The following is a 114,861-nucleotide window of genomic DNA, read 5'->3' as shown; positions in this document are numbered from 1 at the left end:
ATCCCGGCTGGCGTCCGTCGATGATGGCGAACATGATGGTGCCGTCGGCTTTTTGCGCCATCGAGGTGCGGGGGGCGATCCCCCAGCCGTCGGCCTGATTTTTGATCATGCCCACGCCGTTGACGATAAACTTCGGAGCGAAAGTGACCGCTTCCTGAACGCCCATCTTGACCAGCTCGTTCGGCGTATATTTGCCCGCGATTAGCTTACCTTCTTTATCGATGGCAACGATGTGATTACGCGTGTTCATACCGCCATCGTTATAGAATATCTTCCCTCCCGACATGACAAGGCCGGTCGGCTGAAAGCCGTTGCCTTTCCATTCCGGATCGACGAACCCACCCGCATTGACGCCGACAATGGCCCCTAGTCGTTTAACCATCGAGGAAACCTTTTCTCCCTTGCCGCGTGTGCCCGGAACGGCGATACGCAGCGTTTTCGGATCGTTCACGATCAGCAGCTTGCCTTTAAAATTTTTCCCCGCAATGTCTTCTATCTCAACCGGAGGCTTTTTTTCGACAACTTTTGTCGCCGGTTTATGATCTACGCGCACAAGGTCCTTATCCTTGATTTCGGAATACGTGTCGAACTGCGCCCAGTACCGATCAACCCGTTTTTTGAGTTCTTCCTCGCCGATAAGGTATTTCGCCCAATGGCGGTGCTGTGTCGAAATAATCGTATCGGCCATCATCATGCGCAAATTCGTGCCGGTTTCCGTTAGAAAAAACCACAAGCTGAACACGCTTCCAAACAAACATAGGAAAAAGAGCGTATAGAGTGCAATTGAAGCCAAGGCGGAAGAACGCCGCTTCTTTTTTTTGACCGGCTTCTTTTTTTTCTTTGCAGCAGCGGCAGTGGTCTTCTGAGTACGAGGACTGCCGGGCATCGGTGCGGACATAATTCAAATCCTTTCCATGGCATGGTTAGACTCCATCCTCTTTTATAAACGAAATATAGCGAAAAAGGTTGCATGAGGAAAATTACGGTAATCGTCCGTTTCTTTGACGATGCGCTCAAATAATCTTTTCGGAAAATTTAGGGGTGTTATCAGCGGGGAGGGTGCGTGGCTCGAGGGGGAGAAATAAACCGGCCTATACGGAAGTCGACGGGCATGGATAAGGCTGGCAGACCTGCGGACTACCAGCCCAGAAAGCTAAGGCGTTATTTATTAAGAAGTTCTTCCGGTGTTTCTGGGCGGTTGAGAGTTAATGAATTTGTTTCAACAAAAAAAGCGGCCAGAGCCATTAGTATTGAGTTTGCGATAATAGCTAATTTTTTTTTCAATGGGGTAGTCTCCTCTCAAAATAATTAATAATTTTGTATGAATATCTTGTTGTTAAAACTGCTTGTATTATGAAAGCGGCAGTAAAGACTGTAGATTTGATAAAAAAGTTGCTGGATATGATTAGTAATGTGATTATTTTTAATAAAGGGTAAAACTTTTGAGGAATTCGGCTGACATCTTTAATATTGTTAGGGGCTGTAAACAGCAAGATCATAAAGGAAATAGTATTAAGATACATGGATATTTCTGTATACTCAGATGGTACATTGGCGATAGTTGTAAAAATAAAAATTGAAGTAATACAGCAAGCCAGCGAATTAGATAAATGAACTCCTCCGCTAACATAACGAATCAACAAAAATACACATATACCAATAAGCGTTTCTTCGAAACGATTTGTAAAAAGGGATACTAACAAGGAAAAGGTTATAGCAAGACTCGTATTGATTGTTAAACTCAACGCGTATTTTAAAGCTATTTCTGATCCGGCATGTTTATTATGCTCACGTATAACTTTTGCCAAGTATGTTGCCATTGAATCAATAGGATTCATCTCTTGGACAGCCTTTCTCTTCTTGCTTTCCATAGTTTTTGATTATGTTTATACGAAAGCACGATACCAATAAGAAAAATAATTGCCAATACGATTGGAATTGCAATATGGTATTTAGATTCTCCGAACATTAAAGTTTGCACCTGAAGTGCGAATACGCTTAAGCTAAGTATAGCTGACAACCAAAAATTGTATTTTTTCATCGAATCATTTATTGTGAAGTGAAAACCTATTTTATAGCGTTGCAAAAAAAGGATTAGCAACACTTGAAGGGCTGTAACAACTAATAGCCAAGTAACAGAGTGAACTAGATTGGTCTGTATTAATTGCACTGACGTTAAATTCATCTGTATACCTATAGCAACGACAAGACCTTCGAAAAAGGCTGTTACAAGATTGGCAATGATGCACATGAAAAATGAAAAAAGAATAGGAAGTCTAAAAAATAAGGTTAGCAGCACGATTTCGATTACAAATATAGACAAAAAAGCATAGTTAAATTGTTCCAGAAAATCACGTACATAAAACGAAACTAATGATAGAATTAAAGCGATAAAAAATACTTTATGTAGTGCATATCGAAAGTATATACGGAAAGCGGATAAAACCAACAACACCATTGCGAAAAATTCAATAGTCGTAAACACCGTTTTTACAAGAAAAGTAACCATGAGGGACCCCTTTAAAAAACTAGTTGTTAGATAGTTCTTACAATTTATCACATATGGTAAAAAAGTCCTATAACATAACAAAATCGTTTGGAAAACTTTAGAATCGTTTTGCTTCTAGATAAGTTTAATATACACATAATAAGTACACAAGAAAATTTTTGTCGAAAATTGGCGAATTTTAACTGTTATGCTTTTGCAATTTACCTATTTAATGTGCGTACTATAATGGAAATATAGTTTAATGAGGCATGAGCTAGCATTGCCGGCAATAGATTGCCTGCCTTTTTGTAAACGAACCAAAGAATCATTCCAACTAAAAAGTAAGCGAGGAAACGATCCAGCATAAAATAGAAAACAGACCAATGTGCTCCATGATACACTTCCTCTAAGAACTTTTCTGAGCTAATAAAATGAAAGTTTCAATATGAAAGCGACTAACAACCGCTTACGCCATATCAATTCAATTTTTTCCTGCTTTTCAACAAGAGCCATAATGGCAAAGAAGCCTTGACTTTGGTAGTGTAAGAGACAGAGGACTGCGCGCAACCAAAGCAGGCTTTTTTTGCTCTAAAGCTACAGTGTACAAGAGTCCGTGCTGAACTTCAAGCGAATTTGTGCCATGTTTTGGCATAGGAACGGCTCGGTCCGAAGCGCGATGGAGCGATGTTCTGGGATAAAGAGAGGATACGCCTAATGACGGTTGACGTATATAGCGGAGCATGGTGGGGCGAATTCAGCGCCTTCTTTTCGAATGAGGACTTGTGGGACAACGGCAGTCGAAGCTTGCTGCTGAAGTATTTTGCGAAATTTGCGGTCCGGGATGGAAGGCGGCGCGTGCTTGATGTCGGCTGCGGGCCGGGGATCAGTACGAAGCGCTTGAATGAGATGGGCTTTCTCGCGAAAGGCATCGACATTTCTCAGGCCATGGTCGAGAGCGCCAAGGCAAGGCAGGTCGAGGCGTATGTATCAGATTGCGACCCGATTCCCGAGGAAGACGAGACTTTCGACTATGTCTTCTGCTGCACGGTGGTGGAGTGGGTGAGGAATCCGTACGGGATGATCCGTGAAATGGCCCGGGTAATCAAGCCGGGAGGCGGAATAGTCATCGCTTGTCTGGGTCCCGGCAATTTGCCTCATGAAGAAGCGTTGAAGCGTTTGCGGGGCGAGCCGACCAATTACAATATGCTGATGCCGGTCGAACTGCATCGGCTGCTCTTGGACTGCGGACTGAAGATCCGATCCATGACCGGCGCGCGAAGCCATCATATCTCCCAAGAGACGTATGCCAAGCTGGACTGGATCACCAAATCGTACTGCAGCAATCTGTGGATGATTGGAGCGGATAAGGAGGGCGGCTTGCTATGAATCTGGATCATTTCGGGCAGCTCATTCGCTCCAAGCCGCGAGCGGCTAAAAAACTATGAACACTCTCAGCAAACGCATTCTAAACAGGAGCCGGAAGCATAGAATAATACTAACAGCTATTCACTCACGCTCCTGCTGGCACAATCGGATACAAAAATAGCCCGCGGCAGTCGTTCGCGCTCGCGGGCGGTGATAGACACAATAGTGCGGGACGCAACTAGACGTTCTTCTCCACGGAGGAGAAAGCTGCCGGTTTACTGCTTTTACTGAAGGAAAATTCCAGACTTTTTTTGGTGTTGATCGCCACTTTGCGCAGAAGATGTTCGTGGTATTTCCGTTGGCGGATTGCTGAGATGGTGACGTGCGGGTCCTCGCCGTTTTCATCAAAATAAAGCCGGCCGCGCCGTTCGTCATATTTGCGGATGTGATTGAAATTGACGTAAAGATCGGTGTCCATCTTCTTGAAATCGTTCTCTTCCAATCGGTCCAAAAAGCTGCTGAAATCAAGCAGCGACTCAATGCTCCTCGTCATTGTCGCTCCTTTCTGATAATAAGTAATTTCATTCATGCCGATCTCAATGAAGTAGACGCTCGACAGGTCTATATCCTCGTTTCGCTTGGGGGCGAAAGACGAAGAAATATGACTGCTCATCAGATGTCCTGCCTTAATCATCAAATCGGTATAGGGGTAGCCGTATGCAGCCGACAGCTTCTGAAGCGTATCTGGCGACGGGGTTATTTTGTCATTGGTGGAACGGTTTCGCTCAAGCTCAAGATCTCGGATGTAGGCATGGGAAAGACCGCTTTTGCGAGCCGCTTCACGCAAAGACATCGAGCCTCGAAGCCCCTCAAGAAATTTTCCGAAATCGGGAATAGGTTGTCCCAAACCTGGTCACTCCTCTCTGAAACTATTGTAATGGACAAACGTATGAAAGGAAATAGCAATTTCTAAAAAAGCGTTTATATGATATGTCTGCCTCTTGACTCTATGTAATACGAATACTACATTAGAAGTAGTACACTTTTTTAGCGTTACAAAAGGGGGTGGGATTGTAATGAGAGACAAAGTTATGAACCGTTGGAGCACCTACGAACCTTACTTTATTGAATTTAATGGTTATAAAGTAGCAGATATTGTCATTACCAGCCATGCGCTCAGCCGATGGTCGGAGCGGGTGGAGAACGAGCAGGGCGGAATTGGGCATATTTGCTCCTTTTTGTGGGAAAGACTGAAAAACTGTAAAGTCCAACCTTATTATGCAAATGAAAAAGACGTTTACCTGATTGACGAGGACCTTGTGATGGTCGCCGAGTTTATCGAATTGAAGGATGAAACCGATATCGCAGGCAATCCTCTTCATAAAATGATTGTCGTTACGTTCTTGGGCCGCGTGTCTCAGGATATTCAACTTCGTGATCTGAAAGCTTATTACTCCTGGCTGCGCCACACCCGTCGCATGACCTTAGTGAAACACGGAAGAAAACGCAAATAAGCGGCACCTGCCCATAACCATTTTCATACCAAAGGCTGGCCTTTACAGGTCGGCCTTTTCATGTATTTACCTTAGTATACCATAATATACCAAGGATGCGAAGGGTTTTTATGTCGAATGCATAAATTCCTTCCACTCATGGGGAAAATTAGGATGAGTAGGAAGGGGATGAAGACGTTATGGCCCGTGATTTGCCTATAGGCAACGGCAATGTGCTTATTAATTTTGACGTCCATTACAATGTTCGTGATGTTTATTTCCCTTATGTGGGTCAGGAGAATCAAGCGCTCGATCATTTATCGCATTTTGGCGTGTGGACGGCGGAAGATTTTTTCTGGATCGACCATCCGGAGCTGAAGAAGCAGTCCGGCTATTTGAACGACACCATGATTACGAACGTCGCCTGCACGCACGAGCGGCTCGGCCTCAAGCTGCAGCTCCGCGACGGCGTGGACGTGCAGGAGAATGTATTCATCCGCAAGGTGGTCGTGGAAAACGACTGGGACCTGGAACGCGAGGTGAAGCTGTATTTCCATCTGGATCTGCATATGTACGGCAACGGCGTGGGCGATACGGTATACTACGACCCGGAACTGAGATCGCTTGTCTTTTACAAGGGGCATCGGTACTTATCGTTGTCGTGCCAGAGGCAGGATCAGAAGGAGGCAGGGGTTACTTCGTACGCAACCGGGCAAAAGGAAATGAACCGGCTCGAAGGAACATGGCGGGATGCGGAAGACGGGCGGCTCGGCGGCAATCCGATTGCGCAAGGATCGGTTGACGGAACGGTCGAGCTGGCCTTGCGCGTACCGGCCAAGGGGGCGAAGGAGGCTTGGTTCTGGATTTGCTTCGCCCGGGGCGATCAGGAAATCCGCAAGCTGGAGCGCACGGTCCGGTCGGCTACGCCGCATGCGCTGCTGCAACGCACATACAATTACTGGGGACAGTGGCTCGGACACGACCGGCACGATTTGAAGCTGCTTGAGCCGGACATGGCTTCCTTCTACAAGCGGAGTCTGCTCGTGGTCCGCACGAACACGGACAACCGGGGGGCCATTTTGGCCGCCAACGATTCGGACATTTTGAAGTTTGCGCGCGACACGTACTCGTATATGTGGCCGCGGGACGGCGCGCTGATTGCGCATGCGCTTGACCGAAGCGGTTATCATGCGCTGACGAAACGATTTTTCCAGTTTTGCAAGCGGGGATTGTCGGAGGACGGCTACTTGCTCCACAAGTACAACCCGGACGGCTCCGTCGGTTCGAGCTGGCACCCGTGGGTCAATGCCCGCGGTGAGAAGCAGCTTGCCATCCAGGAGGACGAGACGGCGCTTGTGCTGTTCGCGCTGTGGCATCATCACCGGCTGGCCCGGACGCTGGACGAAGCGCGCGACGACTACGACAATCTCGTCCTGCCTGCGGCCGATTTTATGGCGCGTTATACCGATGCTTCCGGATTGCCGCTGCCCTCGTACGACCTGTGGGAAGAACGCTACGGCGTGCATTTGTTCACGGTCGCGAGCGTCTATGCGGGGTTGCTTGCCGCTGCGGGCTTCGCCGAGCATTTCGGGGATAAACTGAGGGCGCTGCACTACCGGGATAAGGCGGGCAACGTAAAGCAGGCGGTGGAGCACTCGCTTTATTCCGAGCAGGAGCAGCGGTTTATTCGTTCGCTCTATTGGAATGACGAGAAGCAGGCGTACGAGCCGGATTTGACGCTGGATGCGAGCATGTACGCAATATTCGACTTCGGGATGTTTGCGCCGGACGATCCGCGGGTCGTTTCTACCATGAAAGCGATCCGTCAGCAGCTTTGGGTGCAGACGGACGTGGGAGGGCTCGCCCGGTATTCCAACGATTATTATCATCAGGTGACGAAGGATGTCACCAAGGTGCCGGGCAATCCGTGGTTTATTTGCACGCTCTGGTATGCGGAATACGTGATTGCCACGGCGAAGGGCGAAGAGGAGCTGAAGGAGGCGGCGGATTTGCTGCGATGGACGATGAGCCATGCGCTGCCTTCGGGGATTTTGGCCGAGCAGGTGCATCCGTTCAGCGGCGAGCCGATGTCCGTTTCGCCGCTGACCTGGTCCCATGCGACGTTCGTCAAGGTGGTGCAGGAATACTTGTCGAAGCTGAAGCTGTTCCGGCACCGGGAACGCGGCCGCGAGGATCAGAGCGACGCGAAGCTGCTCCATGCGACAGGAGAGAAGCGATGAAGGCGGTGCGCTTAACCGGCCTGACGCCTGCGGGCGGAGCGGAAGCCGGAGTGGGGCAGCCGAAGCTGGAGCTGGTCGAGATTGAGCGTCCCGTGCGGCAGACGAAGACGGACGTGCTCGTCCGCGTGCTCTGCATCGGCCTTGACGGGACGGACCGCGAGATCATGAGCGAAAAGTACGGCGTGCCGCCGGCGGGCGAAACGTCGCTGACGATCGGGCACGAATCGCTCGGCGTCGTGGAAGAAGCGGACCCGGCCACGGGATTCGTGCCGGGAGACGCGGTCTGCGCCTTGGTGCGCAGGCCGTGCGCGGACCCGGGATGCGTCAACTGCCGCAACGGGCAGCAGGACTTCTGCGAAACGGGGCAGTATACGGAACGCGGCATCCGCGGCGCACACGGGTATTTGTCGGACTATTATGTCGAGGACACGAGATATTTGGTCAAGGTGCCCGCGGGAAGTCTTGCCTTCGGGATCTTGGCCGAGCCGCAGAGCATTGTCGAGAAAGTGTGGAACGAGGTGCAGCGCATTCAGCAGCGGCTTGTCTGGCAGCCGAGGACGGCTGTAGTGCTCGGCTCGGGACCGCTTGGGCTGCTTGCTGCGCTAACGTGCCGGTGTCTGGGTCTGGATACCGTGGTATGGTCCAAGTCGCCGGACGATTCGATCGGGGCCGAGCTCGTGCGGGCCTGCGGAGCGATGTACGCGCAGGCGGAAGACGAAGCAGCCGCCCCGGCGGGGTCCGGGAGCGCTCCTGCCATATCCGCGTTGGGAGCGTTCCTGCAGCGAAACGGCCGGCGCGCAGACCTCATCTTCGAATGCACAGGCTACAGCCCGCTCGCGTTTGACGCGATGGCCGCCATGGGGCCAAACGGCGTGCTGGCGCTCCTCGGCGTGACCCCGGGCAACCGGAGCATTCGGATTTCCTCCGATCAGATTAACCAGGAGCTGGTGCTGGAGAACAAATGCGTGCTTGGCTCGGTGAACGCGTCGCGCAAGGACTTTGAAACCGGGCTGTACCGGTTGAAGCAGATGGAAGCCCGCTTTCCCGGCCTGCTGGGCAGGCTGATGACCGACCGGCTGACGCTTGAGCAGGTGCCGCAGCTGGATTTCGGCCGGATCGCCGTCAAAGCCGTCGTCGATCTTGTCCCGCGGGAGCAATGGACCGGACTGGTCCGGCACGAAGCGGAAGAGGTGGCGTACAGCTTCTCGGTGTAAGGGCGTGTTGTTTTAATATACATGGAAAATAAAATATAAGCGGGCAGCGCCTTCGACTGTGAAAGCGGCTGTCCGCTTATTTTCGTTTGGGATCGCTAGGCAGGCGGCGAAAATTCCCCCCCGGCCCGAAACTACCGTATGCACCAAATGATACTCCAAGCCTGCGGTCCGACCTTGTGCTGCGCTGCGGACCGGGCGTGGTCTGCGAATAGCACTTTGCCGGGGTGAGGGTTAAACGCCGCCTCGTGATAGATGTGAGCCATGTAATGGTACACCTCCGTCAGTTTTGATATGATGTAGACAAAATGAAGGGAGAGATGGACGATTGAATTGGAAACAGACCATTCGGGAGAACGGGCACCATCTGTCATGGGTTGTGGCGCTCACGGCTACGCTGGGGAGCCTGTATTTTTCGGAGATTATGCAGTTTACCCCATGCAAGCTGTGCTGGTACCAGCGCATCCTGATGTATCCGCTCGTGATTATATTGGGCATCGCAGCCGTCCGCAAAGAACGACATATGTACCTGTATGTTCTGCCGCTGTCCATTTGGGGCGGGGGCATTTCGTTATACCATTTCCTCATGCAGAAGACCGACTGGTTCAAGACCGGAGCAGCCGCGTGCGGCTTGGTTCCGTGCGACTTGGACTATATCGATTGGTTCGGGTTTGTGACGATTCCGTTTCTGGCGCTGGTCGCATTCGTGCTGATCACGGTTCTGCAAATTTTGATGTGGGTAGCTGAAAAGAAATAAGACGATTTACATCTCTCCACACGAAAATGGCGCTATGCGGACGATCTGATCGAGGCTCATGGCGATTGGCTGCCGAAATATCGGTGAATAAGCTGTCGAAAGTATGGTAATAAAGACACATTGAACCTATTCAAGCGCTCGAAGGGACCGTTTCCGATCTCTTGGGCGCTTTTTTGTAGTGCTTGCATACCATTTTTTTATTTTATTGTATATATTTACACAATTGTTCTTGTATATATTATTTTACAATATTATACTATCATCATTATCGCTTACTCTACTAAAATTTCATAGGGATATGCTCCGTCTAACGAATTCCTTGCCCCGTCCCTGCTTGGAGGTGATTGTTCGCCAACTCTCATTCCGGTAAGGCATGACTTGCAAGCAACCAGATCGCAGATGTTCTCTCTGGAGGATGCTACGAATTGCTGAAACCAAGTCAAAGGAGCGGATGAATTTTGTTGAAGCACAAAAAGTTAGGCAAACATGTTTCCCTGGGGATGGCCATTCTCCTTTCGCTAACCTTCAGTTACCCGGCCAGTGCCGACAACACAAGCGTCTCTCAAAAGAGCGATCTCAAATCCAGCTCTCCCCGCGTCGCCGACGAAAAAGTTTCTCCCAAGCTCAGCAAGCAGTTTGCCGATGACGAATACGTCACTTACCTCGTGAAAATGAAAGAACAGGCGGACACGGCCGCCGCTTCCGAAAATGCCCTGCAAAAATTCACTATGGAGAAGGCCACGCCGGCCGCAATCAAGCTTGCCAGGCGGAGCTCCGTTGTCAGCTCGCTCCGTGAAACGGCTTCGAGCTCGCAGCAATCGTTGGAAAGCTACCTGAAGAATGAGCTTGAGCAGGGAGGAGTCAAGGACTATAAAAGCTTCTTTATTGTCAACGCCATGGCGGTAACGAGCAGCAAATCCGTCATGGAGAATATCGCCCAGCTCCCGGAAGTCGACAAAATTTTGCCGAACGAAGAGCGATTCCTGGATAAAGCGGAAATCGACAAAGAGGCCGAGGCCAAAACGGATGCAATCAAACCGGACAACGTGGAGTGGAACATTTCCCAGGTCAACGCTCCCGAGGTTTGGGCCAAAGGCATCGACGGCACAGGCATCGTTGTGGCCAACCTGGATTCGGGCGTGGAGTACACGCATCCCGCGCTGCAGAGCAAGTGGCGGGGACTGGATGCTTCCGGGAACGTCGTGAATCCGGAGCTAAGCTGGTACGACCCTCACAGCAAAGCGCCGCTGCCGGCTGACGGAGACGGCCACGGCACCCATACGATGGGAACGATGGTCGGTTCGGAGGCGAACGGTACGAACAAAATCGGCGTAGCTCCCGGCGCCAAATGGATCGCGGTGCGCATTTTCAACCCGAAATCGAGCGACGCCATTATTCTTGACGGGGCGCAGTGGCTGCTTGCTCCCAAGGATGCACAGGGAAATCTTCATCCCGAGCTGGCGCCGGATGTCGTGAACAACTCATGGAGCAGCGGCAGAGGACTTAACGAATGGTTCCGGCCTATGGTTCAAGCCTGGCGGGACGCGCAGATTTTCCCCGAATTTTCGGCGGGGAACAAGCGCGAGACGAATCCCGGCGGACCCGGCTCCGTAGCCAACCCGGGCAACTATCCCGAAGCATTCGCCACCGGGGCGACCGACATCAACAAGAACCTGGCCGATTTATCTCTCCTCGGTCCTTCTCCTTACGGGGAGATTAAACCGGAGGTATCGGCTCCCGGAGTCAACATCCGTTCTTCCGTTCCGGGCGGAAAATATGAGGGAGGCTGGAACGGCACCTCCATGGCCGGCCCGCATACGAGCGCGATTGCCGCGCTTTTGCTGCAAACCAATCACTCCCTGACGGTGGATCAACTCGAGCAAATCCTGATGAAAACGGCCACCAAGCGAACGGACAGCCAGTTTCCTGTCACGCCGAACAACGGATACGGTCACGGCATCGTCAACGCGCTTGATGCGGTCGGGTCCGTTCTGGAGGGAGTCGGTACGGTATCCGGCAAGGTCGTAACGGCCGGGGACGATGACGAAGCCCCGGTATTGGAGCATACGCCGTTAACCGTTGTTTTCAAGGGGCTGGATGCCCGGGTGTCCGCCCGCGCGAAAGATAATGTAGCCGTGAACGCTGTTGAATTGTTTGCCAAAGTTGCAGGAACGGATCATTACACGTACATTCCGATGGAGCGCAAGTCGGGCGACAGCAAGGACGGTATCTATGAGGCGACGATCCCCGCGTTTCTGCTCGATACGAAAGGACTGGAATATTATTTCCGCGTGAACGATTACGGCAACAACGGCTTTAATGGCAACGTTTACAAGATTCCGGTATCCAGCGGCGTCAAGCCGGGCTATTTTCAGGATTTCGAGACTGACAATATGGGCTTTACCACGGGAGGCGAAGGGGGCGCTTGGGCTTGGGGCGTTCCGAGCAGCGGTCCGGGACGCGCCCATTCCGGGCAAAAGGTAATCGCCACCAATCTGACCGGCACGTATCCGGCCAGCGCCAACTCCTATCTGCTTGCCCCGCCGATCGATCTTACGTCAAGTCCGGAAGGGGCGGTGCTTTCCTTTAAGCAGTGGTACGATTTGGAAAACAATATCGACTTCGGCAAAGTGTACATCGCTTCCAAGAACAGCGACGATGCCTTCGAGCCGGTATTAACCTTCACGGGCAGCAGCGGGGGCTGGAAAACGCAGTTTGTGGACTTGAAGCCGTACGCAGGCCAAGAGATTTCCCTGATGTTTAACTTGACCAGCGACGCCTCGACGCAGAAGGGGGGATGGTATATTGACGATCTTTCCATCCAGCCGCCGGATCGTACTGCCCCGGGAGCCCCCGGCAGCCTGAGCGCTTCGGCGGACGCTGTGGGCCATGTCACGCTGACTTGGACTCCGCCCGCCGACGAAGATCTGAGGCAGTATAAGGTGTACCGTTCCACGCGCTCCGGCGCGGGCTATGAAGCCATCGGCACGGTAACCTCGGCAACGTATACCGATACGAATACGGTGGAGAATACGACCTACTATTATACCGTCACCGCCCAAGATTACAGCGGCAATGAAAGCGTCAAGTCGAACGAAGCCTCGCTAACCGTTCGCCGTCCTACCGTCCTGTTCCATGACTCTTTCGATTCGAATACCGATAACGGATGGACTCATGGCGGAGCCAAGGATGAATGGGGACGGGGAGCGCCCACTGCTCCCGGACCGGCTGAAGCCGTATCCAGGCCGAACGTATGGGGAACCGATCTGGACGGGACCTACGAGAACAATGCGGATGCTTCGCTGGTTTCCCCGACCATCAATCTGACGAATGTGACGAATGCCACGCTGACGTTCCAGCACTGGTTTGAGATCGAAAGCGGCTATGATTACGGATATGTGGAAATTTCCACAAACGGGGGAGACACTTGGTCCGAGCTGGGCAAATTTTCGCATAGCACGAACGGAAAGCAGTGGAGCCCCGTTACCTACAATCTGGACAAATACACCGGGAAAGAGGCGCAAATCCGCTTCAGGCTGAAGAGCGATAATAGCGTATCGAAAGCCGGATGGTACATTGACAATTTCCAAATACTGAATGTTACTACCACCGTGCAGACGCCGAATACGGCTCCCGAGCTGAATCTGCAAAAGCCGAAGCCCGAGTATGGCAATCCGCTCTACAAAATCACCAGAACCGAGAAGAGCGAGTTCAAGCCGGCCGTGAACAACGGCAGCATCGGAACGGAAAGCTTGCCTGCGAGCGCAACCGTCACCGTGCTGGAGACCGGCCGTTCCGTTAAAACGGATGCCTCTACCGGACGCTACAGCTTGAACCATGTGGCCGGAAAATTTACATTGAAGGCGGAAGCCTACGGGTATTATCCGCGGACGCAATCTGTCACCATTACCGACGGGACCGATGTCAAAGCCAACTTCAATCTGGAAGCCATTCCTCACGGGCAAATTAACGGCGCCGTGACGGATGAGCGTACCGGTCAGCCGATTGCGGGCGCGGTCGTGCTTCTTCTGGAAGACCCCAGAATTGCTCCTGTGACGACGAACGTCTATGGCGCGTTTAATTTGGATGCGATGGAAGGCACTTATACGATCTCCGTTGCGGCAAAGGATTACTATAGCAAAACCGCCAAGGTAACCGTCACACCGAAAGGCGCCGTGGAGCTTCCGGTCGCTCTGAAGCCTTTCATCGGCTTCCCCGGTGAAATCGCCTACGACGACGGCACGCCCGAGAATGCCAGAGCTTTCAATGCGCCCGACAATGCCTGGGCTGTCCGGATGACGCCGGAGTCCGGTGCCGCGCAAGTGACAGGCGTATCGCTCCGCTTCTGGAACACGGAATGGCCGAAGCCGGGCGGGACGGCGTTCCAATACGCGATTTACGACGCTTCTGGCAAGGGAGGAGCTCCCGGACGTCTGCTTGCCGGGCCGTTCGATGGCACCGCGCTTCGCAACAATCAATGGACGACGATGGACTTGGCCGAACCCGTGACCGTACAGGGCGACTTCTATGTCGTCTATATCCAGCCTGCCGCCAATCCGAATTCTCCGGGACTTGGAACCGACGAGAACGGGAAAAATGCACTGCGCAGCTGGCAGCGCGTCAGGGGCGTGTGGAGTGCTACCCCCAAAAAAGATGGGAACTACATGATCCGTGCCATCGTTCGCTATCCGGTGAACGCTCCCGTCATTACGTCGCCGGCCGATGATTTCTATACGAAGCAGCCGACGATTGCCGTCAACGGAACTTCCCCGGCGAACGGGGCGACCGTCCGGTTATACAACGGAACGGAATTGGCCGGAACCGCTGCCGTGCAGAACGGACAGTTCAGCTTGACCGCGCAGTTGAAGCCGGGACCGAACCTGTTGAGCGCCGAAGCGCTCGTAAGCGGCAAGGCGACAGACCGTTCGGAGCCCGTCACCGTCACACTGGACCAAACGCCGCCGGAACTGGTCGTTATCTCTCCGCTGGAGGGAGCAAGAACCAATAGTGAGGCGCTCCATGTGACCGGGACGGTCCGCGACGAATTCCTCGGTACGCTGACGGTGAACGGGCAGCGGGCCGAGATTGGCAGCGACAGGACCTTCGCTCACCGCATTTTGATCAATCCGGGCAAGAACCTTGTTACGGTGACGGCAAAAGACCTTGCCGACAATGAAACGACGGTTACTCGTGCCGTGTACGTCGATCTGTCCTTGCCGAAAATCAATAATCTCTCGCCTGCGGCCGATGTTCGTCTTAAGGCAGGAGAGCCGCTTCACGTCTCCTTCGACAGCGCGCCCGGCCTGAATGCCTCTTTCCGCGTCGAAGTGCCGCTTCTGCTGAGCAGCATGGCGCGAAACGAGATTCCGTTGACGGAAACGAGACCGGGACACTACGAGGGAACTTATCAGACACCGTCGACCTTAGGGCTTAACGGCGGAGTCGTCGTTGTTCGCGTCTGGGATCGGGCGGGCAACCAAGCGGAGTTCGAAGCGCCCGGCCAAGTGTACGTAACCGGTACCCAGCCTCCGGCCAATGTATCGCCTGTTGCGGCAATCTCTGCGCCGGATACGGCAAAGAAGCAGCAGCAGATTACGTTTAACGGCTCTTCCTCCCGTGATACGGATGGGAAAATCGTCCGTTACGAATGGCGGTTCGGCGACGGCGGAACGGCCACCGGCGTCAAAGCGAGGCACCGTTTTACTACTGCTGGAACTTATACGGTGCAGCTGACCGTTACCGATAATAAAGGGGCTCAACATACGGCGGTGCATAAAATTACGATCAAGTAAGCCGAGGCTGCTTCATTTTGGCCTATGCGATGCGTACCAGTTGAAAGTTCGAATGACCTCTGCGGTTCCTCCGCGGAGGTCTTTTCTTTGTATGTTTTGCATGAATGGCCTAGCGATATTACCGTCGGTTTGCCACATGATACGCCGTTTGGTAAAATATATACGAACAATTATTCGTGTTCGAGCAATGGATTTTCGACCGTACCAAATGACTCCACGATCAACGAAATGGGGAACAGCGATGAACAACAAAACAAAGGCGACCTGGATGCTTGCTGCGGCATTGTCTCTCATGCTTGCAGCTTGCAGCAATGAGCGCGCCGCCGAGCCGTCCACGCCAACGGAGTCGCCGAAATCGGCCGAAACACCGAAGCCGGTTGAATCCAAGAAGTCATCCGCCTCGACGGGCGATTCTTCGGTTGTCCCGGCCCCGCCGGCAACCTCCGCCAACTCGGAGTCAGCCAAGGACGCGAAAGCGGAGAAGGAAACGAAAGCGACGAAGGACAAACTGAGCCCGTCCGAGTCTGCCGACAAGCAAGGCCAGCCGTCTGGCGCGACAGGAGCTGTCAACGATAACGGCAAAGCGGGCGCATCCGGATCGAAAAATCCGGCCGCAAAGACCGGAGACCGCAAGACGCTCTCGTGGTATTACATGAAGAAGTCCAAGGGCCAGGTCCCGAATTTCCCGGCGGAGACGAAAAGCTACACGAAAGACATGAAGGCGCTTTGGGTCGGGACCGGAAAAAAAGTATATTTGACCATCGATACCGGCGGTCCGCTCGGAGATATCGATACGTTGGTCAAGTCGCTGAAGGACAACAAGGTGAAGGCGAACTTTTTTATCGCGGGGTACAACGTCAAGAAAAATCCCGATTTCATCAGGACGCTCGTGGCCGACGGGCATCTGATCGCCAACCATACGATGACGCATACGGATATGAATACGCAAACCGACGAGCAGGTGCGCAAAGAAATCGAAGATTACGAGAAGCTTTATAAAGATGTGATCGGGAAGGACATCCAGCCGTATTTTCGTTTTCCGTACGGCCGCTATAATATGCACTTATTGAAAATGGTATCCGATATGGGGTACACGTCCGTCTTCTGGTCTACGGCCATGCGCGACTGGGAGCCACGCAAGAACGGCGCGGAAGACCCCTACAACGACATTATGAACAATTTGCATGACGGCAACATTATTTTAATGCATCAAGGTTCGCCGGAAAACATTCAGGCGCTGGATAAAATCGTCAAAGCCGTCAAAAAAGCAGGCTACGAGTTTGCGCTGTTAAGCGATATCGAGCCTCCGAAGTAATTTTCGTCCGGCACACTCCGTTTTGGGCCGCGACCCGCCTCAGGGCGGGTTTTATTTTTGGCCGGGGTCTGTTAAGATAAAATGATCCGAACGGCAGAATAAGCCGAAACGGACACCTTTCCTTTTCGCTCTACATACCATAAACCTAGAAGTGAACAGACCAACATAAAGGAAGCGAATAACCGTGCAGCAAGCGATAGCCATATTGGATTCAGGAGTCGGTGGATTGACGGTCGTCAAAGAGGTCATGCGCCAACTCCCGCAGGAGAAAATCGTTTATTTCGGAGATACCGCCCGGACGCCTTACGGACCGAGGCCGGCCGAGGAGATTGCTCGCTTCACGCAACAGATCGTCGATTACTTGCTTCAGTTTCACCCCAAAATGGTAGTCATCGCCTGCAATACGGCAACGGCCGTTGCCTTGGAGGAGATTCGCGCGAGATTGGCTGTTCCCGTGGTGGGCGTCATTCATCCCGGAGCCCGGGCAGCGATTAAAATGACCCGCAACCAAAAGATCGGCGTCATCGGAACGATCGGAACGATCCAAAGCAATGCTTACGAAACGGCGCTGCGTCAAATTTCCCCTCACATTGAAGTCGTGAGCCAGGCCTGTCCTTTGTTCGTACCTTTGGTCGAGAAGGGCGTATTCCACGGTGAACAAACCCGGCAGGTCATCGAGGAATCGCTTAGCGAGCTGAAGGAATCCCCGATGGATTGCCTGATTCTCGGGTGTACGCATTACCCGTTCCTTACGGATACGATTGCTTCGGTCATGGGACCGGATGTTGCTTTGATTAATTCGGCGGAGGAGACCGCGCGGGAAATCAGCACCATCCTGTATCACAAAGGAATGCTGGCGACCTCCAATAAGCTGCCGGTTCATCAATTTTTTTGCAGCGGAGATCCCTGGATGTTCAAGATGATTGCGCAAGGATGGCTGAACGAGCAAATCAAGGTGACGCCCGTCGTCTGGCAGGTTCCGAATATTATATAGCTCTCCGGCATATGCATTAGCGAACCCCGGGCCTTCGCGTCCGGGCAGTGAGCTGAGGAGGGCTGTCGGATGACATTTCCTTACGTCGTCAGACGCGGAGATACGCTCCATCGGGTCGCACGACGGTACGGTATGAACGTGACGGCGCTTTATGGGGCGAATCCGCATTTAAAAGAGCATAGCTATTTGTATCCCGGCCAAGTCGTCCACATTCCCGTAAGAACGACGAGCCGCTACGTCATTCAAGCGGGGGACACGCTGTGGGATCTGGCTCAGCGGTTCAATATTTCGTTGGCGGAGCTCCAGTCGGCCAACCCCGATGCGGACCCGCGCCGTCTGCGGATCGGACAAACCATCGTGCTTCCCGTAAGCAAAGGCTTGACGATTGTCGAAACGGACGTGGAGTACGGTTATGCGGAGCTCATGGACCATTTGGACCGGCTGCTGGAAGCGTATCCATTTCTGGAAATGACGGTCATCGGTCAATCCGTGCTCGGAAAAGATATTCCGGCGGTACGGATCGGCACTGGCCCGCGGGAAGTACATTATAACGGGGCGTTTCATGCGAACGAATGGGTGACGTCGCTGCTGCTGATGAAATTTATCGAGGAATATGCAGCGGCCTATGCCGGAAGGAAGCCGCTGCGCAACCGGGATATGACCGCGCTGTACGAGCAAACCTCGCTGTGGGTCGTGCCCATGGTCAATCCGGACGGCGTGGAGCTTGTGCAGCAAGGGGTAACGCCGGGGCATCCTTATTATAAAGAGCTGCTCCGCTGGAATTACGATTCGCAGCAGTTCTCCCGCTGGAAAGCGAATATCCGCGGCGTCGATCTGAACGACCAGTTTCCGGCCCATTGGGAGGCGGAGCGCGACAGGCGGGAAGTGCCCGGTCCGGGTCCGCGGGACTACGCAGGGCCTGCGCCGCTGTCCGAGCCGGAAGCGCAGGCGATGGAGGCGTTCACTCGCGGGCATTCGTTTCGCCTGGTGATGGCGTTTCATACGCAGGGCAGGGAAATTTATTGGAACTACCGGGGGCAGGAGCCGCCGGAGGCTGAAGAGGCGGCACGCCGGCTGGCGAAGGCGAGCAGCGGGTACCGGGCCGTCAAGCTGGCCGGCAGCGATGCCGGGTATAAAGATTGGTTCATTCAGGAGTTCGGCCGCCTGGGGTTCACTATCGAAGCGGGAATCGGCATCAACCCTCTTCCGATCGAACAGTTCCCGCAAATGTACGACGAGGCGATCGGCATCATGCTGGAAGGATTGAAGCTGTAGCTGCGGCCCCGGCGTCGTAAAAAAAGAAGTGCTTCCGTCGAAGGATAGGCCCGAGGCGGAAGCACTTCTTTTCCGTTTATTTCAAAAGCTTCAAAAATTCGCGCATAAAGCCCGGTAGATCGGGCCAGGCGTGTCCGGTGACGAGCTTGCCGTCCACATGAAGCGTGTCCGGGCCATAGGTGGCGCCGAGGCGCTCGATATCGGGGCGGCAAGCCGTATACGCGGTCATGGTGCGGCCTTGGAAATAGCTGTAGTCGGGCAGCGAGACGAACACTTGGGCCGCATGGCATATGGCCCCGACAGGCTTGTCCGCTTCCAGAAAATGACCGATGAGGCGAGGGACGTTGACGTCGGAACGGATGTATTCCGGCGCTCTGCCGCCCGGAATGATCAATGCGTCATATTCGGACGGGTCCACCTCCGCAAAGGCAATATGAGACGGAAGCCGGTGACCGAGTTTCTCTGTATAGGTCTCCCAACCTTCGACGAAATCGTGTACGACGGTGTGAAGCATCTTTTTCGTCGGCGAGGCAATAACCGCTTCGTACCCTTCCTCCAACAGCCGATAGTACGGGTAATACACCTCCAATACTTCAACCGCGTCACCTGTCAGCACAAGTACTTTCTTAGACATGGAATCACTCCTTTGTAAAGGTTGGAACGTCATTTATCATTATGCGGGATGGAGGAAAAGCTGTAAATGGGTTGAAATTGTCGAAATTTGTCGGATCGTTTCGAGATTGCCGAAAGATGGTGTATACTAAAGAGAGGCCATTCGTACAAGAAAGGGGACGATTCGTCATGTGGAGTCGATTGTGGTCGCTGCGGCATTGGGGTCATGTTTTCCGCCGAATTATCCCGCTGCTGCGCTCGCCCAAAGTGCCGATAAGGGAAAAGCTGCTGTTTTTCGTCCCTGCGCTCGTGTATTGGGTTATGCCCGATGCGCTGCCATTCATTCCGCTGGACGATATCGCCGTTACGATGCTGCTCATGAACTGGTTCACCGACCGGGCGGAGCGCAAATACGGCGCCACCTGATAAATACGCAAAGAGCTGCCCGCAGGCAGCTCTTTTCTTCTCCCAATAGAGTCTGTCAAGGAACGCTATTTGCTCTTCGGAAGCTGCGGCTCATACTCCTCCGCCGGCATGCGGATCCATTTTTTCAAATAGCCTTGCTCGTACAGCGCTTTGATCAGGATGATGAGAATCGGCGACAAAATCAGTCCGGACACGCCGAACAGAGACAGCGACACCATCATGAAGGAAAGCATCGTAAAAGCGGAAACCCCGAGCGAATCGCCCGTAATTTTCGGCTCCAGGATTTGCCTGACGGAGATTACGACCGCGAGCAAGACGGAGAGCCAGATGGCCAGCGTCGTTTGGCCGACCACGAACAGGTAAATAATCCACGGAATGAACAGCGTCGAGACGCCAAGCAGCGGCAGCACGTCGAAGAAGGCAGCCAGCAGCGCGACGGAAAACGCATTTTTGATATTCATGACGAGCAGCGCAATGAAGATGACGACAAACGTCACGCCGATCAGCTTGGCCTGCGCCTTGATATAGGTGACGATGCCGATCAACACGTTTTCGCGGAGGAAGTGGAACGCCTTCTTGAACGTGTTGGGCGTCTTCTTCTCCGCGATCCGCTTCCAGGATTCGATTTCGATGCTTAGAAAATAGGCCAAAATGATCGCAATGACGAAGTTCACCAAGAAAGCCGAAAAGGACGTAAGAACTGTAAATGTGCTGGTCAGGAACGAACGGACGATTTCGGTCGCTTTTTTCGCGATTTCCGCCGAATATTCCTTCGCTTTATTCACGATGTCTTCCGTCGGGAGCGTGCCGAAGCGGTCTTGCAGAGTATCCGTCTGCTTGGCGATTTCCCGTGTCAGCACCGAGGTGTATTCGGGCAGTTTGTCTTTCAGGCTGACGATCTGGCTCGTGAAGATGACCCCGGCGCCGGTAATCGCGCCCAGGATGACGAGCACGAATATCATGGTCGAAATCGCGGACGCAATCGCCTTTTTGATGCCTCTGCGGTGCAGGAAGCGCGCGAACGGCTCAATGATCATGTAAATGACAAAAGCCAGGAAGATCGGGGTCGCAATGCGGTACAGGTAACTGAAGACAAACATGAACAGGTACACGGTCAGTACCAGCAAAGCGATGTCGAAGATCGTTTTGTAATATTTGCGGTAAAAAGAAATCATAGGTCACCTCGGAATTTTAGTGGGTCAGCGCCGTTTTCCTCCAAGTGGCGCAAGGTGTCTGTCAGCGAGTTGGGGCTGATGGCCGCCAATCACATCAAGCGTTTCTCAATCAAGCATTCGATGTGAACCGGCTGTTTTGTTTGCCTTTCCGTCAATGACATCTCGCTGTCTCCTCGCTTTCCCTTTGTGCGTGAGTTCATATATGTGTAATCATATCAGAAATGAACGGCTTCTTACCAGCATTTGTGAACCGGCTGCGGAAAGTTGCTTTCATTCCCGGGTTTATATACAATAAGGGGAAAATGCTTCATAGTGGGAGATGTGCCTGGACATGAAATGCAAGATTTCGCGCAATGCGGCGAAGATGCTTTTGGCCGAGATGGAACAAGAGGAAAACAAAGATTTGAAGCTTCGCGTATATGTAACACACAAGCACGGCGATCATGCGCACTACGGACTCGGAATGGACACGCCTACGGAAAATGACGTGGTCGTAGCCACCGACAGCGGGATCGATGTTATTTTGCAGAAGGACGAGCCGCTGTTGGACGGCGTGCGCGTCGACTACTTCTATTTGCCGGAGGAAGGCTTTGCGGTCACCAATCCGAGCAAAGGCAACCACGGCGACCATTAATCCGCCTTCCGGCTGCCTCAGAAAGGATAACTCCGCATGGCCAACGATATTCGCATCTGTGACAAATGTAAGCATATGAAAATGAAAACCGCGCTGTCGAAGCTGCAGAAGCTGGCGCCTGACACCGACATCAAGGTCGGCTGCAAGTCCTATTGCGGCCCGTGCTCGCGGTTTGCCTTCATTTATATTAACGGCCGGTACGTAACCGGCGCGACGGAAGACGAAGCGATCGAGAAAGCGAGCAAGTATATTAAGAAGAAATGACGGACGAGCCTCCTGGCGCAGCTTGCGAACGGGAGGCTTTTTTTTGCCGAATGACTGGGCAGGCTCGACCGATTGCTGTATAATGAAATCCAGTTTCGCTCTATGGTTTATTTTACCTAAGGTTAATAACGCCAGGAGTTATATGGAGAGAAGGTCGGCACGATGTTCGCAACTGTAAAGTCTCGATTGCTTCATTTCTTACGCGAGTATCATCCGATCGTGCATGTGCTGCTCGTGGGAACCGCCCTGGCGCGGATCGCTTCGTCCATGAGCATGCCGTTTCTGGCCATTTATTTGTCTCGGGAGTCGGGGCTGCATCCGATCATGATCGGCGCAATCATCGGCATCGGCTCGCTTGCCGGCATGGCGGGCGGCTTCGTCGGCGGAACTTTGTCGGATCGCCTGGGGCGCAAGTTCATCATGATGATTGCCTTGACCGGCTGGGTGATCGTCTTCGCCGGCTTTGCGCTTGCCAAAGCGCCGCTGCTCTTCATGCTGTTCAATATGCTGAACGGGCTCTGCCGTTCGCTTTACGAACCGGTATCGCAAGCGCTGATGGCTGACGTGACGGTGAAAGAAAAGCGGCTTAACGTCTTCACGATGCGTTATCTTGCGATCAATGTCGGCGTAGCCGTCGGACCGCTGCTCGGCGCTTACTTCGGCATGTTCGAAGCCTGGCTGCCGTTTCTGATCACGGCCTTCGTTTATTTGATCTATGCCGCTTTGCTCTATGCGCTGCTTCACGCTTTCGGCATTCGTCAGATCGAGGGCGAGCGCCGCAGCGGAGTGACGGTTCGCTCGGCATGGCGGATCATCGCGAGCGATCGCGTATTCCGTTATTACATTGCCGGCGGAATCATCGCCGCGATCGGTTATTCGCAGATGATGTCCACTCTGTCGCAGTATGTGCAGCAAAGCGTAGCCGACGGGGCGACGCTGTTCGCGCTGCTGATGACGGTCAATGCGGTGACGGTCGTCCTGTTGCAGGTGCCGCTGTCGAAAATGTTCGAAAGCCGCGGTCCGATGGCTGCGATTGTGGTAGGCGGTCTCATGTTTGCGCTCGGGGATATCGGCTTTGCGGTCTCTACCGGCTGGATCGGGTTTATGATCTCCATGGTGCTGTTCACGATCGGGGAAGCGCTGAATTTTCCGGCAACGAACATGCTGATCGACCGGTTGGCGCCGGAAGGAATGCGAGGCACGTATTTCGGCGCGCAGTCGTTTACGAATCTCGGGCATTTTATCGGTCCCTTGGCGGGCGGCGTGCTTTTGTCGTCATGGGGAGGCGGTCCGCTGTTCTCCGTCATGGCTGCCGTTACGGTGGCAGGAATTTATTTTTATTGGAAAGGCCAGCAAGTATCTAGAATGTGTCATAATTCACATGAAAATCCATGAAAATAGTTCATAAGAACTATGTATATTGCAGGGTTGATCTTTTATCCTAAGAGATGAGATTCAATCATACACAAAAAGACAATTTTCGAGCGTGCTCGATAGAGGCAAACCGGGCGAAAGCCCGCGAGCGCAAAGCTTTAGCTTTAGAGGCTAAGGCGCCGGGTTGCGTGATGCCAGCCAGTGTACCGATGGCACGGAGACGCGCGATGATAGATGCGGACTCCCGTACCGTTAGCGGAGAGTCTTTTTGTTTGCATATAAAGGAGCGAGAACGGATGGCAGATCAGAGCCAAGGACGGAGCATCATGACGAAGCAAGGCTTCTATACCAAAGTGGGCAACGATTTCGTCGGCGTCTTTTTGTCGAGCGAAGGCCCGAAAATGTTCATCAATCGCGAGGTGTACGAGCTCGCTTCCTCTTGCTGGGACGTGGAAATGGTCAAAGGGCGCAGCCGGCAGGTCATTACATTTTATTGGCGCGGCGAAGTGAAGCTTTCCGTGCGGTGTGAAGCGGACAATGAAGTCTTCATGTCTCTCTTCGATTATTGGAGCTGCCGGGCGCAGGATCTTCGTCACGCCTAGCAACCGCTAGCCGATCCCGATTTTTTGTTCCCCAATAGGCACTTGCCCCGGTCGCGGTGCATACGATACTTGTAGCACATGACGGCTTCATCGGCCGATGGGGAGGCAGGGACAGGGATGGTAACGGATTTCGAGACATCCGCGGCGTTCGAACACCGGTTCTGGCTGCAGGTGATGGGGGATCATGCCCGGTTTATTAAAGATTCGCTGTCTGCGGACGAATCCGAAGAGGTAACGCGGGCCCGGACGATGATCGCAGCCTTCGACGGGCTGCTTCATCAGGCCCATAATACGCAAGAGCGCGAGCGGCTAAGCGAGATTACGCGGGAAGCTTACCGCTTGACGCAGCAATTGCGCAGCTTCAAGCTGCATCTGCTGCAGAGGCAGTTGATCGGGAAGATAAGGATAGGGCTATCGGCTTCGTTTTTTAGCCATATGGTGAACGAGGCGGAGGAATATTTGCGAGTGCTGGGGAGTCTGCTTTCCGGTCAACCGGCCCCGGTGTTCCATGAGCTGCATCATCATCTGGTTTGGCTGCAGGACGCGTACGGGCATGCGAGCTCGATTGCAGGTGATCTCGATATGGCGGAATCGCGTTTGACCGAGCTGGCCCGGACGTTCGATCAGCATTTTCGCGAGTTTTATTTGAAAGCGGTCGAGCTGGCCGGCTATTTGCGCGCAAACCTGAGAAAGTTTCCGGCTTTGACGCGTTTCGGCAAAGACGTAGAGCTTGAGATGGCGCTGTTCATGCAGTTTCTGCGGGAGCTGGAGGAGCTTCGGCTTAGCAAGCAGGCGCTCGGGACCTTGTCGCCTTTGATGGCCGATCATATGTCCCGCGAGGAATGCTACTACTTGACAAAGCTTGCTCAAACATCAGAGTACACAGAGCCCCTCTGCGACCCGGCCCGTCCCCGCGTCGAGGATTAGAGCGAACGAATCGAAATAAATCCTTACAAGGCCCAAGCTGAATCAGCGCTCCGGTCTCGTAAGGATTTTTTGCTGTTTGCCCTGAGCTTACCGCTCAGGGCTTGGGTTCGCCGCCTGATCCTTGCGCCATGCGTATAGGCCGCCTGGTGCGAAGTATTGGTACAATTGGCATTCGATCCGTCCGTTAAACAGCTTCCGCTTCTTGTCTGCCGGCCGGTTCATGTAGTGCTCGAACTGCTTGGCCGGGGTCAGGACAAAAGCGGACCAGGTGGGGAGCTGCGAATACAAGTGTCCGAAATCGCGGACGGCGCGTTCTGCTTCGCTCCGGTCGCCAAGCCGTTCGCCGTAAGGCGGGTTTGTAATGATGCAGCCGTAATCCCCTTGGGGCCGTGCTTTGGCCACCGGCAGCGTCTGCAAGCTGAGCTCCTTGGCCAGTCCGGCCGCTTTGGCCGACGCTTGGGCAACCTCGATCGCGCTGCGGTCGATGTCCGAGCCGGCGATTTGCAGCGGCACGTCGTCGCGCACGAGATCGTAGGCCTCTTCGCGCGCTTCCTGCCACAAGGACTCAGGGACGAGTGGCCACGCCTCCGCATTGAAGCTGCGTCTCAGGCCCGGCGCCAGATTCCAGCCGATCATGGCCGCTTCGACCGGGATCGTTCCGGAGCCGCAGAACGGATCGTATAGCGGACGCTCCGGCTGCCAGCGGCTGAGCAGGATCATGGCTGCCGCCATCGTTTCCTTCAGCGGCGCTTCGGTGACCAGCTTGCGGTAACCGCGCTTGTGCAGCCCGGGCCCCGTCGTATCCAGCGTAATCGTCGCGATATCGTTCAACAGCGCGACTTCAATGACGAAGCGGCCGCCCGTCTCGCGGAACCATTCGGTCCCATAGCGCTGCTTCATGCTTTCGACGACGGCTTTCTTCACGATGCCTTGGCAGGCGGGAACGCTGGACAGCTGAGATTTATGCGAGCGTCCTTCGACCGGAAACTCGCCATCCTCGGGAATCCATTCCGGCCAAGGCAGCGCTTTGACCCCTTCGAACAGCTCGTCGAAGGTGCGTGCCGGGAATTGTCCCATTTTGACCAGCACGCGGTCGGCGGTCCGCAGCCACAGGTTCGCCCGGGCGATCGCCAGCGCGTCTCCGACAAACGTAACGCGGCCGTTCTCAACCGTCACCTGATCGTATCCCAGGTCGCGGACTTCCCGGGCGACAACGGCTTCGAGGCCCATGGGGGCGGTAGCAATCAATTCAATGGTGTTCGATGTCAACGCTTGCTCACTCCTTGGAAAAGCCATACAATAAACTAGTATAGGCGATTGGCCCCGATTATACAACGGCGGCGGGAACGAATGTAAGCATTGGTACAGCCGTACGCCTGCGAGGACCAAACGGAGGAGGAAGCACGGATATGACGGAGATGCCATTATCGGCGGAAGCGTATTTGGAAGGTTTGTTCAAGCCCGATGCGGAGCTTGAGCGGGTGAAGGAGGGCATCCGGGAGAACGGGATGCCGGAAATTTCGATCGCGCCGGGGTATGGCCGGCTGCTAACGATGCTCACGCGGCTCGTTCGCGCGGAACAGGTGCTGGAGATCGGGGCACTAGGCGGCTACAGCGGCATTTGTTTGGCGCGCGGCTTGTCCGCCGGCGGCAAGCTGGTATCGCTGGAGCTGAAGCAGGAGTATGCGGACTTGGCGCACAAGCATTTGCGCGAAGCGGGGCTTGGCGACAAGGTCGAATACCGGATCGGCGAGGCGCTGGACAGTCTGGAGGCGCTGTCGGCGGAAGGCCGGCGGTTCGACCTGTTCTTTATCGATGCGGACAAGGGCAACTATCCGAATTATTTGGAATGGGCGATCAAGCTGGCCCGGCCGGGCGCGCTCATCCTTGGCGACAACCTGTTGATGCGCGGCAAGACGACCGATCCCGAGCAGTCCGGCAATGCCGTGACGAAGATGCGCCAATTTAACGAAAGCGTGGCGCGCGACCCGCGTCTGGAAGGCGTGCTGCTGCCGGCATATGACGGCCTCGCCATGGCGAGAGTGAAGGGATAGAGGCGAACATCGAACAGGTGATCACAAGCAATAAAAGAAGGCCGGGAAGCGCGTCAAGCGTTCCTGGCCTTCTTTATATACACCGCTGCTCAAACGCTAAGGGGCCTGTCGATCAGCTCGTTGGACGAAATGCCCAGAAATATGTAGGCTTCTTTTTTCATGACGCTCGGATCGTCGTTCCAGAAGCTCTGCAGCACGTCGATAAATCCGGAAGCCCGCGCGATGCGGTCCATTTGCATTTTCATAATCGCTCCACTGCATAGCACGGCACACTGGGATACTTGAGACAAAATGCTGCTCTGAAGCTGCTCCCAGATCGCGTTCACTTCGGGAGAGAAGACAACCGGCCGGCCGTTCTTGATTATGAAACGGTTATCGACGAGGAGCTTGGCGCCGTTCAGCGAAGAAAGGCTGCTTTTAACCAGCTCGCTTGCTTGGGTGGCGTCCTCCACCGTCAACGAATCGAGTACCTGCCACGACATAACATGATTCCTGCGGTCAATGTGATACTTAAAAGCGTCTTCGAATGCCATATCTATCATCTTCCTCCTATTTAAACCAGGACGCGAGCATGATATCGAGCGAACGGCACGTATATCGAACCAAATGCTCGGCTTCCTTTAGTTCTTTATCGTTCATAGCTTGAATGAGATGATAGACGCTGCTGTGCTCCTCGTCCGCCTCGCAGTGAATTTCCCAATACTCCAGATTCGAAAAACCGGCTTTTTTCAAAATCGCATAGGCATGCAGGTACATGGCGTGGGCGTAGCCTTCCGCCGTGCTGTTCACAAGAAGCAGCGACAAATTTTCGCTCATGGAGCTGACAGCGCGGTACTGGAGCGAAATGAAGTCCTCGGTCTCATAATTCGGATGCGATTGTTCGGGGTCGTCCAGCCCCAAATCCGTCATCCATTTGCGGAGCATTTCGGCGTGGTCCTTCTCTTCCTCGTAATGGGTGAAAAAGACATCGTGCCCGACATCCGGGAACCGTTCCCAGCGCAGCTTAAGAAGCTCTCCAAAATGCTTGGACAAGTGGTATAAGTGCATGCACCATTTGAAATTTTCCGGTTGCGCGCTCTCGGGAAATCGGGTGAAAAAAGGATTCGACATTTTTGCTTTCTCAAGTTCCTCTGCGATGATCGTCGAAACCGTTTCAACAACTTGTGATTGCGTCATAAGTATCTTCCTCTTTTTCTGTAGAATGGGATACTTCCCGAAACACTATCAATATGTTAAGCATTAGGAAAAAAATATTTAATTTTCATTACTATTTCTTAGATTCTTATTATCTAATGCATTTTCCTTCATCTTAGGAAAAATGGCATAATTTATTTTCCTAGTTTTTTATTAGAATTCACTAATTTGTCAAAATTTCGTGCATTGTGGGCGAGGAATCGGAGATTTTTGACAAAAAAATCCTGCAAGCCCAAGATGACAAAGCACCAAAGGCTTACAGGCTGATCGCAACAAAGAGTGGTTATGAAGGGGAGTGGGTCGATTTTTGTCGGAGCAGAATCGATTTTCGGGCCCACAAACCGTTAATCAAGAGCAGGACGGCTGAAACGAGAAAAAGCTGCTGGATCGTCACCATGCCGGAGATCGCTCCGCCTACGACGGGGCCCAGCATGTTCCCGAGCGCAAGCGCGCTCGTATTGAAGCTGTAGGAGCGGCTTTCCATCCCGTTCGGCGTGTATTTCCGGATAAGCGCGTTCACCGTAGGAAGCAGGCCACCGAGAAAAATGCCGAGAAAAAAGCGGGCCGCGCACAACTGCCACACGTTGTGCACGAACGCTTGGGGAACCGCAGCCACAGCAGCCCCGAACAGGCACATCACGAGAATTTTCTCCGGTCCGATCCGGTCGGACAATTTGCCGAATATCGGCGAAGCAATCATATTGGAGAAGCCGGTCACCGATCCGACCAGACCGGCGTAGAACGCCAGCATCTCGTCTTGTCCGTGAAGCTGCTGGACGAACAGCGGGAGAAGCGGCATGACGCTGAGCAGCGAGAACTGGATCAAGAAGGTGACGGAGTACAGCGAAGGAAGCTGCGAAATGCGCCGCAGTTCGTTGAACGCCTCCAACATGGACTGCTTCGGCTTCTGAAGCGCCTTTTTCGTGTCGAACGTTTCCTTCACCAGCAGCGCTGCAAGCAGCGAGGCGGCGAAGAGCGTAGCGCCCGTCACGAAGAAAATGTTGCGGAAGCCGATCCATTCCGCGAGCAGCCCGCCGAGAAACGGCCCGAGAATCGATCCGGCGACAGAGCCGGATTGCAGCGTGCCCATCGCGAAGCCGACCTTCTCCCGCGGCGTGGTGGCGGACATCAGCGCGACTCCTGCGGGCATGAAGCCGGACACCGTACCGTTCAAGAGACGGAGCAGCAGCAGATGCCAGGCGCTGGTCGAGAAACCCATCAGCGTCATGACGATCGCCATGCCGAAGCCGGAGCGCAGCAGCATCACCTTGCGTCCGTACCGGTCGGCGAGTCCGCCCCAGATCGGTTGAAATATAAAGGAGGTGACGAAATTCCCCGCAAAGATGACCCCGGCCCAAGTCGCAACGCTATGAGGGTCATGGAGGCCCAGCTCCTGCAAATACAAAGGCAAAAAAGGAACAATCATCGTCATGCCGGCCATGACCAAAAATTGTCCCACCCATAATACGATTAAGTTAACCTGCCATTTCGCCACGCGAGCTCGCCTCTTTTCAAGCTGACCATCGCATGCAAACCGCATAACATGTTTGCCGTCTTCTGTGTGCTGGTCTAATGTAATGTAACGTTCGACATGCTTCGAGTATACTCTCATTATTTCTGCGATGCAAACGTGTTTGGAGGCAAGGAGACATGTAGTGTGTCGGTGTGATGACGAATGCCAAAAGTACGGCAAGCAGGGGTCCGGCCCGCTAGTTCTGCTCGATCCCGCTGCGAATTTCGCTGACGAACCGCTCCAGATTGGGCAGGCCGACGCGTTCGGCGAAGGCGACGGCTTGCTCGACGTCATAAGGCACGCGGACGAGCTGTACGGAGAACGGGGCAGGCTCCAGGCAGGCCGGATGCGACGTCTGTCCTTCCAGAATGGCATAGCTCGCATAAGGGAGCCCGTCGTAAGGCGCGCCTACGCTGCCGGTGTTGAACAGCAGCAGACCTTGTCCCGCCTTCGACTTCAGCGTCTGGACGTAAGGCACATGGATATCTCCGTAGCCGATGACGTCCGGCGTCAGCTCCGTGCCCGCAAAGCTGCCCGTTTGATCCGTATTCTCGAACATCGCGAGCTTTTCTTTTTTGCTTGCCTTACGGAGCACGCGATGATAAATGCTTTTGGCGGAAGCGTGAAAAAGACGGACGCGGCGTCCGCTTAGCCGGAGCTCCACGGAAAACGGCAGCTCGCGCAAGTAGCGGAGCCGTTCGGTCCCGAGCAGGCGCTGCTGCCATAGGCCGGTCTCCTTGTCCTGCGGATTGTTGATGCCGTGATCCCAGTTGCCCTGCACCGTCGTTTCGCACAGCTCGCGAATGCGGTCCACCGCCTCGCACGGCTGAGGCCCTTTGCCGACCAGATCGCCGAGACAGACGATACGCCGGATATGACGGCGGCGAATATCCCGAACCACCGCCTCCAGTGCAGGCAAGTTGCCGTGAATGTCGGAAATGACGGCAATGTTGTCCATGATTTATAGGTTCCTCCTGTTTCTGCTGCTTCAGAGTGGCTGATTGTTCCATTATAGCACAAGGGTGCCGTTAGATAAGCCTTCTTTGTAGAAGCGTTAGCACCTAATACACCTTATGAATGATCTCTTCAAAATCCGGCTCCTCCATATGCACGTCCCGGGCCGTTCCGAACCGCTCCAGCCGGCGGAGTACCTCCAAGGCGGGCAGCTCGTGCCTGTTGAAATGAACGGTCAGCTCGCAGCCGTTCGCTTCCGCGACGGTGAAGCCCAACTCCGGTTCCGCGACATCATCCACAGAAACCTCGGTTTGAAACGAAACGCGCAGAATCGTTGGAAGTCCGATGCGCTCCCGCAGCTCGCCGATCGTTCCGTCGTATGCCAGCGACCCGCGGTTGATCACCATGACGCGGTCGCAGAGCTGCTCGATGTCGTCCATATCGTGAGTCGTCAGCAGCACCGTTTTGCCGAGCTCCCGGTTCACTTTGGACAGCAGCCCGCGAATGTTGCGTTTGGCGATAACGTCCAGCCCGATAGTCGGCTCGTCGAGGAACAGAATGTCCGGTTCGTGCAGCAGAGCGGCGGCAAGGTCGGCCCGCATCCGCTGGCCTAGCGACAGCTTGCGGACCGGCGTATCGGCGAATTCGCCGAGGCCGAGCAGTCCGTCCAGCTCCGCCAGCGTCCGCTGCTGCCGCTGCCGGTCGATGTGGTACATAGCGCACAAAATATCGAACGAATCGCGCACCGGCAAGTCCCACCACAGCTGGCTGCGCTGGCCGAAGACGACGCCGAGCCGGGAGACGACCCGGCGGCGGTCTTTATGCGGGCTCATGCCGTCGATCCGCACCTCGTCCGAGGTCGGGTGCAGAATGCCGGTCAGCATTTTGATCGTCGTTGATTTCCCGGCGCCGTTCGGGCCGATATAGCCGACGAACTCGCCGGGGCCGACCGTGAAGCTGATATCCCGGACCGCCGTTTTTTCCGCTCCGCCTCCGGTCACGGCCGCTTTGATCCGTTCCCACCGGCTTAAATGGGGGGCGGGGATGCGAAAGCTTTTATGTAACTGCTTAACCTCAATCATCGGTCATTCGCTCCTTTCAGGTTTGAAGGTAATAAAATCAGCTTCCGCTGCTTTGGTAGCGGCTCAGGCCGAACCGCCAAAACCGCAGCATGAGCCACAGGAAGACGACGGCAAACGCCATAACGGCCGGCAGCAGCCACCAGCCGAATTCACCCTTCACGATATAAAGCGCCGGCATGTAATTTGCCATCCCGACGGGGATCAAGGTGAGCAGCAAGGTTCGCAACCATCCGGGATACAGCTCCATCGGGTACTGCACGGCTTTGTTTGCGGCATCTTCGGTCAAATTTTGCAGATCGCCGACCCGTGTTGTCCAGAAGCCGATCGTTGCGGTGCCGAGTCCGATGGCGAACAATAACGCCGCGCCCGTCACCAAAACGACGAAGGTGAGCGGTATGGCGGCTGCGGTCACCTGTCCCGAGCTTATCAGTTGTCCTAAGCAGAGCGTCAGGATGATGCCGCCCTGTACCCATTCGCCGAACATCGGGCGGAAATTTTGCGACATCAGCGCCAGCAAGACGGGAATCGGTCGGACGAGCAGTTGGTCCAAATCGCCGGAGACCAGGTACTTCTCCAGATGATGCACGTCGTTGGCGAAGCTGCGGTAGAGCGCTTTGGACAGTAGGATCGTGGCGTACAAATAGCCGATTTCGTACAAGCTCCAGCCTTGAATCGAGTTGAATTTCCATAAAATGACAGATAGCAGCAAAAAGTCCATCGCATTGATAAGGGCCGCAAGCACAGAGGATAGCCAGAAGTTGAATTTGTACTGCATCCGGCTGCGGACGCTGGCTTTGACCAGCAGCAAAAACATGCGCACCGTGCTCATCCGCCCTGCACCTCCACCTTATTCCGGATAATAGCGGTTGCGGCGAGGCAAAGCGCAGTGAACAGCACGCACCACAAAAGCCCGCCGTACATTTCGGACGGGGAAGCCAGGCCCAAATAAATTTTGCTTGGAATGTACTGCATGTACGGATAAGGCGTCAAGTAAGCGATGCGCTGAAGCCAGTGCGGAAGCCATTCGATCGGAATGAGAAAGCCGGAAAGCACGCTTGAGATGGAATTGTGAACCCAAAATAGCCAAGTCGATTCGGTAGTCCAGAGGGCCGTTACGCCGATGAGGTAATTCACGCAAATATTCATATAGGCGGCGATCGCAAGCGCCGTGGCGAAAGCAAGCCAGGTGCCAGTATTGCGCGGAACGGGCAGCGAAAGCATCCATACGTAAATCAGGTAGATGGGGATCGTCTTGTAGAGCAATTGGTAGCCGATTTGTCCCCATTCACGGCACATGAGCTGGTAAAACAGATGAACCGGACGCATCAAGTCGGTTGCGATCTGTCCGGTACGTACGGAGCGTTCGATCCCGAGCCCGTTGGTCATGAACAACGTAACCCACAGGATCGCCTGGTTCAGTGCGACATAATGGATGACGGTTTGCAGGCTGTAGCCGTGCATGCCGTTCTGCTGTCCGATGCCCTGCCAGATCGAGACGTAGATCAGCCCGAAGACGACGCTGGCGACTGTATTGACCGCATGGGACAAGCGATACTGCAGATTCCGCGCAAACGCTTTCTTCATTAAGACAGGGAAAAGCATAGAAACCTCCGTGAGCTTGGATTGGAGCTTTGCTGGTAACGGCAGCGAAGCCCGGTTCGCCGGGTTCGGCGAGGGATGAGGCGGATTGAGGTAAGTTGCCTAAAAAGTCGAGAGAAGATCTACTTTACCAGAATAAGGGGGTGCTTGGCAATCGTTTTTTTTAGGTAAATGTGCCCCATGACCACAGGCGGGCGATTTGCTATAATGGGAAAAGAGAACATATGCGCTGATTCGCAGCGGGATAGGATAGGGGTAGGTTAAGATTCAGACGGAACCGGTTGATACGGAGCAATCGCGTAAGGAAAAACATGAACAGGAGAAGGAGCAGAAGCAGAAAAGAACGCTCTGGATAAAAATTGGCTTGTTAAGCCTCATCACGGTTGGCGCCTTCGCATATTTGATTCAAAAGCTGGACCCTCCTCGGGAAGGGGACAAAGAGGGAGGGCTGGATCTGCCTCCCAAGCTTGAAGCGATGTCCAAGCCGCCTGCGACGACGATTCCGGGCGGTGTTACTCCGGAGAAGCCGCCGGCAGCGGAGAGCGGTGCGGCAACGGCGCCTCCGGAGCAATCCCCTGGAGTCAAGCTCACGTTTGTGGGCGATGTCATGTTTGGCAGTAAGGTGGACGATCTGCTCCAAAAGAACGGCTACGATTATCCGTATAAGCATGTCAAGCCGTACTTGGAGAAGGCGGATATTACGGTGGCGAATCTGGAAACGCCGATCACGACAAGAGGCGCGGCTCAGGAGAAAGAATACGTGTACCGGTCGTCGCCGCAGTCGCTGCCCGAATTGAAGCGTGTGGGCGTCGATCTGGTCAATCTGGCCAACAACCACAGCATGGACTATGGCGTCGAAGGGCTGCTCGATACGCTGGATTATCTTGATGCCCATGACATCAAGCGCGTAGGCGCGGGCCGGAATTCGGACGAAGCGTATAGCTACGTGATTATGGAGCAAAAAGGCATGAAGATCGCCTTCCTCGGCTTCAGCCGGGTCATTCCCGATCCGAGCTGGTACGCCGGCAAATCGAAGCCGGGGATGGCGGAAACCTACAGCACGAAGCTGGCGTTCGAAGCCATCGGCAAAGCGAGAGCCGTGGCGGATCTGGTTGTCGTCATCGCCCATTGGGGAGAAGAGCGCAAGGCGTATCCGGTCAAGTCCCAGACCGATCTGGCAAGGCAGTACATCGACCAGGGCGCAGATCTCATCGTCGCCAGCCACCCGCATGTCGTGCAAGGCTTCGAGCAGTACAAGGGCAAATGGATCGCCTACAGCATGGGCAATTTTATTTTTACGACCAATGACAATCCGAACACTTGGGAAAGCATGATTTTGGAAGCCTCCTGCACCAAGGAACGAAGCTGCGACCTGAGCATGGTGCCGATCCTGACCAAGTGGGCTCAGCCGATCCCGATGGTCGACGAAGCCCGCGACAAGCTGCTTGAGAAGCTGACGAACTTGTCCGTCAATGCGCAGATTGACAAGGAAGGGCGGATTACGCTTGGGCCGACCCGCACGATTCTGTCCGAGGTGGAAGGGAAGCCGCCTGTGAAGAAGGAGACGGGCATCGTCGACGGAACGTCCAAAACAGCCGTCAAACCGCCTGCGAACGGGACGAAAAAACCAGCGGATTCCGATAAAGCAGCCGATCCGAAGAAGACGGAGCAGGGCAAGAAGTCCGAGGCCGGGAAGACAACGGATACGGGCAAGAAGCCGGATGCGGATAAATCGCAGTCCGGGAAGACAGGAGAATCGGGCAAGTCGCAGGGAACCGGCAAGAATACTGAAGGCAAGAATACCGAGGGCAAGAAAACGACCGAGGGCGGCGCCAAATCGTCCGAGGGCGGTAAAAAATCACCCGAAAGCACCAAGAAATCTGCCGAAGATCCGAAGAAATCGACCGATTCCAAGAAAAAGAACGAATCTTCGAAGTCCTCCGGCGAAGCCCGTAAGACGGGGGAAGAGCGGAAAACATCCGGCTGAACGTAAAACGGCTGCTCCATAAGCATTGGGGCGGCCGTTTTTTACAATGCGCAGGCGTTGAGATTCCCCCAAACCGGGCTTATAATGAAGGCGGGACTTATTTTAACGGAAAAGGAACGATACCGAATATGAACGAATCGATTCGCAACATTTATTGCGTAGGACGCAATTACGGACGGCATGCGGCGGAGCTCGGCAACGATATTCCGGAGGAGCCGATGATTTTTACGAAGCCGACGCACGCGCTGGCGGCGATAGACGGCGGCGAAATTGAGCTGCCCGGAGGACAGGGCGAGGTTCATTACGAAGCCGAGCTGGTGCTCTGCATCGGACAACCGTATAAGCACGGCATCACCGTGGACGAACTGGTGGACAAGCTGGCGCTGGGCATCGATTTTACTCTGCGGGACGTGCAATCGGTGCTGAAAAAGAAAGGCCACCCCTGGCTCCCGGCCAAAGGGTTTAAAGGCTCGGCCGCACTGACCGGGTTCCGTCCGTTCCCCGGCTTCGGGCTGGTCAAGCAGGTAGAATATTCATTGAACCGGAACGGTCAGGAAGTACAGCGGGGGAACCTGAACGACATGATTTTTGATTTGCAGGTGATCGTGGATTATATCGCCGCACATTACGGCTTGGGCGAAGGGGATGTCATTTACACCGGCACGCCTGCGGGTGTTGGGGCGGTGAACGACGGAGACCGTTTCGAGTTGTTCTGGGGAGAGCAGGCTTTCGGCGCTTTTACAGCAAGGATCGGGAAGTGATCTGCTCCACCCGGCTCCAGACGTTTACACCTCGGAGGCCGGGGTGGGCAGGGCAGGGCTGTTTCGGAAAAAAGGAAATTTTTGGGCCATCATTCATGGGGGTTGGAAGGGGGTTCGGATGAATTGCAGCATTGGATCATCGGATTGGCGGGAAGCGTTCTGATTGCCGGAGCGGCGTACGGGAAACGTTCGCTGTCCGGCTCGGGGTTCGCCGCTGCGGTCCTGCTCGGTACGCTGATGTATGCGGCAGGAAGCTTGGCTTGGTTTGGGACGCTGATTGCTTTTTTTATCTCGTCCTCGCTGTTGTCGAAGTGGAAGAGCAAGAAGAAGGCAGCCGTGGAGAGTGGCTACGCCAAATCCGGACGACGGGATGCCGGACAGGTGCTTGCCAACGGCGGCTTGGGGCTCGCTCTTTGTCTGGGAGCCGCCCTCGTGCCGCATCCGGCCTGGTGGGCCGCCTTCATCGGCGTGATGGCAACGGTGACTGCGGACACATGGGCGACGGAGATCGGCGGCCTCAGCCGTACGGCCCCACGCTCCATCGTCAGCGGCCGTCCGGTGCCGCCCGGCACTTCCGGCGGCGTATCGCCGCTCGGACTTGCCGCATCTGCGGCCGGCGGCTTGTTTATCGGAGCCGTCGCTTGGGCGTTGGCGGCGCTGCAGCCGGAGCAGGCAGTGGACGCCCCTGCGTGGGAAGCCTCCGTCCGGTCGGCGGCCAGCCTGTGCGTCCTTGGGCTGGTTGGGGGCCTTGCCGGGTCGCTGGCCGACTCGTGGCTCGGAGCGGTGTATCAGGTCATGTACCGCTGCCGCGTCTGCGGCAAAGAAATCGAAAAAAACCGCCACTGCGAGGCAGCGGCGGTTCGAAGCCGGGGGTTGGCGTTCATGACCAACGACACGGTTAACGCTGTAAGCTCGGCGTTTGGCGGCGCCGTAACTCTCGTACTCTCACTGTGGCTGTAACAGCGGTTTAATCCTCTTCTTTGCGGGAATAAGCGAGCTTCGTTACATACATGGTAATGCCCGAGATAAGCAACGCGACGAAAATGCTGATGACAATAACTGTAGTTACCATGGCTTAAGCAGTCCTCCAAGCGGATAAATGTCACTTCGGACATTGTACCCCATGGAGGACAAAAAGCCAACCGTTACGGATTGCGCGGCTTCCAAGCAGGAAGCTGCAGCGAGCCGACTTCGCGCAGTGTCTTCAAATCGTTCGCTTTCAGCATGTCGGGCGAGGACGAATACAGCGTATCGCCGATATACAGCAGGCGCTCGATATTGCGTTCGCTGCCGTACCAGTGCTGGCCTGCTTTGTTCATATCGTCTCCCGTCAAGTGCGTAATCTTGCCGCGAAGCTGGAAGCCTTTTTGCAGATCCAGCCCGTAAACGTAAGCGCCTTGGAAGGTGAAATCCCCGTATTTCGATGCGTTTTCCTGCGTGTTGGCGCCGGTCTTATCTTTCATTTCCGCAACAGTGACCGGGAAGGCCAGCAGCGACTTCTCCTTGGAAAACAGCAGCGCTTTATGATTGTGCAGCAGCGGCGATTCGGTCCCCCGGTCGCCGATCGTTTCCTTGAACAGCTCCTTCGGATTCGCCACATCGGATACATCGAACAGGGCGAGCTTCATGCCTTGATAGAAAGCGACCGTATCCGAGCCGTCGCCTTTCTTGTTAGCCACCTCCACGGCTTCTTTACCAAAGCCGATCAGATGGTTCTCGTCGTACGGATGCAAGTAGTCGCTGTAGCCCGGAATTTTCAGCTTGCCGAGCATGGCCGGCGCTTGAGGCTTGCTCAGATCCAGAACGAACAGCGGATCGGTATTTTTGAACGTAACCATATACGCGCGGTTCCCGGCATAGCGTACGGAATAGATGCGCTCGCCCGGGGCCAAGCCTTCCAGCTTGCCGACGATGCTTAGCGATTCGTTCAGCACATACACGTTATTTTTCGACGTATGCTCGTCGTTCCGCCACATGTCGCCGCTTGTCGTGGCGATGCGGAAATAGCCGTTGTGCTCATCCATCGAAAACTGGTTCAACGCATGTCCCGGCACCTTGCCGCGTCCGACATACCGGACCGTTCCGTTATCCATGCCGAATTTATAAATGGCGCTTGTCATATCAAGCGGTGCGGGTCTGATGATGGTTTTGCCATCCGCCTGCACCGTCTGCCCGTTCTCTTTCACCGGCTCGTATTCGCTGACAGTGACATACAGGTTGTCGGGAGAAGCGTAGACGTTTTGACCGGAGCCGAGATAGCTCGTCACTTGCATTTTTTGATCGGGCTTGCTGAGCTTGAGGCCGCCGATCAGCAAATAGTTCGGCTCGACGGCTTTCGGGAAATACCGGATATCCTCATAACCGATCGTAATGAATTGATTTCCGGCAGCGGAGTCCCGATAGGCCGGCAGCGATTCGTTCGCTTGCTTCACGGTGGAGTCCGCCTCTTGGCGCAGGAACCAAAAATAATTCATCGATTTGTTTGTTATTACGTACAACGAGTCGCCGATTTTGCGCGAGGAGATGTAATGCCCTTCCAGCTCCGCCTCGCGGACTTGCTTCAGCTGGGTCCGGTCGCCAAGCTCGTAAACGATCGTCTTCGTGGTCGAGCGGGTCGGCCGTCCCGGCCATATGACCATCTTCTTGGCCTCTCCGATGCCCGGCTCTGCGGAAACCGCAGGGCTCGCGTCATAAGGAATCGGCCCCGGCTTCTCGTACGTCGGATAGGATGTGTTGCCGACAACGACGAGATAGTTGTTATCGACGTATAGCTCCTGCGGATAAAAATTCGGGTCTGCCCAGTAGACGGTGCTGACGACGCTCATGCTCTCAGACGGGTAGGCTTTTGTTACGAGGACGCGGTCGCGGTTCACCTGATAGATGTAGGTGCCGTCGGTCTTGATGACATCCGCTTCATCGACGCCCTGCACCTGCACGTTCGTGCCGGAGTAGGAGGGCGCTGCGTCGGAAGTCTGCTTGGCGGCGCTGCCGGCAGCTTGCGGTGCGGCAGTGGACGATTTCTCGGTGACCGCGGTCGCATTACCGCTAAGAAAGATCATGCCGCTTCCGCTGCCGTGAACTGAGGCCGATTCTTTAAGCAGCGCTTCCATCCGCTCCCGCGAACCGACGGTCGGCAAGCTTTTGTCTGCATCCACAATCGTTACCCGCTTGTTCGCACCGTCCCAATAAACGTTAAAATCGAACGATTCGCTGAAAAAGCGCAGCGGGACCAAAATATTTCCGTTATCGAGCGCAGGCGCTTCATCCAACGTGACGGCTTCGCTTCCGCGGAAAGCTTCCTTGCTGTCCAGCCGAAGCTTGATCGAGCGCTCCGCTTTGGTTGCCGTGGCCGAGCGTTCTGCTTCGTCCCACTGCACCTTCGCTCCGAGCGCTTCCGACAGCTCGCGGAGCGGCACCATCAGCGTGTTGCCGATCAAACGGGGCTGCACGGACAAGCTGACGGGCTGTCCGTTTAGCGTCAGCGCGATGGCCGGCCCCGTATCCGCCCCCAGGGATACCGGCGCCGGGAAGACGGAAGTAAGGAGCGTCAATGCCAACAAGCCTGCAAAGAGTGTTCTTTTCTGCACTTGATTTTCCTCCTTGTGATGTACCCTCTTTGTATCCTTTTTGGAGTTTCCTCTTGTTCATCCCTACTGACGCGCCCCCCGAAGAAATTGTTTCATCAAAAACCGCCCTTTTCCAAAAAGAAAAGAGCGGTGTGCCGATTTATTCGTCGTTATAAGCTACAGCCCGGTTCCGCCCTTCCTGCTTGGCCCGATAGAGCGCCTTGTCCGCGCGGATAATCAGCTCCCGCGGCGAGACGTCGCGGACGGGAATCATCGTGGCGACTCCCAAACTCGCAGTGACGAAGGAAGAAACGGCAGAGCCGCGATGAGGGACGCGCAGCCGTTCCACCTCCGAGCGCATTCGCTCGGCCACGTGAAGCGCGCCCCGGCTGTCCGTCACCGGCAGCACGATCACGAATTCCTCGCCGCCGTATCTTGCAATCATGTCACCCGGGCGCTTGGCCGCGTGCCGCATGGCTTCGGCCGCATACTTGAGACAGGCGTCGCCGTCATGATGCCCGTAGGTGTCGTTATACCGCTTGAAATAGTCGATATCCAGCAGTATTACAGAAAGCGGCGTGGAGAAGCGCATGGCATGCCGCCATTCCTTGGCGAACCGCTCATCAAAAAACCGCCGGTTGGCGAGTCCGGTCAGCGCGTCGATCGAAGAAATTTTTTGCAGCAGCTCGTTGGTTTTCTTCAACTGCTGTTCCGTTTGCTTGCGCGAAGAGATGTCCCGGGAGGTGCAGATCACCGTTTGTCCGTTTTCCAAGTCGTGTTCGTCCCCGGTAATCCGTCCGCTTGTTTCGAACCAGACGTAGCCTCCGTTTTTCGTGCGAATCCGGTACGAGATCAAAGGCAACTCCGGCGCCGTCTCGATTGTAGATATAGCTCCGGGGATTTTTATCAAATCCTCGGGATGAAGCAAATCGAAGGCGCTGGTTCCGATCAAATCTTCGGGCTCGTACCCAAGCAGCTCACGGCAAGAAGGGGAGATGTGCAAAATACGGCCGGACAAATCGTGCATCGACACAACGTCCGTGCATTGCTCCACGAGAGTCCGGTAAAGAGAATCGCCGCCTGTTCCGACCGGCTCACGCGTCGTTTCCCGTTCGGGAGCCGGAGTTGCGAACTGGCTCCGTGCATCGCTCTCCAGAATTTGCACGAAGAGAGGAGCCGGCAATCCGCTTGGCCGGGGGGCAACGGGCGCCGTGACGGTACACCGGACCGGCGTGTCGTCGCGGCGGATCAGCCTTGCTTCGAACGGCTGAAATACGGGCGTCCCGTTGGCCAAATCCTCCATTATGCTACGAATCTGTTTTCTATCGTCGGGATGAATAAAAGGTTCCCAAGGCATACCGTTCAACGCCTCTTCGGGATAGCCGATTTGCTTGCCGAATGCAGGGTTGACGCGAAGAAATAGACCTTCTTCCGAGAAGAAAGCCATGCCGTTCGCGGATAGCCTGAACGCGCTGAAATATAATTGAGTTTGCTCTGTATCCGTCCATTGATCAACCATGCTGCCGGCATCCTTCCTGCATGGATTACGTCCTATGTAACTAGGAAAATCGTTCCATAAACTCGCACTTACTATATTAATGAAAGTGGGGTTTTTGATCAATGAGGATGGGGAGGTTATGGCAGATTTAATATAAATTTTACTATTTCTTGACTATTTGAAAAAACGGTCGGCAAAAACCGCCGTTATTTACTCGAATGGTTTTTTTCTTCCGGATGCCCCAAGTCCGTATCTGCGGAAAGGAACGATGGGCTCCCCGCCTCCTCGGAAACGGCCAGAGCTTGCTCGGGTGACGTTTCGCTCAGCTGTTTCTCAAGCTGCTTGATCTTACGCTGCAGCTTGATCTCGCGGAACAAGCCGATCAGGAAGGCGATCAAACCGCCGAGCAGGGTAGAACCCAGAATGACCAGAATAAGCGGGATATCGGCTTGGGTGAACAAAAAATTCACGCGGACGGGCTTCACGTTAATCACGGCGAATACCGCGGTAATAAGGGCGAAAAGCAGCGTGCTGATCAACATCCATTGGGCTTTCATCGAAATCGTCTCCTTTTGACTGCTGCATGAAGGGCAAAAAGGCCGAGTCGGGCAACACCGGACTCGGCCTGCGTCGGCGGCTTACTTCGCCAGCGCTTCCATTTGCTCCAGAAGCTCTTTGAATACGCTCATCGCCTGTTTGATCGGTTCAGGCGTCGACATATCCACGCCTGCCTTCTTCAAGATGTTGATGGAGTAGTCGCTGCCCCCGCTTTTCAAGAAGCCGAGATAGCGGTCGACGGCCGGCTGGCCCTCGTCCAAAATCTGCTTCGCAAAGCTGGTTGCTGCCGAGAAGCCGGTGGCGTATTTGTACACGTAGAAGCTGTTGTAGAAATGAGGAATGCGCGCCCATTCCATCTCGATGTCCTGATCTACCGCCATATCCTTGCCGTAATACTGCACGTTCAGATCGTAGTAGATTTGGCTCAACAGCTGCGGGGTAAGCGTTTCGCCTTGCTCCGCTTTTTCGTGAATGATTTTCTCGAACTCGGCAAACATGGTTTGCCGGAATACTGTCGTCCGGAACTGATCCATGTAGTAGGTGAGCAGGTACATTTTTTCTTTTTTGTCCGTCGACTTCTTCAGCAGGTAATCCATCAGCAGCGCTTCGTTCAGCGTGGATGCGACTTCCGCGAGGAAGATCGTATACTGCGCGTAGCGGTAAGGCTGACTCGCGTCCGACAAGTAGGAGTGGAGCGCGTGGCCCATCTCATGCGTCAGCGTGAACATGCTGTTCAGGTTGTCCTTGTGGTTCAGGAGCACGTACGGATGGGTACCGAATGCGCCCCAGCTGTAGGCCCCGTTGCGCTTGCCCTCGTTCTCGTAAATGTCGATCCAGCCGCCTTCGAAGCCTCCTTGCAGGGTCTTCAAATACTCTTCGCCAAGCGGCTTCAAGCTTTCCTTGACCGTTTTCTTCGCTTCCTCGTACGTAACCTCCAGGTCGTATTCTTCGACCAACGGAGCGAACAGGTCGTACATGTGCAGCTTATCGACTTTCATCAGCTTGCGGCGCAGCTCCATGTAGCGGTGCATGAGCGGCAGCGACTCGTGAATCGTGTCGATGAGGTTTGTGTATACTTCCTTCTTGATGTTGTCGCCGAACAGCGACATTTCCAGCGTGGAAGGGTACTTACGGACCTTGGAGTAAAAAATGTTTTTCGTCACGTTAGCGGCAAGCGTTGAGCCGATCGTGTTCTTTTGCTTGGCATAGGTGCCGTACATTGCTTCGAAAGCTTGCTTGCGAACGTCGCGGTTGCGGCTTTCGAGGAATTGGATGTAGCGGCCGTGCGTGAGCTCGACTTCCTCGCCTTTTTCGTTTTTCACCTTCGGGAACTTGATATCGGCGTTGTTGATCATGCCGTAAATCGTGCTCGGCGCTTGCGACAGGTTGCCGACTTGGGCCAGCAGCGCCTCCTCCGCTTTGCTGAGCACATGCTGCTTCTCGCGGATCAGCTCTTCGAGCGTCCTTTTATAGAAGGCAAGCTGGGGATCGTTTACCAGCTTGTGCAGTTGGTCGTCCGACAAGCTCAAAATTTCCGGGGAAATGAACGAGGTCGCTTCACCGGCTTCGACGCTTAATTTTTTCGATTTATCGGATAAGGCCTGATATGTAGGGTCCGCCATGTCCTCGTGATGCTTCATGTTGGCGTAAACGTACAGACGTTCGGTATGTTGGGAGATTTTATCCTCCAGCTCAAAGCACTGCTTGATGGCCGCCGGGTCGTTCAGCTTGCCGTGAAAGCGGCCGATGTCCTTCAGCGCGTCTTTCACTTCTTGATGCTCTTGATCCCAGGCCTGCTGGTTCGGAAAAAGGTCCTCCAGGTTCCAACGGTGTTCCGCAGGAACGTCGCTCCGCTTCGGTACTTGATTCATGGGAGCCCTCCTTGTCAAATGATGTGGTTTGGCCGCTTGATTCGCAGCCGCCGCCGATCCGATCACAACACCGGAGAGCAGCGCGCCGGACAGCAGCAACGGCAACAATCGCATTACCCGTTCACGCTCCAAGCTTTTTATGGGTCCATTGGAAAGCTCTAGTTAGTATGGCCGGAGCGCGGGTCAAATATAAGTATAGGGAATTCAAGGAAAGAAGTCTATTCGCTACTTCGCGCCGGAAAAAAAACTAAAGATCATCAGCACGAACGAAAACGAAACCATCACCAGCGCCAAAATGGCCAGCGGCCGTTTCACGTTTGCCGGAAGGGAATTTTTCTTCATGATTAAGATCAGCGCAAGGGAGAACGAAATAATCATGAACGTCAAGATCGATGCGCCATTGCTCAAAATTTATCACCTCTTACTGTCTATGTTCGCCAACTCGGGCGGTTTTCCTTTTACTCTTCATGAAAAAAATGCAACGCGAAGCGCTCCATAGGGAACGCTATACCGGAAAACTGAAAGGAGTGATTCCCATGAGTCCTTCCACACTTGCGGATGCTGCCGCATCCCCGGTGCTTGCCCACATGAACCAGCCTACAACGGGCTTATCCGTATCGCAGTTCGTCCTGGAGCAGCTGAAAGCTTGGAAGGTTGAGCGGATCTTCGGCGTGATCGGCGACGCCAATTTAAGTTTATTGGATGAGCTCGGAAAACAGAACGCGATCCGGTATGTGGCCTGCCGGCATGAGGGCGCCGCCGCGCTGATGGCTTCCGCCGAAGCCAAGCTGACGGGTAGGACGGCGGTATGCCTGGCAACAAGCGGTCCGGGCGTAACGAATATGTTGAACGGCCTTGCCGATGCCGCTATGGACCGGGCGCCTGTACTGGCGCTGTCGGGACAGGTCGAAACGGCGAAGATCGGCACCCGGGCCAAGCAGTATGTAGATCAACAAAAGCTCAATGCCGCCATTGCCGGTAAATCCGAGCTGGTCACGCATGCGGACGCGCTGCCCGAATTGATGGAGCAGGCGCTCGTCCATGGTTTGCTCCAAGGGCAGTTGACCCATCTATCCATTCCGAAGGACTTGTACCCGGTGAAGGTAAAAGGCGGGATCAAGCCGTACGCGGCCCATCTGCATCAGCCGCTGGCCGCCCCCGAGAGCGAAATCGCGGAATTGGCTTCCTTGCTCGCTTCAGCCGAGCGGCCGGTCCTGTTCATTGGCCGCGGCGTTAAGCAGACAACGGAAGATGTCCTTCGGCTCGCAGAGAAGCTGTCTGCTGCCGTCATCACAACGCTGCCTGCCCGGCCGTTGTTTCCGAACGATCACGGATGTTATGCGGGGGGCCTCGGTCAGGCTGGCAGCGAGGCGTCCAGCGTCCTGTTGGTCGAGAGCGATCTGATCGTCATGCTCGGCGCGACATGGTGGCCTGACGATTACGTGCCGACGCAGGCACGGATCGTTCAGGTCGATTGGAACCGGGAAGCAATCGGCCTCGGTCACCCGCTGCATAAGGGCGTCGTCGGCGATCTCGGGCAGATTGTACCCAAACTCGCCGCTGCCGAGAACCTCTCGGCCAAAGACCGCAGCGCTTGGCTCGCCCGGGTTCGCGACGTGTGTACGGGTTGGAAACGGCAGATCGAGGCCGAGGCCCGGGCCGACGGCACGCCGATACCGCCGCAGCGGGTCATAAAGACGATTGCGGATCACATATCGGACCAAGCGATCATCGCCGTCGATACCGGCGATCATACGCTATGGTTCAACCGGATTTTTCAAGCCAAGGCGGGGCAGGATATCTTGATTTCCGGCCGGTGGCGTACGCTTGGCTTTGCTTTGCCGGCAGCAATCGCCGCCAAGCTTTGCTATCCGGACCGTCAAGTGATCGCCGTAGCAGGGGATGGGGGAGTTATCCAGACGCTGATGGAATTCCAGACGGCGGTCGAGCAGCGGCTCCCGCTCGTGCTGGTTGTTCTCAACAACGGCGCTTACGCGATGGAGCAGGACCGAATGAACGTCGCCGGCATGAACCTGACCGGCAGCGCGATTCAGCCGCCCGATTTTGCGGCTATCGCCGAGGCCTGCGGCGGCTCCGGTTATCGGGCGTCCAACTCCGACGAATTCGAGCAATCTCTCACTCAGGCGCTGACCGGCAGCAAGCCTGCGCTGATCGACGTCCGCACCGCAGCAATCCCCGTTCCGCATACGAAAATTTGAGCTTAAGCACAGCAAAGCCGGCACTAGTGGAATGTGCCGGCTTTTCGTAGTTACCTCACCCTAAAAGCCGCGAGGCTGATTTTGTTTTTGAACTTTCATTTGAAATAATGCGCACAGAAGGTAGAGTAACTGCCGGAGAGCTTGCGTGCCGCCTTTGACAACGGGTTATTACCATAATATCCAATTCATATAACCCGTTGTCAACAGCGGCCGGAGGCAGTTACTTTACCGCTTAGCGAGCACGTTATTTCAATGTTCAAGAACAACCATTCAGCCTCGCGACTTCACCAAGATCATACGTCCTTTTTCATCGCGCTTCGCTTCGAAGCTATCGTTCGGTTGGATGTCCGCTCCATGCTCCAGCTCGGGCGGGATCGTCAGGTGGCCGCTCTCGTTAATCGATACCAAGGAACCGTAGACCTTTTTCCAGTAGCCCGCCAGGAGGACGCCCAGAACGACGATGGCAACCAAGCCCCACTTCACGATCGGGTTGGCGATAAACCATTCCTTCACAAGCAGGTCGCCTGTCAGCATCGAACCCGCGGTATAAGCGAGTACGCCGGAACCGATGTAGATGATCCAAGGAAACCTCTCCAGCAGCCGGATAAACAAAGTGCTGCCCCATACCATGATCGGCACGCTGATAATGAGGCCGAGTACCACCAGAAGGAAGCTGCCGTGAGAAGCGCCGGCAACCGCCATGACGTTGTCGAAGCCCATGGCCGCGTCAGCGATGATAATCGTACGAATAGCAGGCCAGAGCTGCGGCTTGGCTTCGATGGCATGGTCTTTCTTGTCCACCAGCAGCTTGTAGGCGATCCAGACTAGCACGACTCCGCCGATGAGCAGCAGGGCCGGCATCTTCAGCAGCCAGACGACGGCGATTGTGGCGATGACGCGAATGATAACGGCGCCGACCGTTCCCCAGAGGACTGCGCCTTTTTGCTGTGCTTTCGGCAAATTGCGCGCTGCGAGTGCGATGACGATGGCATTGTCCCCGGCAAGTACGAGGTCGATTAAGACAATGTTCATCAGGGCAATTAAAAAATCTACGGACAACCATTCCATGTCGTACCACTCCTTCTTACGTTGTTGGTGTTAGTATTTTACACAAAAATGACCTCTACCATATCGGTACAGGTCATTTTTCCACCAAAAAGACCTTTACTTCAATGGCAAAGGTCTTGCTAACAACGTTTCGTTGCCAATAAAGCCGGGGCTCTTCCCAGAACCCGAACTGACGACTTTACTGTGACAGCTACTCCCCTTTGGAGGACATCCTTATGTAATTGCCCTCATTATACCGAATGGACAAGCCGGGCGTCAAGCAAAAAGATGTCCAAATTCGCATTAAACTTGACGGAAAGCTTCCATAATACTCTCAAGCTCTTCGTCGGTGCCTTGGAACCGTTCCTTCGAGAAGCGTTCGTTCACCCAATGCATCATCTCCGGGCGGCTGAGAAACGTATGGCAATCCTCGCCCCACTGGTCGGAAATTTCTCTTAAAATCAACTGCTTTCCGTTGACCTCGACTGTCAGCATGTTCCATTTGTCTTTTTTGTAGATCGTATGTTTTTTAATCCCCTGATTTTTCAAGGCTGTTACCTCTTTCTATTCCATTGGTTGCGGGCGATGGAGAGACCCATCGCTACCTCTTTACCTTAGCATGAATTGATCTTGGCTTCAACCAAGCGGGCACCATATAGCGATTGTCAATCGCCATAGTCCATGATAAAATTCCAATAAGCTCCAGCATCGGCCGAAGGGCGGGTGGGGCCAAACTATTCCATACATGAGCAGAGGAGAGCGGAGAAAGATGAGCAGAGGGTATGAGCAGATTGGAGTGGCAATGACCTGCCGGTCGTTTGCCGAGTACGAACGCATGTTTAGGCTGAAGCCGGAGCTGCTGGAGGCGGGTCCGATTTTGGACGTGGCCGCAGGAGCTTCGTCGTTTGTTGCGGAAGCCGCTGCCCGCGGATTGGCGGCCAAAGCGGCCGATCCGATGTACGAGCTGTCGGCAGAAGGAATTTACCGCCACGGGATGACGGAAATCGAAGTATCGACCGGAAAATTGACCAAGCTGCGGGAGAACTTTGATTGGACGTTCTATGGCGACCCGGACCAGCATCGTGCGATGCGAGAGGCGTCTATCAAGCGGTTTGCCGACGATTATGGGCACTCTTCCGAAGGAGACAAATATACGGCGGCCAAGCTGCCTCACCTTCCATATGAGGACGGTTCGTTCGGCCTTGTGCTGTGCAGCCACTTTTTATTTCTGTACCATGAGCAATTCGACTATGACTTTCACACCCGCGCGCTGCATGAGCTGCTAAGGGTGTGCCGAACAGGCGGAGAGGTGCGGGTATACCCCGTTTTCACGTTGCAATGGGACCGGTATCCGATGCTGGACCGGCTTCTGGAAGAGCTGCAGACAGCCGGATTCGAGGCCTCTTTGGAACTCTCGGAATTGCCCTTTATTCCAGGTTCCGACCAACTGCTGCGCATACAAAAATAAGGCCGCGTATAATTTAGGTCTTATTGATTTATCCTGATAAGGGTGATATACTTTAACCATTCGCCCTTGATGGCGATACATCTAGGAGGTTGTTTTCATTGAAAGGTACAGTAAAATGGTTTAACGCAGAAAAAGGCTACGGTTTCATTCAAGTAGAAGGCGGCGACGACGTATTCGTACACTTCTCCGCAATCCAAGGCGACGGCTTCAAAACTTTGGAAGAAGGCCAATCGGTTGAGTTCGAAATCGTTCAAGGCAACCGTGGTCCGCAAGCGGCTAACGTTCACAAACTTTAAGACGAAACTAACTACGATGCCCGGGCAACAATCGGTTGACGGGTTTTGATATAAGCTTTCTTTTAGAAATCAAAACGATGAAACTTCTTGAATTCGCTTCTTGATTTCGCAAGAAAACTTACCGCTGCGGCGGTTTTCATCTCATCGTTAGATAGTTTGCTTTAGTTTCAGTTTCGATGCCAAATGAAAAGTACAAAGCGGTTCTTGGAATAATCGTTCCAGGAACCGCTTTTTTTGCAGGGCTAACAGCCAGATGCGTATAGTCAAAACAAAGAACGCCGCGGATACCGATTGGTCCGAAGCGTTTTTTTTGTCGTTTCCGTCATTAATCGACGATACGCAAAATGTCGTCGATTTCCTTGCGCGGCAAGCGGGCGGGCCGCTCGGAAGGATAGCCGAGGGCAATGACCATGTTGATCTGGCATTCCGGCCGGATGTCCAAATATTCGCGAAGCTGGTCCTGGGCGAGCAGCACCGGACCGGTCATCGGGCATGTGCCAAGCCCGCGGGCATGCGCGGCCAGCATCAGGTTTTGCGCGGCGAGGCAGCTGCTCTTGATGCCTTCTTCCGCCCACACCGCATCGTCGACCAGCTCGACGGGATCGAAGATACGCTCCCGGAACTTGGAATTATACGGCGTAGCGAGACATACGATCAGCACAGGCGCATTCGAGAAAGCCGTGGCGTAAGGTCCGAACGACTTGGTCAGCAAGCGGCCTTCCTTGGACAAGCCGCGCTGCTCTGCTTCGGCAGCTCTGCGGTGCAGCTGCTCCCAAGTAATCTGTTCGATTTCTTTAATCTTGTCGCGATTCATCACGGCAATGAATTCCCATGTTTGCGAGTTCGTATCGCTCGGGGCGTAGCGGGCGCAATCGATGATTTCGCGAATATCTTCGACGGCAACGGGCTGATCCGTATATTTGCGGATGCTGCGGCGGTCAAGCGCAATCGTTTTGAATTCATGGTAGGATAGTGTAGATGTATCGGTCATTGCGGGTCATCCTCTCTTTTTAGCTTGCGGTATTTCTTAGGACTTGGTACTAAAAACTCTTTTCCATTATAACGGCGACGGATGAAAATGACAACCGTATGGCGTGGAGCCGGGCGAGCTTAGTTCCCAACCGTTCCGAAAAACATTTGTCCGGATATCTGATATTGCTTGCTTCCGTCCGGGAGAAGCGTTGCGGCTGAGATCATAGCGGGGCGGCCCGGCAGCTATTGCAATGAATCTTGCCCGGCCCCTGCCGCAGCGTTCTTCGCTTTGGCGTACAGGGCAAGAAATCCGAGCATGGCGACGAACGAGAGCACGGAGCCGACCGCATACACGGCGTGCGGGCTCCAGCTGTTGAATAACCAGCCGCCGATCGTGCCGCTGAGCAGCCCGGCCAGTCCGGACCACGTAATCGCGAACACCGCCTGGCCGCTCGCCCGGAAATGATCGGGAACGACGCTCTGAATGTACCGGATGGTCGTAAATAAAAATACACCGAACGTGACCGAATGCATCAATTGAATGGCAATCACCCACATCGGATTATCCACCAGACTCATGAGCAGGAAGCGTACGGCATAAGCAAGACAGCAGAGCGCCAGCAGCGGCAGCTCTTTCAGCTTGTGGCCGTATTTGCTGAGCAGGAAGAAAACCGGAATTTCGCTGAGCGCCGACATCATCCACGACCAGCCGACGACGGATTGGTCTCCGCCGAGCCGCTGCAAGAATAGCGCGAGAAAGCCGTCATTCATCCGGTGGGCGATGGACACCGTTAGTACCGTGAGCAGGAACGCCAGAAACGAACGGGAGCCGATGATCGGGAGGAGCCCGGAAAAGTCCGGCTTCTTCACGTTGACGTCCCGCGTATCCTTCAGCAGGAACGATTGCAGCAGGGAGCAGGCAATCGTGCCGAGGCAGAGCGCTACGGTCAGGCCGGCGCCGTAGCTTTTGAGCAGCTGGCCGAAGACGAGGGCCGCGAAGGCGAAGCCGATCGAGCCCCAGACCCGGAACGACGCGTAGCTTTTGCCGTTTTGGCTTACGGTAAGCAGAATCAAGCTGTCGGTCAGCGAGGTGGTCGGCGACTGGAAAAAGAAGAAGGCGGCCATCAACACCATCAGAAGACCGAATGTATCGGTCTGAAACGTCCAAGTCGCCATCAGCAGCTGCCCGATAAAAATGACGTTCAAAATCTTTTTCACGCTGCGGACTTTATCGCTGGCCACGCCCCAAAATAAGTTCGAGAAGATCCCGATCATCGGTCCGACCGAATACAAAAGTCCGATTTGCAGCGTGGAATATCCTTTCGATTGGAAATATAAAGGAAAAAACGAGGTGATCACGGCCATCGTCATGTAATACGTAAATGTAAAGCTGCGCAGCACAACCTCGTTGTACGGGGGTTTGGACATACTCATAAGCTTTCACTCGATTCGTTAGGTTTTCGGTCCGCGACTGGCAGCGGCCTCGGAATGGCTTCGTCCGCCCGTAGAGCGGAGCGCAGCACGACCCAGACGACCGCCGCTTCCGCCGCGACGCCGAGCGATTGAGCCAGTCATCGGCTTGACCATCGCAGCGTCGACCCCGAACAAACGCAAAAACACCCACGGTCCGGCGGGGGTGTAGCTGATGAATGCGCCGATGAGGAAGATGGCCCCGAGTACATACAGGCTGACCGCCGTCAATGCGCGAAACGAGAGGCGGTCGCGCACCAACGCGGAGCACGTCTGCCGCAGCAGGACCGCCGGTTTTTCGGTAATGCCCAGAATGCTCATCGGCAGGGCGTAGCTTGCGATGACAATTTCGGGAGAGGCCGCGCGCGCCAGCGTGCTGTTAATGATGACATGGGAGATCGTTACAAGGCTCGCCGACATTCCGAGGGGAACAAAGAAGGCAAGCAGCTGCCGAAACGAAATACGGGTTTGCTGCAGATCGTTCATGTTGACTTCCCTCTTTTCACATGCCACACATTATAACATGGATAGGGGAGTCAAGGGAGAAAAATTTACGTACCTACTGGAAGCGACTCATCGTTCGTGTTACATTTATATAGATAAACGGATCGATCAAACGGTGCGTGCCTTTTGCATAATCGAGAAAAGGTGAGAAAGGTGGAAACGGAGATGACTTACACGTTTGAACTGGACAAACGTCTCGGCATTCCGCTGCCCCGTCTTGAACAGGACTTTGAGGACTATAGTCAGCAGGAACAAGCGGAGATGCTTCTGCGCTGGGAAGAAATCCGCGGCAGCATTCCCGATCGGGTCAAGCAATTGGAGCGAGTCATTATCGCGAAGCAGGAGCTGCTCAATGTGGAAGAGCATTTTCCGACGTCCTGCCGCTTAAACAGTGAAATCGCCGATCTGGCCAGCTCGATCAACGAGCTGCACTCATGGTTCCGGGTTCATCAGGACATGCCCGACCGTGCGGTTCATCACTGATTGCGCGGCCCATTACCGAATATAATGGGGGGAACCCCGATGCATGCAAAGCTATAGAAAGGCAACACGGTACGCAGAAGGAGGTTGTTAGCTTGAGTTGGACCGATAGTCTCAGCAGGCTCGCAGCGCAGTTGACGTCGCATAAACCTTCGCTTTATCCCGACGAAGAGCTTGACGACTTGGTCGATATCAGGATCGGAAAGCTGTCGCTGGATAGCTTCGAAGGGGAGCGGAAAGCGTATGCGCTCACAGTGAAAGCGGGGCTGCATTTGTTTAACGAGAGCTTGGAGAAATCACATATGCTGTCCCAGGAAATTCATAATCCCGCAGGCAGCTATTGGCACGGAATCATGCACCGGATGGAAGGCGATCATCCTAACGCCGCCTATTGGTTTCGCATGGCGCGCAGCCTGCCGATTTATGCGGAGCTCGCGGAGCAGGCCCATCGTTACGTGCGGACGGCAGACCTGCAGGGCATTAAAAATATGGCGTTCAGGGAACGGCTGGAGGAGTGGGCATCCGGTTCCGGCTGGGACCCCTGCGCGTTTAACGAGTTGATCGAGCGGCACGTCACCCGGACACGGGATGAGCAGGCCGAGGAGCTTCTGAAGCATATCCAATGGCTTGAGATGCGCATGCTTCTCGAATACGGCTATGTCCAAAGCGGAGGCGGGGGATCGTTGCTTGAGTCGCCGTAATTCGTCAGTCGACATGCCCCAACGCCCGATGGGACTTATGCTGCGCGTGTATCGCTTTTTGCTGCCGGGGGTGCGGGAGCAGCTTCGCCACTGGCGTGTCAAAGCCGAAGCCATACCTGATCCCGAGCTCCAAAAGCAAGCGATCGCAAGCATGACCAGCAAGCAGTTTCACTGTGAGGGCGGCGCCGTCTATGCCATTGCGAATCTGCCCATGCGTCATGTGCTCATTCCGCTGATCGTGGCTTTTCAGACGATCAGCGATTATTTGGATAACTTGTGCGACCGGAGCACTTCGCTTGATCCGGAAGATTTTCGGCGTCTGCACCAGTCGATGCTCGATGCGGTCGACCCGGCGGAGCCGCTGCACGATTATTACGAATTCCGGGAAGAGAAGGATGACGCCGGATATTTAAACGAACTGGTCAAGACGTGTCAAGCCAGCCTCCGGCTGCTGCCCTCTTACCCGTTTGCAGCCGATTCGGTGCGCGAGCTTGTCGGTCTGTATTGCGATCTGCAAGTGTATAAGCACATTCACCGGGAACTGCGCGAGGATGCGCTGCTGTCCTGGTGGGAGCAGCACCGGGCACGGTTTCCTACGGTCGCGTGGAACGAATTTGCCGCCGCTACGGGATCGACGCTTGGCGTTTTCATGTTGTTTTTGGCTGCTTCCGATCCGGAACTGAAGCCGGAAACGGTCCGGCAAATCCACGAGGCGTATTTCCCGTACATTTGCGGACTTCACATTTTGCTTGATTATTTGATAGACCAAGAGGAAGATCTGGCCGGCGGCGATCTTAATTTCTGCAGCTACTACGATAATATGGATCGGACCGTCGAACGCATCGCCTTCATTGTGGAGGAGGCGAAGAGCAAGTCGGCACAGCTCGAGCATCCGGGGTTTCACCGGATGATTATCGAAGGATTGCTGGCGCTGTACTTGTCTGACCCTAAAGTCAGCAAGCAGCGGCAAGTGAAGACGATATCCCGGAAGTTGATGAAGGACAGTCCGCTGATGCGCTTGTTTTTCTTCATTAACAGTATTTGGATCCGCAAAACCTCTTGATTCTATATACAATTAAAGAGACAGTCAAAGATGACGAGGAGGAACCACCATGTCTGTAAAAAAAATTGCGGTACTCACGAGCGGCGGTGATTCCCAGGGGATGAACGCGGCCGTTCGCGCCGTTGTGCGCAGCGGCTTGTATCACGGTCTTGAAGTATTCGCCGTACAGCGCGGCTACGCCGGGCTGATTAACGACGATGTCCGCGAGATGGACCTGCGGAGCGTCGGCGACATCATTCAGCGCGGCGGAACGATTCTGCAAACGGCACGCTGTAAGGAGTTCGTCACGCCGGAAGGACAACAGCTCGCCGCGGACAACCTGCGCAAGCGCGGAATCGACGGGCTCGTCGTCATCGGCGGGGACGGCTCGTATCAAGGCGCGAACAAGCTGAGCAAGCTCGGGATTAACACGATGGGGCTGCCGGGAACGATCGACAACGATATCCCGTTTACCGATTTCACCATCGGGTTTGACACGGCGGTCAGCATCGTTGTCGATGCAATCAATAAGATTCGGGATACGATGAGCTCCCATGAACGCTCGTCCATTGTCGAGGTCATGGGCCGCCATTGTGGAGATATCGCCCTCTATGCCGGCCTGGCCAGCGGAGCGGAGACAATTCTGGTGCCCGAGGTGTCGTACGATCTGGACGAAATCGCCAACCGGATGTCGGAAAACTTCTCCCAAGGAAAGCGTCACAGTATTATTATCGTGGCCGAGGGCGTAGGCAAAGGGGAAAATATTTCGGCGGAAATTATGAAGCGCAACGGTATCGAGCCGCGGGTGACCGTGCTTGGACATATTCAGCGGGGCGGCACGCCTACGCACAACGACCGGATTCTGGCGAGCAACCTCGGCGATTTCGCCGTACGCCGGCTGATCGCAGGAGATTCCGGCAAAGCATGCGGCATCATCAAAGGCGAGCTTGTTGTGACCGACATCGACAAGGTAGTGAACACCAAAAAACAATTCAATATGGAATTATACGAGCTTTCGAAACGGTTATCTCAATAAAAGCACAAAAAAAACATGCAGTCTTCCGTAGCCGGAAGAACTGCATGTTTTTTTTCATACGTCAGGACGATTCCGAGTCCTGGGCTAACGCGGCGACAATTTCAGCGGTAGGCCGGTTTCCTCTTGCCGCATACCGGATCGTGCCGTCCCGGCCGATCACATAGACGATGCGCTGCTGCCCAAGCAGACCGAATAACGTCTGGCCCACATCGTACAGTTGGCGGATCGTCTCCCCGGAATCAGTGACAAGCGGAAAATCGTAACCGAACTTTTGCGAGAACTGCCGGTGTTCTTCGAGCGAATCGGGATTGACGCCCAGCACCAGCGCATCATAATCGGCATACTGGGCCTTGGAATCGCGGACGGCGCAAAGCTGCTTCGTGCAGATGGGCGTATTGTCCTTCGGATAAAAAATAAGCACGACCGGCCGTTTGCCCAAATGATCGGCTAACCGGACCGCACCCTGCGTGCTGTCTGCGGCAAATGCCGGAGCCTTGGTCCCGATGGCAAGCAAAGGCTTTCCCCCTCCTATGGATGACGAAGTACATTAGTAGTATTGTAGCGAATGCTCGCATCCGGTTGCAACAAGAAAGCGGGACCTTGTTTTCCAATGGCGATAATCAACTTAAGCTTGCTTCTTCCGACCGATTTCGGTAGGATGGGGGAGCAGCCCATCCGATTCAAAACGACAAGCAAGCGTTCGCTCTGCTGGACGAGCTGTTGGCGTGTCATTTTGTGCGCAGCCCGGAAGTGCAGGAAGCGACGATCATCTAGAAGAAACGTGCGGGCAACTTAAAAGAAGCAAAGGAGCAGCCAAACGATGAAAATTACGATTATTGCGGGAAGTAACCGTAAAGAGGCTACAAGCACGCAGTTATGCCGGTATATTGCGCGGGTGCTTGAAGAAAAGCATTGTCAGGTTACCCTGTTCGATTTGTATGAAAAGCCGCTGCCGTTTTACAACGGGGACCTCGATCAGACGGATGCCAATATCGTCGAACTGAGGCAGCGTCTGCTGGAAGCCGACGGCATCGTGCTGGCGACGCCGGAATACCACGGGAGCGTATCGGGCGTCCTGAAGAACGCACTCGATTTTACCGGCTTCGACTATTTCGACGGCAAGGTGACGCTGTCAGTCAGCTCGGCTGGAGGAGCCGTCGGCGTCAGCTCGCTGCAGCAGCTACAGACGATCGTCCGCAACGTTCACGGCATTAACTGCCCGGAATGGATCTCCATCGGCGGAGCGCAGCGCAGCTTTACGCCAGAGGGCGAGCCGGAAGATGACAAGACTCGGGAGCGCGTGCAGCGCACGGTCGGCTATTTCGCTCAGATGGTTTCGACGTTTCGGAAATAATCGAGAATGAAAGGGGAGTGAGATCGCCGTGGCGGCGATATTGCACAACGACTGGGCCCCTTTGCTGGAAGACCAGTTTCAGGCGCCTTATTATCACCGGCTTAGACCGTTTTTGAAGCAGGAGTATGCCACGCGTACGGTATACCCGGATATGCACGATATTTTCAATGCCCTTCATTATACTTCTTATGCGGATACCAAAGTGGTCATACTCGGACAAGACCCGTATCATGGCCCGGGACAAGCTCACGGCCTCAGTTTCTCGGTCAAGCCTGGTATCCCGGCACCGCCTTCATTGCAAAACATGTTCAAGGAGCTGCAAAGCGACCTTGGCTGCTCGATCCCGGACAACGGCTGCCTGGTGCCTTGGGCCGAGCAGGGTGTGCTGCTGCTGAACACGGTGCTTACCGTGCGCCAGGGCGAAGCGCATTCGCACAAAGGGCAAGGCTGGGAGACGTTCACCGACCGTATCATTTCGCTGTTGAACGAGCGGGAGAAGCCGATCGTGTTCGTGCTCTGGGGAAGCCCGGCCCAGCAAAAAATGCAGCTGATTACCGAGCGGCGCCACTGCATCGTGCGGTCCGTTCATCCGAGCCCGCTATCGGCGCATCGCGGCTTTTTCGGCAGCCGGCCATTCTCGCAGGTCAACGATTTTCTGCGAAGCATCGGCAACGCGGAGATCGACTGGCAGCTCCCGAATCTGGGCGTGCGAAGCCGCAGCAGCGGTACGGCCTGACCTTTTTTACAAATGTAAAAGCCCGCTCCTTTCGATGAAAGGAAGCGGGCTTTCCACTTATCTCGCAGGTAAGGTTTTTTATTTGTAATCGACGTTCGACGTGTATGTATTCACGGCGTTCCATAGCAGAAACTCTTCGATGCCGTTATCTTTCAGCGCACGCACCTGGTCTTCGATCTCTTTTTTGCCGTAACGAATGTGACCGGGTACCCATGTGGCAGTGAAGTCTTGAATCCAAGGCCGGACGACCGGCTTCAGGGCCTGAAGCGGATCGAGCTTCTTGGTGGTATCCTTCATGGCTCCATTGATCGTTACGTATGGCGCGGCATCCGGCACCTTGGCGCCGTACCAACCATTCGAATAATGGCTCGGATAAATCATCGGGCAGATGACGTCGACGTTCTGGGAAATCTTCTGGAAATCTTGGCCGATGCCTTCGGCGGTCGGTACGGATGCGGCATAGCCGAAGATGTCAACCGATACCCGAACACCCAAGGGGCTGAGCTGCTCACGCGCGTACTTCACGAATTCGGCAACGGCTTCGATACGGGAACGCTCGTCTTTATCGTACTTCAGCGTATCGGCCCGCTTCTCGAAGCCTTCCGGGAACCGGACGTAATCGAACTGGATTTCCTTAAAGCCTGCCTTGGCCGCTTCTTTCGCAATCGCGATATTGTAGTCCCATACTTCTTTCTTGTATGGATTCACGAAGCTTTCCGGCGGATTTTTACTATTACCCCAGACGGAGCCGTCCGGATTCGCAAAAGACAGATCCGGTCGTTTTTTTGCCAGTATGGTGTCTTTGAAGACGACGATGCGGGCAATCGGGTATACCTGGTGCTCCTGCAGTGTACTCATCAGCTTCGGCATGTCAGTAATAATTTTTTGCGTCGTCTCCATCGCGTTCAGTTCCGGATTGCCGGTATCGTACGTTATGTACCCCCAATCGTCCTTCAGGTCGATGACCATCGAATTCAACTCGGTGTCGTCCATCAGCTTCAGCAGCGTGTTCATCCGCGAGCCGCCTGCGCTGTGCGCCGTGACGTATACGCCTTTGACCTTCGGCGCATCTTTCTGCGGGTCCTTCTTGTCCACCGGAGTCAGCCGGTCGAACAGATTCCCTCCGGGGGAAGGCAACTGGGCGACGGCGGTTTTGGAATTGATCGAAGCTTGGGCCACTTGCTCGAACGTCGCATCGGGATGATCGGCGCTGACGCCCCCCCAGGCCATGAGGAACGCGGCCAATAAAAGTTCCATGGATAAGTCTCTCCTTGCTAGTTTGATATCTATCATTATAATAAAAGAGTCGACAATTCGATAGAGAGCTCTGATAGATTTTAAACGACATATCAAAAAAGGACCGGTACCGGATGAACAAACAAATCTGGACGCTGCGGGGTCTGAACTTTTCATACTATGCAACCACCGCCGTCCTCCTGCCGTTTCTGCCCATTTACTTCGAAGGAAAAGGTTACTCTTCCTCGCAGATCGGACTGCTTATGATGATCGGGCCGTTTGTGACGATCTTCGCCCAGCCGATCTGGGGCTATTTGAGCGACCGCTACCGGACGCTGAAGACGATCATCTTTGGCCTGTGGGTTATGACGGTATTGTCGAGCATCGGCATTTTCGAGACGAGCGGGTACACCCTTGCGCTGCTCTTTATGCTGCTGCTGTACTTCTTTATGCAATCGTCGGTGCCGCTGCTCGATACGGTGACGATTAAATCCGCGCTGCAAGCCGGGAAAAGCTATGGATCGATCCGGATGTGGGGCTCGATGGGATTTACGCTGTTGGCGCTATCGTCCGGTTATGTATTGGCCGCTTTGGGCGGAATGAACAGCATTCCTTATGTATATTGGAGCATCTGGGCGCTGCCTTTCGTATTGCTCGTGTTTCTTAAAGACGAGAAAGGAACCGGGGAGCGCATTTCTCTTAAGGCGCTGGGCAGCTTGTTCGGAAACAAGCGCTTCTTATGGTTTCTGCTGCTGATCTTCGTGCTCATGGTGCCGCACCGGATGAACGACGGGCTGTTCGTCCTGTACTTGAAAGATTTGGGGGCCACGGATTCGATGGCCGGATGGGCTTGGGCGCTTGCGGCAGGGGCGGAAATTCCGACCTTCGCGCTGCTCGGCCGCTATATGCACCGGTTTCACGAGCTGGCACTGCTGGGGATCGTGGCGGTGCTGTACACGATTCGCTGGCTGTTGTACGGCTGGATATCGGACCCGTTCGTCTTGATGTTACTTCAAGCGACGCACTGCATGACGTTCGCCGCCTTTTGGATCGTTTCGGTCCAATACGTTGTCCGGCTTGTGCCGCAGGAGCTGCAATCGACGGGGCAATCGATGCTTTCCATGGTGTTTCTGGGGCTTGCGGGCATTGCCGGGGGTTTGGTCGGAGGCTGGATCAAGGATGAATGGGGCGGCTCGACCATGTATTACATGGGAGCGGGGATGGCTTGTATCGCAGCGGTGCTGCTGCTCGGCACGCATGCGTATTACCGCAAAAAAAACCATCCGGCCTGATGGGGCGGATGGTTTCATCGGTATGGAATTATTTATTCGTTGTCGGCTGAACAGGTTCGCTTACGGATGAAGCTGCAGGAGCCGCCAATTCTTTCTTCGGCGCTTCGGGTTGTGGAGGATTATCGTCAGAACGTCCACCGTTGCCTGAAGTTGCATCTTTAAATTCGCGGAACATTTTGCCGAAACCGCGTCCGAGTTCCGGAAGCTTGTTCGGTCCGAATAAAAGCAGAGCGACGAGAGCGATCAAAATGATGTGCCAAGGGGAAAAGGCTCCCATAGTTAAGTACACCTCCGAAATGGTATGATCTAAGCATACCATTTATTTAAATGTACTATAACACATTTTTGTTACAAAAAGACAACGATTTTAGGACAATCCTAAAAAAATTTAGTTTCACTCCTTCAATGAAGGAAGGCGTCCTTTTGATGTTCCGAAATGCTGTATTGAATAATTTCCATGGCATCCTCTGTTTCGAGAGCTTCCAGCCCGTTGCGCAGCACGATCTCCGATTCGAGCTCGCGCTTCTTAAGGAAAGGATATAATTCCGGCGTCAGCCTCATGACAATGGTTTCCAATTTTACGGTTTCCACAAGCATCACCCTTCCCGTCATCTGTTGTTTAGAGATCAGGACTTACGAGTAATTCAGGTTAAGCCTTGGAAAAACGGTATGAAATTACCCTTCCAGTATAGCATATTTCTGAAGTTCTATGTACCGGAAATTTTGCTTAATTACTGGGTTCGCTCCGGTCGGAACGGCGGAACAAACCCATGACGCCTACGGTCTCGGTAATGTTGACGAAAGCCTGCGGGTCCCATTGGCGAACCAGGGTTTGCAGCTCGTTCAATTCGTAGCGTGTCGTCACCGTCATCAGCATATGCTGCGACTCCTTCGTATATGCTCCTTCGGTATCGATGACCGTGACGCCGCGCTTGAGCTTCTGCATTTTCTTCAGGAGCAAATCCTTTTTCTTGGTGATGATGAAGACGGTTACTTTTAAGTGCCGGATATGAATCGTATCGATGATTTTGCCTGTTATGAACATGGACAACATAGAGTATAAGGCCAGATCCCAATTGTTTTTAAAAAAGCCGAGCGCTACGATGACTATGCCGTTCAGACCGAACAGAAACGTGCCGAGCGAAAAATCCCGCTTGCGCGTGAGGATAGAACCGATAATGTCAAAACCGCCGGTTGACCCGCCCGCCCGCATCGAAATGCCGGTTCCGATCCCGACCAGCACGCCCCCGGCAACGGAAGACATAATTAAATCTTTGCTGGCGGTCGTCAAAGGGATCAGCTGCATGAACCAAGTGGTCAATACAACCGAGACGACGCTCAAAATAATGAATTTGCGCCCGAGCGTCAGCAACCCCCAGATCAGCAGCGGCGCATTAAAGATAAGAAACAAGAGCGAAATGTTCCAATTCGTAAAATAACCGACCAGCATGGATACGCCGGAAATGCCGCCGCTGAGCAATTGATGGGGAATCAAGAACAGGTTGAAGCTCGACGCGATCAGAGCCGAGCCGAGAATGCAGGCGACGAAAGAACCGATCCAGGAACGTTGAAACTGAAACATGAATGCACCTCCCGCATACTTTTAGTATGAAGCGTTTTTACGGTTTTGAACCCCGAAAGCTGAAAAAGAGCCAAGCTTCCCTTGGCTAAGGGAAAGCTTGGCGATCTTATTTGCGCTTGAACGATCCTGAGCGCGAGCCGGTGCTTGGTTTCGAGGAACCGGAAGGCGTCTTATATGTCGGTTTGGAGCCGTCGTTCTTTCTGGCCGAATCTCCTACGGTCGGTTTATTATTCGGCGGTGTCGTGGTCTGCGGATTCGACGGCGTCGTGGTAAAGCTTCCCTTGCGGCCGGACGTCGAAGGCTGCGGCTTGGTCGTCGAGTCTGTCGACCCCGGATAAGGGGTGGACTGGTACTTGCCGTAATCGTTATAACGTTTGCTCGACGTGTACCCCTTGTAATCGGAGTCCGAACCGCGGCTGTTGTTGTTGAACCATCCGCCTCCGAACAGGGATTGCAGCAGTGTTGCCGCAACGTAACCCTGCAGGAACGAGGAATTGTAGTTTTCTTTGGCGTATTGGATGGAGTCGACCTCGACCAAGATGTTCCCTTCGGTATTCGTGTCCTTCTGTACGTTGATGATTTTATTATCGTAAACGAGGAACATCCGTTCTTCCGAATCTTTGCTCATTTCGGTCGGCTTTTCCTTGTTTGCAATTTCTTTGGCGACGGTTGGCACGTTTTTTCCGGCGACGGAATAAATTTTGGCCGTGCTCTTGCCTTGCCCTTGAACGTCAATTAACGAATAGTTGTCTTTAATATAGTTGCCGGCGTCGCCGCAGGCGGCCAGCAACGTGAATACCAGCAGGATGGCAATCCATTTGGACAATTTGTTGATCATGCGGCGGTCACCTCCGTTCCAAGCTGTTTAAGAACTCGATTATGAAAATGAAGACTGGCGGTCATCGGGAACCCTTCATAAATTTAATTTGTCCCGACGGCGTCGGGGTGCCCTCCATAGCGACATATTTCCCGTCCTGCCATTGCAGGAAGAAATAACGGCTCTCCGAGCCGAAATAGCGCCAGAACATGACCTCGTCTCCCGCGCGGAAATCGGTATTGCCCTCGACCCGCACCGTATCCGTCCGGTTATGCTCCATGTGGTACGTGACTTCGCCGCCGACGTCGAGCACGGACGGCACGTCGTTCGGATCGTCAAGCGAGCCTTCCACGAATTCGCATAAAAAACATTCGTACGTGCGTCCTTTTTCCACAAGCAGACATGATATATGCTTGCCGTTTTGCAGATAATATGCAAAGCGGTGCGGCGCAAAGCCGCGGTCAAAATAAACGGCCTTGCCGGATACGACATATTCTTCGAGGTCTACGTTAAGAATATCGCCGACCATCGTTTCCTCCAGCGGGTTCGATGGCTTCACTTCCGGTTCCGGATTGTTGCTCTTCAGAATTGAACCGACTCTTTTCCAAATGGACATGGGTATTTCGCTCCTTTTCAGAATCGACGAGTATATTTATTATATACGATATTCGGCGATTTTGGGTTTCAAGTTTGAACAATTCTGGAATATGGCTTCAGGGTATGCTATACTACTAAAGATATTCTTAAGTACGGCCTTGACTGTTCATTTTGACACGGCTTGGAAGGTGTTTCATGAAGAGATTAAAAATAGAAGATAGGAGCGCACTTAAGGGTATAGACAAAAGAACCCTAGAACAAAGGAGATTGAAATATTTGAAAACTTTTAGTGAATTCGGCTTAGAGCCAAAGGTACTTCGCGCAATTACGGAAATGGGCTTCGAGGAGTCGACGCCGATCCAGGAAAAAGCCATTCCGGTAGCGATGGAGGGACGTGACCTTATCGGCCAAGCGCAAACGGGAACGGGGAAAACCGCGGCATTCGGCATTCCGCTCATCAACAAAATCGACATTAAGGAAGAGCGTATCGTCGCTTTGATCATGTGCCCCACACGTGAATTGGCAATCCAGGTAGCGGAAGAGATTGAGAAGCTGGGACGCTTCAAGGGCATTCGCTCCCTGCCGATTTACGGCGGTCAAGATATCGTAAAACAAATTCGCGCGCTGCGTAAAAAGCCGCAAATCATCATCGGCACGCCGGGCCGTCTGCTTGATCACATCAACCGCAAAACGATTAAGCTGGACGACGTGCGAACCGTCATTTTGGACGAGGCTGACGAAATGCTCGACATGGGCTTCATGGATGACATCCAATCGATCCTGAAGCTCGTACCGGATGAGCGCCAAACGATGCTGTTCTCGGCGACGATGCCGATTAACATCCAAAAGTTGGCTCAGCAGTTTTTGACCAACCCGGAGCATGTCTCTGTTATTCCGAAGCAAGTCAGCGCACCGCTGATCGATCAATCCTACATCGAGCTTCACGAACGCCAGAAATTCGAAGCGCTCTGCCGCTTGATCGACATGGAAGCGCCGGATCTTGCGATCATCTTCGGCCGGACGAAACGCCGGGTCGACGAGCTCTCCGAAGCATTGCAGAAGCGCGGCTATACTGCAGAAGGTCTGCACGGGGACTTGTCCCAAAATCAGCGTGACAACGTGATGCGCAAGTTCCGCGACGGAAGCATCGACGTACTCGTTGCAACCGACGTAGCCGCCCGCGGCTTGGACGTATCGGGCGTTACGCACGTCATCAACTTCGACCTGCCGCAGGACCCGGAAAGCTATGTGCACCGTATTGGCCGTACCGGTCGTGCGGGCAAGGAAGGCGCAGCCTTTACGTTCGTTACGCCGCGCGAGATCGACCATCTGCATTTTATCGAAAAAATCACGCGTCACAAAATTTCCCGCAAGCCGATGCCAAGCTTGGCGGAAGCCATCGAAGGCAAGCAAAAACTGACGGCAGAGCGCGTGCTGGAAGCGATGCAAAGCGAAGACCACAATCAATTTAAAGGTCTTGCGATTTCCCTGCTGGAGCAGCATGATTCCGTGCATCTTCTGGCTGCGGCGTTCAAGCTGCTTACCGGGGAGAAGAAAGACATCGAAATCGAGTTGACACCGGAAGATCCGATCCGTGCGAAGAAAAGAAGACCGGACATCCGCAGCAACGGACGCAGACCGTCGGGCTCTTACGGCACGGCTGGCGGCGCACGCCGCAACGATCGTCCTTACGGCGGCGACCGTGGCGGAGACCGCAACCGTCGCGACGGCGGCGGATACCGCGACGGCGGACGTGACCGCGACTACCGCGGCCGTTCGGACCGTGACAATCGCGGAGGGTACTCCCGTTCCTCCAACCGCTCGAACGAAGAAACACTCGTGTAATAAGCAAGAAGCAAGCGCGCCAACTTTGGCAGGCTTGCTTCTTTTTTCATGGAAAGAAAAAGGCAGGCCATGTATGAATTCACACATGCCTATCATTTCTTATTTAACGCGCGATTAGATAAATAAGCTGCGGCTAACGATGACCAGCAGAATAAACAGAACCAAAATAACAGCAATGGAAGTCCCAAATCCTCCTGCGAAACCACCCATAGTGACCAGCCTCCTTCCAGTATTTTACCACCAGAAACAGCGTTATTCTGACGAATAACGGTTCTCATGTGCAAGTAGAGCTCCTCGGCATCCGGGGGCTAATTGCGGTTGGTACTCTAGCATATGCTCTTTACAGCAATATGTATGGACGGCTACCTAGATGAAATGAAATAGGCTATAATAAAGCATATAGATGAAGGAGGGCATAGGATTTGGAATTTCGAGGAATCATGGGTGGGTTTTACCGTATTTCCGAATGGATCATGAGGCTATCGGTTATCAACGTGCTGTGGGTCATATGTGCCATTCCTTTCTTTTTCTTGGGGCTCGTTTTTTTGAAGTCCCAAACGGCCGATCAAGCACTGCAAACTCTTTTTTTGATGGCCATTGTCGCGCCATTCACGATCTTTCCGTCGACGACGGCGATGTTCTGCGTCGCTCGCAAGTGGTTGACCGGGGAAGAGGATGCGCCGCTATTCAAGACGTTTTTCCGCGGCTACAAGGATAACTTTGTCCAAAGCTTGCTTGGTGGTCTGATTTATGTTTTTCTTGGCGCCATTTTGTATACGAATTTCCAGTTTTATGGAAATCAAACGGGAGCCTTTGGTATTTTGCGGTTTCTGGTGCTATCGCTTACCGTGCTATTGGTTATTTCGTTGTTTCATTTCTTCTCGATCCTTTCGCACTTGCACATGAAGATTTTGCAAATCGTCAAAAATGCGATGTTAATTACGATCGGGAATCCGGTGCGGTCGCTTACGATGATCATATTGAACGGAATCGTCCTGTACATCAGCTTTATCGTGTTTACGTTCCTGATTCCTTTTTTTATGGGCAGCTTGATCGCAGTCGTATCGTTTTGGCACTTTCACCTGATATTCGGAAAGCTGCAGGAGAAGCAGCAGCAGTTGGCTGAGAAAGAAGCGGAACAACAGCGCCTGCAGACGGAAAATGCCGATGATCCGGAGGCGGCCGAAGCGAACCGCAAGCCGGACAAACCGTAATTTCCTCCGGTTCCAACAAGAAGAGCGGCGAAAAGGTTTACTTTCGCCATGGAGTGGACTATAATAGGAATACAACAAAATCCTGCGATGTGCGTTTCGGTTTTACAGTTGTTTTGAACCAATGACTGTTTCTTGGGAGACCTACATTGAATCGCGGCTGTCATGCCCTCAAAAAGGGACTTCAAAACCGATTCTGCGGACACCCACCTGCGAGAGCGGGTTTGAAACACGAAATCGGACGGCATATGCGGGTTTTTTTGTTGCGTTAAAATGTCAGCGCTCACAATAAAAGAGAGGGATGTTGGAGATGAAGCTCTTTATCGACACAGCCAATGTGGAAGAAATCCGCAAAGCACATGAACTCGGCGTTATCGCCGGTGTTACGACGAACCCGTCGCTCATTGCCAAGGAAGGAAAAGATTTCTTCGAAACGGTGAAGGAAATCATCTCGATCGTCGGAAACCTGCCGATCAGCGCCGAGGTGATCAGCCTTGAAGCTGACGAGATGGTGGAACAGGGTAAAAAACTGGCCGCTCTTGGCGACGGTATTGTCGTAAAAGTTCCTATGACGGAAGAAGGACTGAAAGCGACGAAACGTTTCAGCGAGATGGGTATTAAAACGAACGTCACGCTTATTTTCAGTTCGACGCAAGCATTGCTGGCCGCACACGCCGGAGCTACGTACGTCTCCCCGTTTGTCGGACGTCTCGACGATATTAACCAAATCGGAATGAATTTGATTAAAGAAATCAGCGAAATGTTCAAGGTACATAACATCAGCTCCGAAATTATTACGGCAAGCGTACGCACGACGACTCACGTGATCGACGCGGCCCTCCTCGGAGCCGATATTGCGACCGTTCCATATAAAGTAATTCAACAAATGATCAAGCACCCGTTAACGGATGCGGGCATCGAACGCTTCCTGAAAGACTGGGAAGGCGCCAACCAAAGCGTATTCTAAAAACAAAGCGGAATGGGACAACTTATTTTCGTCTAACGTAAACCAACAGGGCCTGAGCTGCGCATATGCGGCAGCAGGTCCTGTTTTTCTATCTGCACCTGTGGTCGCAAATTTGTCCGCGATTTGAATCATAAACTGGCTTCCATGGTCATATACTGGTAGTAAGGGAATCGCAGAAATCAATTTTGTACAAAATAAGAACGGTTTTATTCGTTAGCTCTTTCTCTTCCCTGCAAACAATGATATGATAAAAGATAGTGTTAACCGGAATAGATTGTCACTTCATTGAGGAGGGAAGGCTTTGCTAAAGCGCACCTTAATCGGTCTCATTCGCAGCCACGAAACAACAGGAGAGAAGGCTAAGGACCCGGCTTTGAAGACCCGATACTATAAAATCTCCAAAGATCAGGCATGGGACGAAGTCGTAAACATGTTCAAGAAGCTAAGCGGCTACAAACTTCTCCACGAAGTCAAGAATGTTGGCGAAATCGTAGTGGAACGGCGCACCATTACCGGCCGCACGCAGGATATTACCCTTACCATGTTCGGCATTAACCCGCTCAAGACGGCGATCGATATTTATTCGGCTTCCCGCGGCTCGCTCGGAGACCTCGGTTCGAACTACAGGACGATCCTTGATATCTATAAGCATATCGACAAGCGGCTGGCCGCTTATAAAATAAACGATTAAAAAAACAGCGAGGAGCTCCGTGGCTGCCCGCTGTTTTTTTGTTTGTCATGACTGACGGTCGGAAACGACATTAAACGAGCTTTTTCACTGCTTCGATCGCAGCTTCGTAGTTCGGGTGCTCTGTCATTTCGCCGAGGTATTCTACGTATTGTACGGTATCGTTCGCATCGATGACGAAGGTGGATCTCATCAGCAATTGCAGTTCGTCAATCAGCACGCCGTACGCTTTGCCGAACGAGCGGCTTTTGTAATCGGACAGCGTTACGACTTTATCGATGCCCGCAGCGCCGCACCAGCGGGATTGCGCGAACGGAAGATCCACACTGATCGTCAGGACAACGACATTGTCGCCAAGTTTGGCAGCTTCTTCATTGAAACGGCGGGTTTGCGCATCGCATACGCCAGTGTCCAAAGAAGGCACCACGCTGATCAGCTTCACTTTGCCGGCATAATCCGCAAGAGATGCGGTTTCGAGCAAGTTTTTGTTGACTGTGAAATCGGGAGCTTTATCACCTGGCTTAACTTCCGTTCCGATGAGGGTAATCGGGTTGCCTTTGAATGCCGCTTTTGCCATGAGTACATGGGCCTCCTTATATGCTTGAGAATGATTGGTATTTCACCAAAATATATTATAAACTTTTATAAGAGAACTTGTCCAATAGCAATGCAGAATTTTAAAGATAAACAGGGGGAAGGAAGAGAATTGGAACTGAGACAGCTGCAGTATTTTGTGAAAGTGGCGCGCAAACAGCATGTAACCCAGGCAGCGGAAGAAATGCATGTGGCGCAATCGGCGGTCAGCCGTCAAATCCATCAACTGGAAGAAGAGCTTGGCGTACAATTGTTTGTGCAGAAGGGCCGCAATCTGCAGCTGACTTCGGTCGGAAAGCTGTTTTTGAGGCGTGTGGAGGGCATCCTGACCGATCTGGATCGCGCGGTGGATGAACTCCACGAATTTCTTGATCCGGAGCGGGGCGAAATTCGGATCGGTTTTCCCCACAGTCTCGGTATTAACTTGCTGCCGACAGTTGTAGCCAGCTTCCGCAAAAATTACCCGAACGTCAAGTTCCGACTGCGTCAAGGGACATACAACAGCTTGATCCGCGACCTCATGAAAGGCGAAATCGATCTGGCTTTCATTTCACCTTTTCCGGAGAAGCATAATCACGTCGTTGGTGAAGTGCTGCTGGAGGAAGCGCTGTACGCCATCGTGCCGGAAGGCCATGCGTTATCGGGGAACGAATCGATTAAGCTGGAGCAGCTCCGGAGCGAATCGTTCGTCATGTTCAGCGAAGAGTATTCGCTTCGCGCGATCGTATTGGAAGCTTGTGCGAAGGCGGGCTTTACACCCAAGATTGGATTTGAAGGGGAAGAGACGGATACGATCCGCGGGCTGGTGGCGGCAGGCATGGGTGTCAGCCTGCTGCCGGAGATGGCGCTGAAGGAAATTAACGAGCTTCAGCCGGCCAAAGTGCGCATTACGGAACCGGTCGTTACGCGCAGCATTGGGCTGATTCGCCGGAACGGCGAAAAGCTTCCGCCCGTGGCGGAAGTGTTCCGCAAATTTTTGATCGACTTTTTCGAGAAAAAGACTGCCCGGGCTTAAATGGTATCTTCATCGACAACCTTGTAGCAGGAGCGTTAATACCGCATGAAAAAAGCCGCCGGATCACTCCATGGAGAAGTGGGTCCGGCGGCTTTCGTGTACAGTGCTGTAACATTAATCGCGGTTGGTGAAAATCATAATGTACTTGATCAGCGAGAGCAGCGAGATCAGTGCAGCAGCTACATAAGTAAGCGCAGCAGCGTTAAGTACCTTGGCTACGCCTCGTTCTTCATCGTTGGTGATAAAGCCTTCGGCAACCATCAAGTCGCGGGCCCGATTGCTGGCGTTAAACTCTACCGGCAAGGTCACAAGCTGGAAGGCGACGGCGGCGGAGAAGAAAATAATCCCCAGCCCAAGCAATCCGGTCCATTGGAACAAAAAGCCTGCGATCAAGAGCAGCGGCGCAATGCCGGAAGCGAAGTTCACGACCGGGAACATCCGGTGGCGGGCAACGAGCATCGGGTAATTCACTTTATGCTGAATGGCGTGACCGACCTCGTGGCAAGCGACCGATACGGCCGAGATGGTGCTCTCGTAGTATACCGGTTCCGACAGTCGCACGGCGCGGGCGATCGGATCGTAGTGGTCCGTCAGCGCACCGGGAATCGGCTCGACCGGAACGTCATACAATCCGTTGGAGTCCAGCATACGGCGGGCCGCTTCGTACCCTGTCATACCGGATTGCACGGTCACTTCGGACCATTTGTTGAACGTTCCTTTGACCCGGAACTGCGCCCAAATGGAAAGTATGAACGCAACGATAATAAGAACATCTAAAGGGTGAAAAAGCATCGATCCATTCCTCCGTTTGTAAATATCGTTTCGATTAGGAAAGAGGGCCTTTACCTAATAGTAACAATAAAGCCTCAATGCATGCAGCCGTGGGCTGCGTGAGAATTTTGTTCAGGTTCTTCAATTGCGAAGGCTTCAGCTTCTCAAGCATCGGTCCGACTTCCTTCGCTTCCTTCTCAAGCTGCTTAAGTAAAAACTGCAGCGATGTCAGCTTATCTGTCACTATTTCATCTTGGCTAACTTTGTTCCATTGCAACAGGCTAGCCTTGATTTCCTCTAAGGTATGCTTCTCCCTCTTCATACTTTCAATACGTTTCAGACGCGCTAAGGTTTCATCACTGTAGTAACGATAATTGGTATCGGATCTTTTCTCCGGTTGAATCAGCCCGAGCTTCGTATAATAATCGATCGTTCTGGGACTGACCTCCGATAAACGGGCCAACTCGCCGATTTTGTATAGCTTCATCTCCCCATCTCATGTCACCTCTTTTTTATATAGATATTGGGTATAGGTGCTCTAGTATTCATGATACTGAATCCAAACCATACAGTCAAACGTTGTGCTTTTACACAGGAAATATGTTAGATTATATTCCGTTAGTTATGGTTCATGAACGAAAATTCTATTGTCAAAACGGGTTCTCGTGTATATAATGACAATATTAATCTCTCGCAACGTTATAAAAACTAACATTAAAGAAGGAAGTGACCGGTTTGGTTAAAAAATTATTGTTATCCGTGGTAATGATGTCAGCTTTGTTGCCTGCAAGCCTCGCATTCGCTGCGGGCGAAGCCACGCCCGCCCAGCTTCAAGGTGCAATCGATGCGGTATGGGTTATGCTGGCAGCGATTCTGGTCATCTTCATGCAAGCTGGCTTTGCGCTGCTGGAAGCGGGTTCCACCCGGATGAAAAACGCCGGCCACGTCGCAGGTAAGACTGTGTTGACTTTCGGTCTTTGCGCGATCGCCTTCTGGGCCGTCGGCTTCGGCTTCGCTTTCGGAGACGGCAACAGCTTCTTCGGGACGACCGGCTTCTTCGTAGACGGGTCGGAGGAGCAAGCCAAAGCGGCTTTCGGTTCGTTATCGGCATCGGACGTACCGATCACTATCAAGTTTCTGTTCCAGTTGGCTTTCGCCGGGGTATCGCTCGCGATTGCCTGGGGCGGTTTTGCCGAACGCGGCAAGCTGGCGGTCTATTTCGTCTTCGGTACGCTGTTCACGGTCGTCATTTATCCGATCGTAGCTCACTGGGTATGGGGCGGAGGCTGGCTCGCTCAAATTGGAATGCAGGATTTTGCGGGCTCCACGGTTGTTCACTTGCAAGGCGCAACGGCTGCGCTTGTCGCCACACTGCTGCTTAAGCCGCGGATCGGTAAATATAATAAGGATAAAACGCCGAATTTGATCCCCGGGCACAACCAGGTTCTCTCGGTTCTCGGTGTGATCATTCTGTGGATCGGCTGGTTCGGCTTCAACCCTGGCTCGACGCTGAGCGCGATGAACGACGGCTTCTTCGGCTACATCGCCTTAACGACGAATCTTGCGGCAGCGGCAGGCGCGGTAGCGGCTATGGTCGTGTCCTGGATGTACTTCGGCAAGGCCGATATTCCAAGTATGCTGAACGGCGTGTTGGCCGCCCTTGTGGCCATTACCGCGGCTTGCGCTTTCGTTACTCCGCGCGACGCCGTCATTATCGGGGCGGTCTCCGGCATCCTGACCTTCTTCACGGCGCTATGGTTTGAAAAAGCGGGCGTCGACGACCCGGTCTACGCCTTCTCCGTTCACGGGATCGCAGGCATTTGGGGGACGTTGTCTACCGGATTTTTCGCAACGCCGGAGTTGGCCGCGAAAGTAGGCGTCGGGAAAGCCGGTTTGTTCTACGGCGGCGGCTTGGAGCAGCTTGGCGTGCAAGCGCTTGGTATTTTCGGCGCTTTCCTGTTCGTCTTGATTTTGTCCTTCGTTATTTTGTACTTGATCAAAGTGACGATCGGCCTTCGGGTAACGGAAGAAGAAGAAATCGTCGGTCTGGATGTATCCGAGCACGGGACTTACGGGTATCCGGAGCAAATGAAGAAAGCGGCGCATGGCAGCACAGTTACTACGGTTTAGAGCGAACAAGCAGAAGGGGATGTCGTCATGGACCGTCTCGCACTTGAAAGATTTCGATGGGAAACGTCCCGGGTCCGGAGCTTACAGAAGCTGAGGGGGCTTCGGGATCAAGTTAACGAGGAGTTCGGGCGGCATCTCCTTTTTGGTGAAGCGCTGGAATGGAACCGGGAGGTCAACGCTTGCCACGATGCGTTAATCCGTCGCGTTATCGCGCTGTCCGAGGAGCGGTTGAAGGAAGAACAGGGAAAAGGCGCACCGCTGCCCTATGCGTTCTTGCTGTTCGGCAGCGGAGGGCGGGGAGAGCAGACGTTGTGGAGCGATCAAGACAACGGCTTGATCTACGCGGACCCTTCATCGGCGGATGAGCGTCTGGAGGCGGAGCGTTACTTCGCCGAATTGGCGGCCCGTATTACGGAAGGCTTGGAAACGGTCGGCTACCCGCCTTGCCACGGGCAAGTCCTATGCACTAACGAGCAATGGCGTAAGCCGCTTCAGGATTACCGTCGGATGGTCAACGATTGGATGCAGGAGCCGGACTGGGAGCGTGTGAGATATTTGTTAATTACGGTCGATGCGCGTACAGTGTACGGGGATGAAGCGTTAGGTCGCGCACTTGTCGAGGAAATCTATCGATATACCGCGGCGTGTCCGGCCATTCTGGAGCACATGCTGCGTAATACGCTGCATCATAAAGTATCGCTTGGTGTGTTCGGACAATTGATCAGGGAACGGTATGGCGAAGATGCCGGCGGAGTCGATGTGAAGTACGGCGCCTACATCCCGATAGTCAATGGAATCCGTTTGCTGGCGTTGGAATCAGGGGTCCGCCGTTCGTCCACGGAGGAGCGAATAAAGGCATTGATCGAAGGCGGACACGTTTCGGAAGAGAACGGCCACGACTGGCTGGAGGCCCTGACGCTGGCATTGAAGCTGCGCTTGATGACTCCTTATCAGATTGAGGAAGGCCGGTATGTGACCCGCGGCAAGTTGACCGCAGACCAGTTGACGAAAGAACGGGTGACGGAGCTGAGGCAGTGTTTTCGCATCGGGGCGGATTTGCAGAAGTATTCAAGAAAAGCATTCACAAGGAGATAGACAAAAGGTTAGGTGATCGCTGATGAAGGATATGCGGCCGACCGGCCGGATGTGGCATCTGTATAAAATGGGCGGGCTCACTCCGGCGATCACGTCGATGTTCGATGCGCAAAGCGCGCAGCAAATAGCCTTTATCCGCTCCATCATGAAGGAACAGCGCAAAAATTCCTTATATGAAATTTCTCTAAGCACGGTGGAACTGGTCGTTTTCGACTTGGAAACGACTGGTTTCTCTCCGTATAATGGGGATGAAATTATTTCATTCGGGGCTGTATCCGTCACGGGGACGGAAATCAAGGAAGAGAGCACCTACTACAGCCTTGTCCATCCGAAGAAAATCATTCCCGAGGAAATCGAAAAGCTAACGGGGATTACGAATGAGATGGTAGCGGATGCGCCGGATTTGCTGCACGCGCTGCGCGGCTTTTTGGAATTCGTCCGGCAGAAGGTGCTGGTCGCTCACGGTTCCGGTCACGACAAGCATTTTTTAAATGCGGCGCTCTGGCGGACGTCCAAAATCAACTTGAGCCACCGTTTGCTCGATACGATGATGATTGCTAAATGGCTTCACCCGAAGCTGAACAGATACGATTTGGACACGCTGCTCGACTTGTACGGCATCGAAGTGACGAAGCGCCATCACGCGCTGGAGGACGCACGGATGACGGCTCATCTGTGGACCAGGCTCATGCGCGAAATCAAGTCGAAGGACGTGCAGACGCTGGGTGATTTGTATGCGCATTTGAGCCATCATTAAAATCATGTTAATCCATAACGATTTCATACGAAATCGCCTCAAGGCTAAAATTTTCCCGCCGCCTTTTCCGAAAGGCGAAGGCATTGACCTCGGGCAAAGACGGATCGCGCAGTGAGACGATCCAGTGGCTGGGGATCGTATGCCATAAGGTAGCCAGGTCTTGATCCGATGGATAAGGAGCGGCGTGAGGATGGGAATGAACGATCCCTACCAGTTCTTGCTTTCCGTTGGCGGCATACAGGGCCCGGACAAGCTCTTGCGGGTGCAGCTCGAAGCTGTGCAGCGGATTTGCCGCGGCGTTGCCGATCGGCACATAGTTTAAGGCCGCTGGAATGCCTGACGTAGACAGACAGCCAAAAAGAAGGCCGCACGCTTCGCGCGGCATTGCTTCCAGGCAGTGGCCGATCATCTCGGACCATGCATGTCGGTGAATTCGAATCTGCAAACGATGCATTGGAAATGGCGCCTTTCGTTGTCTTTTGCGCCATTATACACTATTTGTTCGTATTCCCGCTCCTTTTACCCTCCGATCTTCCCTTGCGGTTTAATGAAGAAGAAGCCAAGAATTAACGTCAGAAGCGACAAAGACGTAACGGTAATGAACACGATTTGATGGGACTTGTCCATCATCCACCCGAACAGCGGAGGGCCGAAGGCGACGCCCAGAAAACGCAGACTGCTGTATAACGACGTGATCATGCCCCGCTGCTCCCGCTCGACGGAGCCGGTAATCATCGTGTTCAAGCAGGGCAGAAGCATGCCGGTCCCAATACTGCTCAGAGTCAGCAGGCCGATAAATACATATATGCTTTTATTGTAGAACAAAATGCATAAACCGAGCGACACGGTCATGAGAACAAGGCCGATATTGATGAGCCACCGCATCAGAGTGCCGTTCTTTTTGATGAGCGAGCCGGTTGTATAGGAAGAGACCACCATGCCGAGCAGCGGAATGGCGAGGACGAGCCCTTTCATCACTCCATCGATATGATAAGGGGCGACCTCCAGAATGTCCGATAAATAAAACAGGACGCCGAATAAGACGAACAAAGCCATGGAGCCGGCAAAAAACGACGTGATGAGCCAGCGCCCCTTTTGCTTCAAAATGGCGCCGATATTCCGCATGTACTCGCCGAGCTTCGGCGGGGCTTGCTCCTTCTTGGGCTCCTTCAGCAGAAACATGACGGCAAGCAAAGATAACAAGCAGAAGAGCGGAAAAGCGAAAAAAGCGGCATACCATACGATTAATGCAAGCAGCGAGCCGAGAATCGGGCTGACCACTTTGCCTGCTCCGTTCGAAGCTTCCGTCAATCCCAGAGCCTTGCTCTCCATTCCTTCCTTATACAAATCTCCGGCCAGCGCCATGGCAATTGGAGCGGTTCCCGCCGCGCCCAGCCCTTGAATCGCCCGTGCAATAATGATCACGGTATATGAATTCCAGAGGGCGCCCAAGCCCGCCAAGATTCCTGCCCCTCCGTAAATAATCAACGAAGGAATCATGATCGCTTTGCGAGAAAACCGGTCGGACAAATACCCGGCGACCGGGATCACGAGACCTGCGGTGACGGAAAACAACGTGATGACCAAGCTGCTCTGGAATTTGGAAATCCCGAGGCGTTCCTGCATATCCGGCAAAATAGGTACAAGCATCGAATTGCCAAGCACCAGTACAAGCGGTACGCTGGCGATGGCGATAAATTCCCAGATGACCCCTTTCGAGCCCTTGTCCGCTGCTTTCGGGCTGTCGCTGCCGGTGGTAGGCTCTTCTTTTGAGGCCGAGTCATCGATATCGCTTTGGAACGTGATCCGCAGCTTTTTCGGTTTTGCTTTCTCCATACGCTATTCAAACCTCCGCTAATAACCAAATCGTAAAGTTAGTGTACCCTTCCATGGAAGGCGCCATGCTTTCCGGCTTTATCCAGCGGAGCGTGCTCGGGTAGTAACGTTTTCCGGCAAATTGGGAATACTGTACCATAAGTATGCCGGAGTATAGACAGGAGAGAGTCACTTGAAGCGAAACTTACTGATTTTTGGATTTGCATTGGCTTTGGCGGGGCTGGCTGTATTTCAGAATGAACGGATCGAGCGGAAGTCGTCGGTCTCGGCTGCGGGCCGGCCGGAAATAAAGTTGGAATCGCCGGTGCCTGCATTTACTCTGAAGGGACTGGATGGGGGAGAATATAAGGTCGGGGGAGCCCGAGAGAAGCCGCTCATGCTTAATTTCTGGGCTTCATGGTGCGGCCCGTGCCGTGAAGAAGCTCCTGCCTTAAAACAGGTGTACGACCGTTACAAAGAACAGTTCGATCTCTATGCGGTTAACGTCACCAGAGGGGATGAGCTGGACGCGGTCCGGCGCTTCGTCAATCAGGCGCAATTTTCGTTCCCGGTGCTGCTGGATACGAGTGGAGAGACGGCTGACGCCTACAGGCTGTTATTCGTCCCGACAAGCTTCCTGATTGACCGGCAAGGGCGCTTGAAGGAAGTCGTTCATGTGCTGCCTCCAGACCAATTGGAGGACAGAATCAAACGGCTCATCGCGAGTTGAATTTGGCATCCGCGCTGTTAGCAAGCCGCTAAATCAAAACAAGCCGCAATGTCTCCGGCTGGGGAGAATTGCGGCTTGTTTTTTACAATAATAGTTACTTTAGTGATTTACGAGCCCGAGGCGTTCCCGGCTTTCTTCCGGCTTGTAGGCCACCCGGGTCATGCCGAGAAGCGCATACCGGATGCTGTCGACAAGGGCGTGCCAGCTCGCTTCGATAATATTTTCCGATACGCCGACGGTGCTCCACGTGCTATTGAAATCGGTCGATTCGATGAGAACACGAACTTTCGCTGCCGTGGTATCCTTCTCGTCCAAGACGCGCACTTTATAATCGGACAAATGCATGTTATTGATATCCGGATAATATTCGACCAGACATTTGCGCAAGGCGTTGTCCAGCGCATTCACAGGACCGTTGCCTTCGGCGGCGTTGTAGATTGTTTTGCCGTGTACGTTCACCTTGACTATCGCTTCGGAAAGTACCGGTTGATCGGCGGATTTGGCTACCATGATTTTAAACGAGTCGAGCGTGAACACTTCCTCCAGTTTGCCGTAGGCGTCCCGGATCAGTAGCTCCAGCGTGGCGTCCGCGCCTTCGAACTGATAGCCCTGATGCTCCATCTCTTTGATTTGCTCGATGAGCTGCTTGGTCTGCTGGTTTGTCGTATCGAAGTCCAAGCCCAACTCCTGAGTCTTGAAGACAAGATTGCTTTGTCCGGCAAGCTCCGAGACGAGCACGCGCTGCTTGTTGCCGACCAGCTCAGGCTTGATATGCTCGTACGTGCTGGAATCGCGCAAAATCGCCGACACGTGAATTCCGCCTTTGTGCGCGAAAGCGGCGGAGCCGACATAAGGCTGGTTCACCGGCATATGCATGTTGGCGATTTCGCTGACATAGCGCGCCACGCTGGACAGGCTGGCCAATTGCTCCGAGGTGATCACATCGTACTTCAGCTTTAACTGCAAATTCGGAATGACCGATACGAGATTGGCATTGCCGCACCGCTCCCCGTAGCCGTTGATCGTGCCCTGCACTTGCCGGGCTCCGGCCATGACGGCAGCCAGGCTGTTCGCTACGCCGAGCTCACAATCGTTGTGCGCGTGAATGCCGATCGGACAGGAGAGCGAGGTCGTCACTTTGGTCACGATGGCCGAAATTTCATGAGGCAGCGTGCCTCCGTTCGTGTCGCACAGCGCAATCCAGTCGGCGCCGGCTTCCTCGGCCTTCTTGATCGTCGCCAGAGCGTATTCCGGGTTGCTCTTGTAGCCGTCGAAGAAGTGCTCCGCATCGTAAATAACTTCCAGCCCATGATTCTTCAAATAACGGACCGAATCGTAAATCATCGCCAAATTTTCTTCCAGCGTCGTCTGAATGGCCGTATGCACTTGGAAATCCCACGATTTGCCGAAGATTGCCGCGGCCTGAACGCCGATCTCGAGAATCCGGTTCAGGTTAGGGTCGTTTTCCGCCAGCGTCTCCTTGCGTCGCGTGCTGCCGAAGGCTGTAATTTTTGCATGCGTCAGTTTCAGTTCCTTCACGCGCGTGAAAAATTCAATATCCTTGTTATTGCTGCCGGGCCAACCGCCTTCAATATAGGAAACGCCCAGCGCGTCCAGCTTTTGGGCGATTTTGAGTTTGTCTTCGACGGAGAGGCTGACGCCTTCGCCCTGAGTGCCGTCTCGAAGCGTAGTATCGAAAATTTTTACCGTGCCCGCCATAATGATCCTCCTGTTTGTCTAAACGTTTTATTGCGCTAAAGTATAATTTATAATTATAGCACAATGTATCTGCCGAAGGATATTGCTAATCCTGAAAATATCCCCGGCTTGACCCCGGCGCTTCGGGCGAATTATGCTGTAAGTAAGAGGACGGGAGGCGGATGCCATGGTTGAGACAAATGGGAGGGCCAACGGCTATCCCGTGAACGGCAGAGTGATTCTCCACATCGATATGAACGCGTTCTATTGCTCGGTCCATGAAGCGGTAGAGCCCGAAAAATACAAAGATAAACCCATTGCGGTAGCCGGAAGCGTGGAACTGCGCAAGGGTATTATCGTAACCTGCTCCTATAAGGCGAGGGCGCGCGGAGTGAAGACCGGGATGCTGGTGCGGGAAGCCGACAAGCTCTGCCCTGGCTTAATCTTGATTCGCCCGGATTTTGACCTGTACAGGCAGTTCTCCAGACGGTTTATGAAGATCGCCTACGAATATTCGCCGCTCGTCGAAGCGGTGTCGATAGACGAATGCTACGTCGATATTACCGGCTCCAAGATCTTCGGAACCCCGCTCGAAATCGCCGAAACGATGCAAAATCGAATCCGCGAAGAGCTTCATCTGCCTTGCTCGATCGGCGTCGCGCCGAACAAGCTGCTGGCTAAAATGGCTTCGGATATGAAAAAGCCCAACGGCATCTCGGTGCTGCGCAAACGGGACGTGCCGACCGTACTGTGGCCGCACCCGTGCGCCAGCTTGTTCGGCATCGGCAAGAAGACCGCGGAAAAGCTGAAGCGGCTGCAAATTCATACGCTCGGCCAGTTGGCTAATGCCGACGAGCGGCTGCTGAGCGACCGGTTCGGCGTGCTCGGTCCGGCATTGAAGCGGGCGGCCAACGGCGAGGACAACTCGCCGGTTAATCCGGATAAAGAGCAAAGCAAATCGATCGGCCATGCGACGACCCTGCCGGTTAATTATACGGACCGGGCCGACATCCACCGGGTGTTTCTGAACTTGTCCGATCAAGTCGGGCGGCGGTTGCGCCGGCAGGGCTTGGTCGCGGAGACGGTACAGATCTCGATACGCGATCCCGATATGAAGACGATCACGCGGGCTTCGAAGCTGCCCGAGCCTTCGGAAAGCGCGGACGATTTCTACCGGACGGCCTGCCAATTGTTCGACGCTCACTGGAAGGAAGGACTCCCGGTACGATTGCTCGGTGTGACACTGCAAAATCTGACAGCCAAGCAAGAGCTTGCCGTCCAGCTCGACTTGTTCAGTTATCAGAAGCAGCCTGTAAAGGAGAAGCTGAATCAGGCGATGGATGCGCTTCGCGACAAATATGGCGAAGGCGTGATTCTGACTGCGGGGATGCTCGGCAACGATCCTTCCGCGCTCATCCGCAACACCAAGAGGCGCGGCACGTCGCTGCAAATGGATCATCTCCGGTTAAAGGGACTGGAGGAGGAAGACTATTGACGACAATTATCGGGTTCGCCGGTTATTCCAACAGTGGCAAAACGACGTTGATTTCGCTGCTGGCTCCATATTTTGAGGAGCAGGGCGTCAAGGTCGCGGTAATAAAACACGATGCGCACGGGCATTATAAGGAAGCGCCCGCAGCGGATTCCACATTTTTTATCCGGTCCGGGGCATCGGCTTCGGTCGTCTTGTCCCCGGATGCTGTAAGAACATACGAACGCAAAACGGTCACGCTTCAGGAGACGATCGAGCGGTTAAAAGGAAGCTACGAGCTGATTTTAATAGAAGGCTTCAAGCGGGAGCCGCACGATAAAATTGCCGTATTCCGGACGGAGGAGCAAGCGCGGATCGTACAACAGCTCGCTGCGCCCCCGATCGCTTGCATAGCCGCGGATCGGAAGCTGGCAGAAGCCGCGGCGCCGGGCATCCCTTCCTTTTGTATGGACGCTGTAGAGTCCGTCGCCGAGTTTATCCGTTCCCGTATGAGGAATCCATAACGCAGCGGTATCATATCGTTCGCTACTTTCTATTTGAACTTTGTAAGCTTTTATATTATATTTTAGGATGTGGTTACACAATTAAGGGAGGAAGATTAAACATGGCAAAATATACATGGGTAGAAAAAGATACCTGTATCGCTTGTGGTGCCTGTGGAGCAACGGCTCCGGACATTTACGACTACGACGATGAGGGTCTCGCGGAAGTCATTTACGAAGGCGACGGCAACAAAGGCGTAACCGAAATTCCTGAAGATCTGTACGATGATCTGCAGGATGCTCAGGACGGCTGCCCGACAGACTCCATCAAAGTCGCAGACGCCCCTTTTAACTAATACTCCGAATATCTGTAGCTTTATAGCAAAGAGCCTGTTTCCTCCGTGGAAGCAGGCTCTTTTTCTAGCGGACCAACCTGAAATAAATAACTTCGGTCCGGCATTTTATGGTAAGATGAATAGCGGAAACTGCCAGAAAAACAGGGGGCTTTTTCATGAAAAAGGGATGGAGCAAAACCGGCGTTATCGCAGCGGGCAATGCGGTTATCGTGCTGCTGTGCATCGTGCTTTTGACGACGGGGGCGCTCAAGGTATTATCCGACAATTTATACAATTTTAACGTGACGCAAACCATGACTCAAGCCCCGCACGAGGATATTGTCGTCATCGGCATCGATTCCGGCTCCATTCGGGAAGTAGGGCCTTATCCGTGGGACCGCAAATTATACGCGGAGTTGATCAAACAGCTTGAAAGCGCGGGCGTCAAAGCGATCGGCTTCGATATTGAGTTATACTCCGAAAGCGACAAGCCGGAAAGCGACCGGGCGCTGGCCGACGAATTGGCTAAACATAACAACATCGTCATTCCATCCCATGCGAATCTGGAAAATAAATTCGACCGGTCGATGAAAGTGAAGGCAGGGGAACTGCTGACTGCCCGCTCGGTAACGGAACCAATTCCCTCCTTCCGCCGGTCGGTTGGAAAATCGCATATCAATGCGGCCTACGACAGCGACGGCGTCATTCGCTCCAACTGGCTGCAGATCAATTCGCCTCAAGGGATATATCCGTCGTTTGGGCTTGCGATGGCGCAGCTTGCCGGAGTCGATGTGAGCCGGTATCTGAACCTGCCTTTATTGGACGGCCGTCCCAAGTCGGAGATGCTGATCCGCTGGGATGCGAAGGAATTCGATTTCGAAACGATTCCGTTCGCCAACGTGCTGAAGGGCGGCGTGCCCCCTCAGACGTTCAAGGATCGGCTAGTGCTTGTCGGTTATACGGCTCCCGGCTCGGACGAGGGCGTTACCCCGGTGGAGAAGCACATGCATCTGGTGTATGCGCATGCCAATATTTTAAATCAGATCTTAAAGCAGCAGGTCGTGCTGCCTGTAGACAAGCGGATCGAATTTGGGCTTACGCTTCTGGTCGTGCTGCTGCTCGGGTGGGTGACTTGGCGGCTGCGGGCCATCGGCGGAGCGGTTTTTGCGTTAGGGATCGTCGCGCTTCTGTTCGCCGGACAGTACGGGTATTTCGCGGCAACTTCGCAGTATTTGGACATTGTCGATGCGGTGGCTTGCGGGCTCCTCGCTTATTCCGGCAATTTGTCGATGAAAACCTATTTTGAGACGAAGCAAAAAAATTACATTACGAAGCAGTTCGGACGCTATATTTCTCCCGATCTGGTCAAAGCGATTGCAAGCAGCGAGCAGGAAATCCGGCTCGGGGGGATCAGCAAGGAGCTAACCGTTCTGTTCCTTGATGTCCGCGGGTTTACCCCGCTGTCCGAGAAGCTGAAGCCCGAAGAAGTGGTCGACTTCTTGAATATGATGTTCAACTTAATCACGGAGCGGGCCCTTGAAAACTGCGGCACGATCGACAAATTTATCGGGGATGCGGCGATGATCCTGTATAATGCTCCGCTGGATGTGCCGAATCATCCGTATTACGCGGTCAAAACCGCCTATGAAATTCAGCAGGGGATGGAGAACGTGCGGGCCGAGGTGCTGGAAAAATACGGCGTCTCGATCAGCATCGGCATCGGTATTAACACCGGCGAGGTCGTAGTCGGCAATATCGGGTCTTACTTGCGGGTCGATTATACGGCGATTGGCGACAACGTGAATACGGCCGCCCGGATCGAGTCCAATACGCAGCCGAATCAGATTCTGGTGTCCGAAGCGACTTACGAGCTGACGAAACACGCATTCGATTATCAATTTGCCGGGGAGAAATTAATGAAAGGCAAAAGCGTTCCGCTCAAGCTCTTTGAGGTGCTGGGAATGAAAGACATTGATTTGCCAAATTATGTTGAATAATGCCGGTTCTCACCTTACAATATTGATTAGATTTTTGGATTCCGGAGAGGAGTTTTGTTGTGGCGAACGCAGGAAGGTTTAATCGGCGGAAGCGGAAGCCGGCCCTTTGGGCGCTTGTTTTCGCAATGGCGCTTCAAGGGACAACCTCAATCGCTCTCGCAAGCCCGGCGAATGCCAAATCGGCCCGGTCGGCGGCTGTCGTTGAAGTAACGGGAGAGGTAGCCTACAAGAAATCGGGCGGCTCCAGATCATATGCGGCGTATCGGGACTTGAATTTGAATCAGGGCGATTCGATCGTGACCGGTCCGTCCTCCTCGGTCGTGCTGCGGGTCGTGGACCACGAAGACGAGATTACGATCGGCGCAAATTCCGAAGTATACATATCTGAACTGATGGAAAAAAACGGCGGCAAGAAAACGAAGGTGAAATCTTGGGCAGGCAGCTTATGGGCGAAAATCAAATCCTTGGTCGGCGCGAAAGATGAATTCGAAGTCGAGACGCCGACGGCGGTCATGGGTGTTAGGGGAACGAACTTCATGACATCCGTCAACTGGAAGACAGGGAAAACGACGATGGCTGTGGCAGCGGGAGTCGTTTCCGTTTCGGAGGCCGAATCCGCTGCGGACCGCAGGAAAGCGCAGGATGCGGGAAGCGTGTCGGTGTACCCGGCTCAGCAGGCGAGTATCGATTCCCCCGGGCTGAATAACGATCTGCGGACCCGGGCGGAGTACGCGGACCCCAAAGCATTGGTAGAAGCCGCGGATAAAAAAGTGCTTGAAAGCTTTATCAAGAATATCGGGGATATTCAGAAAGAACAAGATAAAATGAAAGCGCAGCTCCAGGAAAATCTCGATAAAGGTGTGAATAAGCCGGACGAGCGTTCGATTCTGAAAATCACGACGCCGGCAGGTCTGGACGCCGTAAGAAACAATTTCGATCGGTTTCTGTCCCAATTGGCCAAATCGGCCGTAGACGCAGGGAAGCTGACTCAAAAAGCGGTGGATGACGCCAACGCGAACATTGCCGACGCCTCAAGAAAGCTTGATATTCACAACCCGCCTGCCCTGGATAAAAATGCAGGCATCGATCCGAAAGTGGAGCAGTTGAAGAATCAGGCGGAGCAAAAAAATACGGCATTCGAGCAGGAACAAAGGCAGCTGCGCGAAAATCAGGCAAAGCTTGCGCCCTTGCTGGATCGTATCGAAGCCGACAAGCAGCGGATTCAGGACCAGAACCGGAAAGCCGTTGTTGAAGCGGATCAAAAGGCAACGGTTCAATATACGAGCACGCTTAGTGGGGACGAAAAGAAAACATTCGAGGAGAGCCATAGGAAAAACACCAATCAGCCTGCTCCCGATCCATCCCCTCGTCCGACTTCGCCTCCTGCCGATTCTGGGATCGACAGCGGCAGCGGTTCGGGCGGCGGTTCCACGGACGAACGTCCTTCGGCCCCCGTGCTGATCAGCCCGACAGCGGAAGCGACGGTGCGGAACCCGGTGCAAATTAAATTGAAAGCCGCCGCCGGGACAACCGTCCGTGTGCTGAACGGCACGGAGGAAGTCGGGCGCGCAGCCGGACAGGGGGAGAGCGAAGTTATCGTTACGCTTCGGGCGCTGCCGCCCGGAACCTACAAGTTAACGGCGCAGGCTTTCCGCGAATCTGAAGCAAGCGTACCGGTTTCGATACCGCCGATTCATATTTTGGGAGTCGGTATGACGCAAGTCGGAGGCATCAAGGACGGGAAGATCGGTTTAGCGTTGACGATGAAAGGCTTTACGCCTGCTGCGCCGTTCTATTCCGTCGAAGCGCATCTGCTTTACGATAAGGCGGCGCTGGATTACAGAGGTCCGGCTGATCTGACGCCCGTTCCCGGGACCGTATTCCATGGTTCGCAAGCAGCAGAGACGCTTCGTCAGATAAGCGACACATCCGGGAGCGAATTGATCTATGCGGCGACAGCCTTTGAAACGCGGGGCTCCGGCGTCATAAAGCCTATTCAATTAAGCGGAGATACCTTGCTTGTAAACGTACCTTTATCGGTTGTCGATTCGGCCGCCGGTTCCGCCAAAGTCGACTTGGCTTATATCAAAGTCATCGATAAACAAGGGAACACGGTATACGAAAGCAGAGACATTCAATCGAGCAGCGTCGGTACGAAGTAGGGTGCGGGATACGGGAAGGAGCAAGCTAAGCTATGAAGAAAGCAACGAAACGAATCGCTGTGTCGTTTCTTATGTCCGCCATGATCGGCGCATCAAGCGCGCAAGCCGCCGCTTGGTCGAAGGACGCCCTGCGGGGCGAGAACGGACAAACGTTAACGGAGATGACGACATTGGCCGGAAAGGGCGGCTTGGGGAGCGCGGATGGAGCGGGCGCATCCGCTTCCTTCCGCATGCCGGCAGGATTGGCCGTATGGAAGGACGGCACGGTGTTGATTTCGGATTCCCGAAACCAGCGGATTCGCAAGCTGTCGCAAGGGACGGTCAGCCCCTTCGCGGGTACAGCTTATAAACAGGATGGCAGAGGCTTCCCTGTCGGCGCGCTATTGGACGGGAAGAGCGATGCCTCGCTTTTCAACGAGCCTCAAGGACTTGCGGCCGACGCCAAGGGCAACGTATACGTAGCCGATTCGGGCAACCATGCGATCCGTAAAATCGATACCGTCGGTCAGGTCAGCACTGTCGCCGGCAGCGGGCTGCTTGGAAGAAAGGACGGCCAAGGGAAGGATGCTTTGTTCTATCGTCCGACGGATGTGGCCGTCGCGGCCGACGGTACCTTGTACGTGGCGGACTCGCTCAATCATGCGATCCGAAGCATCTCACCTGCGGGCGAAGTCAAGACGCTGAACGCCTTGTCGTCCCGTGTCGCAGAACTGTCTCCCGGACAAGTATCGCCTGCGGGCGATTTTGCCGACGGGGATTTGAAAAACGCCAAATTTAACGAGCCGACCGCTCTTGTGCTGGACGCCAAAGGAAATTTGATCGTGAGCGATTCCGGGAACCAGCGCATCCGATATATCGATTTGCAGCAGGGGAAAGTATCGACGTTGGCGGGCGGGGGTCAGGCGGCTATGAAGAAGGAGCTGCACGTTCCGGGCGGCTTCGCGGACGGAAGCGCGGCGGAGGCGCGATTTAACTTCCCGATGGGCCTTGCTCTGACGGAGGAAGGCGGCCTTGTCATTGCCGATAGTCAGAACCATGCGATTCGCTACTTGCTGGACGGGCAAGTCCGTACGATTGCCGGAGCAGCCGACCGCACAACCGGAAATGCCGATGGGATTGAAGGAAGCGCTGCGCTCCACCGCCCGATGGATGTCGCCGTTCGCGCCGACGGATCGGTGCTGGTGGCCGACGCCTACAATAACAAGCTTCGCGAAGTCAGCCTGTATCGATTGCCGGACGGTCTTCCGAAGGACGGCGGCGTCAAGGTCGTCGTGGACCGGCAACAGATCGCGTTCGAGGCCCCGCCGGAAATCGTTAGCGGAAGAACAATGGTTTCGGTCCGGGCGATTACGGAAGCGCTTGGTTATAAAGTGACGTTCGACGAGGCGACTCGGGCCGTACAGCTCGGCAAGGACGGCGAGACGATCGAGCTGTATATAAGAAAGACCGGGATCAAGCGGACGATCCCCGGACAGGAAACAACGGTCAAGCCGACAGATGTCGAGCCGTTTATTTCGCAAAATCTCACCTTCGTACCGGTACGTTTCTTTGCCGAAGAAATCGGAATGGACGTTCAATGGGACGAGGCGACACGTACGGCGATCTTACGCAGCAAAACGAAATGATCAAAGTAATGTGAAGTCTCGACAAAATAAGACCTATTTCCGAGGTAATCTCTTAGGGGGACACTTCTTGGAATAGGTCTTTTCGGTGATGTTACCAGCGGAAGAAAGGATGCGGCAAGCGATGCAAGAGTATTAAGAAAAGCGATTCTCCCGCCGATATAGTTTGCAGGAAGGCGGAAAGAGAGGGGCGTCCCGTGAAACCGAAAGATTCGAAGGATTCGGAAGAACAGCTTCAGCTCTTTTTCAAGCAGGACCCGTTTTATTTAAAAAAATATGTCAAAGAGCATCCGAACAATAAAATGGCGTGGTACTTGCTCGGGCGCGATTATGAAGCGCAGGGGAAAAAGGGAAAAGCGCTGTACTGTTACGCGCAGGCCGGGGAAGTTTATGAAGCGTATGAGAATCAGAAGGTGGCTTTGCCTCCTGAAGAAATCGAACCGATCCATCGCTGGGGAACGGAACATCAGAAGAGCAGACGGAAGCGGCTCGCTCGACTAATGGCCGTCAGTCTGCTGGCATTTGCCGGTCTGTTGTTTGCCCCGGAGCTGGGGCGTATATTCGAGAAGACGGAAGAAAACGCCCGCACTCCGGTCATCGTGCTGCCGGAAGGGATGACGTCCTCCGAGCTGCAGGAAACGAAAGTGTACTACCTGGCCGGGGAGAAGAGTCAAGGGAATGTCGGCGCTGCGCTGCAAGAGATGCTTCTGCGGGAAAGAATTAGCAGCTACGCGATTCTGGCAAGGGGGATTCCGCTTGCCGGGACCGCTTGGATCAGTTGGCTGAAGAAGCCGGAAACGCTGCTTTCCGTCGAAGCGCAAGCAAATGCGGCGCAGCAGCAGATCAATTATTATGACGCGGCTGCTTGCAGCTGCCAGCCAAGCGATCCGCAGAAGGCGGACAGCATCGTGGCCGCTTGGATGACGAAGCAGGAGCAGGATCTCGTGCTGCGCTCCGCCGTTGCGGCTTATATCCGGCGTACGGGGCAAGCGCCCGCGCAGGCTTCGCAGCTGACGGAAGCGTATCCGAACAACGTGCTGCCGGGGCTGAGTTCCTATATGAAGGAAACGTTCGACCGGGACAAGGAAGCCTTGGCTGCGGAGATGAACGCTTGGCTCAAGCAGGCTGGTGCGCAGCCTGCAAGCGACGACGGAAAGCCAGTGCCGCCCCGTACGGGACAGGGCAGTTTGACCAAGCCGTTAACCGAACCGATGCGAATTATGATCGATAAGCAGGCTCACCGGCTGTCGGTTGTCAGCGGCAACATCGTCGTCCGCAATTATCCGGTAGGCTTGGGAGCGGACCGGACACCGGAGGGCAGCTTCGTTATCTCGGAAAAGGTGCGCAATCCGAACGGAAAGTCGAACGGGGAGTTCGGGAGCCGGGGAATGACGCTGTCCGATACGAATTATGCGATTCACGGAACGAACCGGCCGTCCAGTATCGGCAAGGACGAGTCGTTAGGCTGCATCCGTATGGCGAAGGAGGATGTGGAGGAGCTGTTCGACCTGGTGCCGCTCGGAACGAGCGTGACGATCGGCAAGGGCTCGCTGTCCGAGGAGGAATCGCGCAGTCCCGCGCCGTATGGGGTGACGCCGCAAAGCGTCGATACGAATCCGGGGAAGAGGTACAACTGGTTGAATTAGGGAGCTTGGTCGTCCAAGTCGGCTGTGGCGGTAAAGCCTTTGTCGGAAGACCAAGCTTGTAGGAAAGGATAGAAAGCGCTAACAAGTCGGTCTCAGTGGTTGAACACAAGCAGAGCAATCATACCGAGAATGACGACGCCAAAGATGGAGCCGGCCCATATGATCAGCTTCTTATTAGGCTCATCCTTTGTTTTCCGCTGCGCATAGGGGGATATTTTCTTTTTTTGCATAGACCTCAGCCCTGCCTTTTTGTTGGATTAAGCATATTTTAACATAATGCATTGTTTAAAGTCGTATGGATTTTGTGATCTGTCCCCTTTATTTTTGTTTCGTAAAGCGCTAAACTGTCAAAAGAGACTAGCGAAGAGACACGTGCGGGGAGAGGACAGAAGCATGCTTTACAAAAATATCGCAAAGCCGATGCTGTTCGGGATGGACCCGGAGAAGGCGCATCATCTCATTATCGACGGACTGCATACGTTTGCCAAGATGCCTGGCGGACGGTGGCTGCTCCGCGCGATGTGGGGCGTTCGGGCGTACCCGGAGCTGGAAAGCGAGCTATGGGGAATCCGGTTTCCGAATCCGGTCGGCTTGGCGGCAGGGTTGGACAAGAATGCGAAAGCGGTCCCCGGATTTTCGAACATCGGCTTCGGCTTTATGGAAGTCGGCACGGTGACGCCGAAGCCGCAAGCCGGCAATGAGCTGCCGCGGCTGTTCCGGCTCCCGGAGGACGAGGCACTTATTAACCGGATGGGGTTCAACAATGTCGGAATCGAAGGTATGAAGCGAAATTTGCGCAATCAAGGCCAGCGCACAATTCCGCTTGCCATCAATATTGGAAAAAATAAAACGACGCCCAACGAGCAGGCGGAAGACGATTACCGTGCCTGCATTCAAGCGCTGTATGGGTACGGAGACTTTTTCGTCGTCAATATCAGCTCGCCGAACACGCCGGATTTGCGCAATCTGCAGCACGGGGACGACTTGTCGCGTCTGCTCGCAGCCGTGAAGGACGAGATCCGCAAACAGCATGCCCGCTTCGGCGGACGGGAGAAGCCGGTGCTCGTGAAGATTGCGCCCGATCTGGAGCCGCAGGAAGTCGAGTATATGGTCGAAACGATTGTGCGGAGCAATGTCTCCGGCATCATTGCGTCCAATACGACGATCGGCAGAGACGGTCTGCGCCATGCGAACCGGGGGGAAACGGGCGGATTAAGCGGCCGTCCGTTGACAGATCGCTCCACCGAGCTGATTCGAACCGTATACCGTTTAACGGACGGGAAGCTTCCGATTATCGGATCGGGAGGCATTTTTACGGCCGAGGACGCCTATGATAAGATTCGGGCGGGAGCCAGTCTGGTCGAAGTATACACCGGCTTGATTTACGAAGGACCGGACGTGCTGCGGCGTATTAACCGCGGGCTTCGGGATTTGCTGCGGCAGGACGGATTTACGCACATATCGGAGGCGATCGGATCGGGGCATTAAGGCAAGTAAGATTTGGAGGTCGACGGAATGGACGGACGCGATTGGAAAAAATTTCTTCTGCCTTATGAACAGGCAGTTGAGGAATTGAAAGTCAAATTCAAAACATTGCGCGCGGAGCTCAAAAGCCGGGATGAATATTCGCCTATCGAATTTGTAACCGGCCGGGTCAAGAGGACCTCCAGCATTTTGGAGAAAGCCAAACGGCTGGACGTTCCGATGGATCAGCTCGAGACCGGGATCGAAGATATTGCGGGTATCCGGATTATGTGTCAATTCGTTGAGGATATCGAACGATTGGCCGAATTGATCCGTGTCCGGGAAGATATGACGCTATTGTACGATAAAGACTATATTAACAACAAGAAGCCGAGCGGTTACCGCAGCTACCATATGATTGTCGAATACCGGGTCCAGACAGCGCTTGGCATGAAGCGCGTGCTGGCCGAGATTCAGCTGCGGACGCTGGCGATGAATTTTTGGGCGACGATCGAGCATTCGCTAAATTATAAATACCGGGAAAGCTTGCCGGAGGATGTCGTTGCACGGCTGAGCCGGGCGGCGGAAGCCGCGTACCAGCTCGATCAGGAGATGAGCAGCATCCGCGAAGAGATCGTCGAAGCGCAGAAGCTGTTCGAGGACAAATCGAGCATCGTGGCGAAGGTGCTGAACGGCATTCAAGAGCTGTATTTTCATCTGCGGGTACGGGAAGCCGCGCAGTTTCAGATGCGCTTCAACGAGCTGTGGGACACGGACGACGTCTGGCTGTTGAAGAAGCTGTCGAACGAGGTGGATCAGGCGGTTAACCGAGCGAAGAAAAATTCTTTGGCCTGAAAGTCCGGTGAACCCGAGCCAGCGGCTTGGTATCACCAGGCCTCCGCTGGAGGCGACCGAAACGGAGGCGAGACGGTGACAACGTCATACGATCGTTTATATGTAGAGTTTGTGTATTATTTTAACATAGCACGCGATTATTTCGAATGTCACGAAGTGATGGAGGAGCTTTGGCTCGAGGAAGGCCGACATCCGTTGTACCAAGGCCTGCTGCAGGTGGCAGTAGGCCTTTACCATTACCGCAACGGCAATACGAGCGGGTCGATCAAGCTGTTTACCGCAGCCTTGGACAAATTGGATCATTATCCGGAGGACGCGCTCGGGATCGACCTTGGCCGCCTGCGCGACGACAGCCGGGTATATTTGGACAAGTTGGCCCGTGCGGAGGAGCAGCCGTTTGCTTTCTACGACCTGGACATCCGCATTTTGGATGCCGGGCTGGAAGCCTTAGTGGAAGAGCTGAGGCTGCATCCGCCGGAGCCGCATGAAGAGCATTAGCTCTGAATGCGGCCAGCGATGCCGGCGCTAGGACCGTCGCGAAACGAGAACGGCTTGCAGCCCAACCCTGCACACGGTTAGCCACGCCGCCCCGGCGGCAAATCCAGCGGCAACGTCACTCGGATAATGAACCCCCAAATAAATGCGGCTTACGCCGATCATGATGACAAGACAGCCGGCCATTACGGCGATCAGCAGCTTCAGGACAGGAGATTTGACAAACATCAAGAGGAGCATGGCCAGCATGCCGTAGAAAACGATGGATGCCATGGAATGTCCGCTGGGGAAGCTGTAGCCCGTTTCTTCAACAATCCGGTGGAACATAGGCCGCTGCCGTTCGAAAATGTGCTTCAGCAGTTGGTTAAACAGTGCGCCGCCGAGAACGGCAGCCGCGAAAAAAACAGCCTCCCATTTCTTCTTCCGCCACACCATTAGAGATACGCTAACGGGCAGCAGGACGAAAAACGTCTGAAACGCTCCGAATAAAGTAATTCCCTTCATCCATACGGTCAGCTCAGGATTGATATGCGATTGAATCCAATCGATGTAGGTCCGGTCAAAACGCTCCAGTTGATTTTCCTGTAAATCGTGTGCGAACTTAACGAAAATCAGAATCGACAGCAGTACGATCATGAACGCGGTTATGATGTATTTTCCGGTCAGCAATGCTTGTTTTGGTTGCACAGAGGTACTCACAGCTCCTTTTAAAAAAATGTAAAAAGAAACAGCGGACCGCAATCCGCTGCTTCGGGGTATCCCTTGGCGTCCACCGACCGCCGGCAGGATTATTTTTTATGCTTTTCGAAAAAAGCTTTGAACGTTTCGGCCTTTTGTTCGCCGACGAGACGCTCGACTTCTTTGCCGCCTTTGTAATAAATCAGGGTGGGGGTCGCTTCAATCGCGTACTTTTGCCATCCGTTCTTGAACTCTTCAAGATTGAACTGCTTGATGTCGATGTTCAGTTCCTTGGCGACCGGCATAAGCACGGGCGTTGTCAATTTGCAGTGCGGGCACGTCGAACCGAAATAATACAAGTAGAAGTCTTCCTTTGCCGCGATCTTTTTGTCGAGCGCGTCAGGCAAAATGATGTTTTGGTAGTTCGGATCGTCCAGAAGCGCCAGTGTGGCCGGATTCAGTTTGTCCGGGGCGATGCCGTACACGTTGTTTGCGTACTTTCCGAATTTAGCCTGATTGGACTGTTGATTGACAAAATAAAGAGCTCCGAACAGAACGACGATAATAGCTAAAAAGATACCTAACTTTTTCATGGTTCCCCTCTTCCTACCGAGTATAAATGTCTCCTCTAAAAACATTCGTTACTTATGCAAAGTTTCCTTTTTCCATCATACAATAAAATTGAAGGATTTTCGACATTGGCGTATACTTGGGTAGACTTCGGACATCCAAGAGAATGGCGGGGGACGTTAGACTACCGTCTTATGGGGAGGTGAACCCTAACGATGAAAGCAACGCTACGTCTGGACAAGCTGCTGGCTCATACGGGCTTCGGCACACGCAGCGAAATCAAACAGCTCGTGAAGCGCGGCATCGTCAGCGTGGACGGCAAAACGGTGAAGGACAGCGGAATGCAGGTGAACCCCGAGCGGCATCGCATTACGGTTGACGGAATGCCGGTGGTTTACCGCGAATTCGTCTACTTGATGCTGCATAAGCCGCAGGGCGTCGTGTCCGCCACGGAAGATACCAGGGACCGGACCGTGCTTGATCTGCTGGACGAGCAGTACTCGCATTTTGACGTATTCCCGGTCGGACGGCTGGACAAAGACACCGAAGGGCTGCTGCTGCTGACGAACGACGGCAAGCTGGCGCACAACCTGCTGTCGCCGCGAAAACATGTTCCGAAGACGTATTATGCCGAAGTGAGCGGCGCTGTTAACGAAAGCGACATTGAAGCGTTCGCGCGCGGCGTCACATTCGATGACGGCTATGTGACGATGCCCGCGGAACTGAACGTGCTGCACTGCGGACGACCCGAAGCGGGCGAGCTTTCCCGCGTCGAATTGACCATACATGAAGGTAAGTTTCATCAGGTAAAACGCATGTTTCAAGCCGTAGGCAAGCAGGTGACCTATCTGAAACGGCTGTCCATGGGACCGCTGAAGCTGGACCCGGCGTTGCCGCTAGGGCAGTCGCGGGAATTGACGGAGGAAGAGCGGCAAAGCCTGCTGGCGCATGGGGAATAGAAGCCGGCTAAGCCAATTCAGCTAACAGATATATAGAGAGAAGAAGTACAAGGGAGCGGAGCAAAAATGAACTATCGCATCATTGCGCTTGACGTGGACGGCACGCTTTTGAACGACGAGCATGAAGTAACGGACAAAACGGTAGAAACGCTGCGCACGGCGCACGAAGCAGGAGCCCGGATCGTGTTGTGCACCGGCCGAGGACCGGTCAATGCAATCCCGGTTCTGGAGCGTCTGGGCCTTACCGGCGTGCTGATCACGCATAACGGGGCGGCGACCGTCGAGACGCCGGGGCCGAAGCTGCTGCATCAATCCGGCTTCGAGGTGCGGGAGCTTGCGGAGCTCGTCCGCTATTGCCGCGAACAGAATATACATTTTGACGTGAACACCGCGCTGGATATGTTTGTCGAGAAAGTAGGCGAGCGGGAAGCGGCGATGTACGAAAAATTTATGGTTTCTCCCGAGCGGGTGGAGGACGTGCTGAGCATGAACGTTCCGCTCGTGAAGTTTACGATGTTCGGGTCGGAGGAAGAGATGGACGCGGTCGAGCGGGATTTGGCGCGAGTATCGCTGCCTCCGAGCGTTCATGCGCTGAGAAGCGGAGCGCACTTTATCGACGTGCTGTCGAAGGAAGTGTCCAAGGGCCGTGCGCTGCAGGCGCTCGCCGCCCAATGGGACATTGCTCCCGGAAACATCGTTGCCATGGGCAACTATTACAACGATATGGATATGATCCGGTTTGCCGGACTCGGCATAGCGATGGACAATTCGCCGGATGCGGTCAAAGAGGCCGCCGATGCTGTAACGCTGTCCAATAACGATGATGGTGTGCATGAAGCGCTGCGCCGTTTCGTGCTTCCTACGGGAGAGCCCCGCGCATAGTTTTCCGTCAGGGAAGGACATGCTATGAGGGTAAACTCCGCACTGCGCGAGTGCATAACCTGATTGGAGGGGACCCGAATGACGCATGTCAGCTTAAGACCGGATCTAAGGACGGCGGGCGGCGAAGTCAGCGACATCATGTTCAAAAATCGGTTTGTGGGTACGCTATCTCTCGTCTTCCGTGAATCCGACCGAATCGCAGGCGCGCTCCAATTGGAGAAAGAAGTGCTTGACGACGCGGAGAAAGACGAAGTGTTCGATGCGGTCCACCAGTATGTGGACTCCCTGCTGGACGCTCTGCAAGCAAAAGGGTGCGAGGTGATGGTCACCTACAGCAGCTTTGACCATGTGATCGCTTCGGAGCGGGAAGCGGAAACCTATGCAGGGGTCGTCTCCACGGAAGAAGATTTCGATTACGACTCGGATTGGATCGATAACGAGACGCGTATTGAAGACGAGACGCCTCAAGAACGGGGCGACTTCACGATGGCGGATTTCGAACTGGTGCTGGTCGGCGAAGACGAGGACGGACTGGAATACCATCTCTACGATAAAGACGAAGATTTTGTCGCCGAGGTATTTCTCCAAATCGAGGACCGCGAAGTGACCGGCACGGTCTATTGGATGATCGAACCTGCCGAAGCCGAGCTGGATATCGCGGCCGATTTGCTTGTGCTCGATTTCGACGAGGACGAGGTGGACCGCTTTGAAATTGCGATGAGCTTCGACAACGAGATTTTCGAAGTGATCGAGCTGACCCACGAGGATTTGCTGGCGGAGGAGGAAGACTCCGAGGTAATTTGGAGTGGAAGCGACGAAGACAAGCCGTATGCGGTTATGCTCGTCCGGGATGACAGGGGAGTGCTGACGTACGAAATATATGAGCAGTCCCGGGGCGGGCTCCCGATCGGCACGGCTACGGTAGATATCAGCGAGCGCCAGTTGACTGGCTTTATCGATTTCCGTGAGCCCGGTAACACGGATGACCGGGAGCTTATCGCTACCTTGCTGATGGAGGAGCTTGACAAGGAAAAAGATTACTCCGCGCTCAACTTGTCCATGATGCACAACAACCGGCTGATCGAAGAAGTACTGTTCGAAACGGAAACGTTCCATTAATCGCATATAAGGGTTGCCGAAAGCGAAAAGCATATGATAAAATGCTTTCTAATTGAATTAGGACCTTCGGGGCAGGGTGAAAATCCCGACCGGCGGTGAAGGCTCGCTTCGGAGCCTAAGCCCGCGACTCGTCGATTTCCGCTGGCGGAACAGACGACTGACTTGGTGCAATTCCAAGGCCGACGGTATAGTCCGGATGGGAGAAGGTCACAAAGTAGGCATACCGGGTTGATTCGTTTGTAAAAAACGGCTCAAGGTGAGCTTATTTGCATATGCCCCGTTATCTTAACCGATAGCGGGGCTGACTTCTTTTCGAAGGGTCCTGTTCAAACACCTTGGGAGGTTGTTGAATATGGACAGAGCTACTGCTGTCGGATTAAACGGCCGTGCTGCCACGGCCAAAGCAAGCGCACGGAGCGGACTATGGCTGGTCGTGCTCGGATCGGCGTTATGGGGCATCGACCCATTATTCCGGATTCTGCTGCTTAAAACGTTTACTTCTGCGCAAATTGTATTGATCGAGCACATGCTGCTGCTTGTCTACGCCTTGCCGGTCGTCTGGCTGCACAGGCAGGAGCTGCGGGGCCTGAAGCTGCGCCATCTCATGGCTCTGCTGTTCATTTCGTGGGGCGGCTCGGCGCTGGCGACGATTCTGTTTACGTCCGCATTCGCTCACGGCAATCCGAATGCCGTGCTGCTGCTGCAAAAGCTGCAGCCGCTGTTTGCAATCATTCTGGCACGGATTGTGCTGAAAGAAAGCTTGCCGCGGCGTTTTGCGCTGCTCATGATTCTTGCCTTGCTCGGCACCTATCTGCTGACGTTCGGCTGGAAGACGCCGATCGGGCATTGGGGAGATATTGCGACCTGGAGCGGATTGCTCTCGATCGGGGCGGCTGCGTTATGGGGCGGCTCGACGGTGATGGGAAGGCTGATGCTCGGGCAAATGAAGTTCGAAACGGTGACGGCCCTCCGTTTTCTGCTGGCGCTGCCGCTGCTTCTGGCTTTGTCGGCGGGCGAGGGAATGGCGCTCGTTCAGCCCGCGCAGTCGGTTGCCTGGGATGCGGTGATCGCTAATTTGGTTATGGGCGCTTTCATTCCGGGACTGCTCAGCCTGCTGCTCTACTACCGGGGATTGACCGATACGAAAGCTTCCTATGCGACGCTGGCCGAGCTGTCTTTTCCGGCGGTCGGCTTGCTGATCAACTGGCTGGTGTTCCAACAAGCCGTCACGCCGGACCAACTGGTCGGCTTCGTGGTCATATGGGCCGCTTTGTTCGGCCTTTCCCGGCAAAGCGAATAAAAGAGAGACTGTCCTTCGCATGAAGGATGGAGCGTGATCAGTCCAACGATGCGGGGATAGTCTTTTTTCGAAAAAAAGCTTTTTTATGGAGGCGGGGCTTATCGGCGCAATCCTTTCGGATAGTGGTTTTTAACCTGTGTTCCGGATTGCTTGCCCCAGCCGAGCGGGAAGCCGTCAACCGTGATCAGCGTCCAGCCGCTGCGCGCTTCGGGACCGTCTATGGTTTCGCCCCGGAGGTAGCGTTCCGCTTCGCCGCTCCCCGCGGCCAGATGAACGGCAAGCCGGGCTTGCGCGGCATCCGTCAGCGCAAGGGCCAAAGCATGCGCCGGTTCCGCGCGATCCTTCTTCACCTCGGCGAGGTGAAGGCCGGGGCGCAGCGTCTTGAGTCCCTGAAGCATCGCGCTGCCGAACGGGCTGCCGGCTGGCGTGGGCAGCAGGTAGAGCTGCTCGCCGAACAAGACCGGCTCGCCCGGCGGCAGCTGGAACCCTGCGGCAAGCGACTCCTCGGCGAACCGTTGGAACAGCCGCATGGCTGCCTCTTCGGGTCGGCTGCCTCCGCGCTTCGCTTTGCCCGCTTGACGCGTACGCGGGGCTGCCGAGCACGTCGTGGCGGCAGGTGGCTCATCCGGCACCCCGTCCAGTTGCAGCACGGCGACAAAATGCCCCTCGCCACGGTGCAGGTGCGGCCAAATCCGCTCCGTCCGTTCGAGCCGCAGCTGCGGATACTGGCGGAGCAGCTCATGAACGGTGCGCTCGTTCTCCTGCTCGTTGAACGTGCAGGTGGAATAGGCGAGCCGTCCGCCCGGCTTCAGCATCGCAACCGCCGATTGCAGAATGTCGAGCTGCCGCGCCGCGCACATTTCGACGTGAGCCGGCGACCATTCGGCGATCGCCTCCGGGTCTTTGTGGAACATGCCTTCTCCCGAGCAGGGAGCGTCGACCATGATTTTATCGAAAAAGCGGGGGAACCGCTCGGCAAGCTGCTGCGGCGAAGTGCTGACGACGACGGCGTTCGTGACGCCCATCCGCTCGATATTTTCGGATAAGCTCTTGGCGCGGACAGGGTGAATTTCGTTGCTGATCAGCAGCCCTTGGCCCGCCAGCTTCCCGGCGATGTGCGTCGATTTCCCGCCCGGCGCTGCGGCGAGGTCGAGAACGGCGTCTCCCGGCTGCGGGTCCAGCAGCTCAACGGCGGACATGGCGGACGGCTCTTGGATATAATATAACCCTGCCGCATGGTAGGGATGCTTTCCCGGCTTCGTTTCTTCCCGGTAGTAGAAGCCTGTCCCGCACCAGGGGACGAGCTCCAGCCCGAACGTGTCGCACAGACGTTCCAGGATGGGGCCGCCGCTCCCCGGGTCGATTTTGGCAGGATTCATTCGCAAGCCCTGCGTGCGGGGTTGTTCATAGCTTCGCAGGAACGCTTCGGCGCTCTCTTGAAGCTGCATTTGCATTTGTTGAACATAAGCTTCGGGCAAACGGATCATAGAGGACATGTCGAACTCCTTTTATGGCTGTCGGTATCCCTACATTATACAAGCTTCGCCATATTGTGAGAAGCTAAGACTGCATGCTATAATTGTTTGGTCCTTTTGGGAGAGGTGAACGAGAATGACATACGAAATTCCGAAAAAAGTACAAACGTTAGGCGAAGACATTCAGCGGAACGAGCTTAAATATCACGACAGGGAAGTGCTCGTTTCCAAGGAATTTACGTTCGATAGCGCCCATCATTTGCACTGCTACGAGGGTAAATGCAAAAGCCTGCACGGGCATACGTATAAGCTTCAGGTCGTGATGCGCGGCAAAGTTGACGACCGGGGCCTTACGATCGATTTTGCGGATATCAAGCGAATCGCGAAAGAGCGGATCATCGACCGGCTGGATCACCGTTACTTGAACGAGGTGCTGCCGCCGATGAATACGACCGCGGAAAATATGGTCGTCTGGATGTACGAGCAGCTCCGGGACGCGCTGCGAAGCGAAGGGCTGTTCCCGGCGGTGCGGCTGGAGGAAGTCCGCCTGTGGGAGACGCCGACCAGCTACGCGGCCGTCACGGCGCGCTTGATGGGAGATGATCCGGCATGATCCGGCTGCCGATGGTGGAAATTTTCGAGACGGTCGAGGGGGAGGGCACGCGAGCTGGCTTTCCGACCGTGTTCGTGAGGCTGTTCGGCTGCAATCTGCGCTGTACGTGGTGCGACACGAAGTACAGCTATCCGCCGGCCGAGGCCGAATTTACGATGACGATCGAGGATATTGTCGCCGAGGCAGGACGTTACCGTTCGCGGCACGTCTGTCTGACCGGGGGCGAGCCGCTGTTGTACGGTGAGAAGTCTAGGGCGCTCATCGAGGCGCTGGTTGCAACCGGCCGCTACGACGACCTGCATATCGAGACGAACGGGGCCATCGATCTAGCGCCTTTTCTGGAGCGGATCGAATCGCCCGTTGTTCGATATATTATGGACTACAAGCTTCCCGATTCGGGTGAAGAGGAACGGATGATCACGGCGAATCTGGCCAAGCTGCGCCCGCAGGACGAATTGAAGTTCGTGATCGGGAGCGAGCGGGATTTTCATGCGGCCAAAGCGCTGCTCGAAGCGTACCCGACCCGGGCGCTGCCGATGTTCAGCCCAGTCTGGGAAACGATGCCTCCGGCCAAGCTGGTCGGTTTGATGCTGGAGCACGGCTTGTCTCAGGTGAAACTGAACATGCAGTTACATAAAATCATTTGGGACCCTGCGGCCCGCGGGGTATAATCATGCGAATGAAGGTGAAATCGATGAAAAAAGCAGTCGTTATTTTGAGTGGGGGGCTGGACAGCACAACCTGCATGGGGATGGCTCGGGACGCCGGGTATGACGTTTACCCGATCACGTTCGATTACGGGCAGCGTCAAAGGCGCGAGATCGAGAACGCGCGGCAGGTGGCCGAGTTTTATAACACGGCGAGCCGCCATAAAGTAATTGCGCTCGGCTTTTTGAAAGAGTTCGGAGGCAGCGCCTTGACCGACGAATCGATAGAGGTTCCGCCGGCCGGCGAGAGCGGTGCGATCGATTCCGATATTCCCGTTACTTACGTGCCGGGCCGCAATCTGCTGTTCCTCTCCATCGCGACTTCCTACGCGGAAACCATCGGAGCGGAAGCGATCTATATCGGCGTCAACGCGCTTGATTACAGCGGATACCCGGACTGCCGCCCGGAATTTATCCGCAAGGTGGAGGAAGTGATGGCACTGGCGACGCGCGTCGGCGTGGAAGGCGGTCCGATCCGCATCGAAACGCCGCTGATTCATTGGACGAAAGCCGAGATTATTCGCGAAGGAATGCGGCTCGGCGTGCCGTATCACTTGACAACCTCATGCTATAACGGGCAGGAGGAAGCGTGCGGCGTTTGCGATAGCTGCCGGCTGCGCTTGAAAGGCTTCGACGAAGCGGGAACGGCCGATCCGATAGTTTATCAATAACATATTTAAGGGGCTGCCCCTCATTCGTTTGTACGAATGGGAGCAGCCCTTTGGCTTTTGTGCTAAAAAATTAGTTCACGCCGACGGCAGTGTACGCTTTTTTAATAGATTCAACTTGGGCGGAATTCGCTCCGAACAAGTCGGTTGCCGATGAAATGGCAGCGGCGCGCATGGCCGAGAAGTCCGAAGTCGGAGTCAGGTAATTGAGGAGGGCGTTATAGAAAATTTGCTCGGCCGCATTGCGTCCGATACCGTTCACGGTGACACCGTAGTGCGTGCCGCCTTGGGCGATCAGGTAGTAGGCTTTGTTGTTGATGCCGCTGTTCGTATGCACGCCGCCGTTATCGCCAGGACCTTGGTAACGGTCTTGATAGCGGTCGGGCTGATTGTAGAGCTTCGGATTCTCCATAGAACGGAGCGCACCTTGTCTGAGGGTTATCTTGTCACCGATCAGCCAATTTGTGCCTTCTAACGCATTCCCCATAATATCGGAGATCGATTCGTTCAGCGCTCCGGACTCGCCGTAGTATTCCAGATCGGCCGTCCTTGACGTAACGCCGTGAGTCAATTCGTGGCCGATGACGTCCGGATCGGCAGGGAACGCTCTGAAGGTTACGCCGTCTCCGTCTCCGTACACCATTTGCACGTTGTTCCAGAAGGCGTTGTTGTATCTGCTGCCGTAGTGTACGCTCGATTTCAGCTGGAAGCCGTTGCCGTCAATGCTGTTGCGGCCAAATTTATTTTTATAGAAATCGTACACTTTGGCGGTGTAGGCATGCGCATCGACCGCTGCGCCGTCGTTCCAAATATTGTTTGGACTGGTGAGCAGCGTTCCCGGCAGCGATGACCGGTTGCCTGAGCTGTATGTGACGATTCCTTGCCCGCGCGTCGTATCCTTCAAATGATAGGTAGAGCCGGATTGCGTGGTTGTAAACGTTTTTGAGTCACCAAGCACGCCTTTTCCGGTGCCCGTAGCGTGAGTGAGGAAGTCGTACTTGAATAAAATGTTGCCGTCATCGGCGCCGATGAAGTAGCGTGTGCGGATCGGCTTCGGTTCGAGAACGTTAACCTCCGTCACATAGGTAAGTACCGGCTGTCCGTTATGCATGTAAACGAACAGTTTCGCTTTTGGCGTCTCTTGCGCTTCGCCCAGCTTGCCTACGGCGGCTTCGGTATCTTTCTGGGCAACGGCGATAGCTTCCGCTTCGCTGATTTGCGAGGTCAAGCCCTTCGGAGCCTGCTGATGCTGTTCGGGAAGCACGCTGCCGATCAGCGATGTGACTTTTCCTTCTTTGTTGATGTGAACCGTCTGAACGCCGCCGTATACGGGAACGCCTTCCACATACTGCTGCAGACGGTAATGCTGAGTTCCCGTTTTCTCGTCTGTCGTTTGCCCGACAATTTTCAGTTGTTTTTTCAGATCAACGGATTTGCCGATCTGGAAGCTGTCTTGCTTGGATTCGAGGTACTTCCAGATTTTGTCCTCCCCCGTTACGGATTGCGGCGCACTCCAGTTTTCCTCGGAAATCAATTGAGGGGCAAATCCCTTAAAGGGAGTGGACGGTTCTTGCGGAGCAGCATGCACGGCTTGCACGCTTCCGAGCAAAAATGCTCCTGTAATAATCGATGACCATACTTTTAACATAAAATCATCTCTCCTTTTCAAATTTTTCCCATCGGTTTAGAATGAATTTGATACTGGTTTTTCCGGTGGCGGATAACAAACCAAAGGCAGATTCAAAGCGGGTCTCGTCGAAGATGATCATTACAGAAGCAAAAATCTGAGGCAAGACAGGATCAATCGAGTGGAAGCATGAGGTGTGTACAACTGAAACAGGGGCGTCGGGTGACTATACCGGATTTTCGCTAAAAAGCATCACCTCTTTCATCAAGTGGTTAATTCTTTTCAGGTAAAACCGTAGAGGCTAATCGCAGCTTGTTGAAACGTTCGGTAAAATATTCCAACGGGGACTGCTTGATAATTATATTAATACAATTTTTAAATTTTTCAATACCCTTTTTAGTAAAAAATTTCCTTCTAAACAATAAAGGTTCTTTAGGCCCAGAACATCGGGCAAGACGTCATCTAATTCTTGTCGAAATTTCGCTAGAAAAGGGGTCTTGTGATGCATATGGGTGGACTATGGTCCTTGCCTGGCGACGATAGCGTGTCATTCGTTAAGAGAGCGCCAGCGGGAAGATGACTGGGGAATGTTGGCGGACAGGCAGGCGCTAGCGTTACGCAGAACAGCCCTTCGCTCGACAGATAGATGCGGACAAAGGGCAGAAGGCGCTTGAGATGGAGCAGGAGTAACTATGGAGGGCTGCGGCGTCAGCCGGCTGTGGCTTGGTCGGTAAGCAGCAGCGGACCGTCTTCGGTGATCGCAATCGTATGCTTGTATTAGGCGTCCTGCAGGCTGTCAGCCCGTCGGTGCAGGACCGAGCTCCGGATAACGTAAGCCGGGCGTCCTGCCGTCCGTACGGTTCGGTCCCATGGGCCGTATCGTTTTCCGATTGATCCTCTTATGAAAAAAAGTCCGGTTCCCCCCGAAGTTGCCGGGAACCGGACTTTCCTGCCGTTCATACTCGTACGAAAACTTTGCCGCTTCCCGGAGGCTTTCCGCCGTATGCTCGTCCTTGCCGTGAATATTGCGCTAAATTTAGTTCACGCCAACGGCAGTGTACGCTTTTGTAACGGCATCAACTTGGGCGGAATTTTTTCCGTACAAGTCGGTTGCCGCTTCAATGGCAGCGACGCGCATGGCCGAGAAGTTCGAAAGCGGAGTCAGGTAATAGATGAGTGCTTTATAGAAAATTTGCACAGCCGCATCGCGTCCGATGCCGTTCACGGTTACGCCATAGTGCGTGCCGCCTTGGGCAATGAGGTAGAAGGCTTTGTTGTTGATGCCGCTGTTCCAATGCACGCCGCCTTTATCTTCTGTGCCGATGTAACGATCTTGATAGCGGTCGGGCTGCCCGTAGAGCTTCGGATTTTCCAGAGAACGGAACGCGAGCCCTTGGATGCTTATCAAGTCGCCCATCAGCCAGTTTTTGCCTTCGATCGAATTCCCCATAATATCGGCGATCGATTCGTTCAGCGCTCCGGACTCGTTTTTGTATTCCAAGTTGGCCGTTTTTGAGATCACGCCGTGAGTCAATTCGTGGCCAACGACGTCCGGATCGGCAGAGAACGGTCTGTTCCTTACGCCGTCTCCGTCTCCATAAAACATTTGCTTGCCGTTCCACCCGGCATTGTTATATCTTTTCAAGATGTGCACGCTCGATACAAGCTGGAAGCCTTTTCCGTCAATGCTGTCGCGGCCAAATTTATTTTTATAGAAATCGTACACTTTGGCGGCGTAGGCATGCGCATCGACCGCTGCGCCGTCGTTCCAAATATTGTTGGTACTGGTGAGCAGCGTTCCCGGCAGCCATCCCCGGTTGCCCGAGCTGTATGTGACGATTCCTTGCCCGCGCGTCGTATCTTTCAATTGATAGGTAGAGCCGGATTGCGTGGTTGTAAACGTTTTCGTGTCTCCGAGCACGCCTTTTCCGGTGCCTGTAGCGCGATCGAGAATGTCGTACTTGGATAAAATGCTGCCATCATCGGCGCTGATGAAGTAGCGTGTGCGGATCGGCTCCGGTTCGAGAACGTTAACCTCCGTCACATAGGTGAGTACCGGCTGTCCGTTGTGCAAGTAAACGTACAGCTCCGCTTTTCGCTCCATTTGCGGTTCGCCCAGCTTGCCGACGTCGGCTTCGGTATCTTTCTGGGCGATGGCGATAGCTTCCGCTTCGCTGATTTGCGAGGTCAAGCCCCTCGGAATCTGCTGCTGCTGCTCGGGAAGCACGCTGCCGATCAGCGATGTGACTTGTCCTTCTTTGTTGATATGAACCGTCTGCACGCCGCCGTATACGGGAACGTCTTCCACATACTGCTGCAGACGGAAATGCTGGGTTCCCGTTTTTTCGTCTGTCTCTTGCTCGATAATTTTCAATTGTTTTTTCAGGTCGACGGATTTGCCGATCTGGAAGCTTTCCTGCTTGGATTCAAGGTACTTCCAGATTTTGTCCTCCCCGGTTACGGCTTGCGGCGCGCTCCAGTTTTCCTCGGTAATCAATTGAGGGGCAAATCCTCCAGAGGGAGCGGACGGGTCTTGCGGAGCAGCATGCACGGCTTGTACGCTTCCGAGCAAAAATGCTCCAGTAATAATCGATGACCATACTTTTAACATAAATTCATTTCTCCTTTTACTTTTTACCGAAGGCCGGGAGCTGTCCGCTGTCCGCTCGTCATTGCCGTGAATGTTGCGCTAAAATTAGTTCACGCCGACGGCCGTGTACGCTTTTTTAACGGCGTTAACTTGAGCGGAATTCGCTCCGTACAATTCGGTTGCCGATGCAATAGCAGCGGCGCGCATGGTCGAGAAGTTCGAAAACTTAGTCAGGTAATGGACGAGGGCGTTATAGAAAATTTGCTCACCCGCATCGCGTCCGATGCCGTTCACGGTGACGCCGTAGTGCGTGCCGCCTTGGGCGATCAGGTAATAGGCTTTGTTGTTGATGCCGCTGTTCGTATGCACGCCGCCGTAATCGTCTGTACCAATGTAACGGTCTTGATAGTGGTCGCGCTGGTCATCGTAGAGCTTCGGATTCTCCATAGAACGGAGCGCACCTTGTTTGAGGGTTACCAGGTCGCCCATCAGCCAGTTTTTGGCTTCGATGGCATTCCCCATAATATCGGCGATCGATTCATTCAGCGCCCCGGACTCGTCTTTGTAATCCAGAGCGGCCGTTTTATCTATAACACCGTGAGTCAATTCGTGGCCGACGACGTCCGGATCGGCAGAGAGCGCTCTGAATTTTTTGCCTCCGTCTCCGTATATCATTTGCGTGCCGGTCCACCCGGCATTGTCCCATTTGTAGCCGACGTGCACGCTCGATACAATCTGGGAGCCTTTGCCGTCAAGGCCGTCGCGGCTAAATTTATTTTTATAGAAATCGTACACTTTGGCGGTGTAGGCATGCGCATCGACCGCTGCACCGTCGTTCCAAATATTGTTAGTGCTGGTGAGCGGCATTCCCGGCAGCAATCTCTGGTTGCCCGCGTTGTATGTGACGATTCCTTGTCCGCGCGTCGTATCTTTCAATTGATAGGTAGAGCCGGATTGCGTGGTTGTAAACGTTTTCGTATCTCCGAGCACGCCTTTTCCGGTGCCCGTAGCACGAGTGAGAATATCATACTTGGATAAAATGCTGCCGTCATCGGCGTCGATGAAGTAGCGTGTGCGGATCGGCTCCGGTTCGAGAACGTTAACCTCTGTCACATAGGTGAGCACCGGCTGTCCTTCGTGCAAGTAAACGTACAGCTCCGCTTTTGGCGGCATTTGCGGTTCGCCCAGCTTGCCGACATCGGCTTCGGTATCTTTCTGGGCAACGGCGATAGCTTCCGCTTCGCTGATTTGCGAGGTCAAGCCCCTCGGAATCTGCTGCTTCTGCTCGGGAAGCACGTCGCCGATCAGCGATGTGACTTGTCCTTCTTTGTTGATGTGAACCGTCTGAACGCCGCCGTATACGGGAACGTCACCCACATACTGCTGCAGACGGTAATGCTGGGTTCCCGTTTTCTCGTTTGTCGTTTGCTCGATAATTTTCAACTGTTTTTTCAGATCGACGGATTTGCCGATCTGGAAGTTTTCTTTCTTGGATTCTAGGTACTTCCAGATTTTGTCCTCCCCGGTTACGGCTTGTGGTGCGCTCCAGTTTTCCTCGGTAATCAATTGAGGGGCGAATCCTCCAGAGGGAGCGGACGGGTCTTGCGGAGCAGCATGCACGGCTTGTACGCTTCCGAGCAAAAATGCTCCCGTAATAATCGATGACCATACTTTTAACATAATTCATCTCTCCTTTTTCAATTTTTCCGATAGGTTTAGGGCGAATTCGATTAGGCAGGATTATTCGAGTGGAGTCATGAGGTGCGTGTTTTCGCTAAAAAGCATCACCTCTTTCGTTAAGTGGTCAATTCATTTCACGAAAAACCGTAGGAATAAATCGCAGTTTGTTGAAACGTTAGGAAAATATTCCAACTTTGACTGCTTGATAATAATATTAATACAATTTTAATTTTTTACAATACCCTTTTAAGTAAAAATATTCCTGTTTAACAATAAAAGGTTCTTTAGTCCTAGTATATCGGATGAGGCGTTGCCTGTTTCTTGTCGAAAATCTGATAGAAAAAGGGATCATTGATTCATGTATAGGGGAATATAGTCCCTTTGTGATCTTAAGCTTCACCTTCCGCACCCTTCGTGGAATTTTAAGATACATTCGTTTTCAAATGTTTTTTCTCCTGAAAACAATACAATTATAGGATTTAATAACAGTTAATGTATTATTTAGAATTAGTATAAAGTAATGTATAGAATACGAGTTAAACAGGGGGGTGTTGGCAGGAGAGCAGGCGCTATTGTATGTAAAACAGCCCTTCGCGCGGCAGATAGCCGCGGACAAAGGGCTGAAACGGTTAAGAGGGTGTAGGAGGAACTATGAGGCTGCGGCGTCAGCCCACCGTAGCCTGGTCGGTGAGCAGCAGCGGACCGTCTTCGGTGATCGCAATCGTATGCTCGTATTGGGCGGATAGCCGTCCGTCAGCCGTTCGGGCCGTCCAGCCGTCCGCTTCGACGTACATATGATGCGTACCGGCGTTGATCATCGGCTCGATCGTAAACACGAAGCCTTCCTTCAACCGTACGCCTTTGCCGGGCGGCCCGACATGTGCGTAGCTGGGCTCTTCGTGCAGATCCCGGCCGATGCCGTGGGCGAGCAGATCGCGCACGACGGAGTAGCCGTTCCGCTCCGCGTGGGATTGGATCGCGTGCGTTATGTCCCCGAGGCGGTTGCCGGCGAGGGCCTGAGCGATGCCGAGATCCAGGCATTGCTTGGTTACTTCCATCAGCCGCCGGGCTTCGTCGGAAATGGAGCCTACCGCGTAGGTCCAGGCGGAATCGCCCAGCCAGCCGTCGACTTCCGCGACGGTATCGATGGTGACGATGTCGCCTTCCTGAAGCGGCGCACGGCTTGGAAACCCGTGGGCGATCACATCGTTCACGGATGCGCAGGTGGCGTACTTATACCCATTGTAACCTTTGGTAAAAGCTCTGCCGCCATGCTTCGTGATCATCGTATCCACGAGATCTTCGATTTCAAGTGTCGTAATGCCGGGCTGCACCAGCTTGGCGATTTCCCGGTGACAAGCCGCGACCAACTGACCGGCTTGTTTCATGAGCTCAATTTCCTGCTTGGATTTCAAAATAATCATGAGATCAATTTCCCTTCTTTTCGATACTGCGGACTAACGAATCGGCGATATCGTCGGTATCCGGCTCTTCATGGCCGTGGTGAATCCATAAACCGGCGCAGCCGATCATGGAGCCGAGCAGAAGATTCGCCCGTTTCTCAGGCTCCTGCGCCCCGAGCAGTTGAATCGCCGACACAAGCGGACGGTACAGCTCGATTTGGAACTGATCGTACAGCTTTTGAAAGCGGCCGCCTGGGACCTGCTGAAAGTTTTCCCAGATCATTTTGTACAAAATATAGACGGATCGGTCGTGAAAGCATTGCCTTAGCATAAGGGTGCCGTACCGGCGGAGCTGCTGCCCGGGGGACTGGGGAGTGCCGAACGCTTCCTCCGTGAGTTGCTTGGCTTCGTGGAATGCCTGCCACAGCAGGTCGTCGAGCAGAGCGTGCTTGTTTTTGTAATAATGGTACACGGTGCCGTAGCCCAAATTCGCTTTGTTTGCGACATCGCGCATCTCCATGGTAATGCCTTGCTCCAAATACACCTCGGCTGCGGCTTGCATAATTTGCTTCACCCGGAGAAGGCGGATTTCTTCGTTTTGTTCTTTCGTTCGGGGAGACAAACGACCACCTCTTTTTTTGACCTACTGCAATGTCAATCATAAATGATCCCGCCGCCATTTGCAATAGTTCCCGGTTTGGAATCCGCCATAGCCTGACAGACCGTAGGCCGATGCTTCGGATAACGTAAGTCGGGCGTCCTGCAAGTCTGAACTGTTCGGTCCCATAGGGCGTTTGGTTTTTCGGTCGGACAGGCTTATTTTGGGTTTGGTGGTACAATATGTTACAATGGAAAAACCACGATAGAATGGCTTTTAGGGCGGTCGGCTAGCCTCCTGGATAGGAGGTGATGGCCTATGGAGGTATACCAAGCACTAACCTTGATGTTCGGGTTCGGGATGTTCATCTTGGCATTGCTAACGTACCTTAACAAAAAGAAATAGACCGCCCTCGGTCAAAGCAGCGGTCCTTTCTTGATTCGTATACAATTTGTTTAAGCCACCGCCCTGAGAAGCGGCTATTGTGCGGGAGTGCGGATGTTCGCGGCATCCGCGTTCCTTTTTCAGTATACGCATGTTGGCGTAACGTGATACTTTGTATTTATAGTTTACATGGCCTTGTCCGTTCTGACAATAGAGTAATAGATTCAATTGTGGTACTATGGAACGGAATCCTAAAAAAGAGAGAGGGATGTCTCACATGACGAAAAGCAGTGATAACGTGCAGAACAAGTTTTTGGATCAGCTCATTATGGAAAGGATACCTGTTACCTTAATCACGAAGAACGGTGTCCAAATGCAAGGCATCTTGAAATCGACGGACCGGTACACGATCCTGATCGAAGTCAAGGGAAGAGATATGCTGGTTAATAAAGTCGCGGTATCTACGATTGTATCAAGCAAGCGCCTGCCTGTTTAATCCGCATCGTGTAACAACAGAAGGACCGCCCGCGTTGCGGCAGCGGTCCCTTTCCTCTTCCATGAAAAAAAGTCCGGTCCCCCCGGAGCTGCCGGGAGCCAGACTTTCCTGCCGTTCATTTCGACTCATACGAAAATTCCGCCGTCTGCTCGTCCTTGCTGTGCTGCTTTTCTTTCCAGAACATGACGGTCAGCATCCGCTCGATCCATTCCTTGTCCAGCTCGGTTAGCTCGATTCCGTCGAAGATAAGGTCGTTCTCGCGCAGAAAGCGGCGCAGGTTCACCCGCGGCTTCGTATAGCTTCCTTCCTCCGTGTCGGAGGCCGTCTTCTCCAGATAGCCTGCAATTTGCATCAGCTCGGTATAAGGAATGTTCAATCCCTCGGACAGCTTCATCAGCACGTCGGGCGAGGGGACCCCGCGGTTGCCGTTCTCCAGCTGGGAAATATAGGCCGCCGATACGCCGGAGCGGTCTGCCAGCTCGCGAATGGTGAAACCTTTCAATTTGCGCATATCTCGTAATTGATCGTAGAAATCCATCGCACACACCCACATTATTGAAATAATGGCAAAGCAATTAACCGGTAAGTAAATAACGGCGAATATCTATATATTAACAGTTAAAATTAGGAAGTACAAATTAAAGTTTGTTTAATAAAAGTAAACATGAATGGATTCAAAAGTAAATTGGATTGGTAGAGTATCATAGTAGTATGTTTAGCCAATCTCCATAAATTTTATAATAGCATCAAAGTATACAAAGAAAAAGTTTCATCTGATGCATTCATCCCATAAAAAAGAAGTCTTCAGTTCAAATGCTGAAGACTCCATTCTTGGATTTAGCTTATATTAGCTTGTATCTCCTTCCTAATCCAGCTTAATCGGAATGCGGTCGGATGAGTGCTTCCGCAGCGCGGACACAAATGCTTCCCGGTCCTTAGGCGCAACGTGCACAAAGCTCATTCCGTTGTTATATTGGATACTAAGCCGATTCGTGGAAAAGGCTGGCCCCGCCAGCAGCGTTTTTATGCATGTTACGGACGTGATGGAATCCAGCGGAATTTTGGGTATTATACCAAACCATTAAGAAAAACGTTTCAAACACCATCATAACCAAAATCAGCGGAATTTTTTCTCCAAGCGTCGCTGGAGCAAACCAAATGGCAACGATAACGGCCAGAAGAAGTAAAACAATGATGCCGAACACGAACGCAAACGCTGCGTCCCTTTGAGGTTCAAAACGCACCTGGTTCCCCTCCCTTATGTCTTCGCCAGCATTCCCATGCGCAGAATAAACAAACAGCAGGATCGGGGAGCATACTGAGATGCCCCCGATCCCCGGCAGACTACGGATATTGAGTTGCTACGTTTAACTTACCGCTGACTCGAAAGTCTGTCAATTACTTTATTTACAAATAATTCTTTTTCAAGTTGAGAAGAGGCGGTCATTTCCGCTTTAGGCCAAAATTTTACTTTGTTATAAACCCAATAAGCAAATTGTCCTCCTGCTGGAACGATTTCAGCAATACCAAGCCGACTGACCTGCAAGCTGCGACGGCGGCACTGACGGAAAACATACTGCGTGACGATGTAACGCCGATCGGTGTTGCTCGTGAGATCGACAGGATGATGAAGGAATTCCAGATGAAACAAGGGGAAAATCGCCCAAAAGCTCGGCGTTGCCCAAGTCAAAGTTTCGCAGTACCTTAGTCTGCTGTGCTTGGCTGAACCACTCGGAACGTGTCGAATAGAGCCAATCTATCGCACGTACGATTGTCGGGGGTACGAAGTCGGGAGATCATGGGCTTGGAAAAAGGCGGACAAAGCCTTATAATTTAACTATGCTTTTTGTCGCCCCCCAATGCTGCAAAAAAGCCCGGGGGTCGACGACAACCATAGCTGCGCGGCAGAACGGTTTGTAGCGTTAGCTGTTGGAGATACGAGAGTGTGGAATATGTGGAAATGGCGTTGTAGCGGGGTTTTTATGGGTTTCGAACGTACCTATGAGGAATTGAAACTTCTGACATAGCCCAAGCCTTTGTTGGGCTTCTTTCTGGTTTCGAACGTACCTATGAGGAATTGAAACTGTTTGTGCGAGATCAGGACGATCGTACAGAAGTCTTGGTTTCGAACGTACCTATGAGGAATTGAAACTGTTGTCAACTGGGGGACTAATGATCAGTAACAACGCGTTTCGAACGTACCTATGAGGAATTGAAACAGGACCAGTCCACAGTGCAAAGATATTTTACAATCAACGGTTTCGAACGTACCTATGAGGAATTGAAACTTTTGACGCAGACCTTTAACCAAGTCAGTATCAGCTTGTTTCGAACGTACCTATGAGGAATTGAAACATATTTCTTCAAATAATGGTGGTTCATACATAGTTATAGTTTCGAACGTACCTATGAGGAATTGAAACAGATGACCAGCCTACGATCGTCGAAAGCATAATCAACGTTTCGAACGTACCTATGAGGAATTGAAACTCTGGCGTAGCTTCCAAAGTGGGAGATTTTGTAACGGGTTTCGAACGTACCTATGAGGAATTGAAACTAGGTAAGTTAACATCATATTGAAAGGGCGGTGTACCTGGTTTCGAACGTACCTATGAGGAATTGAAACCGATCAAATGCTATCGTAGTACCTTGTTTTGTGTTAGTTTCGAACGTACCTATGAGGAATTGAAACAACATTGTGATAAACTATATAAAAAATAGAGATGGTGAGTTTTGAACGTACCTATGAGGAATTGAAACGCACCATTTACTTCAGTAATCGTAAATTGAATCGCAAGTTTTGAACGTACCTATGAGGAATTGAAACTTAATTTTTTTAACAAAACTATGCATGATTTTTCTTATTCCATTTGTTCATTAAAGGCTCATAATTTTCGATTAATTCAAAGATTATTGCATAACAGAAGGCTAGGACTGCAACGTAATAAAAATCCAAACCATAAATGAATAAGGAAGTTATGAAATATGTTGCTACCATATCAAACAAACTTTTGTAAATTTCTCTTTTAAATAAGCTCTCTTTAATTACTTCAAGAATGAAGCCAATTACCAAGTTAATTGGACTAAAAAATATTATGGCAATCGAAAAAAGAAATCCGGCAAAATTTGTTTTAATTTGAATACCCAACAAGGATACTTTTGATAAAGCCATGATTAGCAAGAAATTCAAGCCAACAAATAACCCAATCGAACCTACTACAAGAATACATAGAAGAATAATGAATATTATCTTCCAGAAGATCGAAATTTTTTGCAAAGTCATCGCTCCAATTATGAAATCAAGCAAGCCCCTCTTTTTGAGTGCTTTTCAACTCTGAGGCACAAAAATTATGGTCATTGAATGCTTATTCACTAGCGAACGGTCTTCGTAGCTCAATAATCAAAACCCCCGTCAGACCAACGGGGGAAAGCAAACTTTAGCTTGCTTTATTCCTTTTCGCAAATATCATTCTCAAAGCAAAAGCAGCAATAAACATCATGATAAACACCTTGCTTAGAGGCTAATGTATTACCCCTTCCTTTACACCAGTCCCAGTGCTGACGGGCCAGGCAAAAAGAAGCAAGATGTTAATTAGGACCGTTATTACTCTTAGAACTAAAAATAGTATTTCTACTTTCGGTCCTAAACTAATTACTTTTAACTTCGCGAGCAAAAATACTATTAAAAGTACAATTGTAATGTACATCATTCCGCAAAAGTCCTCGCAATTTGTTGATTATTAATCACGCCTTCAACAGCAGGCTAGTATTCGATCCTAACATCTCTGAAACTATTATTAATGCAATCGGACATCACCCAAATATGAGGGAATTTAGAAATTTTTATAAATTAAGTGTAACATTTGATAACTTTCAATCGTTTGGTATATAGAGGGGCTTAGAGAATTCTTGATCTATTTGAGTGTTCTTCTACTTTTCCCCTGGTGACAGCAACGCAGACACTGACCCTGAAAATTGCACTCTTTATTAAAGCAGACGTGACGAAAAGTGAAATTTAGAAGCAATTTACTGCGTTGCAAGAAGAATTAGAAACACAGACGTTTCCTGACGATTTCTCCGAACAGATACTCAACTTGAAATGATAGAACTAATGAAAATTTTCAAGGCAACTTGTATTTATGGCAAGGATGTAATATTTTATTTTATAAGTAAATTTTATGTAATGGAGGACATTATGAGAAAGAGTTCGTTGCTTTTAATCAGCAGTTTGATAATTTCCATTTCTCTAGTAGGTTGTCAGGATGAAGCTAATCAACAAATACCACCAAGCAAAGCATCCAACAGCAGCAATATAGAAATTGAACACAAACCAAACTACGATGATTTCACAAAATTAATGGAGGATGTTAAAAACAATATAGTTATAAATGGTTTCTCTTTAACTCCACCAATGAAGACAATTTTTTTAATAGAAAAAGATTTTACATTTAATAAGAAAGACACAATAACTCTTGGAGGTGGAGTTAGTGATCTTAATCCAACACAAGAACAATTTATATTTGAAAATAACGATAAATCAGTCCAGTTATATGTACGATTTGCTTATACAGCAGTAGATATGGGAAAAAACTTGGTTGCTTGGGAGTCGACTTCTGGATATGGCGGAGCCGATCCTGAATTATTGGATAGAACTGATATGGCGACGTACACATATAGAAATCTTATTGTTACTGTTACTCAAAATGCAAGAACAAAAGCAAAAACTACGATTACAAAAGAAGCAGTAAAGTCTGTGCTTAATATTCTAGAAAAATATTATAGTGGTTAGTATTGAAAAATATTACAAATTGATTTATATTATAATATAAGTAAAATATTAGGAGGTGTGTTTTTGAATATTCTAGTTAGAAATATCACTGTCTGTGCCCTCGCCGTACTCACACTGACAACATCTAGTGTATATGCAGCCAATGATCAAGAAAAAATCCCTCGCAAAATACAGGAGTTGGCGGATTCCAAAGTTTCCCCGAAACAGCCTATTCCTGAACTTAGAGCTTGGGAAACGGATTTAAACGGGAACACCACGGAAGTTGTCCCACTTTCGCAAAGGGTGCAAACACTGAGCCCACCAAGCGATGGTTTCGTTTATGTCTTCAGCACCTATAATCCAAATTATGTAACAAAGGATTGGCGTTATCAGAATCTTGGAACATTCCGCTATCAAAATAGTACTTCTGCTCCGGCAACAATCCAATATGAACAAACTTATACCACAGCAGGAAAGTGGAATGTAGGAGTTAACATTAGTGGAAAATCAGAGATCAAGGCAGCGTTTTTAGCTAAATTAGAAGTAGCTGTAGGCGGTAGCTGGGGTTATGAGAGGCAATGGACAAGCGGTACAAAATATGGTGCGAACCAAACAGTAAACCCAAATACAACAATCTATTTAACAAATTATCAAGTTGGGGCTAATACGAGTGGGCTATTAGTTTGGAAAAAATACTCTCCAAGTGGTACTTCTCTGTTAGGAACTTATACGGAGACTGCTGGTGGATATGCTGTATCTATGAGCGATCTCAATATCGAAGTTACTGGCACTCAGCCTAATTAAAACGGTGACGAAATGTAAACAGACGCAACTGACATCTGATCAGTTGCGTCTGTTTACATTTATTTTGTAAGCGTAAAATTATTACGAGCCTCTATTATTTTGAAACTGGAACGTGGCGAATTGAGCCAATCTATCGCACGTACGATTGTCGGGGTTGACGAAGTCGGGAGATCGTGGGCTTGGAAAAAGGCGGACAAAGCCTTATAATTTAACTATGCTTTTTGTCGTCGACCCCCAATGCTGCAAAAAAGCCCGGGGGTCGACGACAACGATAGCTGCACGGCAGAAGGGTTTGTAGCGTTAGCTGTTGGAGATACGAGGTGTGGGATATGTGGAAATGGCGTTGTAGCGGGGTTTTTATGGGCTTTGAACGTACCTATGAGGAATTGAAACGATTATATCGTCACCGGCGACATGAAGAGTACACGAGGCTTTGAACGTACCTATGAGGAATTGAAACTCCTGACAAACGTTGCATACGCCACCATATTAACCGGCTTTGAACGTACCTATGAGGAATTGAAACGCCTCGTTCACCTCGTCGAAACGATGCTTCGGAACGAAGCTTTGAACGTACTTATGAGGAATTGAAACAGATATGTTAAGGAGAGTTTAATAAATTTGAATAGGGAGCTTTGAACGTACCTATGAGGAATTGAAACCAATATCAAGTTTTACGGTCAAGGTGGAAGCATCGGTGCTTTGAACGTACCTATGAGGAATTGAAACAAGTGAGCAGTCAGATATACGGGGAAGACTACTTTCTCGCTTTGAACGTACCTATGAGGAATTGAAACGAATATTGCACCCTTTTTCCTTAATCACATAAACTATGCTTTGAACGTACCTATGAGGAATTGAAACTGTGGATGCAGGATATTGGTCCAATCTGTCTATTGAGCTTTGAACGTACCTATGAGGAATTGAAACTTGAAGTTAGCTGTTTTGATTTTGGGGTTTCCGTTATTGCTTTGAACGTACCTATGAGGAATTGAAACAGGGGTTCGAATCCCCGCCGAGTGTTCAGCCTTCAGGCTTTGAACGTACCTATGAGGAATTGAAACACGTCCCATCGATCTTGACCTCGCCATCTAACAGGGCTTTGAACGTACCTATGAGGAATTGAAACTTAATTTTTTAACAAAACTACTATTCTTGATTTTTCTTATTCCATTTGTTCATTAAAGGCTCATAATTTTCGATTAATTCAAAGATTATTGCATAACAGAAGGCTAGGACTGCAA

114 protein-coding genes, 1 other RNA gene, 1 pseudogene, 2 CRISPR repeat arrays and 1 riboswitch (1 of these 119 only partly in view) are annotated in these 114,861 nt (G+C 53.1%); of the genes and pseudogenes, 61 read left to right on the top strand and 55 right to left on the bottom strand.

The window, feature by feature from the left end:
• The 5 genes from NLX71_RS02165 to NLX71_RS26955 form a co-directional block, all read right to left on the bottom strand.
• Positions 1 to 898: the 5' portion of a phosphodiester glycosidase family protein gene (locus NLX71_RS02165; protein ID WP_254361856.1), read on the bottom strand. Its footprint begins 254 nt before the window's first position; only the first 898 of its 1,152 coding nucleotides appear in the window; it begins with the start codon at positions 896 to 898; its stop codon lies beyond the left edge, outside the window.
• A 263-nt stretch (positions 899 to 1,161) separates the two neighbouring features.
• Positions 1,162 to 1,284, bottom strand: a complete 123-nt coding sequence (locus NLX71_RS02160) for a cyclic lactone autoinducer peptide (RefSeq protein WP_254361855.1) — start codon at positions 1,282 to 1,284, stop codon at positions 1,162 to 1,164.
• A complete protein-coding gene (locus NLX71_RS02155) occupies positions 1,281 to 1,838 on the bottom strand; it encodes an accessory gene regulator B family protein (RefSeq protein WP_254361854.1) in 558 nt (185 codons plus the stop codon). The genes NLX71_RS02160 and NLX71_RS02155 overlap by 4 nt, the downstream gene beginning before the upstream one ends.
• On the bottom strand, positions 1,835 to 2,509 hold the full coding sequence (locus tag NLX71_RS02150; protein ID WP_254361853.1) for a hypothetical protein: 675 nt from the start codon (positions 2,507 to 2,509) through the stop codon (positions 1,835 to 1,837). The genes NLX71_RS02155 and NLX71_RS02150 overlap by 4 nt, the downstream gene beginning before the upstream one ends.
• 200 nt (positions 2,510 to 2,709) lie before the next feature.
• Positions 2,710 to 2,889: a CPBP family glutamic-type intramembrane protease gene (locus NLX71_RS26955; protein ID WP_375377876.1), complete on the bottom strand. Its 180-nt coding sequence runs from the start codon at positions 2,887 to 2,889 to the stop codon at positions 2,710 to 2,712.
• A 313-nt stretch (positions 2,890 to 3,202) separates the two neighbouring features.
• On the opposite strand from NLX71_RS26955, the gene NLX71_RS02145 reads away from it, so the two are divergent.
• The gene (locus NLX71_RS02145) at positions 3,203 to 3,874 is read left to right on the top strand and encodes a class I SAM-dependent methyltransferase (protein WP_254361852.1); all 672 of its coding nucleotides are present in this window, start codon (positions 3,203 to 3,205) and stop codon (positions 3,872 to 3,874) included.
• Positions 3,875 to 4,091: 217 nt separating this feature from the next.
• Here NLX71_RS02145 and NLX71_RS02140 read toward each other — a convergent pair whose 3' ends face one another.
• Entirely contained in the window at positions 4,092 to 4,760 is a 669-nt protein-coding gene (locus tag NLX71_RS02140; protein WP_254361851.1) for a helix-turn-helix domain-containing protein, read from the bottom strand.
• A gap of 169 nt (positions 4,761 to 4,929) precedes the next feature.
• Here NLX71_RS02140 and NLX71_RS02135 point away from each other — a divergent pair, with 169 nt between their 5' ends.
• From NLX71_RS02135 to NLX71_RS02125, 3 genes are all read left to right on the top strand, one after another.
• Positions 4,930 to 5,367: a hypothetical protein gene (locus tag NLX71_RS02135; protein ID WP_254361850.1), complete on the top strand. Its 438-nt coding sequence runs from the start codon at positions 4,930 to 4,932 to the stop codon at positions 5,365 to 5,367.
• Between the two features lie 179 nt (positions 5,368 to 5,546).
• Positions 5,547 to 7,586, top strand: a complete 2,040-nt coding sequence (locus NLX71_RS02130; RefSeq protein WP_254361849.1) for a glycoside hydrolase family 15 protein — start codon at positions 5,547 to 5,549, stop codon at positions 7,584 to 7,586.
• Complete coding sequence (locus tag NLX71_RS02125) at positions 7,583 to 8,800, top strand: glucose 1-dehydrogenase (RefSeq protein ID WP_254361848.1); 1,218 nt, start codon at positions 7,583 to 7,585, stop codon at positions 8,798 to 8,800. Before NLX71_RS02130 ends, NLX71_RS02125 begins: the two co-directional genes overlap by 4 nt.
• Before the next feature lie 131 nt (positions 8,801 to 8,931).
• On the opposite strand, the gene NLX71_RS26485 is transcribed toward NLX71_RS02125, so the two are convergent.
• Positions 8,932 to 9,063: a hypothetical protein gene (locus NLX71_RS26485; RefSeq protein WP_302058039.1), complete on the bottom strand. Its 132-nt coding sequence runs from the start codon at positions 9,061 to 9,063 to the stop codon at positions 8,932 to 8,934.
• 62 nt (positions 9,064 to 9,125) lie between these two features.
• On the opposite strand from NLX71_RS26485, the gene NLX71_RS02120 reads away from it, so the two are divergent.
• The 5 genes from NLX71_RS02120 to NLX71_RS02100 all read left to right on the top strand — a co-directional run bounded on the left by NLX71_RS02120 (position 9,126) and on the right by NLX71_RS02100 (position 18,930).
• On the top strand, positions 9,126 to 9,554 hold the full coding sequence (locus NLX71_RS02120) for a disulfide oxidoreductase (RefSeq protein WP_254361847.1): 429 nt from the start codon (positions 9,126 to 9,128) through the stop codon (positions 9,552 to 9,554).
• Between the two features lie 458 nt (positions 9,555 to 10,012).
• Positions 10,013 to 15,346 (top strand): S8 family serine peptidase, encoded by a 5,334-nt coding sequence (locus NLX71_RS02115; protein ID WP_254361846.1) that lies wholly within the window; start codon positions 10,013 to 10,015, stop codon positions 15,344 to 15,346.
• A gap of 241 nt (positions 15,347 to 15,587) precedes the next feature.
• A complete protein-coding gene (locus NLX71_RS02110; protein WP_254361845.1) occupies positions 15,588 to 16,661 on the top strand; it encodes a polysaccharide deacetylase family protein in 1,074 nt (357 codons plus the stop codon).
• Between the two features lie 184 nt (positions 16,662 to 16,845).
• Positions 16,846 to 17,655, top strand: coding sequence for a glutamate racemase (gene racE, locus NLX71_RS02105; RefSeq protein WP_254361844.1), 810 nt, complete (start codon positions 16,846 to 16,848; stop codon positions 17,653 to 17,655).
• A gap of 69 nt (positions 17,656 to 17,724) precedes the next feature.
• A complete protein-coding gene (locus NLX71_RS02100; protein WP_254361843.1) occupies positions 17,725 to 18,930 on the top strand; it encodes a M14 family zinc carboxypeptidase in 1,206 nt (401 codons plus the stop codon).
• Positions 18,931 to 19,006: 76 nt separating this feature from the next.
• On the opposite strand, the gene NLX71_RS02095 is transcribed toward NLX71_RS02100, so the two are convergent.
• Positions 19,007 to 19,564, bottom strand: coding sequence for a DJ-1/PfpI family protein (locus NLX71_RS02095; protein WP_254361842.1), 558 nt, complete (start codon positions 19,562 to 19,564; stop codon positions 19,007 to 19,009).
• 167 nt (positions 19,565 to 19,731) lie between these two features.
• Here NLX71_RS02095 and NLX71_RS02090 point away from each other — a divergent pair, with 167 nt between their 5' ends.
• Complete coding sequence (locus tag NLX71_RS02090) at positions 19,732 to 19,968, top strand: hypothetical protein (protein ID WP_254361841.1); 237 nt, start codon at positions 19,732 to 19,734, stop codon at positions 19,966 to 19,968.
• A gap of 65 nt (positions 19,969 to 20,033) precedes the next feature.
• Here NLX71_RS02090 and ytvI read toward each other — a convergent pair whose 3' ends face one another.
• Entirely contained in the window at positions 20,034 to 21,143 is a 1,110-nt protein-coding gene (gene ytvI / locus NLX71_RS02085) for a sporulation integral membrane protein YtvI (protein WP_254361840.1), read from the bottom strand.
• A 331-nt stretch (positions 21,144 to 21,474) separates the two neighbouring features.
• Here ytvI and NLX71_RS02080 point away from each other — a divergent pair, with 331 nt between their 5' ends.
• From NLX71_RS02080 to NLX71_RS02060, 5 genes are all read left to right on the top strand, one after another.
• Entirely contained in the window at positions 21,475 to 21,777 is a 303-nt protein-coding gene (locus NLX71_RS02080) for an iron-sulfur cluster assembly accessory protein (RefSeq protein ID WP_254361839.1), read from the top strand.
• A gap of 36 nt (positions 21,778 to 21,813) precedes the next feature.
• A complete protein-coding gene (locus tag NLX71_RS02075; protein ID WP_254361838.1) occupies positions 21,814 to 22,041 on the top strand; it encodes a YuzB family protein in 228 nt (75 codons plus the stop codon).
• A 162-nt stretch (positions 22,042 to 22,203) separates the two neighbouring features.
• The gene (locus NLX71_RS02070) at positions 22,204 to 23,436 is read left to right on the top strand and encodes an MDR family MFS transporter (protein WP_254361837.1); all 1,233 of its coding nucleotides are present in this window, start codon (positions 22,204 to 22,206) and stop codon (positions 23,434 to 23,436) included.
• Between the two features lie 275 nt (positions 23,437 to 23,711).
• Entirely contained in the window at positions 23,712 to 24,017 is a 306-nt protein-coding gene (locus NLX71_RS02065; RefSeq protein WP_054972180.1) for a hypothetical protein, read from the top strand.
• Positions 24,018 to 24,134: 117 nt separating this feature from the next.
• Positions 24,135 to 24,944 (top strand): DUF2935 domain-containing protein, encoded by an 810-nt coding sequence (locus NLX71_RS02060; protein WP_254361836.1) that lies wholly within the window; start codon positions 24,135 to 24,137, stop codon positions 24,942 to 24,944.
• Positions 24,945 to 25,031: 87 nt separating this feature from the next.
• On the opposite strand, the gene NLX71_RS02055 is transcribed toward NLX71_RS02060, so the two are convergent.
• Positions 25,032 to 26,213, bottom strand: a complete 1,182-nt coding sequence (locus NLX71_RS02055; protein WP_254361835.1) for a THUMP domain-containing class I SAM-dependent RNA methyltransferase — start codon at positions 26,211 to 26,213, stop codon at positions 25,032 to 25,034.
• 140 nt (positions 26,214 to 26,353) lie between these two features.
• Here NLX71_RS02055 and NLX71_RS02050 point away from each other — a divergent pair, with 140 nt between their 5' ends.
• Entirely contained in the window at positions 26,354 to 26,998 is a 645-nt protein-coding gene (locus NLX71_RS02050; protein ID WP_254361834.1) for an O-methyltransferase, read from the top strand.
• An 89-nt stretch (positions 26,999 to 27,087) separates the two neighbouring features.
• On the opposite strand, the gene NLX71_RS02045 is transcribed toward NLX71_RS02050, so the two are convergent.
• The 7 genes from NLX71_RS02045 to NLX71_RS02015 form a co-directional block, all read right to left on the bottom strand.
• On the bottom strand, positions 27,088 to 27,531 hold the full coding sequence (locus NLX71_RS02045; RefSeq protein WP_254361833.1) for a hypothetical protein: 444 nt from the start codon (positions 27,529 to 27,531) through the stop codon (positions 27,088 to 27,090).
• A gap of 16 nt (positions 27,532 to 27,547) precedes the next feature.
• Positions 27,548 to 28,174, bottom strand: coding sequence for an iron-containing redox enzyme family protein (locus NLX71_RS02040; protein ID WP_254361832.1), 627 nt, complete (start codon positions 28,172 to 28,174; stop codon positions 27,548 to 27,550).
• Positions 28,175 to 28,475: 301 nt separating this feature from the next.
• A complete protein-coding gene (locus tag NLX71_RS02035) occupies positions 28,476 to 29,687 on the bottom strand; it encodes an MFS transporter (protein WP_254361831.1) in 1,212 nt (403 codons plus the stop codon).
• A 214-nt stretch (positions 29,688 to 29,901) separates the two neighbouring features.
• Positions 29,902 to 30,663: a metallophosphoesterase family protein gene (locus tag NLX71_RS02030; protein ID WP_254361830.1), complete on the bottom strand. Its 762-nt coding sequence runs from the start codon at positions 30,661 to 30,663 to the stop codon at positions 29,902 to 29,904.
• Between the two features lie 103 nt (positions 30,664 to 30,766).
• The gene (locus tag NLX71_RS02025) at positions 30,767 to 31,741 is read right to left on the bottom strand and encodes an ABC transporter ATP-binding protein (RefSeq protein ID WP_254361829.1); all 975 of its coding nucleotides are present in this window, start codon (positions 31,739 to 31,741) and stop codon (positions 30,767 to 30,769) included.
• A 37-nt stretch (positions 31,742 to 31,778) separates the two neighbouring features.
• Positions 31,779 to 32,570: an ABC transporter permease gene (locus NLX71_RS02020; RefSeq protein ID WP_254361828.1), complete on the bottom strand. Its 792-nt coding sequence runs from the start codon at positions 32,568 to 32,570 to the stop codon at positions 31,779 to 31,781.
• Positions 32,567 to 33,343: an ABC transporter permease gene (locus tag NLX71_RS02015; RefSeq protein WP_254361827.1), complete on the bottom strand. Its 777-nt coding sequence runs from the start codon at positions 33,341 to 33,343 to the stop codon at positions 32,567 to 32,569. The genes NLX71_RS02020 and NLX71_RS02015 overlap by 4 nt, the downstream gene beginning before the upstream one ends.
• Positions 33,344 to 33,704: 361 nt before the next feature.
• Here NLX71_RS02015 and NLX71_RS02010 point away from each other — a divergent pair, with 361 nt between their 5' ends.
• The 3 genes from NLX71_RS02010 to NLX71_RS02000 all read left to right on the top strand — a co-directional run bounded on the left by NLX71_RS02010 (position 33,705) and on the right by NLX71_RS02000 (position 37,048).
• Positions 33,705 to 35,327, top strand: a complete 1,623-nt coding sequence (locus NLX71_RS02010) for a CapA family protein (RefSeq protein ID WP_254361826.1) — start codon at positions 33,705 to 33,707, stop codon at positions 35,325 to 35,327.
• A 128-nt stretch (positions 35,328 to 35,455) separates the two neighbouring features.
• Positions 35,456 to 36,088 carry a fumarylacetoacetate hydrolase family protein gene (locus NLX71_RS02005; protein WP_254361825.1) on the top strand — a complete coding sequence of 211 codons (633 nt, stop codon included), beginning with the start codon at positions 35,456 to 35,458 and terminating at the stop codon, positions 36,086 to 36,088.
• Between the two features lie 123 nt (positions 36,089 to 36,211).
• Positions 36,212 to 37,048, top strand: a complete 837-nt coding sequence (locus NLX71_RS02000) for a DUF92 domain-containing protein (RefSeq protein WP_254361824.1) — start codon at positions 36,212 to 36,214, stop codon at positions 37,046 to 37,048.
• A 185-nt stretch (positions 37,049 to 37,233) separates the two neighbouring features.
• Here NLX71_RS02000 and NLX71_RS01995 read toward each other — a convergent pair whose 3' ends face one another.
• The 5 genes from NLX71_RS01995 to NLX71_RS01975 all read right to left on the bottom strand — a co-directional run bounded on the left by NLX71_RS01995 (position 37,234) and on the right by NLX71_RS01975 (position 43,989).
• Entirely contained in the window at positions 37,234 to 39,675 is a 2,442-nt protein-coding gene (locus NLX71_RS01995) for a beta-propeller domain-containing protein (protein ID WP_254361823.1), read from the bottom strand.
• Positions 39,676 to 39,814: 139 nt separating this feature from the next.
• Positions 39,815 to 41,173 carry a GGDEF domain-containing protein gene (locus NLX71_RS01990; protein WP_254361822.1) on the bottom strand — a complete coding sequence of 453 codons (1,359 nt, stop codon included), beginning with the start codon at positions 41,171 to 41,173 and terminating at the stop codon, positions 39,815 to 39,817.
• Between the two features lie 185 nt (positions 41,174 to 41,358).
• Positions 41,359 to 41,709: a LapA family protein gene (locus NLX71_RS01985; protein ID WP_254361821.1), complete on the bottom strand. Its 351-nt coding sequence runs from the start codon at positions 41,707 to 41,709 to the stop codon at positions 41,359 to 41,361.
• A gap of 81 nt (positions 41,710 to 41,790) precedes the next feature.
• Positions 41,791 to 43,581: an oligoendopeptidase F gene (gene pepF, locus NLX71_RS01980; protein ID WP_254362022.1), complete on the bottom strand. Its 1,791-nt coding sequence runs from the start codon at positions 43,579 to 43,581 to the stop codon at positions 41,791 to 41,793.
• A gap of 225 nt (positions 43,582 to 43,806) precedes the next feature.
• Positions 43,807 to 43,989 (bottom strand): hypothetical protein, encoded by a 183-nt coding sequence (locus NLX71_RS01975; RefSeq protein WP_254361820.1) that lies wholly within the window; start codon positions 43,987 to 43,989, stop codon positions 43,807 to 43,809.
• Positions 43,990 to 44,117: 128 nt separating this feature from the next.
• Between NLX71_RS01975 and NLX71_RS01970 the strand changes: the two genes are divergently transcribed.
• Positions 44,118 to 45,800 (top strand): thiamine pyrophosphate-binding protein, encoded by a 1,683-nt coding sequence (locus tag NLX71_RS01970; protein WP_254361819.1) that lies wholly within the window; start codon positions 44,118 to 44,120, stop codon positions 45,798 to 45,800.
• Between the two features lie 270 nt (positions 45,801 to 46,070).
• Here the strand turns inward: NLX71_RS01970 and NLX71_RS01965 are convergent, their stop codons facing one another.
• Entirely contained in the window at positions 46,071 to 46,868 is a 798-nt protein-coding gene (locus NLX71_RS01965; protein WP_254361818.1) for a TerC family protein, read from the bottom strand.
• Between the two features lie 282 nt (positions 46,869 to 47,150).
• Positions 47,151 to 47,342 (bottom strand): hypothetical protein, encoded by a 192-nt coding sequence (locus NLX71_RS01960; RefSeq protein ID WP_050900449.1) that lies wholly within the window; start codon positions 47,340 to 47,342, stop codon positions 47,151 to 47,153.
• 274 nt (positions 47,343 to 47,616) lie between these two features.
• Here NLX71_RS01960 and NLX71_RS01955 point away from each other — a divergent pair, with 274 nt between their 5' ends.
• Together NLX71_RS01955 and NLX71_RS01950 are read left to right on the top strand one after the other, a co-directional pair.
• Positions 47,617 to 48,315, top strand: a complete 699-nt coding sequence (locus NLX71_RS01955; protein WP_254361817.1) for a class I SAM-dependent methyltransferase — start codon at positions 47,617 to 47,619, stop codon at positions 48,313 to 48,315.
• A gap of 98 nt (positions 48,316 to 48,413) precedes the next feature.
• Entirely contained in the window at positions 48,414 to 48,611 is a 198-nt protein-coding gene (locus NLX71_RS01950; protein WP_036680064.1) for a cold-shock protein, read from the top strand.
• Positions 48,612 to 48,936: 325 nt separating this feature from the next.
• Here NLX71_RS01950 and NLX71_RS01945 read toward each other — a convergent pair whose 3' ends face one another.
• The 3 genes and pseudogenes from NLX71_RS01945 to NLX71_RS01935 form a co-directional block, all read right to left on the bottom strand.
• Positions 48,937 to 49,602 (bottom strand): nitroreductase family protein, encoded by a 666-nt coding sequence (locus tag NLX71_RS01945; RefSeq protein ID WP_090672593.1) that lies wholly within the window; start codon positions 49,600 to 49,602, stop codon positions 48,937 to 48,939.
• 224 nt (positions 49,603 to 49,826) lie between these two features.
• Complete coding sequence (locus tag NLX71_RS01940; protein ID WP_254361816.1) at positions 49,827 to 51,017, bottom strand: MFS transporter; 1,191 nt, start codon at positions 51,015 to 51,017, stop codon at positions 49,827 to 49,829.
• Between the two features lie 138 nt (positions 51,018 to 51,155).
• A pseudogene (locus NLX71_RS01935) lies at positions 51,156 to 51,539 on the bottom strand (multi antimicrobial extrusion protein MatE); the annotation flags it as partial.
• A 183-nt stretch (positions 51,540 to 51,722) separates the two neighbouring features.
• Between NLX71_RS01935 and NLX71_RS01930 the strand changes: the two are divergent.
• The 4 genes from NLX71_RS01930 (at position 51,723) to pfkA (ending at position 54,816) form a co-directional block, all read left to right on the top strand.
• A complete protein-coding gene (locus NLX71_RS01930) occupies positions 51,723 to 52,040 on the top strand; it encodes a hypothetical protein (protein WP_254361815.1) in 318 nt (105 codons plus the stop codon).
• Positions 52,041 to 52,132: 92 nt separating this feature from the next.
• The gene (locus tag NLX71_RS01925; RefSeq protein ID WP_254361814.1) at positions 52,133 to 52,738 is read left to right on the top strand and encodes a hypothetical protein; all 606 of its coding nucleotides are present in this window, start codon (positions 52,133 to 52,135) and stop codon (positions 52,736 to 52,738) included.
• A gap of 37 nt (positions 52,739 to 52,775) precedes the next feature.
• On the top strand, positions 52,776 to 53,801 hold the full coding sequence (locus tag NLX71_RS01920; RefSeq protein WP_254362021.1) for a tetraprenyl-beta-curcumene synthase family protein: 1,026 nt from the start codon (positions 52,776 to 52,778) through the stop codon (positions 53,799 to 53,801).
• A 49-nt stretch (positions 53,802 to 53,850) separates the two neighbouring features.
• Positions 53,851 to 54,816, top strand: coding sequence for a 6-phosphofructokinase (pfkA, locus tag NLX71_RS01915; protein ID WP_254361813.1), 966 nt, complete (start codon positions 53,851 to 53,853; stop codon positions 54,814 to 54,816).
• Positions 54,817 to 54,877: 61 nt separating this feature from the next.
• Here the strand turns inward: pfkA and NLX71_RS01910 are convergent, their stop codons facing one another.
• Positions 54,878 to 55,330 (bottom strand): peroxiredoxin, encoded by a 453-nt coding sequence (locus tag NLX71_RS01910; protein ID WP_254361812.1) that lies wholly within the window; start codon positions 55,328 to 55,330, stop codon positions 54,878 to 54,880.
• A gap of 164 nt (positions 55,331 to 55,494) precedes the next feature.
• Between NLX71_RS01910 and NLX71_RS26950 the strand changes: the two genes are divergently transcribed.
• Genes NLX71_RS26950 through NLX71_RS01900 form a run of 3 tightly spaced genes read left to right on the top strand, consistent with a single transcriptional unit; the run spans position 55,495 to position 56,906 of the window.
• A complete protein-coding gene (locus NLX71_RS26950; RefSeq protein WP_375377880.1) occupies positions 55,495 to 55,590 on the top strand; it encodes a DUF3906 family protein in 96 nt (31 codons plus the stop codon).
• Between the two features lie 46 nt (positions 55,591 to 55,636).
• Positions 55,637 to 56,170, top strand: a complete 534-nt coding sequence (locus tag NLX71_RS01905; RefSeq protein WP_254361811.1) for an NADPH-dependent FMN reductase — start codon at positions 55,637 to 55,639, stop codon at positions 56,168 to 56,170.
• A 28-nt stretch (positions 56,171 to 56,198) separates the two neighbouring features.
• Positions 56,199 to 56,906, top strand: a complete 708-nt coding sequence (locus NLX71_RS01900) for a uracil-DNA glycosylase (protein WP_254361810.1) — start codon at positions 56,199 to 56,201, stop codon at positions 56,904 to 56,906.
• A 78-nt stretch (positions 56,907 to 56,984) separates the two neighbouring features.
• Here the strand turns inward: NLX71_RS01900 and NLX71_RS01895 are convergent, their stop codons facing one another.
• Positions 56,985 to 58,163 (bottom strand): putative glycoside hydrolase, encoded by a 1,179-nt coding sequence (locus NLX71_RS01895; protein WP_254361809.1) that lies wholly within the window; start codon positions 58,161 to 58,163, stop codon positions 56,985 to 56,987.
• A gap of 113 nt (positions 58,164 to 58,276) precedes the next feature.
• On the opposite strand from NLX71_RS01895, the gene NLX71_RS01890 reads away from it, so the two are divergent.
• Positions 58,277 to 59,434 carry an MFS transporter gene (locus NLX71_RS01890; RefSeq protein ID WP_254361808.1) on the top strand — a complete coding sequence of 386 codons (1,158 nt, stop codon included), beginning with the start codon at positions 58,277 to 58,279 and terminating at the stop codon, positions 59,432 to 59,434.
• A gap of 28 nt (positions 59,435 to 59,462) precedes the next feature.
• On the opposite strand, the gene tatA is transcribed toward NLX71_RS01890, so the two are convergent.
• From tatA to NLX71_RS01865, 5 genes are all read right to left on the bottom strand, one after another.
• A complete protein-coding gene (gene tatA, locus NLX71_RS01885) occupies positions 59,463 to 59,711 on the bottom strand; it encodes a twin-arginine translocase TatA/TatE family subunit (RefSeq protein WP_254361807.1) in 249 nt (82 codons plus the stop codon).
• Between the two features lie 125 nt (positions 59,712 to 59,836).
• Entirely contained in the window at positions 59,837 to 60,031 is a 195-nt protein-coding gene (locus tag NLX71_RS01880) for a hypothetical protein (protein ID WP_254362020.1), read from the bottom strand.
• A gap of 130 nt (positions 60,032 to 60,161) precedes the next feature.
• Positions 60,162 to 61,016: a YitT family protein gene (locus NLX71_RS01875; protein WP_254361806.1), complete on the bottom strand. Its 855-nt coding sequence runs from the start codon at positions 61,014 to 61,016 to the stop codon at positions 60,162 to 60,164.
• 106 nt (positions 61,017 to 61,122) lie between these two features.
• The gene (locus NLX71_RS01870) at positions 61,123 to 61,854 is read right to left on the bottom strand and encodes a DUF4247 domain-containing protein (protein ID WP_254361805.1); all 732 of its coding nucleotides are present in this window, start codon (positions 61,852 to 61,854) and stop codon (positions 61,123 to 61,125) included.
• Positions 61,855 to 61,915: 61 nt separating this feature from the next.
• Positions 61,916 to 62,449 carry a DUF4178 domain-containing protein gene (locus NLX71_RS01865; protein WP_254361804.1) on the bottom strand — a complete coding sequence of 178 codons (534 nt, stop codon included), beginning with the start codon at positions 62,447 to 62,449 and terminating at the stop codon, positions 61,916 to 61,918.
• Between the two features lie 257 nt (positions 62,450 to 62,706).
• Here NLX71_RS01865 and cshA point away from each other — a divergent pair, with 257 nt between their 5' ends.
• Positions 62,707 to 64,275, top strand: a complete 1,569-nt coding sequence (gene cshA, locus NLX71_RS01860) for a degradosome RNA helicase CshA (RefSeq protein ID WP_254361803.1) — start codon at positions 62,707 to 62,709, stop codon at positions 64,273 to 64,275.
• A gap of 114 nt (positions 64,276 to 64,389) precedes the next feature.
• Here cshA and NLX71_RS01855 read toward each other — a convergent pair whose 3' ends face one another.
• Entirely contained in the window at positions 64,390 to 64,485 is a 96-nt protein-coding gene (locus tag NLX71_RS01855; protein WP_254361802.1) for a sporulation protein YjcZ, read from the bottom strand.
• A gap of 212 nt (positions 64,486 to 64,697) precedes the next feature.
• Here NLX71_RS01855 and NLX71_RS01850 point away from each other — a divergent pair, with 212 nt between their 5' ends.
• The 4 genes from NLX71_RS01850 (at position 64,698) to NLX71_RS01835 (ending at position 67,144) form a co-directional block, all read left to right on the top strand.
• Positions 64,698 to 65,489, top strand: a complete 792-nt coding sequence (locus NLX71_RS01850; RefSeq protein ID WP_254361801.1) for a YesL family protein — start codon at positions 64,698 to 64,700, stop codon at positions 65,487 to 65,489.
• Positions 65,490 to 65,565: 76 nt separating this feature from the next.
• Positions 65,566 to 65,747: non-coding RNA, 6S RNA (gene ssrS / locus NLX71_RS01845), on the top strand.
• Between the two features lie 49 nt (positions 65,748 to 65,796).
• Positions 65,797 to 66,453: a fructose-6-phosphate aldolase gene (gene fsa / locus NLX71_RS01840; RefSeq protein WP_254361800.1), complete on the top strand. Its 657-nt coding sequence runs from the start codon at positions 65,797 to 65,799 to the stop codon at positions 66,451 to 66,453.
• Between the two features lie 301 nt (positions 66,454 to 66,754).
• Entirely contained in the window at positions 66,755 to 67,144 is a 390-nt protein-coding gene (locus NLX71_RS01835; RefSeq protein ID WP_254361799.1) for a DUF1499 domain-containing protein, read from the top strand.
• A 70-nt stretch (positions 67,145 to 67,214) separates the two neighbouring features.
• Here the strand turns inward: NLX71_RS01835 and tpx are convergent, their stop codons facing one another.
• Entirely contained in the window at positions 67,215 to 67,718 is a 504-nt protein-coding gene (gene tpx / locus NLX71_RS01830) for a thiol peroxidase (RefSeq protein WP_254361798.1), read from the bottom strand.
• A gap of 129 nt (positions 67,719 to 67,847) precedes the next feature.
• Between tpx and gltC the strand changes: the two genes are divergently transcribed.
• Entirely contained in the window at positions 67,848 to 68,750 is a 903-nt protein-coding gene (gene gltC / locus NLX71_RS01825) for a glutamate biosynthesis transcriptional regulator GltC (RefSeq protein ID WP_254361797.1), read from the top strand.
• A 114-nt stretch (positions 68,751 to 68,864) separates the two neighbouring features.
• On the opposite strand, the gene NLX71_RS01820 is transcribed toward gltC, so the two are convergent.
• On the bottom strand, positions 68,865 to 69,542 hold the full coding sequence (locus NLX71_RS01820; RefSeq protein WP_254361796.1) for a zinc metallopeptidase: 678 nt from the start codon (positions 69,540 to 69,542) through the stop codon (positions 68,865 to 68,867).
• A 34-nt stretch (positions 69,543 to 69,576) separates the two neighbouring features.
• Positions 69,577 to 70,008 (bottom strand): helix-turn-helix domain-containing protein, encoded by a 432-nt coding sequence (locus NLX71_RS01815; protein WP_254361795.1) that lies wholly within the window; start codon positions 70,006 to 70,008, stop codon positions 69,577 to 69,579.
• 281 nt (positions 70,009 to 70,289) lie between these two features.
• On the opposite strand from NLX71_RS01815, the gene NLX71_RS01810 reads away from it, so the two are divergent.
• The 3 genes from NLX71_RS01810 to NLX71_RS01800 are packed head-to-tail and all read left to right on the top strand — an operon-like array spanning position 70,290 to position 73,503.
• On the top strand, positions 70,290 to 71,651 hold the full coding sequence (locus tag NLX71_RS01810; protein WP_375377879.1) for an ammonium transporter: 1,362 nt from the start codon (positions 70,290 to 70,292) through the stop codon (positions 71,649 to 71,651).
• 27 nt (positions 71,652 to 71,678) lie between these two features.
• The gene (locus tag NLX71_RS01805; RefSeq protein WP_254361793.1) at positions 71,679 to 72,746 is read left to right on the top strand and encodes a DUF294 nucleotidyltransferase-like domain-containing protein; all 1,068 of its coding nucleotides are present in this window, start codon (positions 71,679 to 71,681) and stop codon (positions 72,744 to 72,746) included.
• Between the two features lie 22 nt (positions 72,747 to 72,768).
• Entirely contained in the window at positions 72,769 to 73,503 is a 735-nt protein-coding gene (locus tag NLX71_RS01800; RefSeq protein ID WP_254361792.1) for an exonuclease domain-containing protein, read from the top strand.
• 7 nt (positions 73,504 to 73,510) lie between these two features.
• Here the strand turns inward: NLX71_RS01800 and NLX71_RS01795 are convergent, their stop codons facing one another.
• Positions 73,511 to 73,957 carry a M67 family metallopeptidase gene (locus tag NLX71_RS01795; protein ID WP_254361791.1) on the bottom strand — a complete coding sequence of 149 codons (447 nt, stop codon included), beginning with the start codon at positions 73,955 to 73,957 and terminating at the stop codon, positions 73,511 to 73,513.
• A gap of 65 nt (positions 73,958 to 74,022) precedes the next feature.
• Entirely contained in the window at positions 74,023 to 75,339 is a 1,317-nt protein-coding gene (locus NLX71_RS01790; RefSeq protein ID WP_254361790.1) for an MFS transporter, read from the bottom strand.
• Positions 75,340 to 75,511: 172 nt separating this feature from the next.
• Here NLX71_RS01790 and NLX71_RS01785 point away from each other — a divergent pair, with 172 nt between their 5' ends.
• Positions 75,512 to 76,048, top strand: coding sequence for a TlpA family protein disulfide reductase (locus NLX71_RS01785; RefSeq protein ID WP_254361789.1), 537 nt, complete (start codon positions 75,512 to 75,514; stop codon positions 76,046 to 76,048).
• A 99-nt stretch (positions 76,049 to 76,147) separates the two neighbouring features.
• On the opposite strand, the gene cimA is transcribed toward NLX71_RS01785, so the two are convergent.
• A complete protein-coding gene (gene cimA, locus NLX71_RS01780; RefSeq protein WP_254361788.1) occupies positions 76,148 to 77,767 on the bottom strand; it encodes a citramalate synthase in 1,620 nt (539 codons plus the stop codon).
• A gap of 166 nt (positions 77,768 to 77,933) precedes the next feature.
• On the opposite strand from cimA, the gene NLX71_RS01775 reads away from it, so the two are divergent.
• From NLX71_RS01775 to NLX71_RS26765, 7 genes are all read left to right on the top strand, one after another.
• Positions 77,934 to 79,241: a DNA polymerase IV gene (locus tag NLX71_RS01775; protein WP_254361787.1), complete on the top strand. Its 1,308-nt coding sequence runs from the start codon at positions 77,934 to 77,936 to the stop codon at positions 79,239 to 79,241.
• Positions 79,238 to 79,741 (top strand): molybdopterin-guanine dinucleotide biosynthesis protein B, encoded by a 504-nt coding sequence (gene mobB, locus NLX71_RS01770; RefSeq protein ID WP_254361786.1) that lies wholly within the window; start codon positions 79,238 to 79,240, stop codon positions 79,739 to 79,741. The genes NLX71_RS01775 and mobB overlap by 4 nt, the downstream gene beginning before the upstream one ends.
• A gap of 101 nt (positions 79,742 to 79,842) precedes the next feature.
• The gene (locus NLX71_RS01765; protein WP_254361785.1) at positions 79,843 to 80,076 is read left to right on the top strand and encodes a ferredoxin; all 234 of its coding nucleotides are present in this window, start codon (positions 79,843 to 79,845) and stop codon (positions 80,074 to 80,076) included.
• A gap of 155 nt (positions 80,077 to 80,231) precedes the next feature.
• A complete protein-coding gene (locus tag NLX71_RS01760) occupies positions 80,232 to 82,052 on the top strand; it encodes a CHASE2 domain-containing protein (RefSeq protein WP_254361784.1) in 1,821 nt (606 codons plus the stop codon).
• 59 nt (positions 82,053 to 82,111) lie between these two features.
• Positions 82,112 to 84,214, top strand: coding sequence for a FecR family protein (locus tag NLX71_RS01755; protein WP_254361783.1), 2,103 nt, complete (start codon positions 82,112 to 82,114; stop codon positions 84,212 to 84,214).
• Positions 84,215 to 84,246: 32 nt separating this feature from the next.
• Positions 84,247 to 85,839 carry a stalk domain-containing protein gene (locus NLX71_RS01750; protein ID WP_254361782.1) on the top strand — a complete coding sequence of 531 codons (1,593 nt, stop codon included), beginning with the start codon at positions 84,247 to 84,249 and terminating at the stop codon, positions 85,837 to 85,839.
• A 194-nt stretch (positions 85,840 to 86,033) separates the two neighbouring features.
• On the top strand, positions 86,034 to 87,482 hold the full coding sequence (locus tag NLX71_RS26765) for a L,D-transpeptidase family protein (RefSeq protein WP_309248915.1): 1,449 nt from the start codon (positions 86,034 to 86,036) through the stop codon (positions 87,480 to 87,482).
• Between the two features lie 92 nt (positions 87,483 to 87,574).
• Here the strand turns inward: NLX71_RS26765 and NLX71_RS01740 are convergent, their stop codons facing one another.
• Entirely contained in the window at positions 87,575 to 87,712 is a 138-nt protein-coding gene (locus NLX71_RS01740; RefSeq protein ID WP_254361781.1) for a hypothetical protein, read from the bottom strand.
• Positions 87,713 to 87,875: 163 nt separating this feature from the next.
• Here NLX71_RS01740 and NLX71_RS01735 point away from each other — a divergent pair, with 163 nt between their 5' ends.
• The 3 genes from NLX71_RS01735 to NLX71_RS01725 all read left to right on the top strand — a co-directional run bounded on the left by NLX71_RS01735 (position 87,876) and on the right by NLX71_RS01725 (position 90,299).
• Complete coding sequence (locus NLX71_RS01735; protein ID WP_254361780.1) at positions 87,876 to 88,970, top strand: quinone-dependent dihydroorotate dehydrogenase; 1,095 nt, start codon at positions 87,876 to 87,878, stop codon at positions 88,968 to 88,970.
• Between the two features lie 27 nt (positions 88,971 to 88,997).
• Positions 88,998 to 89,801, top strand: coding sequence for a GTP diphosphokinase (yjbM, locus tag NLX71_RS01730; RefSeq protein WP_254361779.1), 804 nt, complete (start codon positions 88,998 to 89,000; stop codon positions 89,799 to 89,801).
• 75 nt (positions 89,802 to 89,876) lie between these two features.
• Positions 89,877 to 90,299 (top strand): DUF309 domain-containing protein, encoded by a 423-nt coding sequence (locus tag NLX71_RS01725; RefSeq protein WP_254361778.1) that lies wholly within the window; start codon positions 89,877 to 89,879, stop codon positions 90,297 to 90,299.
• Positions 90,300 to 90,326: 27 nt separating this feature from the next.
• Here the strand turns inward: NLX71_RS01725 and NLX71_RS26760 are convergent, their stop codons facing one another.
• Together NLX71_RS26760 and NLX71_RS01715 are read right to left on the bottom strand one after the other, a co-directional pair.
• Complete coding sequence (locus NLX71_RS26760) at positions 90,327 to 90,983, bottom strand: phosphatase PAP2 family protein (RefSeq protein ID WP_254361777.1); 657 nt, start codon at positions 90,981 to 90,983, stop codon at positions 90,327 to 90,329.
• Positions 90,984 to 91,084: 101 nt separating this feature from the next.
• The gene (locus NLX71_RS01715) at positions 91,085 to 91,567 is read right to left on the bottom strand and encodes a thioredoxin family protein (RefSeq protein ID WP_254361776.1); all 483 of its coding nucleotides are present in this window, start codon (positions 91,565 to 91,567) and stop codon (positions 91,085 to 91,087) included.
• A 192-nt stretch (positions 91,568 to 91,759) separates the two neighbouring features.
• Between NLX71_RS01715 and NLX71_RS01710 the strand changes: the two genes are divergently transcribed.
• From NLX71_RS01710 to NLX71_RS01695, 4 genes are all read left to right on the top strand, one after another.
• The gene (locus NLX71_RS01710; protein ID WP_254361775.1) at positions 91,760 to 92,503 is read left to right on the top strand and encodes a pseudouridine synthase; all 744 of its coding nucleotides are present in this window, start codon (positions 91,760 to 91,762) and stop codon (positions 92,501 to 92,503) included.
• Positions 92,504 to 92,569: 66 nt separating this feature from the next.
• Positions 92,570 to 93,385 carry a Cof-type HAD-IIB family hydrolase gene (locus NLX71_RS01705; RefSeq protein ID WP_254361774.1) on the top strand — a complete coding sequence of 272 codons (816 nt, stop codon included), beginning with the start codon at positions 92,570 to 92,572 and terminating at the stop codon, positions 93,383 to 93,385.
• 78 nt (positions 93,386 to 93,463) lie between these two features.
• Entirely contained in the window at positions 93,464 to 94,504 is a 1,041-nt protein-coding gene (locus tag NLX71_RS01700) for a hypothetical protein (RefSeq protein WP_254361773.1), read from the top strand.
• Between the two features lie 58 nt (positions 94,505 to 94,562).
• A riboswitch (FMN riboswitch) is annotated at positions 94,563 to 94,716 on the top strand.
• A 140-nt stretch (positions 94,717 to 94,856) separates the two neighbouring features.
• A complete protein-coding gene (locus NLX71_RS01695; protein WP_254361772.1) occupies positions 94,857 to 95,804 on the top strand; it encodes a DMT family transporter in 948 nt (315 codons plus the stop codon).
• A gap of 98 nt (positions 95,805 to 95,902) precedes the next feature.
• Here NLX71_RS01695 and NLX71_RS01690 read toward each other — a convergent pair whose 3' ends face one another.
• A complete protein-coding gene (locus tag NLX71_RS01690) occupies positions 95,903 to 97,291 on the bottom strand; it encodes an RsmB/NOP family class I SAM-dependent RNA methyltransferase (protein ID WP_254362019.1) in 1,389 nt (462 codons plus the stop codon).
• Positions 97,292 to 97,415: 124 nt separating this feature from the next.
• On the opposite strand from NLX71_RS01690, the gene queD reads away from it, so the two are divergent.
• The 3 genes from queD to queC are packed head-to-tail and all read left to right on the top strand — an operon-like array spanning position 97,416 to position 99,270.
• On the top strand, positions 97,416 to 97,892 hold the full coding sequence (gene queD, locus NLX71_RS01685) for a 6-carboxytetrahydropterin synthase QueD (protein ID WP_254361771.1): 477 nt from the start codon (positions 97,416 to 97,418) through the stop codon (positions 97,890 to 97,892).
• Positions 97,889 to 98,563 (top strand): 7-carboxy-7-deazaguanine synthase QueE, encoded by a 675-nt coding sequence (locus NLX71_RS01680; protein WP_254361770.1) that lies wholly within the window; start codon positions 97,889 to 97,891, stop codon positions 98,561 to 98,563. The genes queD and NLX71_RS01680 overlap by 4 nt, the downstream gene beginning before the upstream one ends.
• Before the next feature lie 8 nt (positions 98,564 to 98,571).
• Complete coding sequence (gene queC, locus NLX71_RS01675) at positions 98,572 to 99,270, top strand: 7-cyano-7-deazaguanine synthase QueC (RefSeq protein WP_375377878.1); 699 nt, start codon at positions 98,572 to 98,574, stop codon at positions 99,268 to 99,270.
• Positions 99,271 to 99,340: 70 nt separating this feature from the next.
• Here queC and NLX71_RS01670 read toward each other — a convergent pair whose 3' ends face one another.
• The 5 genes from NLX71_RS01670 to NLX71_RS01650 form a co-directional block, all read right to left on the bottom strand.
• The gene (locus tag NLX71_RS01670) at positions 99,341 to 100,915 is read right to left on the bottom strand and encodes a M4 family metallopeptidase (protein ID WP_254361768.1); all 1,575 of its coding nucleotides are present in this window, start codon (positions 100,913 to 100,915) and stop codon (positions 99,341 to 99,343) included.
• Positions 100,916 to 101,930: 1,015 nt separating this feature from the next.
• On the bottom strand, positions 101,931 to 103,505 hold the full coding sequence (locus NLX71_RS01665) for a M4 family metallopeptidase (protein WP_254361767.1): 1,575 nt from the start codon (positions 103,503 to 103,505) through the stop codon (positions 101,931 to 101,933).
• Positions 103,506 to 103,589: 84 nt separating this feature from the next.
• A complete protein-coding gene (locus tag NLX71_RS01660; RefSeq protein WP_254361766.1) occupies positions 103,590 to 105,164 on the bottom strand; it encodes a M4 family metallopeptidase in 1,575 nt (524 codons plus the stop codon).
• A 665-nt stretch (positions 105,165 to 105,829) separates the two neighbouring features.
• A complete protein-coding gene (gene map, locus NLX71_RS01655) occupies positions 105,830 to 106,588 on the bottom strand; it encodes a type I methionyl aminopeptidase (protein WP_254361765.1) in 759 nt (252 codons plus the stop codon).
• 4 nt (positions 106,589 to 106,592) lie between these two features.
• Positions 106,593 to 107,189: a TetR/AcrR family transcriptional regulator gene (locus NLX71_RS01650; RefSeq protein WP_254361764.1), complete on the bottom strand. Its 597-nt coding sequence runs from the start codon at positions 107,187 to 107,189 to the stop codon at positions 106,593 to 106,595.
• A 294-nt stretch (positions 107,190 to 107,483) separates the two neighbouring features.
• Here NLX71_RS01650 and NLX71_RS01645 point away from each other — a divergent pair, with 294 nt between their 5' ends.
• Both NLX71_RS01645 and NLX71_RS01640 read left to right on the top strand, forming a co-directional pair.
• Entirely contained in the window at positions 107,484 to 107,570 is an 87-nt protein-coding gene (locus tag NLX71_RS01645; protein WP_108531390.1) for a putative holin-like toxin, read from the top strand.
• 256 nt (positions 107,571 to 107,826) lie between these two features.
• Positions 107,827 to 108,045, top strand: coding sequence for an RNA chaperone Hfq (locus NLX71_RS01640; RefSeq protein ID WP_254361763.1), 219 nt, complete (start codon positions 107,827 to 107,829; stop codon positions 108,043 to 108,045).
• Between the two features lie 115 nt (positions 108,046 to 108,160).
• Here NLX71_RS01640 and NLX71_RS01635 read toward each other — a convergent pair whose 3' ends face one another.
• The 5 genes from NLX71_RS01635 to NLX71_RS01620 form a co-directional block, all read right to left on the bottom strand.
• Positions 108,161 to 108,583 (bottom strand): helix-turn-helix domain-containing protein, encoded by a 423-nt coding sequence (locus NLX71_RS01635; RefSeq protein ID WP_302058037.1) that lies wholly within the window; start codon positions 108,581 to 108,583, stop codon positions 108,161 to 108,163.
• 327 nt (positions 108,584 to 108,910) lie between these two features.
• Positions 108,911 to 109,060: a PH domain-containing protein gene (locus NLX71_RS26945; RefSeq protein ID WP_375377877.1), complete on the bottom strand. Its 150-nt coding sequence runs from the start codon at positions 109,058 to 109,060 to the stop codon at positions 108,911 to 108,913.
• Positions 109,026 to 109,289: a hypothetical protein gene (locus NLX71_RS01630; protein ID WP_254361762.1), complete on the bottom strand. Its 264-nt coding sequence runs from the start codon at positions 109,287 to 109,289 to the stop codon at positions 109,026 to 109,028. Before NLX71_RS01630 ends, NLX71_RS26945 begins: the two co-directional genes overlap by 35 nt.
• Positions 109,290 to 109,417: 128 nt before the next feature.
• On the bottom strand, positions 109,418 to 109,696 hold the full coding sequence (locus NLX71_RS01625; protein WP_254361761.1) for a hypothetical protein: 279 nt from the start codon (positions 109,694 to 109,696) through the stop codon (positions 109,418 to 109,420).
• 335 nt (positions 109,697 to 110,031) lie between these two features.
• Positions 110,032 to 110,872: a CRISPR direct-repeat array (repeat unit 30 nt; unit sequence GTTTCGAACGTACCTATGAGGAATTGAAAC).
• 18 nt (positions 110,873 to 110,890) lie between these two features.
• A complete protein-coding gene (locus tag NLX71_RS01620; protein ID WP_254361760.1) occupies positions 110,891 to 111,322 on the bottom strand; it encodes a hypothetical protein in 432 nt (143 codons plus the stop codon).
• 918 nt (positions 111,323 to 112,240) lie between these two features.
• On the opposite strand from NLX71_RS01620, the gene NLX71_RS01615 reads away from it, so the two are divergent.
• Positions 112,241 to 112,834 (top strand): hypothetical protein, encoded by a 594-nt coding sequence (locus tag NLX71_RS01615; protein ID WP_254361759.1) that lies wholly within the window; start codon positions 112,241 to 112,243, stop codon positions 112,832 to 112,834.
• Between the two features lie 63 nt (positions 112,835 to 112,897).
• Entirely contained in the window at positions 112,898 to 113,617 is a 720-nt protein-coding gene (locus tag NLX71_RS01610; RefSeq protein ID WP_254361758.1) for a hypothetical protein, read from the top strand.
• A gap of 363 nt (positions 113,618 to 113,980) precedes the next feature.
• Positions 113,981 to 114,746: a CRISPR direct-repeat array (repeat unit 30 nt; unit sequence GCTTTGAACGTACCTATGAGGAATTGAAAC).
• Between the last annotated feature and the right edge of the window lie 115 nt (positions 114,747 to 114,861).

Source organism: Paenibacillus sp. MZ04-78.2 (genome assembly GCF_024213375.1).
In the GTDB taxonomy this organism is placed as follows: Bacteria; Bacillota; Bacilli; order Paenibacillales; family NBRC-103111; genus Paenibacillus_G.
Note: the sequence above shows the minus strand (reverse complement) of the source record. Positions and strands in the feature narration are given on the sequence as shown.

Bases quoted from the DNA above. Each gene is read 5' to 3' on its own strand.
- NLX71_RS02155 (WP_254361854.1), bottom strand. From the start codon at position 1,838: ATGAATCCTATTGATTCAATGGCAACATACTTGGCAAAAGTTATACGT.
- NLX71_RS02150 (WP_254361853.1), bottom strand. From the start codon at position 2,509: ATGGTTACTTTTCTTGTAAAAACGGTGTTTACGACTATTGAATTTTTC.
- NLX71_RS02145 (WP_254361852.1), top strand. From the start codon at position 3,203: ATGACGGTTGACGTATATAGCGGAGCATGGTGGGGCGAATTCAGCGCC.
- NLX71_RS02135 (WP_254361850.1), top strand. From the start codon at position 4,930: ATGAGAGACAAAGTTATGAACCGTTGGAGCACCTACGAACCTTACTTT.
- NLX71_RS02130 (WP_254361849.1), top strand. From the start codon at position 5,547: ATGGCCCGTGATTTGCCTATAGGCAACGGCAATGTGCTTATTAATTTT.
- NLX71_RS02125 (WP_254361848.1), top strand. From the start codon at position 7,583: ATGAAGGCGGTGCGCTTAACCGGCCTGACGCCTGCGGGCGGAGCGGAA.
- NLX71_RS26485 (WP_302058039.1), bottom strand. From the start codon at position 9,063: ATGGCTCACATCTATCACGAGGCGGCGTTTAACCCTCACCCCGGCAAA.
- NLX71_RS02110 (WP_254361845.1), top strand. From the start codon at position 15,588: ATGAACAACAAAACAAAGGCGACCTGGATGCTTGCTGCGGCATTGTCT.
- NLX71_RS02100 (WP_254361843.1), top strand. From the start codon at position 17,725: ATGACATTTCCTTACGTCGTCAGACGCGGAGATACGCTCCATCGGGTC.
- NLX71_RS02095 (WP_254361842.1), bottom strand. From the start codon at position 19,564: ATGTCTAAGAAAGTACTTGTGCTGACAGGTGACGCGGTTGAAGTATTG.
- NLX71_RS02090 (WP_254361841.1), top strand. From the start codon at position 19,732: ATGTGGAGTCGATTGTGGTCGCTGCGGCATTGGGGTCATGTTTTCCGC.
- ytvI (WP_254361840.1), bottom strand. From the start codon at position 21,143: ATGATTTCTTTTTACCGCAAATATTACAAAACGATCTTCGACATCGCT.
- NLX71_RS02080 (WP_254361839.1), top strand. From the start codon at position 21,475: ATGAAATGCAAGATTTCGCGCAATGCGGCGAAGATGCTTTTGGCCGAG.
- NLX71_RS02075 (WP_254361838.1), top strand. From the start codon at position 21,814: ATGGCCAACGATATTCGCATCTGTGACAAATGTAAGCATATGAAAATG.
- NLX71_RS02070 (WP_254361837.1), top strand. From the start codon at position 22,204: ATGTTCGCAACTGTAAAGTCTCGATTGCTTCATTTCTTACGCGAGTAT.
- NLX71_RS02065 (WP_054972180.1), top strand. From the start codon at position 23,712: ATGGCAGATCAGAGCCAAGGACGGAGCATCATGACGAAGCAAGGCTTC.
- NLX71_RS02060 (WP_254361836.1), top strand. From the start codon at position 24,135: ATGGTAACGGATTTCGAGACATCCGCGGCGTTCGAACACCGGTTCTGG.
- NLX71_RS02050 (WP_254361834.1), top strand. From the start codon at position 26,354: ATGACGGAGATGCCATTATCGGCGGAAGCGTATTTGGAAGGTTTGTTC.
- NLX71_RS02045 (WP_254361833.1), bottom strand. From the start codon at position 27,531: ATGGCATTCGAAGACGCTTTTAAGTATCACATTGACCGCAGGAATCAT.
- NLX71_RS02040 (WP_254361832.1), bottom strand. From the start codon at position 28,174: ATGACGCAATCACAAGTTGTTGAAACGGTTTCGACGATCATCGCAGAG.
- NLX71_RS02030 (WP_254361830.1), bottom strand. From the start codon at position 30,663: ATGGACAACATTGCCGTCATTTCCGACATTCACGGCAACTTGCCTGCA.
- NLX71_RS02025 (WP_254361829.1), bottom strand. From the start codon at position 31,741: ATGATTGAGGTTAAGCAGTTACATAAAAGCTTTCGCATCCCCGCCCCC.
- NLX71_RS02020 (WP_254361828.1), bottom strand. From the start codon at position 32,570: ATGAGCACGGTGCGCATGTTTTTGCTGCTGGTCAAAGCCAGCGTCCGC.
- NLX71_RS02015 (WP_254361827.1), bottom strand. From the start codon at position 33,343: ATGCTTTTCCCTGTCTTAATGAAGAAAGCGTTTGCGCGGAATCTGCAG.
- NLX71_RS02005 (WP_254361825.1), top strand. From the start codon at position 35,456: ATGAACGAATCGATTCGCAACATTTATTGCGTAGGACGCAATTACGGA.
- NLX71_RS01990 (WP_254361822.1), bottom strand. From the start codon at position 41,173: ATGGTTGATCAATGGACGGATACAGAGCAAACTCAATTATATTTCAGC.
- NLX71_RS01985 (WP_254361821.1), bottom strand. From the start codon at position 41,709: ATGAAAGCCCAATGGATGTTGATCAGCACGCTGCTTTTCGCCCTTATT.
- pepF (WP_254362022.1), bottom strand. From the start codon at position 43,581: ATGAATCAAGTACCGAAGCGGAGCGACGTTCCTGCGGAACACCGTTGG.
- NLX71_RS01970 (WP_254361819.1), top strand. From the start codon at position 44,118: ATGAGTCCTTCCACACTTGCGGATGCTGCCGCATCCCCGGTGCTTGCC.
- NLX71_RS01965 (WP_254361818.1), bottom strand. From the start codon at position 46,868: ATGGAATGGTTGTCCGTAGATTTTTTAATTGCCCTGATGAACATTGTC.
- NLX71_RS01960 (WP_050900449.1), bottom strand. From the start codon at position 47,342: ATGCTGACAGTCGAGGTCAACGGAAAGCAGTTGATTTTAAGAGAAATT.
- NLX71_RS01955 (WP_254361817.1), top strand. From the start codon at position 47,617: ATGAGCAGAGGGTATGAGCAGATTGGAGTGGCAATGACCTGCCGGTCG.
- NLX71_RS01945 (WP_090672593.1), bottom strand. From the start codon at position 49,602: ATGACCGATACATCTACACTATCCTACCATGAATTCAAAACGATTGCG.
- NLX71_RS01940 (WP_254361816.1), bottom strand. From the start codon at position 51,017: ATGAGTATGTCCAAACCCCCGTACAACGAGGTTGTGCTGCGCAGCTTT.
- NLX71_RS01930 (WP_254361815.1), top strand. From the start codon at position 51,723: ATGACTTACACGTTTGAACTGGACAAACGTCTCGGCATTCCGCTGCCC.
- NLX71_RS01920 (WP_254362021.1), top strand. From the start codon at position 52,776: ATGCTGCGCGTGTATCGCTTTTTGCTGCCGGGGGTGCGGGAGCAGCTT.
- pfkA (WP_254361813.1), top strand. From the start codon at position 53,851: ATGTCTGTAAAAAAAATTGCGGTACTCACGAGCGGCGGTGATTCCCAG.
- NLX71_RS01905 (WP_254361811.1), top strand. From the start codon at position 55,637: ATGAAAATTACGATTATTGCGGGAAGTAACCGTAAAGAGGCTACAAGC.
- NLX71_RS01895 (WP_254361809.1), bottom strand. From the start codon at position 58,163: ATGGAACTTTTATTGGCCGCGTTCCTCATGGCCTGGGGGGGCGTCAGC.
- NLX71_RS01890 (WP_254361808.1), top strand. From the start codon at position 58,277: ATGAACAAACAAATCTGGACGCTGCGGGGTCTGAACTTTTCATACTAT.
- tatA (WP_254361807.1), bottom strand. From the start codon at position 59,711: ATGGGAGCCTTTTCCCCTTGGCACATCATTTTGATCGCTCTCGTCGCT.
- NLX71_RS01880 (WP_254362020.1), bottom strand. From the start codon at position 60,031: ATGCTTGTGGAAACCGTAAAATTGGAAACCATTGTCATGAGGCTGACG.
- NLX71_RS01875 (WP_254361806.1), bottom strand. From the start codon at position 61,016: ATGTTTCAGTTTCAACGTTCCTGGATCGGTTCTTTCGTCGCCTGCATT.
- NLX71_RS01870 (WP_254361805.1), bottom strand. From the start codon at position 61,854: ATGATCAACAAATTGTCCAAATGGATTGCCATCCTGCTGGTATTCACG.
- NLX71_RS01865 (WP_254361804.1), bottom strand. From the start codon at position 62,449: ATGTCCATTTGGAAAAGAGTCGGTTCAATTCTGAAGAGCAACAATCCG.
- NLX71_RS01855 (WP_254361802.1), bottom strand. From the start codon at position 64,485: ATGGGTGGTTTCGCAGGAGGATTTGGGACTTCCATTGCTGTTATTTTG.
- fsa (WP_254361800.1), top strand. From the start codon at position 65,797: ATGAAGCTCTTTATCGACACAGCCAATGTGGAAGAAATCCGCAAAGCA.
- tpx (WP_254361798.1), bottom strand. From the start codon at position 67,718: ATGGCAAAAGCGGCATTCAAAGGCAACCCGATTACCCTCATCGGAACG.
- NLX71_RS01820 (WP_254361796.1), bottom strand. From the start codon at position 69,542: ATGCTTTTTCACCCTTTAGATGTTCTTATTATCGTTGCGTTCATACTT.
- NLX71_RS01815 (WP_254361795.1), bottom strand. From the start codon at position 70,008: ATGAAGCTATACAAAATCGGCGAGTTGGCCCGTTTATCGGAGGTCAGT.
- NLX71_RS01810 (WP_375377879.1), top strand. From the start codon at position 70,290: ATGTCAGCTTTGTTGCCTGCAAGCCTCGCATTCGCTGCGGGCGAAGCC.
- NLX71_RS01805 (WP_254361793.1), top strand. From the start codon at position 71,679: ATGGACCGTCTCGCACTTGAAAGATTTCGATGGGAAACGTCCCGGGTC.
- NLX71_RS01800 (WP_254361792.1), top strand. From the start codon at position 72,769: ATGAAGGATATGCGGCCGACCGGCCGGATGTGGCATCTGTATAAAATG.
- NLX71_RS01795 (WP_254361791.1), bottom strand. From the start codon at position 73,957: ATGCATCGTTTGCAGATTCGAATTCACCGACATGCATGGTCCGAGATG.
- NLX71_RS01790 (WP_254361790.1), bottom strand. From the start codon at position 75,339: ATGGAGAAAGCAAAACCGAAAAAGCTGCGGATCACGTTCCAAAGCGAT.
- cimA (WP_254361788.1), bottom strand. From the start codon at position 77,767: ATGGCGGGCACGGTAAAAATTTTCGATACTACGCTTCGAGACGGCACT.
- NLX71_RS01775 (WP_254361787.1), top strand. From the start codon at position 77,934: ATGGTTGAGACAAATGGGAGGGCCAACGGCTATCCCGTGAACGGCAGA.
- NLX71_RS01765 (WP_254361785.1), top strand. From the start codon at position 79,843: ATGGCAAAATATACATGGGTAGAAAAAGATACCTGTATCGCTTGTGGT.
- NLX71_RS01760 (WP_254361784.1), top strand. From the start codon at position 80,232: ATGAAAAAGGGATGGAGCAAAACCGGCGTTATCGCAGCGGGCAATGCG.
- NLX71_RS01750 (WP_254361782.1), top strand. From the start codon at position 84,247: ATGAAGAAAGCAACGAAACGAATCGCTGTGTCGTTTCTTATGTCCGCC.
- NLX71_RS01740 (WP_254361781.1), bottom strand. From the start codon at position 87,712: ATGCAAAAAAAGAAAATATCCCCCTATGCGCAGCGGAAAACAAAGGAT.
- NLX71_RS01735 (WP_254361780.1), top strand. From the start codon at position 87,876: ATGCTTTACAAAAATATCGCAAAGCCGATGCTGTTCGGGATGGACCCG.
- yjbM (WP_254361779.1), top strand. From the start codon at position 88,998: ATGGACGGACGCGATTGGAAAAAATTTCTTCTGCCTTATGAACAGGCA.
- NLX71_RS01715 (WP_254361776.1), bottom strand. From the start codon at position 91,567: ATGAAAAAGTTAGGTATCTTTTTAGCTATTATCGTCGTTCTGTTCGGA.
- NLX71_RS01710 (WP_254361775.1), top strand. From the start codon at position 91,760: ATGAAAGCAACGCTACGTCTGGACAAGCTGCTGGCTCATACGGGCTTC.
- NLX71_RS01705 (WP_254361774.1), top strand. From the start codon at position 92,570: ATGAACTATCGCATCATTGCGCTTGACGTGGACGGCACGCTTTTGAAC.
- NLX71_RS01700 (WP_254361773.1), top strand. From the start codon at position 93,464: ATGACGCATGTCAGCTTAAGACCGGATCTAAGGACGGCGGGCGGCGAA.
- NLX71_RS01695 (WP_254361772.1), top strand. From the start codon at position 94,857: ATGGACAGAGCTACTGCTGTCGGATTAAACGGCCGTGCTGCCACGGCC.
- NLX71_RS01690 (WP_254362019.1), bottom strand. From the start codon at position 97,291: ATGATCCGTTTGCCCGAAGCTTATGTTCAACAAATGCAAATGCAGCTT.
- queD (WP_254361771.1), top strand. From the start codon at position 97,416: ATGACATACGAAATTCCGAAAAAAGTACAAACGTTAGGCGAAGACATT.
- NLX71_RS01680 (WP_254361770.1), top strand. From the start codon at position 97,889: ATGATCCGGCTGCCGATGGTGGAAATTTTCGAGACGGTCGAGGGGGAG.
- queC (WP_375377878.1), top strand. From the start codon at position 98,572: ATGAAGGTGAAATCGATGAAAAAAGCAGTCGTTATTTTGAGTGGGGGG.
- NLX71_RS01670 (WP_254361768.1), bottom strand. From the start codon at position 100,915: ATGTTAAAAGTATGGTCATCGATTATTACAGGAGCATTTTTGCTCGGA.
- NLX71_RS01665 (WP_254361767.1), bottom strand. From the start codon at position 103,505: ATGTTAAAAGTATGGTCATCGATTATTACTGGAGCATTTTTGCTCGGA.
- NLX71_RS01660 (WP_254361766.1), bottom strand. From the start codon at position 105,164: ATGTTAAAAGTATGGTCATCGATTATTACGGGAGCATTTTTGCTCGGA.
- map (WP_254361765.1), bottom strand. From the start codon at position 106,588: ATGATTATTTTGAAATCCAAGCAGGAAATTGAGCTCATGAAACAAGCC.
- NLX71_RS01645 (WP_108531390.1), top strand. From the start codon at position 107,484: ATGGAGGTATACCAAGCACTAACCTTGATGTTCGGGTTCGGGATGTTC.
- NLX71_RS01640 (WP_254361763.1), top strand. From the start codon at position 107,827: ATGACGAAAAGCAGTGATAACGTGCAGAACAAGTTTTTGGATCAGCTC.
- NLX71_RS01635 (WP_302058037.1), bottom strand. From the start codon at position 108,583: ATGGATTTCTACGATCAATTACGAGATATGCGCAAATTGAAAGGTTTC.
- NLX71_RS01615 (WP_254361759.1), top strand. From the start codon at position 112,241: ATGAGAAAGAGTTCGTTGCTTTTAATCAGCAGTTTGATAATTTCCATT.